This is a genomic window from Streptomyces sp. NBC_00122, assembly GCF_045160845.1.
Lineage (GTDB): Bacteria > Actinomycetota > Actinomycetes > Streptomycetales > Streptomycetaceae > Streptomyces.
In genome coordinates, this window is the sequence record NZ_CP108191.1 from 1,526,351 (window position 1) to 1,639,886 (window position 113,536).

Sequence of the window (113,536 nt, forward strand, 5' to 3'; positions counted from 1 at the left end):
GACGCCCTCGATGTCCGAGAGGACGGGGACGACGGAGCGCTCCAGCTGGTCGGCGAGGGCCTGCTGGTCCTTGCCGGAGGTGACGGCGAGGATGACGGTCGGGATGTCGTCGGTGGAACCGGCCACCACCTGCGGGTCCACCTCGGCGGGCAGCCGGACGCGGGCCCGGTTGACGGCCTGCTGGACGTCGGCGACGAGCTGCTTGGTGCCGCTGTCGCCGTAGTCGAAGGTGGCCATGATGAGAGCGTTGCCCTCGCTGGCGGTGGAGGTGATGCCGGTGATGCCGTCGACGCCCTTGAGCATGGCCTCGATCGGTTCGACGACCTGCTTCTCCACCACGTCGGGCGAGGCGCCCTGGTACGGCGCGAGCACGGAGACCATCGGGAGTTCGATGGAGGGCAGCAGCTGCTGCTTGAGCTGCGGGATGGCTATGGCGCCGAAGAGGAGCGCGACGATCGACACGAGGCCGATCAACGCCCTTTGGGCAAGGCTGAAGCGGGACAGCCAGGACATGGGTATGAGATCTCTCTGCAGTGGCGAACGCGAGGGCAGTTTCAGCCTTTCGTACGCCGCGGCGCGATTGCGTCGCTCGCAGGTCCTGTCCTTATCTGCGGCATACCGCGTCCGCAGTACGCCGCACTACTCCGTACAGATCCGTACTGCCCCGCACTGCCCCGTACCGCCGCCCGCTATTCGGCGCGCGGCCGGACCAGTCCCGATTCGTAGGCAATGACCACCAATTGGGCACGGTCGCGGGCGCCGAGCTTGGCCATGGCCCGGTTCACGTGGGTCTTGACGGTGAGGGGGCTGACTTCCAGCCGTCCGGCGATCCCGTCGTTGGACAGCCCCGCGGCGACGTGTACGAGGACCTCGCGCTCCCGGACGGTCAGCGCGGCGAGCCGCTGCGCGTGCGATCCGGCGGCGGCCGCGGCGGCGGCCGGGTCCGCGCCGCCGCCCTGGGCGAGGAAGGTGGCGATGAGCCCCTTGGTGGCGGCCGGGGAGAGCAGGGCCTCGCCGGCGTGCGCGACCCGGATGGCGCTCAGGAGGTCCTCGGGCTCGGCGCCCTTGCCGAGGAAGCCGGAGGCGCCGGCCCGCAGGGCGGCGGCGACGTACTCGTCGACCTCGAAGGTCGTCAGCATCACCACGCGCACGGCGGCGAGTTCCGGATCGCGGCTGATCATGCGGGTGGCGGCGAGCCCGTCGGTGCCGGGCATCCGGATGTCCATCAGCACGACGTCGGCGCGCGTCCGCCGGGCGAGCTCGTAGGCCTGCGCCCCGTCGGAGGCCTCCCCGACGACCTCCATGTCGGGCTCGGAGTCCACGAGCACCTTGAAGGCGCTGCGCAGCAGAGCCTGGTCGTCGGCGAGCAGGACCTTGATCGGTGCGCCGGGCGCGGGGGTCTGGTCCGTCGGAGTGTGGTCCACGGGGTGAGGGTACGCGGGCCCGCGCGGCCGGGCCGGGTCAGCCCAGGGCGAGGACGATCAGGGCGGTGGTCGCGGAGACCTCGGCCAGGGCTCCGAAGACGTCGCCGGTGACCCCGTCGAAGCGGCGGACGCAGCGGCGCAGCAGCAGTTCCGCGGCGAGCAGGGCGGCCAGGACCGCGGCCGCGTGCCGGCCGGCGGCCGGGAGGCCCAGCGGGAGGGCGGCCGTGGCGGCCAGCGCCACGGTCAGGGCGGCGATCACGGTGGCCGCGGCGTGCGGGACCACCCCGGCGACCGCCGCGCCGAGTCCCTCGGGGCGGGCGGGAGGGACTCCTTCGCGGGAGGCGAGGGTCATGGCGAGGCGGGCGGTCACGGCGGCGGTCACGGCGGCGAGGGCGCCGCGGATCCAGCTGTCGGCGTACACGTCGGACAGGGCGGCCACCTGCACCAGCATCGTGATCACCAGGGCCACGACGCCGAAGGGGCCGATGTCGGACTGCTTCATGATCCGCAGCGCGTCCTCTGCCGGTTTGGCGCTGCCCAGGCCGTCCGCCGTGTCGGCGAGTCCGTCCAGGTGCAGGCCCCGGGTCAGCGCGGCCGGTACGGCGACGGTGACGGCCGCGGCGAGCAGCGGGCCCCCGCCGAGTACGAGCAGGAGCACCCCGGGCACGGTGGCGAGCACGCCCACGACCAGCCCGGCGAGCGGTGCGCAGGCCATGCCGGTGCGTGCGGCGGGGCGGTCCCACCGGGTGATGCGGGCGGGCAGCACGGTCAGGGTGCCGAACGCGAAGCGGACGCCGTCGGGGAACGAGGCGCGTTCCGGGGGCGGCGTCAGGATCGGATCATCGAACGAATCTGTCATCGGCGCGAACGCTACCCGCTCACCACGGGCGGTAAATTACCCATTACGGTCCAAACAGGGAGTCAGTGGGATGGGTCACTGGTGGTATCGGAACATCGTCGAACCGGGGAAGCTGCCACTGCTGCTCGCCCTGCTGTCCTTCGTGACGTCGTTCCTGGTCACCCGCGTGATCACCCGCCTGATCCGGGCCGGACGGGGGCCGTTCAAGAACGTCACCCCCGGCGGCATGCACATCCACCACGTGGTGCCCGGGGTGATCCTGGTGATCATCGGCGGTTTCGGGGCGGTCGGCACCGGCGGGTACGGCTTCGGCGCGATGGTCTCCGCCGTGATCTTCGGGCTGGGGGCGGGCCTGGTGCTCGACGAGTTCGCGCTGATCCTGCACCTCGACGACGTCTACTGGAGCGAGCAGGGCCGCAAGAGCGTGGAGATCGTGGTCCTGACGACCGCGCTGGTGGCCCTGGTCCTGGGCGGCTTCCTGCCCTTCGGGGTGAACGAACTGACGCCCGACGAGCGGCAGAGCCGCGGGCTGGTCGTCATGAACACCGCCACCAACTTCTTCCTCGCCCTGATCGCCCTGTGGAAGGGCAAGGCGCGGACCGCGATCTTCGGCACGGTGGTCCCCCTGGTGGCGCTGGTCGGCGCGATCCGGCTGGCCCGGCCTGGGTCCCCGTACGCGAAGAGGTTCTACGCGAACCGCCCGCACGCCCGGGCCAAGGCCGGCCTGCGCGCCTTCCACCACGACCGGCGCTGGGCCGGGCCGCGCCGCAAGTTCGAGAACTTCATCGGCGGAACCCCCGACCCCGAGCGGGCGGCGGCCGTGGAGAAGCCGCCCGGGCAGTGAGGACGCGGTACGACGGCGGGCCCGCCCCCGGGAAGGGGGGCGGGCCCGCCGTCGTACCGCACTCGGCCGCTCACCGGGGGCGCCGGTCAGCCCGGGATCAGGCCGTCGTCGCTGAGCATCTCCCTGACCTCGTCGAGACTCGCGTCCGGGGCGGGCAGGATCAGCTCGGACGGCTCCAGCGCGTCGTCGGGCAGCGGCACGCCGAGCCGCCGTACGGCTTCGAGCAGCGCGCCCAGCGTGCGCCGGAAGGCCTCTTCGTCGCCGCTCTCCATCTCCGCGAGCAGGTCGTCGTCCAGCTTGTTGAGCTCGGCGAAGTGGCTGTCAGCCAGCTCCACCTGTCCTTCCCCCATGATGCGGACAATCATGACGGACCCCGTCCTACTGCTTGTCGAAGCGGTGCTGGGTCTGGGGCTGCTGGCCGGCGCCCTGGGCGCCGCCCTCGATGGCCTGCTGCTGCGCGGACGGGCCGCCCGCCAGCTCCGCCTTCATCCGCTGGAGCTCCAGCTCCACGTCCGTACCGCCCGACAGGCGGTCCAGCTCGGTCTGGATGTCGTCCCTCGCCAGACCGGACTGGTCGTCCAGGGCCCCGGAGGCCAGCAGCTCGTCGATCGCGCCGGCGCGGGCCTGGAGCTGGGCGGTCTTGTCCTCGGCCCGCTGGATGGCCAGGCCGACGTCGCTCATCTCCTCGGAGATGCCGGAGAAGGACTCCGCGATGCGGGTCTGCGCCTGCGCCGCGGTGTAGGTGGCCTTGATGGTCTCCTTCTTCGTCCGGAAAGCGTCCACCTTGGCCTGCAGGCGCTGCGCGGCGAGGGTGAGCTTCTCCTCCTCGCCCTGCAGGGTCTGGTGCTGCACCTCCAGGTCGCTGACCTGCTGCTGGAGCGAGGCGCGACGGGACAGGGCCTCGCGGGCCAGGTCCTCGCGGCCCAGGGCGAGGGCCTTGCGGCCCTGGTCCTCCAGCTTGGCGGACTGCCCCTGGAGCTGGTTCAGCTGCAGTTCCAGACGCTTGCGGGAGGTCGCCACGTCGGCGACTCCGCGGCGCACCTTCTGAAGCAGTTCGAGCTGCTTCTGGTACGAGTAGTCGAGGGTCTCGCGCGGGTCCTCGGCCCGGTCCAGGGCCTTGTTCGCCTTCGCGCGGAAGATCATCCCCATACGCTTCATGACACCGCTCATGGGCTTCGCGCGCCCCCTTCTAGACGGACTGTGCTCCAGGTCACCAACAGAACCCACAGTACGGGCCCTGTCTCCATTACCGCACTGTTCGAGTACGGATGCGCTCCTCCTCCAGGACGACTGCGTCCTCGCCGTATCAGGCGTGAGGAGTAGGTGAGCCCCCGACCGGTACCCCGGTACCGGGAGCGCGCCCGTGGCACGAACCTTGCAATGGGAAGACGCCCGCCGTTGCCGGATCGTTCCCCGCCGGGGTGGGGCCCATGCCCGCAACCACGTAGGCTTGGGTTTTGTGTTTGGTAGCCGCTCCTCCAAGGAAGAGAAGGCCGCCGCCACCGACAAGGTGAGCGCCGACCTCTCGCAGCCCCGTGACCCGCAGGCCCCGAAGGGCCGCCCTACGCCGAAGCGTGCTGTGGCCCAGTCGCAGCGCAAGGCCGTGGTGGCCTCGACCGGCAACCGCAAGGAGGATGCCAAGCGAGCCCGCGAGCGCCGTCGCGCAGAGATGACCAAGCAGCGCGAAGCGCTGGCCAACGGCGACGAGCGTTACCTGCCCGCGCGTGACAAGGGCCCCGTCCGCAGGTTCGTCCGCGACTACGTGGACTCCCGCTTCTCGGTCGCCGAGATGTTCCTGCCGCTGGCAGTGATCATCCTGGTGCTGAGCATGGTGCGGGTGTCGTCGATCCAGAACATCGCACTGATGCTGTGGCTCGGCGTGATCGCGCTGATCATCCTCGACTCCATCGGCCTCGTGTTCCGCCTTCGCAAGGCGCTGAACGAGCGCTTCCCGAACGAGCCCCGCCGCGGCGCGGTCGCGTACGGCCTCATGCGCACCCTCCAGATGCGCCGGCTGCGCCTGCCGAAGCCGCAGGTCAAGCGCGGGGAACGGCCCTGACCGGAGGGACGCCCGGAGCGTCGGGGGCGTCGCAGGCATCGGAGGGGTCGGGGGAAGGTTTCTCCTGGGGAGGCCCGGGGGGAGCCCGCCTGTGGCTGGAGGGCCTGGGCGGACTGCGCAACGCCGTCCGCCAGGAACTCGTGGGCCGGCAGGTCGACGAGCAGATCGCGCACCGCTTCCCCGTGGGGCAGCGGCTGCGCGTGCTCGACGTCGGCATGGGCCAGGGCACCCAGGCGCTGCGCCTCGCCCGCGCCGGGCACAAGGTGACCGGTTTGGAGAAGGACCCGGGGATGCTGGCCGTCGCCCGTGAGGCGCTGGACGCGGAACCCGCCGGGATCCGCGACCGGGTCCAGCTCATGGAGGGCGACGGCCGCGAGACCGGCGCCCACTTCCTGCCGGGCAGCTTCGACGTCGTGCTGTGCCACGGCGTGCTGATGTACGTGCCCGAGCCGGACGCCATGCTCGCCGGGCTCGCCCGGATGCTGGCGCCCGGCGGACTGCTGTCCCTGCTCGTGCGCAACGGCGACGCTCTCGCCATGCGGCCCGGGCTGGGCGGTGACTGGGACGGCACGCTGGCCGCCTTCGACAGCGTCGACTACAAGAACCGGCTGGGCCTGGACGTACGGGCCGACCGGCTGGCCGGGCTGACGGCCACGCTGAACGGCATCGGTGCTCCGCTGGGCGCCTGGTACGGCGTACGCGTCTTCACGGACGGCACCGAGGCCGGCGAGAGCCTCCCGCCCGAGGACGAGCTGGAGCGGCTGCTGGCCGCCGAGGAACGCGCCGGGCGCACCGACCCCTACCGCGGCGTGGCCGCGCTGCTCCACCTGTGCGGCGTACGGGGCTGACCCGCCACCGGCCGCCGGGTACGGACCCGGCGGCCCAGGCCGCGGCTCAGGCCTCCAGGGCCGCGCGCAGGCTCATCGTGTAGAGCTCGGTCCCGGCGTCGTCGGACAGCTTGACCTGCTCGACGCCACCTTCCAGCAGGTCCTTCCAGTACTCACCGATCCAGGACTCCGCGTCCCCCTGCGTGGTGAATTCCTCCGGTACCACCGACGGGCTCGTCTCGGTGCCTTCGGCCGTCTCGAACCGCCACGTCCACGCCATGTCCGCCTCCGTTGCTCGTCCGCTGCTCGCACGCTTCTCACCTGAGTCTGCCCGCAGAGTAACCGGGCGCGCAGCAGTCTCGGCGACGCGGGAGGATCATCCTGTGGAACTCACTCTGCTCGGCACCGGCACACCCGAAGGCCTGCCCCGCCCCGGCTGCCCCTGTGCGGCCTGCGCGGTCTCCGTCGGCACGCGGGCGCGCGCCGCCACGGCCGTCCTCGTCGACGGGGCCCTGCTGCTCGACCTGACCCCCGGGGCGGTGCTGGCCGGCGCCCGGGCCGGGCATTCGCTGGCCGGCGTACGGCAGGTCCTGCTGACCCACCCGCACAACGGGCCCGCCCTGGAGCTGCCGCCCGGGCTGCCGGCCGCGGGGCGGGTGCCGGACGGTCGGGAGCTGTCGGTGATCTCCGGGCACCGGGTGCGGGCCGTGCCCATGGACGCGCCGGGCACCGGGTACGAGGTGACCGGCCCGGACGGCGGCCGGCTGCTGTACCTGCCGCCGCGCGGGGCCCCTTCGGGAACCGACGGGACCACGGGGCTGCGTCCGTACGACGTGGTCCTCGCCGACGTGCTGGGACGGCCCGAGGCCCTCGCCCGGCTGCGGGCGACCGGCGCGGTGGGCCCGGCCACGGACGTGATCGCCGTCCACATCGACCATGACACCCCGCCGGGCCGGGAGCTGGAGCGCCGGTGCGCGTCCGCCGGGGCCCGGGCGGTGCCGGACGGGACCACCGTGATCGTCGGGGAGTACCACGCGGGGGCGGACCTGCCGCGCCGGACGCTGGTGCTGGGCGGGGCCCGCTCCGGCAAGTCCTTCGAGGCGGAGCGGCGGCTGGAGTCCTTCCCGGAGGTCGTCTACGTGGCCACCGGCGGCACCCGTGACGGTGACTCGGAGTGGGCCCAGCGGGTGGGCCTGCACCGGGAGCGCCGGCCGGCGCGCTGGCGGACGCTGGAGACCTGCGAACTGGTCCCGCTGCTCGCGGAGGAAGGACCGCCGCTGCTGGTCGACTGTCTCGCCCTGTGGCTGACGGACGCGATGGACCGGGCCGGAGCCTGGGACGACGCGGAGTGGGCGAGGCACGGGCAGCAGCAGCTGCGCGACCGGGCCGCCGAGCTGGTGGCGGCGCTGCGCGCGACCCGCCGCCGGGTGGTGCTCGTCAGCAACGAGGTGGGTGCGGGGATCGTCCCGGCGACGTCTTCGGGCCGTCGCTTCCGTGACGAGCTGGGCCGTCTCAACAACGCGGTGGCCCAGGAGTGCGAGCACGTGCTCCTCGTCGTCGCGGGGCAGCCGCTGGTCCTCAAGGAACTGCCGCGGTGATGCCGCGTCCCGGTGGTCACGATCGTGCTGTCGGCCTGGCACGACGAGGAACTGACGGTGGGTCCGCTGCCGGGCGCGCCCCTCGTCGTGCCGGCGTCCGCCTCGGTGCCCCGAGGCCCGGCCGGCACCGGGACACCCCCTGAGGGGAGGGCCTCACCGGCTGTACTCTCTGGCAGATGAGCACGCTGAATCTCGACGACTTCTCCGATCTGATCGAGCGCCCCGACGGGGGCGTCCGGCGTGACGCCGAGGAACGCCGTGAGCGGCTGGCCGTACCGCCCGGCGCGCTGGGCCGGCTCGACGACCTCGCCGAGTGGCTCGCCGCCGCGCAGGGGCAGGTGCCGGTCAAGCCGATCGAGCGCCCCCGCGTGGTGCTGTTCGCCGCCGATCACGGGATCGCCACCGAGGGCGTCTCCGCCCGGGCCGCCTCCACCGCCCACGAGCTGGTGCGGGCCGTGCTCGACGGGGCCAGCCCCGTCTCGATCCTGGCCGGGCGGCTCGGCGCCACCGTGAGGATCGTCGACGCCGGGCTCGACTGCGACCCCGGGCTGCTGCCCGAGGACGTGGTCAGGCACCGCGTCCGGCGCGGCAGCGGCCGGATCGACGTGGAGGACGCGCTCACCGTCGAGGAGACCCGGGCCGCCCTGGAGCTCGGGATCCGCATCGCCGACGAGGAGGCCGACTCCGGTACGGACCTGGTCGTGCTCGGCGATCTCAGCGTCGGCGGCACCACGGTGGCGGCCACCCTCGTCGCCGCCCTGTGCGGAACCGACGCCTCCGTGGTCACCGGCCGTGGCGGCCTGCCCATCGACGACCTGGCGTGGATGCGCAAGTGCGCGGCGATCCGCGACGCGCTCCGCCGGGCCCGGCCGGTCCTCGGCGACCAGGTCGCGCTGCTGGCCGCGGTCGGCGGCGCCGACCTGGCCGCCATCACAGGTTTCCTGCTCCAGTGCGCGGTGCGCCGTACGCCGGTCATCCTCGACGGCGTCGTCTCGGCGGCCTGCGGTCTGGTGGCCCAGCGCGCCGCGTTCCGCGCTCCCGACTGGTGGCTCGCCGGTCAGGCGAGCGGCGAGCCCGGCCAGGCGAAGGCCCTGGACCGGATGGCACTCAACCCTGTGCTCGACCACGGCGTCACAGTGGGCGAAGGTACCGGTGCGCTGCTGGCACTCCCCCTGGTCCAGGCGGCCGCCGCACTCGCGGCGGAACTCCCGGTGGGGGTACCCCCGGACGGAGTCTGGGGGATGGCGGCGCAGGAGCCGACGGAGTGAGCCACCGGGGCCCGCGGTCCTGACCAGTCCGCGAACCCCGACCGGCCCACTATGGACAGCGATGCCCCATATGATCGCTTTTTATGGGAGAGGTCCGTTTGACCAGCGCAGAGACCGACCGCGGCACCGTACCGGTACCCGGACCGGCATCCGGCAGGAAAGAGACCGGCGGCGACCCCGCCGGCAAGACGGCGGGGGGCGGCCGGGAGACCGGCCGGGAGACCGGCCGGGGGAGCACCCGATCACGGCGCGGGGCCGCGTTCGCGGTGTGGTATCTGCGCGCCGTCACCTTCGTCAACTTCCTGAGCGCGGTGTGGGTTTCGCTCGGGCAGGATCTGCGTCGGCACAACACCGAGAACTTCTACACCCCGTACCTGCTCACGGCCGGCTTCGCCTCCGGGCTGTTCTGCCTGCTGCTGGCGGTCACCATGGGCCGCCGCAAGCGGGCCGCCTGGATCCTGAACCTGGTCCTGGGCGGGATGATGCTGATCGACTTCGCCCGCGCGGCCTTCGTCCCGTGCGCCGACTGGTCCCCGGGCGACTGCTACCCCGAGTTCCGCGAGCACGCGCAGAACTGGGTCTCCCTGGGCCTGACCGCCGCCTTCGTCGCCGCACTGCTGCTGGGGCGCCGGGAGTTCTACGCCAAGGGCGACCGCTCCAACCCCGCGCTCGCCACCGTCGTCGCGGCCGTCGGCCTGCTGTTCACCTCGCTGGTCGCGGCCCTGCTCGTCGGCGCCACCAACACCTCCCCCGACGCCGCCGGGGCCACCTTCCTGACCCGCTGGCGGTACGGCGCGATGCGGCTCATCACCCTGGACCCGGACGCCAAGACCTACGGCAACATCACCACGCCCGGCTGGGTGGACGTGTTCATCAACGTGGTGTCGATGCTCCTGCTGCTCGCCGTGCTGTTCGCGGCCTTCCGTTCGCGCCGCGCCGTCGACCCCCTCTCCGAGGACGACGAGGAGCGGCTGCGGGCGCTGCTCGCCAGGCAGGGCGACCGCGACTCGCTCGGCTACTTCGCACTGCGCCGCGAGAAGTCCGTGATCTGGTCCCCCACGGGCAAGGCAGCCGTCACCTACCGCGTCGTCGGCGGGGTCTCGCTGGCCTCCGGCGACCCGATCGGCGACCCCGAGGCCTGGCCCGGCGCCATCGAGCCGTGGCTGGCCGAGGCGCGCGAACACGGCTGGGTGCCCGCCGTGATGGGCGCGAGCGAGGAGGCCGGGCAGATCTACGCCCGGCACGGCCTGGACGCGCTGGAGCTCGGTGACGAGGCGATCGTGGAGACCGCCGAGTTCACCCTGGAGGGCCGCGCCATGCGGACCGTCCGGCAGGCGTACAACCGCGTCAAGCGGGCCGGGTACACCGTCCGCATCCGCCGCCACGCCGACATCCCGGCCGAGGAGATGGACGTCCTCCTCACCCGCGCCGACGACTGGCGCGACGGCGCGACCGAGCGCGGCTTCTCGATGGCGCTGGGCCGGCTGGGCGACCCCGGCGACGGCCAGTGCGTGATGCTGGAGTGCACCGACGGCAACGGCGATCTGCGGGCCGTGCTGTCCTTCGTACCGTGGGGGCCCCAGGGCCTGTCGCTGGACCTGATGCGCCGTGACCGGGACTCCGAGAACGGCCTGATGGAGTTCATGGTCATCGAACTCCTGGAACGCTCCAAGGAGATCGGGGTCACCCAGGTCTCGCTGAACTTCGCGATGTTCCGGTCCGTCTTCGAGCGCGGGTCCCGGCTCGGCGCGGGACCGGTGCTGCGGATGTGGCGCTCGCTGCTGAGCTTCTTCTCCCGCTGGTGGCAGATCGAGTCCCTCTACCGGGCCAACGCCAAATACCGGCCGATCTGGGAACCGCGGTTCATGCTCTTCGAGAAGAGTTCGGACCTGCTGCGGATCGGAATCGCGGCGGGCCGGGCCGAGGGCTTCCTCGAAGCTCCCGGTCTGCCGAAGTGGCTGCACCGCAGACACCTGGAGACGCGCCGTTGACAGCGTGGAACACCTCCTCACTGCGGCGGTTCGCGCGCCGCGAGTGGGGGCCCCTGTTCTGGACCGTCCGGGACGCGCTCGTCCACGAGAAATGGCGCGCGATCCCGATGACCCTCGGCGCGGTCTGCCTGACCTCGGTCTTCCAGATCGTGCAGAACACCTCCTGGGGGTTCCAGCCGGTCCAGAACCTCGGGTCGGTCAAAGCCGTCGACCCGCTGTGGCTGGCCGTGCTGCGGACCCCCCTGTCGCTGTTCGTGCCCGCCCTGGACCTGCCGGTATGGGGCGCGCTCGCGCAGATCCTGCTCGTCTTCGGCATCTCGGAGATCTGCATCGGCTGGTGGCGCACGCTGGTGATCGGCTACGTCGCCACGCTCGCCGGGACCACCTACGCGCGGATCGGGCTCTCGCTGGGCCCCGACCACCCCTTCGGCCTGCCCGTGTCCGACCGGATCGTCAACGACACCGGGCCCTCGGCGGCGGTGGTCGGCCTCGCCATCTACGTCTGCTGGCGCTACCGGGCGTACGTGACCGGCGCCGCGGTGGTCCTGGTGATGATCGGCGAGGTGCTCGTCAAGGACAACCTGGCCGGCAAGGAGCACCTCGCGGCCATCGCCGCCGTGATGGCCGTCTGCGTGGTCCGCACGAAATGGGGGCCGGAGCGCTCCCGGCTGCCGCTGGGCAGCCGCCCGCCGCCGCTGGACACCCGGACGGGACGGCACGGCCGGGGCGAAGCGGCCTGAGCCGGGCGGCCTGAACGGTCCGGCCGGGGCAGGCCGTACGGTATCGGGGTGACGACAGACCTCGGGCCGTTCGCGCCCACCCGGCAGTGGATGCGGACCCACCCGCTCGCCACCGATGCCGTGCTCGCGTTCGGGGTGTTCGTCTCCATGGTCCTCGGGTCGTTCGCCGATCCGCACGGGCCGCACGGGCCCACCTTCGGGACGCGGACCCCCGAGCCGTTCTCGCTGCTGCTGATGCTGCTCGGCGCGGCCGCCCTGGTGTTCCGGCGCCGACGGCCGCGCACCGTACTCGCCGTGACCTGCGGGCTCTCGCTGCTGGAGCTGACCACCGGGGAGCCCCGGGCGCCCGTCGCCATGTGCACGGTGATCTCCCTGTACACGGTGGCCGCGCGCACCGACCGGCCCACGACCTGGCGGATCGGGCTGCTCACCATGGCCGGGCTGACGGGCGTGGCCATGCTCGCCGGGCCCCTGCCCTGGTACGCGCAGGAGAACATCGGGATCTTCGCCTGGACCGGGATGGCCGCGGCCGCCGGTGACGCCGTACGCAGCCGGCGGGCTTTCGTCGACGCCATCCGGGAGCGGGCCGAACGCGCCGAGCGGACCCGGGACGAGGAGGCGCGGCGCCGGGTCGCCGAGGAGCGGCTGCGGATCGCCCGGGACCTGCACGACGTGGTGGCCCACCACATAGCGCTGGTGAACGTGCAGGCGGGGGTCGCCGCGCACGTCATGGACAAGCGCCCGGACCAGGCCAAGGAGGCCCTGGCCCACGTACGGGACGCCAGCCGCTCGGCGTTGAACGAGCTGCGGGCGACGGTCGGGCTGCTGCGCCAGTCCGGCGACCCGGAGGCGCCGACCGAGCCCGCGCCCGGACTGTCCGTCCTGGACGAGCTGGTGGACACCTTCCGGCACGCCGGGCTGCCGGTGGAGGTCATCGTCCAGCTGGGGCGCGCGGACGGCCCGCTGCCCGCCGCGGTGGACCTCGCCGCGTACCGGGTGGTCCAGGAGGCGCTGACCAACGTACGCAAGCACGCCGGGCCGGGGGCGCGCGCCGAGGTGAGCGTGGTCCGGGTCGGAACCTCGGTGGAGGTGACCGTCCTGGACGACGGAGGCGCTCCGCCCGCCGACCCGGCGGACTCCGCGCCGGAGCCCGACGACAGCGGCGGCCACGGCCTGCTCGGCATGCGCGAGCGCACCGGCGCCCTGGGCGGCTCCTGCTTCGCGGGGCCCCGGTACGGGGGCGGCTACCGGGTGCACGCGATCCTTCCGGTGGGCTAGATCCTGTCCACAGGCCCAGGGGCTAGGGCTAGGGGCTAGGGGCAGGCCTTGCGCCAGGGGCCGAGGTCGGACTTCTTCTCCATCGAGCTGAACTTCAGCTTGCGCGTGGCGGCGCAGAAGCGGCTCGCCCTGAGCTCGTACTCGACGTGGAAGACCGCCTTCCCGGCCTGGATGAACGGGGTCACCCGCTCGCACTCCTCGTACTGGGCGCACTGCTCGTTGACCGCGAAGTCGAACTCCCCCACCAGCTGGGGGATCTGGTCGAGGTCGTTCTTCAGGCCGACCGCCATGCCCCGGTCGTGGGCGAGCTTCGCGATCAGCCGGTTGTAGCGCAGCTGGTCATCGGCGGTCAGCGGGAAGCCCGACTCGTTGGCGTAGCCGTCCATGTTGTCCGGCTCCACCGCGTCGAAGCCCTTGTCCCGGCACATGTCGAACCGCTTCGCCATCAGCCGCTCCAGCTCCGCGAGCCGCCGGATGTCCAGCCAGCGCTCGCCCTCCCAGCCGTTGCCCTCGCCGAGGATCGACTCGGGGAACGCGGCGGCGTCCGGGCGGAAGTCCTCCCAGGCCCCGGTGGAGAGGTAGCAGATGGTCCGGCGGCCGGCCCGCTTCAGGGTGGCTACCTGCTCCTTGGTCGTGTTGAACCCGTCGACGTCGTACACCGCCGCCCGCACCGAGGTGTCGAGCTTCCCGGTGAGCTGCCACTGCCAGCTGACGCCGGGCCCGGGCTGCCAGCGCTGCCCGGGCGCCGGGGCCGGCGACACGTCGTCGGGCCCCTCGTCGGACCCCTCGGTGGTGCAGGCGGCGAGGAGCAGGAGCGGTACGAGGAACAGCAGCCGCCATCGCGTCCCGGGCCTCATGCCGTGGCCTCCAGGGCGTACGGGAGGGTCCCCCACGGGTGGGCGCCCGTCCCGGGGACCGCGCAGTGCACCGCGGCCCGCCGCTGCTCGGCGAGTTCGGCGGCGGGCGCGCCCGGCGGGACGGCGTAGACGAGGTGGCAGAACCGCTGGGCGGGGTGGTCGGCGGTCCAGGGCGGTACGGGGGCCGCGTCCTCGTACGCGTCCCAGGGCCCCTCGAAGGTGACGAGGAGGTCGGCGAGGCCGGCGTAGCCGGGGTGCGGGTGGACGCCGTGGTTGAGGACGAGGGTACGGGCGCCCGCGGCCCGGGCGGCCACGGCGAGCCGCCCGTAGTGCGGCAGCAGTTCCGGGCCGGAGGCCGCCTGGTCGAGGAAGGCGCCGTCGGTGCCGTACCAGTCGCGGTGGCGCAGCAGGTCGCGCACCACGGCGGCGTGCGGGCGGCGCCCGTAGTCGGTGTCGGTGTAGCCGAGGACGGCCACCCCGGCCGCGCGCAGCCGTTCGGAGACGAGCGCGAACCGCTCGTCGGGGGCGTCGCCCGGCCCGCTGTCGGGGTTGAGCACCACCGAGTGGAGCCGGCCCGCGGAGCGGATGAGCCGCTCCCACTCCTCGGGCCGGTCGGCGGGGTGCTCGTAGAGGGGCACCAGCAGCATGGGGTCCTTCTTCGCGTTCACATCGTTCACCGGTGGGCCGTCGCACGGCCGAGGCGCAGGCAGACCAGGACGGCGAGGGTGGCCGCGGCGGCGGCCGCCACCACCAGCTGGACCGCCCGCGGCGCTCCCAGCCCGGTCAGCAGGGCCAGGCTCTGGGCCACGGCTGCCGAGGCGCAGACCACGGCCGCGGGCCGGACCGCCCCGAACGACTGGAGCAGCAGCCCGGTCCACATCACGGCGCCGAGGAGGAGCAGGGTCAGAGCGCGGACCCCGGTCAGGGCCGGGGCGCCGGGCCAGAGCAGGGTGCCGGCCAGTCCCAGGGCCAGCAGCACCGTCAGGTACGCGGCGAGGCACTGGGCCAGCGTGGAGAGCATCCGGCGCCGGAAGGCCTCGGGCGAGCGGGCCGCCCGGAGTCCGGCGAGGCTGCCGCTGCGGAACCGGTGCAGGAGCCATTCCGCGGGACCCATGCTGAGGGTGAGCGCCACCGCCGAGGGGGCGGCGACGGCCTCGGCGGGCCCCCCGGCGAGCACCTCCCCGAGGGCGGCGTACAGCACGAGCAGGCCGGTCCCGAGGCCGAAGACCCCGTACGGGACGGAGTCCCCCAGCCGCGGCCCGCGCGGGGCGTACTCCTCCTCGGGGCCGCGCAGCATCCGCCAGAGCACGGGACCCGTTCCCGGGCGGCGCGCCGCCCAGCCGCGTACGCGGGCGGCGGCGGCCCGCGCGCCCTCGGCCAGCGGGAGTTCCCGTACGGCCAGGGTGCAGGCCGCCAGCAGGGACACCACGAGCAGGGTCACGCGGACCGGCACGGGCAGGTCCACGAAGAGCGCGAGCAGGGCCCCGGCGGCCATCGGGCCGAGCGCGGCGAGCAGGACCCGCTCCCGGCCGAGGACGAGCAGGACGGTGGCGGCGCCGACGTAGAGGGCCTGTCCGGCCGCGAAGGCGTACGAGAAGGGCGGCCCGCCGGGCACGGCCAGTGCGGCGGCGGTGCCCAGCAGGGACCCGGCGGGAGCGCCGGCGAGCAGGGTCCGCCCGGCGGCGGCCCGGTCGCCGAGCCCGAGCCAGGAGTAGGCCCGGTGGGAGAGGGTCTGGTCCCACACCCAGCCGATGAGCGCCCCGGCGAGCAGGGTCAGGGTCCCGGCGGGCAGGCCGAGGCGGTCCTTCGGCCCTTCGAGCAGGGGGGCGCCCAGCACGTAGGCCAGGCCGGGCAGGGCGAAGATCACCCCGCGCAGCAGGCAGGCGGTGAGGGAGACCTTCCAGGGGTCGGGGACGCCGTCGGGTTCCGGGAAGGAGCGCGGCACCCGGGCGTAGAGCTCCTCGGCGAGCGCGAAGGAGTCGTGGCGGCCGTAGGTGAGCCGGATGTGCTCGTCGGTCATGCCGTCGGATTCGAGGACGGCGGCGATCTCGTCGGGGTGGACGGCGGAGGCGATGAACACGTCGAAGCGCTCGGCGAGTTCGTCCATGGGGTCGGCGGCCGGAGGAACGGTACGCCGGGGCCGCGGGATCGCGGGCAGCGTGTCGCCGCCCGGGACCTTGAGCCAGAGGGATCCGCTCACCACAGGCTCCCGTCTGCGGCGAGTTCGCGGTACCAGGGGTCGGCGAGCCGCTGGGTCCAGTCGTCGCCCTCGCGGACGGGCAGGACCGGCTGGCCGGCGAGTTCCCTGTAGATGTGCCGGAAGCCGTCCACGGACTGGTGGAGGGTGAACTTCTCCACCACCCGTTTGCGGGACATCCGGCCGAGCTCGGCGCGGCGTTCGTCGTCGCGGAGCAGGGCGAGGGTGGCGCGCGCCATGGTCTCGGGCTCGCGCGGCGGGACGACGAGGCCGGTGTCGCCGACGGCCTCGCGGACCCCGCCGACATCGGTGGAGACGGTGGTGCGGCCGCAGGACATGGCCTCGATGATGCTGAAGGGGAAGCCCTCGCTGATGGAGGAGAGCATCACGACGCTGCCGGCCGCGTACGCCTGCGCGACCTGCTCGATGCGGCCCTCGTACGAGACCCCGTCGGTCACCCCGAGCTCGGCGGCGAGCTTCTCCAGGCGGAGCTTGTACTCCTCGCAGCCGGCCGGCACCGGGCCGAAGAGGCGCAGCCGCAGGGCCGGCATCTCCACGCGCATGAAGGCGTAGGCCCGGATGAGGGTTTCGAGGTCCTTGATGGGGTCGATGCGGCCGCACCAGCTGAGGGTGGGCACCTCGGGTTCGGGGCCGGCCTCGGGGAAGGCGTACGGGTCCACGCCGTTGTACACGGTGCGGATCCGGTCGGCGGCGGCGCCTCCGCGCTCCTCCCAGCGGCGGTTGTACTGGTTGACGGGGGTGATCAGGTCGGCCTGCCGGTAGCCCTCGGTGTTGAGCTCGCGGTAGAAGCCGAGCATGAGCGCCTTGACGGGCCAGCGCTGTGCGGCGCTGCGGTAGCCGAGGTAGCGCTCGCGCAGGTAGATGCCGTGCTCGGTCAGGAGGAAGGGCACCTTGTCGAGGTAGGCGGCGGCGAGGGCCGGGAGGGTGGCGAGGCCGCTGCTGACGGCGTGCGCGACGCTGTCGGGCGGGATCCGCACGGAAAGCGGGCGCAGCGCGTGTTCCAGCAGGTCGGTGGCGGTGAGCGCGTCGTGGATGGTGGGCTCGGCGGCGGCGACGGCGAGGCCCGGGCGGGTCCATACGTCCATCAGCAGGCGCAGGACGGACTCGGAGCGCAGGGCCGGGGCGAGCTTCCCGGCCCGGGCGAGGACGGCCAGTTCGCGCAGGGCCCCGGAGAATCCCCCGTGGCCAGGGTCGAGCAGGGAGAGCAGGAAGGTTTCGTAGACCTCGGTGAAACGGCGGTGGGCCTTGCCGCGCAGGACGGACCGGCGGCCGCGCCGGGGAGTGGCCCCCCAGAGCGGTACGACGGTGTGCCGGTAGACGTTGCGCGGGAGTTCCCAGGTAACCGGCTCGCGTCCGGAGCCGGTCAGGGCTATGACGTTGAAGTCGACCTCCGGCATGCCTCGGACCAGTTGGTCGCACCAGGTGCTGACGCCCCCGTGGACGTGCGGATAGGTGCCTTCGGTGAGCATGGTGACATGACGCCCATGGCTCATGCGGTGTGTCCCCCCAGGACGGAAAAAGGGGCCGGCGCCCGTGGTGTCGCGGAGCGCCGGCGCTAGGTGGTTCTCGTAGCGGCTTGCTGCTGGTCGGCCCGGACGGTCAGGCGGGCAGCTTGAGCGTGACGGCGCTCTGGAGCAGCTCGGGCTGGGTCCAGCTGGAGCGGGTGCCCGCGTAGGCGGTGCCGAAGTCGGCGGTGCCGAGCACGAGCTGCTTCTTGGTCCCGTTGGGGGCGGTCACCGGGGCGACGACCCCGGAGGGCGCCTTGACGGTGACGGCGGTGCCGATGCGGTAGGCGGTGACCTTGCCGTCGGCGAGCGCCTTGTCCCAGGCGGTGCGGCGGCCGAGCTCGACGCCGGCTTCCTTCATCGTCTGGTTGACGATCGGCGCGCTGGGCGCGTAGAGGGCGCGGTAGGTGTCGAGGACCTGGTTGAGCACCGGGTAGAGGGTGCGGTCCTCGGCGAGGTTGGACTGGTGGACGTAGTGCGGGCGGGGGTCGTTGGCCAGCACGTGGCGCAGGGCGGTCCGGGCCTCCTGCGGGACGATGTAGTTCAGGTAGCCGGTGTTGACGTCGAGCGCGGCCGGCAGGCAGGTGGAAGTCGCCGGGTTGTCCTCGCAGATGCCGCTGCCGCCGTCCGCGCGGCTGGCGTAGATCCAGTTGTACTCGTCGGCCATCTCCGCGTTGGTGCCCGTGTTGTAGTACACGTTCATCGGGTGGCGGGGCACGGTGAGGGCGGCGCCGACGGCCCGCTGCGCGGGTTCGCGGGAGTTGTCGCTGCCCGCCCACTTGACGCCGTTGTCGGCGAGCGCGCCGGCCAGGTTGGGGTTGTCCTGGGCCTGCTGCGGGAGGGTCTTGAGGCCCGAGTGCTCGCCGGTGACGAGCTCGGTCCGGTCGGTGGTGATGCCCTTGGCCGCGGCCCAGTTGTTGTTGTCGCGGATCTGCGCGGAGATCTCCGCACGGCTCATCCAGTTGATGGCGCCCGCGGCGTTCTTCGTGCACGTCCAGGGCGTGGTGGTGGTGTCCTGGACGCAGCCGACGAAGGGGTGCGTGTAGGTGTGGTTCATCCAGCGGTACTTGGCCCGGTCGGCGACGAGCTGGGCGGTGAGGGCGTCGGTGCCGCCGTTCGAAGCCTTCCACTCCTCTCCGGCGCCCGCGTTGAAGAGCATGTCGAGCTTGAAGCCCTTGGACTGCTGCCACTGCGCCGCGTAGACGGCGTCGGCGGCGGTCATCCGGATGGTGCTCTCCTTGCCCTCGCCGCCGGCGCAGGCGTAGTCGCCGGGCGTGCAGTTGAGCTCCTTGCTCCACCGGGCGTCGGGGGCGAAGACGTCGTCGACGTGGACCGCGAAGTAGCTGCGGCTCTGGCCGAGGTGGACCCCCTGGGTGAGCCAGTCGACGATGCCCCGGGCCAGCAGCCGGAACTGCTGCTGGTACTGGTTGTAGCCGAAGGTGACGACCAGCTCGCTGCGCCCGTCGTGGGTGTACTCGCCGACGAGCGAGGCCCGGCCGGAACCGACGGGGGCGTCGAGGTAGCTGGTGTAGCCGGTGCGCGGCTTGCCCATGAAGCCGTAGCTCTCGGGCACGAGCGCCGAGTTGTCCTCGAAGGTGACCTGGCCCCCCAGGTAGGCGAAGGGGCCCGCCTTGCCGGCCGCGGTGACCGCGGCCTGGGTGCCGTCGAGCTGGCCGCTGTACCCGCCGTTGTCGGTGTACTCCAGCCCGACGCCCGGGTGGGCCCAGGTGTAGGCGTCCACCTGGCGGATCCCGTACGTCGTCTCGTACGCGGTGAGCGCGGCCATCTCGGCCGAGCCCTCGCCGAAGGGGTTCTCGTTCGGCAGGACGACGCCCTGGTACTTGGCGCGCGGACGGCCGTCGACCGTGTCGCTGAGGAAGCCCGCGTTGATGACCGGGCGGCCGCTGCTGCCCAGCTGCACACGGGTGTACGGGACTCCGGTGTCCCGGAGTTCCGCGGTGATCGCCTCGACCGAGCTGCCGCCGTCGTCGACGACCAGCACCTTCAGGTCGATGCGCGCGGCCGTGGCCGCCTGGGCGGTCGCGGCAGGTACTGCCACGGACACCAGGGCTGCCGCGGCCATGGCGGCGGCGATCCTGTTCATCCGGTTCTTATTGACCATTTCGGCCTTTCCCCCCGCAGGCATCCCTCGACACGGCCCTATGGCGGTCGGCCGGGCCGGGGAGGCTCTGTGGAAATCATGCAAAGGAACCCCGCGTCCCCTTGCGAGAGTGGACCGAGTCTTTCGGACCTCGTCAGGTCTACGGGGCAAACCTGGAGCAGAGTCCACAGATGGGTGAATCTGCAGGCGTCCTGATCGAACAACTTGCCAAACCTTCGAGTGACGTACGGAAGAGCCCGTGCGCGTAGGCTCATTTCTGGCGGCCGTCGGGCCCGAATACGATCGCTACGGATGGCCGTCCACCCACTCGGCCCACACATACAAACGGAAGCGAGACTTCACCACCGTGACTGCTCTGACTCTCAGCACCTCCGGCGCGGCTACGCTGCGCGCCGACGCCCTCGTCGTCGGTGTCGCGAAGGGCCCCAAGGGCCCGGTCGTGGCCGCGGGCGCCGAGGCCGTGGACAAGGCGTACGACGGTAAGCTCGCCGCCGTGCTCGACGCGGTCGGCGCCTCGGGCGCCGAAGGCGAGATCACCAAGCTGCCGGCCCCGGCGGGCCTGAAGGTCCCGATGGTGCTCGCGGTCGGACTCGGCGCCGTTCCGGACAAGGACGAGTCGTTCGACGAGGAGGCGCTGCGCCGCGCCGCCGGCGCCGCCGCCCGCGCCCTGCACGGCTCCAAGAAGGCCGCCTTCGCCCTTCCCCTGGACGACGCCTCCGCCGTCACCGCCGTCGCCGAGGGCGCGCTGCTGGGCGCGTACGCCTTCACCGCCTACCAGGGCGGCGAGAAGAAGGCCGCCGGCGACAAGAACAGCGGCCCCAAGCAGCCGCTCGCCGAGATCGCCCTGCTGGGCGCCAAGCCGCGCGACAAGGAGCACAAGGCCGCGGCCGAGCGCGCCACCGTCGTCGCGACCGAGGTCAACATCGCGCGCGACCTCGTCAACACCCCGCCGAACGACCTGACCCCCGAGGCCTTCGCCGCGGTCGCCTCCGCGACCGCGAAGGAGCACGGCGTCAAGGTCCAGGTCCTGGACGAGAAGGCACTGGTCAAGGGCGGCTTCGGCGGCATCATGGGCGTCGGCAAGGGGTCCGAGAACCTGCCGCGCCTGGTGAAGCTCACCTACACCCACCCCAAGGCGGAGAAGACCCTGGCCTTCGTCGGCAAGGGCATCACCTACGACTCGGGCGGCATCTCCCTGAAGCCGGCCGGCCACAACGAGACGATGAAGTGCGACATGGCCGGCGCCGCCGCCGTCTTCGCCTCCGTCGTCGCGGTCGCGAAGCTGGGCCTCCAGGTGAACGTCACCGGCTGGCTGGCGCTCGCCGAGAACATGCCGTCCGGCTCCGCCACCAAGCCCGGTGACGTGCTGCGCATGTACAGCGGCAAGACCGTCGAGGTGCTCAACACGGACGCCGAGGGCCGCCTGGTCCTGGGCGACGCGCTGACCAAGGCCTCGGAGGACAACCCGGACGCCATCGTCGACGTGGCCACCCTGACCGGCGCCATGGTGCTGGCCCTGGGCAACCGCACCTTCGGCATCATGGCCAACGACGACGCTTTCCGTACGTCGATCCACGAGATCGCCGAGGAGGTCGGCGAGTCCTCGTGGCCGATGCCGCTCCCCGCGGACCTGCGCAAGTCCATGGACTCCCCCACCGCCGACATCGCCAACATGGGTGAGCGCATGGGCAGCGGCCTGCTGGCCGGCCTCTTCCTGAAGGAGTTCGTCGGCGAGGGCATCACCTGGGCCCACCTCGACATCGCGGGCCCGGCCTTCCACGAGGGCGCGCCGTACGGCTACACGCCCAAGGGCGGCACCGGCTCGGCCGTGCGCACCCTGGTGCGGCTGGCCGAGCGTACGGCCACGGGCGACCTGGGCTGACGCACCACATGTGAGACGTGACTCGCCCCGGGACCATGATCAGGTCCCGGGGCGCGTTCAGCTCTCAACGAAATCCGTAGGTTTCTACGCTTCGGTAACCCCTGCTTCGGACAGAAGCACCTGCCACAGACCGGGCCCGCCGTCCCGCGTTCCCCCGACAAATGCGAAGATGGGTTCTCGGCAGGACAGGGCCCCCACCACAGGGCCGAAGAAACAAGCGGCCGATTACCAGCCGCCGCCCGGTCACAGAGGACCGGTGCCCGGCGCACATGCATGGAGGACGTGACGTGGCGAACGACGCCAGCACCGTTTTCGACCTAGTGATCCTCGGCGGTGGCAGTGGCGGTTACGCCGCGGCGCTGCGCGCATCCCAGCTGGGTCTGGACGTTGCCCTGATCGAGAAGAACAAGCTCGGTGGCACCTGCCTGCACAACGGCTGCATCCCCACGAAGGCTCTGCTGCACGCGGGTGAGATCGCGGACCAGGCTCGCGAGGCCGCCCAGTTCGGTGTGAAGACCACCTTCGAGGGCATCGACATCGCGGGTGTCCACAAGTACAAGGACGAGATCATCTCGGGCCTGTACAAGGGTCTGCAGGGCCTGGTCGCCTCCCGCAAGGTGACCTACATCGAGGGTGAGGGCCGCCTCTCCTCCCCGACTTCCGTCGACGTGAACGGCCAGCGCATCCAGGGCCGCCACGTCCTGCTGGCGACCGGCTCCGTGCCGAAGTCGCTGCCGGGCCTGAACATCGACGGCAACCGCATCATCTCCTCGGACCACGCGCTGGTCCTGGACCGCGTGCCCGAGTCCGCGATCGTCCTCGGCGGTGGCGTCATCGGCGTCGAGTTCGCCTCGGCGTGGAAGTCCTTCGGCTCCGACATCACCGTCATCGAGGGCCTCAAGCACCTCGTTCCGGTCGAGGACGAGAACAGCTCCAAGCTGCTGGAGCGGGCCTTCCGCAAGCGCGGCATCAAGTTCAACCTCGGCACCTTCTTCGACAAGGCCGAGTACACCGAGAACGGCGTGCGCGTCACGCTGGCCGACGGCAAGACCTTCGAGGCCGAGGTGCTGCTGGTCGCCGTCGGCCGCGGCCCGGTCTCGCAGGGCCTGGGCTACGAGGAGCAGGGCGTCGCGATGGACCGCGGCTACGTCCTGGTCGACGAGTACATGCAGACCAACGTGCCGACCATCTCGGCCGTCGGTGACCTCGTCCCGACCCTCCAGCTCGCGCACGTCGGCTTCGCCGAGGGCATCCTGGTCGCGGAGCGTCTGGCCGGCCTCAAGGCCGTCCCGATCGACTACGACGGTGTCCCGCGCGTCACCTACTGCCACCCCGAGGTCGCTTCCGTCGGCATCACCGAGGCCAAGGCCAAGGAGATCTACGGTGCGGACAAGGTCGTGGCCCTGAAGTACAACCTTGCGGGCAACGGCAAGAGCAAGATCCTGAAGACCGCGGGCGAGATCAAGCTCGTCCAGGTCAAGGACGGTGCCGTGGTCGGCGTCCACATGGTCGGTGACCGGATGGGCGAGCAGGTCGGCGAGGCCCAGCTGATCTACAACTGGGAAGCCCTGCCGGCCGAGGTCGCGCAGCTCATCCACGCGCACCCGACGCAGAACGAGGCGATGGGCGAGGCCCACCTGGCCCTCGCCGGCAAGCCGCTGCACGCACACGACTAATCGTCACTGGGCGCGACGACCACTTCCGCACTTTCGTTAGGAGCAACAGAAACCATGTCGGTTTCCGTAACCCTTCCGGCGCTCGGTGAGAGCGTCACTGAGGGCACTGTCACCCGCTGGCTGAAGGCCGAGGGCGAGCGCGTCGAGGCCGACGAGCCGCTGCTCGAGGTCTCGACCGACAAGGTCGACACCGAGATCCCCTCCCCCGTGGCGGGCATCCTGGCCTCCATCAAGGTCGCCGAGGACGAGACCGTCGAGGTCGGGGCCGAGCTGGCCGTCATCGACGACGGCTCCGGCGCGCCGGCCGCGGCTGCCGCTCCGGCCGCCGAGGCCCCCGCCGCTCCGGCTCCGGTCGCCGAGGCCCCCGCGGCCCCGGCTCCCGCGCCGGTCGCCGAGGCCCCCGCCCCCGCCGCCGCCGCTCCGGCCGCGTCCGGCACCGATGTCGTGCTCCCCGCCCTGGGCGAGTCCGTCACCGAGGGCACCGTCACCCGCTGGCTGAAGCAGGTCGGCGAGTCCGTCGAGGCCGACGAGCCGCTGCTCGAGGTCTCCACGGACAAGGTCGACACCGAGATCCCGGCGCCGGTCTCCGGCACGCTGCTGGAGATCCTGGTCGGCGAGGACGAGACCGCCGAGGTCGGCGCCCGCCTGGCCGTCATCGGTGTCGCGGGCGCGGCTCCCGCCGCCGCCCCGGCCGCCGCCGCCCCGGCTCCGGTCCAGGCTGCCGCTCCGGTCGCCGCCCCGGCTCCGGTCGTGGCCGCCCCGGCCGCTGCCGCTCCGGCTCCCGTGGCTGCCCCGGCTCCCGTGGCCGCTCCGGCTCCCGTGGCTGCCCCGGCTCCCGTGGCCGCTCCGGCCCCGGTCGCCGCTCCGGCTCCGGTCGCCCCGGCCGCTCCCGTCACCCCGGTCCAGGCCGGCGACGAGGGCGCCTACGTGACCCCGCTGGTGCGCAAGCTCGCCTCTGAGTCCGGCGTCAACCTGTCCACGGTCTCGGGCACCGGTGTCGGTGGCCGCATCCGCAAGCAGGACGTCCTCGCCGCCGCCGAGGCCGCCAAGGCCGCCGCCGCCGCGCCGGCTCCGGCCGCCGCCGCCCCGGCCGCCAAGGCTCCGGCCGCCGCGGTCTCCGAGCTGCGTGGCCAGACCGTCAAGATGACCCGCATGCGCAAGGTCATCGGCGACAACATGATGAAGGCGCTGCACTCGCAGGCTCAGCTCAGCTCCGTGGTCGAGGTGGACATCACCAAGATCATGAAGCTGCGCGAGCAGGCGAAGGCGTCCTTCCTGGCCCGTGAGGGCGTCAAGCTCTCGCCGATGCCGTTCTTCGTCAAGGCCGCCGCCCAGGCGCTGAAGGCCCACGCGGTCGTCAACGCCCGGATCAACGACGACGAGGGCACCATCACCTACTTCGACTCGGAGAACATCGGCATCGCCGTGGACTCCGAGAAGGGCCTGATGACCCCGGTCATCAAGGGTGCCGGTGACCTCAACCTGGCGGGCATCTCCAAGGCGACCGCCGACCTGGCCGGCAAGGTCCGCGGCAATAAGATCACGCCGGACGAGCTGTCGGGCGCGACCTTCACCATCAGCAACACCGGCTCGCGCGGTGCGCTGTTCGACACCGTCATCGTGCCGCCGAACCAGGTCGCCATCCTGGGCATCGGTGCCACGGTCAAGCGCCCGATGGTCATCGAGACCCCCGAGGGCACCGTCATCGGCGTCCGCGACATGACGTACCTGACCCTGTCCTACGACCACCGCCTGGTGGACGGCGCGGACGCGGCCCGGTACCTCTCGGCCGTCAAGGCGATCCTCGAGGCCGGCGAGTTCGAGGTCGAGCTCGGTCTCTGAGCCGAACGGCTTGTAACCAGCCTCACTGTCGGCGCCCCCGTCCGGGATACTCCCGGGCGGGGGCGCCGCCGTATTGTCTACGCATCAGGCCCCGTATCGACCCTGCACACACACCAGGAGATGAACCGCCGATGATCACCCCACCCGTCGTGCACTCGCTGCGCGAGCAGATCCGCGAGCACATCGTGGAGGGGATCGTCAGCGGGCGCTGGAAGCCCGGCGAGCGGATCGTCGAGCGCCGGATCGCCGTGGAGCTGGAGGTCAGCCAGACGCCCGTACGCGAGGCCCTGCGCGAGCTGGAGACGCTGCGGCTGATCGAGTCGGCGCCCAACAAGGGTGTGCGCGTACGGAATCTGTCGGCGGCGGACCTGGAGGAGATCTACCCGGTCCGGGCCGGCCTGGAGCAGATCGCGGCCGAGCTGGCCGCGCCCCGGCTGGCGACGGACTGCACGGCCCTGGAGCCGCACGTCGCCGCACTGTGGGAGGCCGACCGCATCAAGGACGGCACGGCGCAGGTGCGGCACACGGTGGGCTTCCACCGCGAGATGGTGCGGGCGGCCGGGAACAGCGTGCTGCTGCACACCTGGGAAAGCCTGGGCATCGAGGTGTTCACGGCCCTGTCCATCCGGTGGCTGGGTACGGTCCAGAAGTCCTACGCGGAGGAGCACGAAGCCCTCGTCGAGGCGTTCCGCAGCCAGGACCCGGACATCGGCCTGTTGGTGAAGCGGCACGTCCTGGGGTGCGCTCCGCGCGCCTGACCACGCCCGACCCCGCCTGACCGCGTCGTATCGTCCCGATTTGACCGGCACTGCGTGCCTTGGTTCCTGGCACGCGGTGCCGACTTTTGTCATATGGACGTTTCTTCGTCACTTTTATTTGATCGATCATCGATCAGCGATTTACAGTCGTCGCGGACCTCAACCAGGTCCGACGACCCTGTCCTGCCCGTCAGGGATTTTTTCACCACCTCTCCTTTGTCCGGAAGGCGGCGCACACCGATGTCCGACCCCGTAGGAAAGCTTCCGAGCGAGCTCGACCAGCTCCCGGACCGCGACACCGAGGAGACCGCCGAATGGGCGGCCTCCCTCGACGCCGTCGCACAGGCCGCCGGTACGCGCCGCGCCGAATACCTGCTCCGCCGCACGCTCCAGCACGCCGAGGCCGCCGGCCTCGCCCTGCCGAAGCTGCTGGAGACGGACTACGTCAACACCATCCCCACCGCCGCCGAGCCGGAGTTCCCCGGTGACGAGGCGATGGAAGCCAAGATCACCGCCTGGAACCGCTGGAACGCGGCCGCCATGGTGACCCGCGGCTCCAAGTACGGCGTCGGCGGCCACATCGCCACCTTCGCCTCCGCCGCGTGGCTGTACGAGACCGGCTTCCAGCACTTCTTCCGCGGGAAGGAGGCCGACGGATCGGGCGACCAGCTCTACATCCAGGGCCACGCCTCCCCCGGCATCTACGCCCGCGCCTTCCTCGACGGGCGCATCTCCGAGCAGCAGCTCGACAACTTCCGCCAGGAGTCCGGCGGCAACGGCCTGCCGTCCTACCCGCACCCGCGGCGCCTGCCGTGGCTGTGGGAGTTCCCGACGGTGTCCATGGGCCTCGGCCCGCTCTCCGCGATCTACCAGGCGCGCTTCAACCGCTACCTGCAGAACCGGAGCATCAAGGACACCGCCAACTCGCACGTCTGGGCCTTCCTGGGCGACGGCGAGATGGACGAGCCCGAGTCGACCGCCGCCCTGGCCCTCGCCTCCCGCGAGCAGCTCGACAACCTGACCTTCGTCATCAACTGCAACCTGCAGCGCCTCGACGGTCCGGTCCGCGCCAACTTCCGCGTGGTCCAGGAGCTGGAGGCCCAGTTCCGCGGCGCCGGCTGGAACGTCATCAAGTCGCTGTGGGGCTCCGCCTGGGACGAGCTGTTCCAGCTCGACACCACGGGCGCCCTCGTACGCCGCCTGCGCGAGGTACCGGACGCGCAGTTCCAGACGTACGCGACCCGCGACGTGGCCTACATCCGCCAGCACTTCTTCGGCGCCAACGCCGAGCTCGTGCAGCTGGCGGGCGTCCTGTCCGACGCGAAGATCGCCGAGTGCTTCCACTCCTCCCGCGGCGGCCACGAGCCCCGCAAGGTGTACGCCGCGTACAAGGCCGCCCTGGAGCACAAGGGCGCGCCGACGGTCATCCTGGCGCAGACCGTCAAGGGCTACACGCTGGGTGCCGGGTTCGAGTCGAAGAACGCGAACCACCAGATGAAGAAGCTGACGATCGACGAGTTCAAGGACATGCGTGACCTCCTTGGCCTCCCGATCCCGGACAGCGCCTTCGCCGACGGCGTCGTCCCGTACGGCCACCCGGGCGCGAACAGCCCCGAGGTCCAGTACCTGAACGAGCGCCGCGCGGCCCTCGGCGGCCCGGCCCCGGCCCGCAAGGTCAAGCACGTGGCCCTGCCGGCTCCGGCCGAGCGCTCCTTCGCCCCGCTGCTCAAGGGCTCCGGCAAGCAGGAGATGGCCACCACCATGGCCTTCGTCCGGCTCGTCAAGGACCTGATGCGGGACAAGGAGACCGGCAAGCGCTGGGTGCCGATCGTCCCCGACGAGGCCCGTACCTTCGGTATGGAGTCGCTCTTCCCGTCGGCCGGCATCTACTCGCCGCTGGGTCAGACGTACGAGCCTGTCGACCGCGACCAGCTCATGTACTACAAGGAAGCCAAGGACGGCCAGATCCTCAACGAGGGGATCACCGAGGCCGGCGCCATGGCCGACTTCATCGCCGCCTGCACGTCGTACGCGACGCACGGCGAGCCGATGATCCCCTTCTACATCTTCTACTCGATGTTCGGCTGGCAGCGCACCGCCGACCAGATGTGGCAGCTCGCCGACCAGCTCGGCAAGGGCTTCATCGTGGGCGCCACCGCCGGCCGCACCACGCTGACCGGTGAGGGCCTGCAGCACGCGGACGGCCACTCGCACCTGATCGCGTCCACGAACCCGGCGTCGCTCAACTACGACCCGGCCTTCGCGTACGAGATCGCGGTGATCGTCAAGGACGGTCTGCGCCGGATGTACGGCGAGAAGCCGGAAGACGTCTTCTACTACCTGACGGTCTACAACGAGCCGAAGCCGCAGCCCGCGATGCCCGAGGGCGTCGAGGAAGGCATCCTCAAGGGCCTGTACCGCTTCAACACGGCGGCGGACCTGGCGGAGGCGGCCCCGGCCGCCGACGCGCCGAAGATCCAGCTCATGGCCTCGGGTACGGCCATCCACTGGGTGCTGGAGGCGCAGCAGCTGCTCGCCGCCGACTGGAACGTGGCCGCCGACGTATGGTCCGCCACCTCCTGGGGCGAGCTGCGGCGCGACGCGCTGGAGTGCGACGAGGCGCTGCTGCGCGGCGAGCTCCGCACCCCGTACGTGACCCGCGCGCTGGAGGGCGTCACCAGCCCGGTGCTCGCCGTCTCCGACTGGATGCGCCAGGTCCCGGACCAGATCAGCCAGTGGGTGGAGCAGGACTGGACCTCGCTGGGTACGGACGGCTTCGGCCTGTCGGACACCCGTGAGGGCGCCCGCCGCCACTTCGGTGTCGACGCCCAGTCGATCGTGGTGGCCGCGCTGGCCCAGCTCGCCCGCCGCGGCGAGGTTCCGGCGTCCGCCGTCAAGGAGGCCCGGGAGCGCTACGGCCTCTGAGCCGTGCACGACCGATCGTGAAGGCCGGTGTTCGCCCCTTGGGGGGTGGACACCGGCCTTTCGCCGTGTACGAGGTGGCGGCGGCGGGTCGGACCCGTGATGCTGGAGCGGTGATGGACGAGACGGAGTTCTGGGAGATCGTCGACCGTACCCGCGAGGCCGCCGAAGGCGACCCCGAGGAGCACGCCGAGCTGCTCGTGGAGCGGCTGGCGCAGCTCGACCCCGACTCCGTCCTGGACTTCGCCCGGCACTTCGAGTCCCGGTACAACCGGGCGTACACCTGGGACCTGTGGGGCGCGGCCTGGGTGCTGCTCGACGGCGCGAGCGACGACGCGTTCGACTACTTCCGCTGCTGGCTGATCGGCCAGGGGCGGGAGGTGTTCGAGGGCGGGGTGCACGACCCGGACCATCTGGCGGAGCTGCTGGGCGACTTCGACGAGGAGATCGACGGGGACGGCGAGGAGCTGGGGTACGCGGCCGACGAGGCGTACGAGCAGCTGACCGGGGTGGTGGCGCCGGATCTGGGCGTGCCGCTGCAACCGGCAGAGCCGGAGGGCACCCCGCTGGACTTCGAGAACGAAGCCGTGCTCGCGGAGCGCTTCCCCCGGCTCTGGGACCGCTTCAGAAGCTGACGGCGCTGCTCAGTAGTGCGTGCCGCCGTCGATGCGGATCTCCGTACCGGTGATGAAGGCGCCGTCCTCGGACGCCAGCATGGCGACGACGCCGGCCACGGTCTGCGGGCCGGCGAAGCCCTGGCCGATGGCCGGGGCGAGCTTGGCGAAGAGGGACCAGTCGGTGTCCTCGGGCAGGCCGGGGCCGGTCCCGGTGGTCATGCCGCTCTCGATGGAGCCGGGCGCGACGGAGACGAAGCGCAGGCCCTGCTTGCTGTACTCGGCGGCCAGCGCGTGGGTCATGGACTGGATGCCGCCCTTGCTGGCCGCGTAGGCGGACATGTAGGGGTGCGCGAAGGACGCCGAGGTGGAGCTGAAGTTCACGACGACCGGCCGGTCGCCCGCCAGCAGCGCCGGGAGCGACTCCCGGATCATCAGGAAGGTGCCGGTCAGGTTGACCGCGATGATCTTGTTCCAGAAGTCGAGCGTGGTCTGGTGGGTGTGGGCGGAGCGCAGGATGCCGGCCGCGTTGACCAGTACGTCGATCCCGCCGAGCGTGCCGACGGCGGCGGCCACGCCCTCCTTGACGGCGCTCTCGTCGGATATGTCCAGGACGCCGGTGGTGAGGCGGTCCGCGACTCCGGCAGCGGCGGCCTGGCCGGCGGTCTCACCCAGGCCGGTTTCACTGACGTCCACCGTGTGGACGCGGCCGCCCTCGGCGAGGATGCGGTGGACGGTGGCGCGGCCGATGCCGGAGCCGCCGCCGGTGATGAGGACGCGACGTCCTTCGAAACGGTTCATGGGGGTGAGCGTACCGAAGCGATGACACGCTTTGCCAGAGTGGCAATCACTGCAATATGTCGTGGTACCGGGAGGTAGGCTTCACCCCGTGAGATCCCCTCGCCCGTACTCCCCCCAGGCCGACCCCGGAGCCCAGTCGCTGACCGAGCGCCGCAAGGCCGCCACCCAGCTCGACATCGCCCGCGCGGCCTGCGAACTGTTCGCCGCGCACGGCCCCGACGGCACGACCGCCGAGGACATCGCCCACCGGGCGGGGGTGGCGCTGCGCACGTTCTACCGCTACTTCCGCAACAAGCAGGAGGCGGTGGCCCCGCTGCTGGCGGGCGGCGGCGACGCCTGGCGCGCGCTGCTCGCCGAGGAGGATCCCGGCACCCCCCTCGCCGAGGCCCTGGAGCGCGCCGTCAGGCGGTCACTGAGCGACTCCCAGACGGTCGAGGAGGGCCTGGAGGTAACCCGCGGCCTGCTGCGCGCGGCGGCGACCGACGAGGCCCTGCGGGCGGTCTGGTACCGGGTGAACCAGGACTCCGAGGAGCGCCTGGTCCCGGTGGTCGCCCGGCTGGCCGGCGCCGAGGCGGACCCTCTGGGCGTCCGCCTGCTCGCCGCGGCGGCGACGGACGCGATCCGGATCTCGCTGGAGCTGTGGTCGACGACGGACGACCCGGTGTCGGGCCCCGGCTCCCCGGCCCAACTCGCGGTCCGCTGCCTGCACGACCTCACCGGCGCGATGCCCCTGCTGCGCTGATCGTCAGCGCGGCAGGGGCATCTGGTCCGCCCGGTGGCCCTCTGTGTCCTCACAGGCGTCAGCGGCCGCCGCCCCAGCCTCCGCCACCGTCGCCGCCACCGCCATTGCCCCAGTCACCGCTGCCGCCACCGCCGTTGCCCCAGTCACCGTTGCCGCCGCCGTCACCGCCACGGCCGTTGCCCCAGTCACCGTTGCCGCCGGAGTCGTTCCAGTTCCAGTTGCCGCCGTCACCGCCGCTGCCGGAATCGTTCCAGTTCCAGTTGCCGCCGTCACCGCCACGGCCCGAGTCGTTCCAGTTCCAGTTGCCGCCGTCACCGCCACGGCCCGAGTCGTTCCAGTTCGAGTCGTTCCAGTAGCCCCAGTCGTAGCGGTTGTTACGGCCGTCGCCGCCGACTCCGCCGTCGTCCCAGCACCAGCTGGGGCGGTCGCGCCAGTCGCGGTTGCAGCACTCGTCCCAGCGCCAGTCGCTCCAGCGCCCGTCCGAGCACCTCCACGTACCGCCACCGGTGGAAGTGGCCGAGGCGGTGCCGACCGGCATCAGACCGATGGCGACTCCTGCGGCGCCCGCCATGGCAGCCGCGATGATCCTACGGCGCATGTTCACGCACCTCCGAACACGTTTCGCTTATTCGGCCTTTAGGACATTTCAACCCTCACTCGGGCTCGTCGCGCTGTCAAAGCAGAAAGGCCCCCCGCCGCGCTCCGAGGAGTGCGGTGGGGGGCCTTTCACCAGGCATTTTTACAGCGTTTTTACAGGTCGAAGTAGAGCTCGAACTCGTGCGGGTGCGGACGCTGCGCGATCGGGGCGATCTCGTGCGTGCGCTTGTAGTCGATCCAGGTCTCGATCAGGTCGGGGGTGAAGACACCGCCGGCCAGGAGGTACTCGTGGTCCGCCTCCAGCGCCTTGAGGACGTCCTCGAGGCTGGTCGGGACCTGCGGGACGCTCGCGTGCTCGTCGGGCGAGAGCTCGTAGAGGTCCTTGTCGATCGGCTCCATCGGCTCGATCTTGTTCTTGATGCCGTCGAGGCCCGCGAGCAGCAGCGCCGAGAAGGCGAGGTACGGGTTGGACGACGGGTCCGGGGCGCGGAACTCGACGCGCTTGGCCTTCGGGTTCGAGCCCGTGATCGGGATGCGCATGGCGGCGGAGCGGTTGCGCTGCGAGTACACCATGTTGACCGGCGCCTCGAAGCCCGGCACCAGGCGGTGGTACGAGTTCACCGTCGGGTTGGTGAACGCCAGCAGCGACGGGGCGTGCTTGAGGATGCCGCCGATGTAGTAGCGGGCGGTGTCCGACAGGCCCGCGTAGCCGGCCTCGTCGTAGAACAGCGGGTCGCCGTTGGCCCACAGCGACTGGTGCACGTGCATGCCCGAGCCGTTGTCACCGAAGATCGGCTTCGGCATGAAGGTCGCGGTCTTGCCGTTGCGCCAGGCGACGTTCTTCACGACGTACTTGAAGAGCATCAGGTCGTCGGCCGCGGCGAGCAGCGTGTTGAACTTGTAGTTGATCTCGGCCTGGCCACCGGTGCCGACCTCGTGGTGCTGGCGCTCGACCTGGAGGCCCTGGGCGTCCAGTTCGAGGGAGATCTCGGCGCGCAGGTCGGCGAAGTGGTCGACCGGGGCTACGGGGAAGTAACCACCCTTGTAGCGGACCTTGTAGCCGCGGTTGTTCTCCTCGGAACCGGTGTTCCAGGCGCCGGCCTCGGAGTCGATGTGGTAGAAGCCCTCGTTCGCGGAGGTCGCGAAGCGCACGCTGTCGAACACGTAGAACTCGGCCTCGGGGCCGAAGAACGCGGTGTCGGCGATGCCGGTGGAGGCGAGGTACGCCTCGGCCTTCTTCGCGATGTTGCGCGGGTCGCGGCTGTAGGCCTCACCCGTGATCGGGTCGTGGATGAAGAAGTTGATGTTCAGCGTCTTGTCACGGCGGAACGGGTCCAGGCGGGCCGTGGTGATGTCGGCACGCAGAGCCATGTCGGACTCGTGGATGGCCTGGAAGCCGCGGATCGAGGAGCCGTCGAAGGCGAGCTCCTCCGCCGGGTCGAACGCCCGCGCCGGGATGGTGAAGTGCTGCATCACACCAGGCAGGTCGCAGAAGCGGACGTCGACGAACTTGACGTCGTTCTCCTCGATGTACTGCTTCACTTCGTCGGCGTTCTGGAACATCCAACTCCTCCTACTCCCGGCCCCGGGGGAGGGACGGGTTGCATAGCTCGTGGTGCGTCAGTGCGGTGCCGCACGCTGACCCGACCATAAGCAGACGGGATTTCTCAAGCATGACCCATTTGTTTCGCACACGTTAACCAGGGTCCCGTCCGAAGGCCGTGAGGCAGCACCGGTACCGTGGTCGGGTGGACAACAGGCAAGCATTCGGATCCTGGCTCTCCGGCCCCCGCGCGGCCGCGGAGGAGATGGGCGTCGACTTCGGCCATCCGGGCCAACGGCTCGGCCTGCCTCAGCAGGGGCCCGGGTCCGTGGCCCGGTTCGGCCGCCGGCTCGCGGGTGTCGCCCTCGACTGGACCGGCTGCCTGCTGATCGCCTACGGGCTGGTCACGGGCGGCGACATGGCCGCCGCGCGCAGCTGGACGCTGTGGCTCTTCCTGGCTCTGAGCATCCTCACGGTCGGCACCGTGGGCTTCACCCCCGGCAAGCGGATCGTGGGGATCCGAGTGATCTCGGAGGACGGCGGCCGCCTCGGCGCCGTCCGGGTGATCGTGCGCACGCTGCTGCTGGCCCTGGTCATCCCCGCGCTGATCTGGGACCGTGACGGCCGCGGCCTGCACGACCGGCTCGCGCGCGCCGTCCAGGTGCGCATCTGAGGCCTGCGGCAGGCAGGCAGGACGGGCAGGACGGCACACACGACGACACGGACACAGGGGCGCCCCCCGAGCCGCGCGGCTCGGGGGGCGCCCCTGTGTCGTATACGAAAATCAGGTCAGCGGGTCAGCGCATCTTCCCGCCGCGCGGCATCTTCATGCCCTTCGGCATCGGGCCCTTCGGCAGCGGCATGTTGCTCATGAGGTCACCCATGGCCCGCAGCTTGTCGTTGACCTGGGTGATCTGCGGTCCGGCCAGCACGCGCGGCAGCTTGAGCAGGGTGGTGCGCACCTTCTTGAGCGGCACCTCGCCCTCGCCCGTACCCACGATGAAGGTGTGCACCGGCACGTCCGGCATGATCCGGGCCAGCTTCTTCTTCTCGTTCGCGAGCAGCGGCTTCACGCGGTTCGGGTTGCCCTCGGCGATCAGCACGACGCCGGCCTTGCCGACGGCCCGGTGGACGATGTCCTGCTGCCGGGTCATCGCGACCGCCGGGGTGGTCGTCCAGCCCCGGCCCACGTTGTCCAGTACGGCCGCGGCCGCGCCCGGCTGTCCCTCCATCTGCCCGAAGGCAGCCCGCTCGGCTCGTCGCCCGAAGACGATCGCCATCGCGAGGAACGCCACCAGGAAGCCCAGAATGCCCAGGTAGACCGGGTGGTCGATCAGGAAGCCGATCGCAAGAAAGACACCGAAGGTGACGATTCCCACGCCCGCGACGATCAGACCGACCTTCGGGTCGGCCTTGCGCGTCATCTTGTACGTCAGGGCGATCTGCTTCAGTCGCCCGGGGTTCGCAGCAGTCTCTGCGTTTGACTTCCTCGCCATACAGCGAAGTTTACGTGGCCTGCGGGGTCCGGGTCGCCGCGGCCTCAAGTACGTGTTCGGTTTCGACCCGGTCCTTGGCCCGGCGGCGGTCCTCCAGCACCGCCGTCCAGGCGTTGCGCCGGGCGCCGCTCATGAGCAGCGACTCGATGCCCCGGAAGGCGTCGGAGAGCGTCGGGATGGCGATGGCGCGTACGGGCGCGGCCTGCATGATGTCGATCCCTTTCACGGAACTCACGTCGGCAGTGCGATTGCGGTGCGTGGATTCAGCGTCACTGTTCGGTGTTACCAGGGCGTGACCGGTCGGTCAAATGTGATTGACACGTTGCAAAGACTGACGCGGCCCGCCGGGCTCTTCCTCGAAAGAGCCTAGGGGCCGCGCCTGTGCGGTATTACTGCCTAGTAATGTTTTGTGTGCGAGTTCACACGCTTGCCACGCGGGTTCACGCTCCGGCGTGGCTGCGCTCCTCGGTTCCCGGTCGAGCTCCACCTCGCCACCGCTCCGGCCGCGTGCCCGCCCTCGTGCCTCGGGCAGACCCGCAACCTACGCTCCGGCTCGGCTGCGCTTCTCCATCGCCTGCGCGTAAAGACGACCCGCCCGGTACGACGACCGGACCAGCGGACCGGACATGACGCCGGAGTAGCCGATCTCCTCGGCCTCCTTCGCCAGCTCGACGAACTCGGCCGGCTTCACCCAGCGCTCGACGGGGTGGTGCCGCGGCGAGGGCCGCAGGTACTGGGTAATGGTGATGAGCTCGCAGCCGGCCTCGTGCAGGTCCTTCAGGGCCTGCGAGACCTCCTCGCGCTCCTCGCCCATGCCGAGGATCAGGTTCGACTTGGTGACCAGGCCGTAGGCGCGCGCCTTGGTGATCACTTCGAGGGAGCGCTCGTAGCGGAAGCCGGGGCGGATCCGCTTGAAGATCCGCGGCACCGTCTCGACGTTGTGCGCGAAGACCTCGGGGCGGGAGGCGAAGACCTCCTCCAGCAGCTCCGGGACCGCGTTGAAATCGGGGGCCAGCAGCTCGACCTTGGTGTGGCCGGCCTCGCGGCCCGCCGTCTGCTGGTGGATCTGGCGCACGGTCTCCGCGTACAGCCAGGCGCCGCCGTCGGCCAGGTCGTCGCGCGCGACGCCCGTGATGGTGGCGTAGTTCAGGTCCATCGTGACCACGGACTCGCCGACGCGCCGCGGCTCGTCGCGGTCCAGCGCCTCGGGCTTGCCCGTGTCGATCTGGCAGAAGTCACAGCGCCGGGTGCACTGGTCACCACCGATGAGGAAGGTGGCCTCGCGGTCCTCCCAGCATTCGTAGATGTTCGGACAGCCGGCTTCCTGGCACACCGTGTGCAGTCCTTCGCCCTTCACCAGGGCCTGCATCTTGGTGTACTCGGGACCCATCTTCGCCCGGGTCTTGATCCACTCGGGCTTGCGCTCGATGGGGGTCTGGCTGTTACGGACCTCCAGGCGCAGCATCTTGCGTCCGTCGGGTGCGACTGCGGACACGACCGGCTCCCTGTGACTTCGATTCTTCGGCGCCCACCAGGGTACGCCCGTAAATTCGTACGCTCTTACGTCCGCCAACCTGGGGGGCGCCGGACCCATTCCCCGGCCGTCAGCCGGCGGCCGTCTCGATCTCCCGGGGCCGCAGCTCCGCGTGCTCCAGTACGTCCTTCAGGTGGCGCTCGATGACCGGAACCACCTCGGCGATGGTGATCTCCCGGCCCAGTTCGTACGAGAGCGAGGTCACACCGGCGTCCCGGATGCCGCAGGGGACGATCCGGTCGAACCAGGTGTTGTCAGGGTTCACGTTGATCGCGAAGCCGTGCATCGTGACGCCCTTGGCGACCCGGATGCCGATGGCGGCGAGCTTGCGGTCCTCGCGGCGCTGGCCGGCGTTGGACGGGGCGTACTCGGGGCCGTTGAGCCGCGCGTCGAACTCCTCGTCGTGCAGCCGGGGGTCGAATTCGAGCGAGAGGCCGCCGAGCTTGGGGCGCTCCTCGACGGGGTCGCCCAGGACCCAGACGCCGGAACGGCCCTCGACGCGGGTGGTCTCCAGGCCGAACTCGGCGGCGGTGCGGATCAGCGCGTCCTCCAAGCGGCGGACGTGGGCGACCACGTCCACCGGGCGGGGCAGCTTCATGATCGGGTAGCCGACCAGCTGGCCGGGGCCGTGCCAGGTGATCTTGCCGCCGCGGTCCACGTCGACGACGGGCGTGCCGTCGAGCGGGCGCTCGCTGGGGGCGGTGCGCCGGCCGGCGGTGTAGACCGGCAGGTGCTCCACCAGCAGGCAGGTGTCCTCGATCTCGTCCGCGAAGCGGGCGGCGTGCACCCGGCGCTGCTCTTCCCAGGCCTGGGTGTACTCGACGGATTCCGGCCCGAAGCCCAGATGGACAAACCCAAGCTCAGCCACCGCAGCGCCTCCTCGTTGAACCTGCTGTGTGCACGTATCGCACTCAGCAAGAGTACGGCGGCCCCTCCGGAGGCCCGGGCGCGGGCTCGTGCGGGGGTTCGGGCGCGGGCTGCGGGACGGGCTCCGGTGCGGGTTCCTGCAGGGGCCACGGCAGCTGCTTCGGACGGCGCCTGCCCTTCGGCCGGTCCGGATCCTCATCGGCCCGCGGCAGCCGCCGGTGCCCCTCGGAGTGGTCGTTGACCCAGCCGCACACCCCGCAGGCGTACCGGCCGTCGAGACCCGCGATGTACGTGCCGCAACGCCTGCACTCCGCCTCCGTCAACTCGGGCGGGGGAAGCGGAGCGGTGGATTCGGGACGCTCGTCGGGAAGGCGCGCCCGGTGGGTCCGGCGGGTCATGGGCCGCAGCCTATGCGGGCGGAGGGGTTCGGTCCGTAAAGGGCCCCATCCATTCTGCACACGATCGGATGAATGTAGGGCAGAGAGGGCGGCCCGGGCGGAGTTCGCCGCTACATTCACGCCGTTCACAGGGCCGGGACTCCGGTCCGTCACGTCAGGAGACCGTGGAGCCGATGACGGAACGACCTGCCCAGCGCGTCCCCAACAGGCAGCTCGCGACACTGATCGCGGAAGCCGGGTTCTCCAACGCCGGGCTCGCCCGCCGCGTCGACCAGCTAGGCCTGGAGCACGGTCTCGATCTGCGCTACGACAAGACCTCCGTGACCCGGTGGCTGCGCGGCCAGCAGCCGCGCGGAACCACCCCCGCGCTCATCGCCGAGGTCTTCACCAGACGCCTCGGCCGACGGCTCTCCGCGCAGGACCTGGGCCTGGACGCGTGCGCTCCCGTGTACGCGGGACTGGAGTTCGCGGCCACCCCGGAGGAGGCCGTCGACATCGCGAGCGGGCTGTGGCGCAAGGACTCGGGCTCCCACGCCGAGCTCCGGAAGATCGCCTTCACCCCGGCCGGGCTCGTCGTGCCCAGCCGGGACTGGCTGATCGGGCGGGCCGACGAACGGGTGGGGCGGGGCGCGGAGCCGTCCGTGGTCCGGGTCCCCGTGCAGGGTCGGGCCGCGGTGCCCCGGCAGCGGCAGATCGACCGCGCGCCCGGGCAGCGGGTGACGGGCGGGGACATCGCGGCACTGCGCTCGGTGAGCGAGCTGTTCCGCACCCTGGACCACGCCTACGGCGGCGGGCACGCCCGGCAGGCGCTCGTGCGCTACCTGGAGCACGAGGCCGAGCCGATGCTCCGCGGGACCTACGGGGAGACCACCGGGCGGCGGCTGTTCTCGGCCGCCGCCGATCTGACCCGGCTCGCGGGCTGGACCTCGTACGACATCGCCGCGCACGGGCTCGCCCAGCGGTACTTCGTGCAGGCACTGCGCCTGGCGCAGGCGGCCGGGGACCGCCCGTACGGCTCGTACGTGCTGGTCACCATGAGCCGGCAGGCGGTCTACCTGGGCCACGGCCGGGAGGCGGTGCAGCTGGCCCGCGTCGCCCAGCAGGGCGTCGGCTCCGGCCCGCCGCCGGTGGTGCAGGCGCTGCTGCACTCGGCGGAGGCGCGCGGGCACGCGGTGCTCGGCGAGGTACGGGCGGCGACGGCCTCGCTGGTGCGCGCCGAGCGGGCGATCGGCGCGGCCCGGCCCGGGGACGACGTGCCGCACTGGGCGCGGTACTTCGACGAGGCGCAGCTGGCCGACGAGTTCGGGCACTGCCACCGGGACCTGCAGCAGTACCGGGCTTCGGCGCAGCACGCGGAGCGCTCGCTGCAGTTGCGGGCGCCGGGGTTCGCGCGGTCCCGGCTGTTCTGCCGGGTGGTGCTGGCCACGGCGCGGCTGGGGCTGGGTGAGCTGGACCAGGCGTGCGCACTGGGCGCCGAGGCGGCGCAGCAGGCGATGGAGATGCGGTCGGTGCGCGCGGTGGAGTACGTACGGGACTTCGAGCGCCGGCTGGAGCCGTACCGCGACGCCTCGGCCGTGCGGAGCTACCGCGACCGGGTCGCGGCCTTGTCGTGAACCCGGGGCCCGGCTCCCCCGTGCGATGCCGGGCCCCTCATCGCGCCAGGAGGGGTGTGGCTGCCTCAGGCCGCCACCGGGAGTACGGGCTCCGGCGCCGCCGGGAGCGGGATGCCGAAGTCGCGCAGGACGGCGGTGGTGGCGCGGCGGGCCGAGTGGAGGGCGCCCTGGACGGTGTTCGTGTCGCGGTGGTCCCCGCACACGTACAGCCCGGCCAGGACGCGCACCGGGCGGCGCACGTCGTACGGCGGGGGCATGGCGGGGACGGCCTCCGGGGTGTGGTGGACGGCCAGCAGCTCCCAGTCCCGGGTGCTGGTGTCGTAGAGCCGGGCGAGGCGCGAGGCGACCGTACGCGTGGGCGGCGGCGGGCCGAGCACGGTGGTGGTGACCAGGCTCCGGCCGGCCGGGGCCCGCGTCGGGTCGACCGCGCTCATCACGGTGGTGTGCGAGACGGGCCACTTGGGGTCGCCGTCCAGCAGCAGCGACCCGTCCCAGGGCAGGGGCGCGGCGGTGGCGTGGTGCAGGACGGTGACCTCGTGGAAGCCGGGCACCCGCAGGCCGGGCAGGAGTTCGGCGGCGGCCCGGGCCCCGGTGGCCAGAAGCACGGAGCGGCAGCCGAAGTCGCCGTGCTCCTCGGTGGTGACGAGGTTGGTCGCCACCGACCGGACCCGGACCCCGGTGCGGACGGTGCCGGGCGGCAGGGCGCCGGCGAGCAGGTCGGGCAGGGCCGCCGCCCCTCCCTCGGGCACGGCGAGGCGGCCGCGGGCGAAGCCGCGCAGGGCGAGGTCGGCGACGCGGCTGGAGGTGGTGAGTTCCGGGTCGCGGAGCAGGGTGGAGAGCAGCGGCCGGAGCACGCCGGTCACGGTGCGCGGCGGCAGGCCGCGGGTGCGCAATGCTGCGAGCGCGGTGCGTTCGGGCCGGGCGAGCAGGCGTTCCTCGGGCAGGGCGGCCAGCCGCCCGAGGGCGGCGCTGAGGCGCGCCTGGTCGAGGGAGCCGCTGGCGAGGGCGCGGGCGGGGGTGAGGGCTCCGGCCCGGAGCTGTTTGCCGTCGGTGTGGACCAGGACCCCGGGCGCGAAGGACCTCAGCGTGAGGTCCTGGAGGCCGGGGGTGCGTTCGAGCTCCGTGTACGAGGTGTTGAGCAACTGGCCGATCCGGTCCAGCCGGAACCCGTCGGCCGAAACGGTGGCCATCCGGCCGCCGGGGTCGCCCGCGGCCTCCAGGACGGTGACCGTGACCCCCGCTGCGATCAGGTGGTGCGCGGCCGCGAGTCCTGAGACTCCGGCTCCTACGATGACGACGTCCGCATTGAGCACGTGCCCCTCCCCGAGGTCGGCGCGGCTGTGTGGGAGTCCTTCTTCCCCCAACGGGCACCAGGGGAACCCGAGTTCGACCGGGTATTACGGTCGGATCCGGTCGCACGGCGGTCGCATCCGGGTCACGAACGGTCGCACGGCGGTCGTACGGCGGTCGCACGCCCCTACATGGCGGCGCGGATGGCCTGCTCGATGCCGGGGTCGCGGAAGACGAAGCCGGACTCCAGCAGCCGGGCGGGCACGGCCCGCTGACTGCCGGTCACGTCCTCGGCGAACTCCCCGAGCACGACGCGCAGGGCCACCGCCGGTACGGGCAGCAGCGCGGGCCGGTGCAGCACCCGGGCCATGGCGGCCGTGACCTGGCGGTTGGTCAGCGGCTCGGGGGCCGTGAGGTTGACGGGGCCTTCGAGGGAGGGGGTGTCGATGATGTGGCGCAGGGCCGCGATCTCGTCCCGGAGGGAGATGTACGACCAGTACTGGCGGCCGTTGCCGAGCCGGCCGCCGATGCCGGCGCGGAACACCGGGAACAGCCGGCCCCAGGCTCCGCCCTCGCGGGCGACGACGAGGCCGGTACGGGCGAAGGCGGTCCGGATCCCGGCGGCCCGGGCGGGCTGCGCGGCCGCCTCCCACTCCACGCAGACCGAGGGCAGGAAGCCGTGCCCGGCGGGGGCGTCCTCGTCGACGGTGCGGTCGCCGGTGTCCCCGTAATAGCCGACGGCCGAACCGCTGACGAACACGGCGGGCGGCTCCTCGAGGGCGGCGAGGGCGTTCGCGATCGTGGCGGTGCCCAGTACCCGGCTGTCGCGGATCTCCCTCTTGTACGCGGAGGTCCACCGGTGCTCCCCGACCCCGGCCCCGGCCAGATGCACGACGGCCCCGCAGCCGGCCAGCCCGCCGGGGTCGACGTGGCCGCGGGCGGGATCCCACCGCGCCTCGTCCGCGGACGTGGGCTCCCGTCGCACGAACCGGACCACCTCGTGCCCGTCTTCCCGGAGGGACCGCACGAGGGCGCTACCGATGAGCCCGGTCGAACCGGTGACTGCGATGCGCATGCCCCCATCCTGGCGGATCCGCCCCCGCCCCGGCACGGAGCCCGGGCGCGGGCGGGGTCAGGTCGCCGTGCCGAGCCAGGTGCCCACCGCGTAGGTGACGGACATGGCCAGGGCGCCCCCGGCGACGTTGCGCAGGACCGCGCGGAGCGTGGGGGCGCCGCCCAGGCGGGCACTGATCACACCGCACAGGGTGAGCGCGGCGAGGACGGCCGCCACCGTGACCGGAACCCGGGCCGACGGCCCGGGAAGCAGGATCGCCAGCAGCGGCAGCAGCGCGCCCACCGTGAACGCGACGAGACTGGCGAAGGCCGCGTGCCACGGGTTGGCCAGCTCGTCGGGGTTGATGCCGAGCTCCACCCGGGCATGGGCCCGCAGCGCGTCCCGTTCCGTCAGCTGCTCGGCGGCCTCCCGGGCCAGCTGCCGGCTGAGCCCGCGGGCGACCAGCAGGTCGGTGAGTTCGTCGAGCTCCGCCTCCGGTTCCTCGGCCAGCTCCCGCCGTTCCAAGTCCAGCGCGGCCCGTTCGGAGTCCCGCTGCGAGCTGACGGAGACGTACTCCCCCGCCGCCATGGACAGCGATCCCGACAGCAGTCCGGCGACGCCCGCCGCCAGGATCGCCGCGCGTGAGGTGGTGGCCCCGGCCATGCCGACCACCAGGCCGGCGGTGGAGATGATCCCGTCGTTGGCGCCGAGCACCCCCGCCCGCAGCCAGTTCAGCCGTGTGCTGATCTCCGCGCTCTGCGAGCCGCCGCCACCGCTGCCGTGGGCCTCGATGTGCGCCCGTGTCGGGGAATCGTCTTCCGTCACGCCACCACTGTCGCGGCAGGGGACCGGCAGGGCCACCCGGCCACCGGTCCGGGTGCGCGGGCCCGCCCCCCGTACCAGGGTGGAGGTGTGAGAGGCGGACGCGAGGAACCGGGCAGGCTGCACGGGGAGCCGCCGCCGCGCTGGGCCCGGATCGCGCCCGCGGCGGCCCTGGTGGGGCTGGTCCTCGCGCAGATGCTCACCCCGGGCGACGTCGAGCTCGGGTTCTTCCTGGCCGGTCTGCCACCGGTGGCCGCCTTCGCGTACGGGCCGGGCGGGACCGCGTTCTTCGCCGCGCTCGTCCTCGTACTGCTGGGATCGCCCTCCCTCGGTGTCGGCCACGCGCGGGGGACGGACCTGGCCACGGTGGCCGTCATCGGGCTGCTGAGCGTGGTGATCGCCTGGGTCCGGCAGCGCCGGGACACGCAGCTGGTCAGCGTGCGGACGGTGGCGGAGGCGGCTCAGCTGGCGGTCCTCCCGCCGCTGCCGGAACAGGTGGGTCCGGTGCGCTGCTCCGGCCTCTACCGGGCGGCGCAGCACGGCACCCTGGTCGGCGGCGACCTGTACGACGTACGGGCGGGACCGCACGGGGTGCGGGCGCTGGTCGCCGACGTGCAGGGGCACGGCCTGGCGGCGGTCGCCACGGTGGCGGCGCTGCTCGGGGCCTTCCGCGAGGGGGTGCTCGACGACGCCGGGCTGGCGGCGGTCGCGGCCCGGCTGGACCGGCGGTTGGTCGCGGACTCGGCGGCCGCCTCCGACGAGCACCCCGAGCTGTTCGCGACGGCGCTGCTGCTGGAGTTCCCGCCCGGGCTGGACTTCGTACGGCTCGTCTCGTGCGGGCATCCGCCCGCGCTGCGGCTGCGCGGGCCGGCGGTCGACGAGGTGGCCGTGGAGCCGGGGCCGCCGCTGGGCCTGGGGCTCGCGGGTCTGACCCTGCCGCCGGTTGCCGAGCTGGCGGTGCGGCCAGGGGACCGGTTCCTGCTGCACACCGACGGGGTGACGGAGGCCCGGGACGTGTCGGGGCAGTTCTATCCGCTGTCCGCGCGGCTGCCCGTGATGGCGAGGGAGCCGGCGGGCCTGGTGGGGGCGGTGTGGCGGGACCTCGCGGCCTTCACGGACGGCGGCCCGCGTGACGACGTGGCCCTGCTGCTGCTGACACTTCCCGGCCCGGCGGGCGCGGAATGACCTCGACGGGCGCCGAGATGTGTACTGTGCGTAACCAGTGAACACCCACAGTGACGCCAGGATGGGAGCCGCCATGGCCATGCTGCTGATCAGAGGAAAGTTCAAGGTGGAGGGGGGCGCCAAGCCGGACGGCGACACCCTCCCGTTCATCCCGGACAACGTGGCCGACTGGAAGCTCGTGCCCGGGAGCGAGAAGATCGTGCCCAAGGCCGACGGCCGCGTGAGCATCCGGCTCGAAGGAATCGACGCGCTGGAGACCCACTACGGCGAGAAGAAGCCGCACATCGAGCACCAGCCGCGGGGCCTCGCCCACGAGGCCGCGGACCAGCTGCTGAAGTTCCTCGGGTTCGAGACCGTCCTGCGCGACGAGGACGAGACCGTCGCCACCACGCCGGACACCGTGAACGGCTGGATCCTCACCCGAGGGGCCGACGACTACGGCCGCTGCGTGGCCTTCGTCGGCAAGGGCACCCCGCCCGTGTACAGCGGCTACTGGACCGGGGTCGACGACGACCTGCTGGAGAGGACCGCCAACCACCGCCTGCTCCTGCTCGGCCTGGCCTACCCGACCTTCTACTCGGGCCTGCCCGATTACCTGCGCGAACTCCTCACCGACGCCTCGGAGAAGGCGAGGGCGTCGTCGAAGGGCGTGTGGAAGGCCGACAAGACCCTCACCGGGGTGACGGTCCACGGAATGGCCTCGCTCACGGACGACGACACCGGCGCGGTGATCCTGCCGAAGCTGTTCCGCCGCCTGAAGGACTACCTGGACTTCAAGGCTCCCGACGCGTCACTGGACTGCTTCCGCGCCTATCTGGCAGGGGCCGCGGACGACGAGTACCGCCTCCTGCCCGACTCCGGGAAGCTCCTGCGCGGTATGCACCACATCGTCGAGGTCACCGACGACAACACCGTGAGGATGACCCACCCTTCCCGGGACATCGTCTTCAAGGAGAAGTGAGCGGGAGCCCGCCGGGACCGTGGCCCCGGCGGGTCGACGCCCGCCCCGCTCGGCGGGGTCAGCCGGCGCTGACGATGAACGCGCGCACCATCTTGCAGGTGACATTGGACGGCCGGTGGATCCCCGTCCGGACGGCCATCGTCCGGATCTTCCGGTTGGTGGCGCGCCGGGCGTCATAAGTCCCCGAGTCGAGCAGGGATATCGCCAGCCGCATCGCCTTCAGCCGACGGTTGTGGCTCTCGTACCACTCGCGGGGCAGCCCCGCCGGCAGCGGCTTCTTCTTGACGTGCGCAATGGTGGTGGCAGTGGCCATCTACAGCCTCCCAAACGGTAGTTGGCTTCCTGTCGTTCTCCCTCGATTTTACCGGCGACCACTGACAAAAGCCCTGGCCGGGCAGGCTCTGGATAGGCTGGGCACCATGGAGATCTGGATCAACCCCGCCTGTTCCAAGTGCCGCAGCGCGCTGACCCTGCTGGACGCGGAGGGCGCCGACTACACGGTGCGCCGCTACCTGGAGGACGTGCCCTCCGAGGACGAGATCCGCGAGGTGCTCGGCCGCCTCGGGCTGGAGCCGTGGGACATCACGCGCACCTCGGACCCGCTGGCCAAGGAGACGGGGGTACCGGACCTGCCGCGCGAGGAGACCGACGCCGCCCGGGGCCGCTGGATCGCGCACCTGGCCGCGCACCCGAAGCTGATCCAGCGCCCGATCATCACCGCCGAGGACGGCACGGCCGTGGTCGCCCGCTCCGAGGAGGCCGTCCGCGAGGCGATGTCCCGCACCGCCTAGACGCGGCGGGCGATGACCTCCATGCACGCGCGGTAGCGCTCGCTGACCGCGTAGTGCAGGGGCTCGAAACCGTGCTCGGCCAACAGCTCGTAGAGGCGCGGGCGGCTGAAGTTGTGGAAGTGCTCCAGCTCCCCCCAGTAGGGGTTGGCGTCGGCCGCGTCCAGCAGCCGCCACACCGCGCAGTCGTAGTTGGGCATCGACGCGAAGATCACGCCGTCCTCCCGCAGCAAGCGGTGCGCGGCGACCAGGCCCTCGCCGGGGTACGGCATGTGCTCCAGCACGTCGGCCAGGCTGATCACGGAGTACCGGCCGGGCGCGTCGAGCGACGTGAGGTCGGCGCAGTGCGCCTCGATGCCGAGCCGGCGCAGCCCCTCGGCGGTCGAGGGCCGCAGATCGAGGCCTTGGGGCTCGAAGCCCCACTCCTGCGCCGTGAACAGCAGCGATCCGTTGCCGAAACCGACGTCGAGCCAGCAGCCGTCCGCGACGTAGCGCGCGACGCGCTCCACGATGCGGGCCGAGATGTAGCGGTTCTGCTCGAACCCCGCGCCCGGCTGCTGGTTCGGGTTGGTCGAGGAGAAGATCTCCGCCGAGACCTCGTCCGTGAAGTAGCCGTCGGTGAAGACGTGTCCGCAGGGGGCGCAGCGCATCCAGACGATGGCCGGCCCGACCACCGGCTTGTAGAGCGGATGGCCCGAGCAGTCGCCGGTCCTGAGCGCGGAGATCTCGGCGGCGGAGCAGAGCGGACAGGCGTCGTACAGCAGACGCGGCTGGCTCGTGACGGGTGGGGCAGCGATGGCTGGACTGGAGGACATGTCAGGAAAATAAGGGCCGTTTCGGTCGTCACGGTGGCGGCGCGCTGGGCACACCTAGGCGTCGAACAGGCGGGCGATCTCCGGGGCCGCGGTCAGCGGCAGAGCGTGGTGCGAGATCCCCGGCAGTACCTCGACACGCGCGCCCGGCAGCGCGTCGCGCGCGGCCCGGGCCGCGCGGGCGGCATCGTGGCAGCGGGTGCGGCCCGCGAACAGGATGCGGACCGGCAGCTCCCGAAGCCCGGTCAGGTCCGGGCGCGGCCCGGTCACCGGCCGGACGGCGGGAAAGGCGGCCGTCTCGTCCTGGAGCCGGAGCCAGGCCGGGTCGAGCGGGGCCCCGCCGGTCTCCCAGGCGAGGAAGGAGCGGATCCGCTCCGGGGTGGGCCGGACCAGCACGGGGAGCGCGCGCAGCACGTAGCCGGGGCGGAGCCCGGCGAAGACCTGGGTCGGGTCGAGCAGGACGAGGCGGTCGAGCCGGGCGGAGGTCCGCCCGGCGTCGGCGACCGCGTAATGGGCGGCGATCCAGGCCCCGTACGAGTGCCCGCCGAGGGTGACGGGACCCCGGCCGCCCCGGTCGCCGAGCCCGTCGAGGACCGCGTCGAGCCAGCCGACGAGGTCCCCGGTGGCCCGCAGCGCCCGCTCGGGCGCCGGGACACTGAGCCCCGGGTCCCCGACCAGGTCCACGGCGTGCACCCGGTGGGTACGCGCGAGCCCGGCCGCCGCGCAGGCTCCCCACACCGTGGAAGTGGCCCCGCCGCCCGGCAGCAGGACCAGCGGCGGGGCTCCGGCCGGACCGCAGCTGTTGACGCGGGTGGCCCCGTACGGGGTGGGCAGCACGGCGGCCTCGACCGGTTCGGGCCACAGGCCGAGCACCTCGTCGTAGGCGGTGCGGAAGGAAGCGGTGGGGACGGAAGCGGTGCGGGAGGAAGACGTCCGGAACATGGCTGGCTCCAATGCCTCGCTGGGCGATAATCTCGCTCAGCGAGAGACTCTAGGCCGGAGGCGCCGTGGACGACAACCGGGAACCCGACGATCTGCACCTGGTGCACCTGCTGCGGGCGGTGACCGTCGAATTCGGCCTGCGCCAGACGGAGTTCGCCGCCCGCAACGGCATGCACCCCACCGACGTACGGGCCCTGATCTGCCTGCTGGACGCGGCCCGCGCGGACGAGCCGGCCACGGCGGGCCTCCTCGGCGGCCGGCTCGGCCTCAACTCGGCAGGCACCACCGCCGTGATCGACCGGCTGGAACGGCTGGGCCACGTGGCCCGGGTCCGCGACGACCGCGACCGCCGCCGGATCCTGCTGCGCGTGGAGCCGGAGGCGATCCGCCTGGGCCGGGAGTTCTTCGGCCCGTTCATCGACGGGCTGCTCCAGGTCCTGGACTCCTTCGGCCCCGGCGAACGGGACACCGTCCACCGCTTCCTGACCGCCGCCCACACCGTCTTCGCGCCGGAGCCGCCCGCGTGACTCCCCGGCCACTCACCCCGCCCTCACCCGTGACCTCGTAGGGTGACCAGAGCAAATAGGTACGTACCGCACCAAAGGACCCCGGCGTGAACGAGCAGCAGCAGCCGCAGGCAAGCCCCGGCGGGCAGCCGTTCCCTCCGCCACGACGGGGTGCCGACTGGATGTTCGGCGGGGTGTACGGGACGGTGCTGGCCAGCGGACTGCTGGCCGCACTCGACCAGAAGGGCGGGGACTTCAGCCCGTACTACGACGCCAGCTGGGTGCTGGTCACGGCGGCCACGGCCGGGCTCGCGCACGGCTACTCGCACCACATGACCACGCACCAGCGGGGCTCCGTCGGCCACCGGTGGCGGGTGCTGGCCCGCGCGCTGTGGCACGAGTGGCCGATCGTCGCGGCCACTCTCCCCACCGTGCTGCTGCTGGTCCTCGCGGGGCTCACGAAATGGGACTCCTACGGCGTGACCGCCGTGGGCCTCGGCCTGAACACCGCCCTGCTGTTCGGCTGGGGCGTGTTCGTGGCGAGCCGGGTCGGCTACCGGATGTCCTCCGCGCTGCTCATCGGCGTGGCCGACGCCACCATCGGCCTGGCCATCATCGTCGCCAACGCCGTGATCAAGTAGGGAGCTGCGCCTCCGCCTCCACCAGGATCTCCGTGAGCCGGGCCCCGAACTCCGCTCCGCACGGATCCGGCGTGCCCGTCCGGGCCGCGGTGAGCAGGGCGTCGAGGGCGCGCCCGTAGGCGCCGGGGACGTCGCTCCAGCCGGGCAGCGTGTGTACGCCCTCGGTTCCGCGCAGCTCCAGCCCCACCCCGGCGGCCGCGCGCGGCGCGCCCAGGCTGAGCACGGCGGAGCTGGCCGCGCCGGAGGCGTGGCGCAGGGCCAGCTGGACCACGTCGGAGGGGCCGCGGGTGGCACTGACGGCGGTGACCTCGCCGAGGATCGGGATCAGTACGGACAGCGCGTGCGGGCCGACGTCCCACAGCCCGCCCTTGGCCTTGCGCCAGGGCGAGGCGGCGTACGCGCTGGGCGTGCCGTCGGGCGGGAAGACGGCGCCGAGCCAGTGGGCGGCCGCGGTGAACCAGCCCGGACGGGCGGCCTGTTCCGCGACCCAGCCCGCGGTGGGCTCGGCGAAGCGGAGGGTGAGGAAGACGACGGAGGCGACCCCGTGCCGCGCGGCGGCGTCGGCGACGGCCCGGGCCTCCCGGGCCGTCGTCGCGACGGGCTTGTCGAGCAGCAGGTGGCAGCCGGCGGCGGCCGCGCGCACGGCGAGCGGGGCCTGGACGTCCGGCGGCAGGGCGAAGGCCACGGCGTCACAGTCGGCGAACAGCGCGTCGGGGTCTTCGTACACCTTCACGCCGTACGTGTCGGCCAGTTCGGCCGCGGCTTCGGGCCGGCGGCCCCACACTCCGGCGAACTCCGAGCCGGTGTGCGCGGCGAGCGCGGGGGCATGGGTGCGGTGGGCCCATGGACCGGTGCCCAGCAGCCCGATCCGGGGCGGCGGGCCTGCGGGGGAAGGGGTCACATCAGACAAAATGCTCACCCGACCAGTCTGCCCCACTCGGACGGGTGTTCCGTCGCCGACCCGCGCCCCGCCCGCACAACCCACCCGACCTGCGGTGCAAACGTCGGTAACACGGGGTTCACACACGGGCAACGGAAGGGAAATCGCGGGCGGGCACGCTGCGGTCATCACCGCAGCGATGAAGCAGCGACCAGCAGCACCCGCAGAGTCTGAGGATGGGGCCCGTGAGCTACAAGGCTGAGTACATCTGGATCGACGGCACCGAGCCGACGGCGAAGCTTCGCTCCAAGACGAAGGTCCTGGCCGACGGCGACGCGCTGCCGATCTGGGGCTTCGACGGATCGAGCACGAACCAGGCCGAGGGCCACGCCTCCGACCGCGTCCTGCAGCCGGTCTTCTCCTGCCCGGACCCGATCCGCGGCGGGGACAACCTCCTCGTCCTGTGCGAGGTCCTGAACATCGACATGACCCCGCACGAGTCGAACACCCGCGCCCTGCTGCGCCCGGTCGCCGAGAAGTTCGCGGGCCAGGAGCCGATCTTCGGCATCGAGCAGGAGTACACCTTCTTCGACGGCATCCGCCCGCTCGGCTTCCCGGTGGGCGGCTTCCCGGCCGCGCAGGGCGGCTACTACTGCGGCGTCGGCTCGGACGAGATCTTCGGCCGTGACATCGTCGAGAAGCACCTGGACCACTGCCTCGCGGCGGGCCTGAGCATCTCCGGCATCAACGCCGAGGTCATGCCCGGCCAGTGGGAGTTCCAGGTCGGCCCCGTCGGCCCGCTGGAGGTCTCCGACCAGCTGTGGATCGCGCGCTGGCTGCTCTACCGCACCGCCGAGGACTTCAACGTCTCCGCGACGCTGAACCCGAAGCCGGTGAAGGGCGACTGGAACGGCGCGGGCGCGCACACCAACTTCTCCACGAAGGCGATGCGCGAGGACTACCGCGCGATCATCTCCGCGTGCGAGGCGCTGGGCGAGGGCAGCAAGCCGCTGGACCACGTGAAGAACTACGGCGCCGGCATCGACGAGCGTCTGACGGGCCTGCACGAGACCGCCCCGTGGAACGAGTTCAGCTACGGCGTCTCGGACCGCGGCGCCTCGGTGCGCATCCCGTGGCAGGTGGAGAAGGACGGCAAGGGCTACATCGAGGACCGCCGCCCGAACGCGAACGTGGACCCGTACGTGGTGACCCGCCTCATCACGGACACCTGCTGCGCCGGCCTGGAGAAGGACGGCCTGGTCTGAGGACCGGCAGCGCCCCGCTCGCTCCACCCGAACAGCCCGACAACGCCCGCCGCGCCGCCCAGGCCCGGCGGGCGTTGCCCGTTGGCGCGCGCCACGGCGGGCAGTTGCCGTTTTGTCCTGGCTTGCCAGGGGTGCCGTGCCGGAATATGAGATGTGGATCCACAACCTGAGACAGAGCCTGCCCCGGGACGCGTCCGTCTGCTTGAATGGGCCCATGGCCAGCCATTCGCACACCTCGTCAGGTCGCAGCGACCTCGAGCCGTTCTGGCCGTCCCGTCAGGACCATGATTTCGACCGGGTGTGTTGCCGCGCGAAGAACGCGCCGGCCCTCTAAAGCCTCCGGGATCTCCCATCTGACCTTCCCCAGGCCTTCGGTCTGCGCGGTGCGACATCGATGACGTAGGTACGTCTCCCTGCCGACCACTCCGCGTGAAAGAGCTGACCACTCATGGCGAACACCCGATCCATCACTTCCGCCGCCTCCGCCGCGACCGCTTCCCTGACCTATCCGCCCAGTCCACGCCACCGCCTGCGCTCCGTGGACCGGGACGAGGTGTCCCGAGTGGTGGACCTGCTCCCGCCCGGCGCCACCTGGCTGCCCGCCCCCCAGCACACGCTCCCGACGGTGCCCGGACAGCCGCCGATGGTCGGCTACCTGCTCCTGGTGCCGGCCGACCAGCAGTCGCCCGTCGCCTTCGCCCCCCATGCCGTCGCCGCCCCGGCGGCGGCGTACGCCCCCGAGCCCGCGGCCGCCACGGGCGACGCCCTGGTCCGCATCGACGCGGCGCAGCGCACCGCCGAGGTCGACGGACACGTACTCGATCTGACCTACCTGGAGTTCGAGCTGCTGGCCCACCTGGTGAAGCACCCGCACCGGGTGCACAGCCGGGACCAGCTGGTCACCACGGTCTGGGGCTACGGCCACGTCGGCGACGGCCGGACCGTGGACGTCCACATCGCCCGTCTGCGCCGCAAGCTGGGCGCGGCCCACCGCGGCGCGATCCAGACGGTGCGCCGGGTGGGCTACAAGTACGCGCCCTGACGGGCCGCCGACCGTACACGACGGGCCCGCACTCCCGAGGGAGTGCGGGCCCGTCGGCTTGATGGGTCTTCCTAGGCCGGGGTCGCGGCCTTCACACGGCGCCGGGCCACCAAGCCCAGCAGCACGTCGACCGCGAGGAACGCCACGAGGCTGATCCCGAGCATCGGGACGAACCAGCCGACCACCGCCGTCACCGCGGCCAGCGGCAGCAGCACCGACACGGGCAGCTTGCGCCAGGCGCCGCGCGGCTGGGCACGGCCCACGGAGAGCTTGCGGTCCTTCGTCGGCCGCCGCAGCCACCACATCCGGTAGCCCCAGAAGACGAGGAGCATCAGCGCGACGGCGAGCGCGGCCAGGGCCAGCTGGTTGACGAGCCCGAAGGTCAGGCCCATGTGCAGGTCGATGCCGAAGCGGGTCATCTTGGCGAGCAGCGGGTAGTCGGCGAAGGGCAGTTCGTCCATGACCCGGCCGTCGGCGGGGTCGATCGCGACGCTGTCCAGGTGCACCGGCACCTGCTTGTCCTTCTCCTTGACCACGTAACCCTTGCCCTTGGCCGGGAGCGTCACCTGGAGGTACTCGGTGACGCCGGCGGCCCGGGCGGCCTCGACGGCGCGGTCGATGCCGATGTCGGCGGTCGGGGCGGGCGGCGGCATCTCCTCGCCGGGGCCCATGGTGTGCCCCGCGTGCTCGTCGCCCCCGGCGGACTCCGGGCCCGGCTTCAGCTTCGCGGAGACGGTGGGGGTGGCCCCGCCGAGGCTGTCCTGGAGCTGCCCGATGTTCTCACCGGCGTACTTCGACCAGGTCAGGCCGGTGGCGGAGAGCACGACGAGCCCGGCGACGGACCAGAGGCCGACCACGCCGTGCCAGGACAGGGTCCGGCGGCGGCCTTCGGCCCCGCGGGCGGGGAGGACGAGCTCCGCCGTGCGCTTGCGGCGGCGGCCGATCCACAGGGCGAGGCCGCCGAGGGCGACCACCCACAGCCAGCTCGCGGCGAGTTCGCTGTAGTTCCGGCCGAAGTCGCCGAGCTGGAGGCTGGAGTGGAACTCGCTCAGCCAGGCCCGCAGCGGCAGCGCGTCGCCGGAGGTGGTGAGCTGCCCGCGCACCTCGGCCGTATACGGGTCGACGAACACGGTGAGGGTCTCGCCCTCCGCGAGCCCCTTGCTCTCCATGATCACGCGGGTGGTGGCGTCGGCCTCGGGCGCGGGCCACACGGAGACGATGTCGCCCTGGGGCGCGGCACCCTTGGCCGCCGCCACCTGGGCGCTGAGCGGCAGCGGGCTCTCGCCGACCTGGGCGACCGTCAGCTCGTCGGAGTAGATGATCTTCTCGGCCTGCCAGGAGCCGGCGTACAGCAGCCCGGTGGCGGCGGCGAGGAACAGCAGGGGGGCGATGAGCAGGCCCGCGTAGAAGTGCATGCGCAGGAGCAGCGGCCGCAGGGCGGCCCAGCCACCGCCGCGGCGCTTGGCTATGCCGGCGGGTTCGGTGGGTCCGGTGGTGTCGGCGTCCGGGGTCCGGACGTCCTTGACCTCGTCAAGGGGCATGAGGGTCCTAAGTGTCGGCGAGACAGGGGAAGCGGCCCCAGGTCTCGCCGTGCGCCACTCAGGCGCAGGCAGGACGGCCGGGGGCCGTGGTGCGGGCGGTCCGGCCCGCGGGCGGCCCGCGGCGCACCACGGCGTGGGCGTGCACGGCCCCGCGCAGGCGGCGGGGGCGTTCGTACGGACGGCGAGGGCGGAAGGCGGGCGGATCGGCCGGGGCCGTCACCCGCGCCCGGAGCAGGGCGAGCGCGCGGGAGAGCGGCCGGGCCGCGTGCAGCGCGGCGGCTCCCAGGATCCGGGCAAGCCGGAAGACGGCGGCCTCGCCCCGGGCCAGCCAGGCGGCGCAGAACAGTCCGGCGAGCGCGTGCGCGGCGATCATCCCTGCCCCGCCGTGCACGGCCATGTCCGCCATGCCGCCCGATGTCCCGGCGGCCATCGCGCCCATGTCCATCGTGCTCATGTCCATCGAGCCCATGTCCGTCGCGCCCATGTCCATGCCGTGCACCGGGCCGTCGCCGGTCATCGCCCCGGACGCGGGCGCCGCCTGGCTCCCGGAGAAGACGAGGTGCAGCGCCGCCTGCACGGTGAGCACCGCCGCGGCGATCCCCACCGGCCCCCGGCGCCGGCCGGCGGCGAGCCAGGCCAGTCCGCCCGTCACCCCGAACGCACCCAGAAGGCCCGTAAGGGGAATTCCACTGCTGGACATGGACGAATGCCCCACCGCACCCAATGCGGTGCACACCGCCGCGAACATCGCGGCCCGCGCGGCGCGCACCGGCGCAGGGTTTCGGGACATGGCCGGATCATGATCCCACGGAGCCCGGTGGTCCGCGTCGGAGGGCCGTATCCGATCATGGACGGGTGAATGCGATTCCACTCGGAGCGGTGTACGCCGGCGGGGTCCAGCTCGGGGCGTACGCCCTGGAGCGGATGGGGCCCACCGAGCGGGAGCGGCTGCTCCTGGACTGCTCGACGAACGTCGACAATCTCGCCGCCGGGCGCTGGGAGACCCTGCTGACCAGCGCGCTGGTCGTCGAGGAGCCCATGCCGCTGCCGTACGCGCTGCTGCTGGTCGCGGTCCTCGGATACGCCGAGTACGCGTACGGCGCCTGGTGGACGGCCGCGGTGTTCCTGTTCGGGCACGCCGCCGCGACCCTCCTCGTGTACGGCGCCCTGCGCGGGACGACCGACCGGCCGACCCGGCGCGCCGTGGACGTGGGGACCAGCTACGGGTTCAACGCGGTACTCGGCGCGCTGACCTCGGCCCTGCCGCGCGGGGCGGTCCGCACGGCCGCGCGGGCGGGGCTGCTGGCGCTCGCCGCCGTGCCCGTGCTCAAACGCGGCCGGACCTTCACGGACGCCGGACACCTGGCGGCGCTCGGAATCGGGATCGGGGTCTCACTGGCCGTCGATTGTCTTTCCAGCCCGAAACATCACAAAATTATATGAATCACCGCACCGTACGAGTCGCTGGAGCATCCACGATGACCGCCACCCCCGCCACCACCGTCGCCAATCTCCGCGACCTCGGCGGCACCCCGCTCTCCGGCGGCCGCACCGTCCGCACCGGCCTGGCCCTGCGCTCCGGCCAGCTCGACCGGCTCGACCTCGACGCCGACCCGGTGGTGGCCGCGCTGGGCCTGCGTACCGTCATCGACTTCCGCACCGATGCCGAGCGCGCCGCCCACCCCGACCGGGTGCCGGCCGGCGCCCGGCTCCTGATCGGCGACGTCCTGGCGGACAAGATGCACTCGGGCCGGGTGCCCGCCGCGGCCCAGCTCAAGGACCTGCTGTCCGACCCCGCCGTCGCCGAGGAGCACTTGGGCGACGGCAAGGCGCAGGCCCTGTTCGGCGACGTCTACCGGTCCTTCGTGCGCTCCGCCTCCGCGCACGCCGCGTACCGGATGCTGCTCACCGAGGCCGCCGACCCCGAGGCGGGCCCGCTGCTCTTCCACTGCACGGCCGGCAAGGACCGCACCGGCTGGGGCGCGACGGTCATCCTGTCGCTGCTCGGCGCCGACGACGAGACCCTGATGGCCGAATACCTGTCGGTGAACCCGGCGGTCAAGCAGGCCTTCGCACCGATGATCGAGGGCTTCACGGCCGCCGGCGGCGACCCGGACATCGCACTCGCGCTGATCGGCGTCTTCCCCGCCTACCTGCGGGCGGCTCTGGACGAGGTCGAGACGCGCTACGGCTCCATGGAGAAGTACGTGCGCGAAGGACTCGGCGTCTCCGACGAGACGGTCGAATCGCTGCGCGCCCGGCTGGTGGTCTGAGCCGCAGCTCTCGCCTCCGGCCCCGGGCGGCTCCCCGCGGTGGCCGGGTGCGAGTGTGCCGCAGACGGGTGACCATCCGACGATTCCCTCGTTCTGCTGAATGTGACTGCGCCGGATACCGCCACCCGCCCCCTGTCTCCCGATGTCGAGCAGGCCGAGGCCGCCATCGTCGAGCACTACCCGCGGCTCGTGCGGCTCGCCTATCTGGTGCTGCCGCCCGCCCTCGGCCGCAACCGGCGGGTGCTCACCGCCCATTCGCTGGTCCAGCGGGCGCTGCCGCGCGGGCGGCGGGACGCGGCCACGGGCGTACGGGGCGGGGTGCCGGGCCAGCGCGGCGGCGAGGGTGACGCCGGGTACGCGTACGTCAGGCTGCGCGTGCTGCGGGCCGCCCTGGAAGCCGGGGTTCCGCTGACGTTCCGCGCCCTGCCCCGGCGCACGCAGCTCCCGCCCGCGCTGCCGCAGGTGTGGGGGCTGCGGCTGTTCCCCCGGTCCGGCGGGGCCGAGGAGCTCGCGCTCGACCAGTGGCTGGCCACCCTCGGCGGGCCCGGCCGCGCCGCCTGCGTGCTGCGGGCCCTGGAGCGGCTGTCCGAGCCGGAAGTGCTCCGGGTGCTCGACGAGGCCGGGGTCGCCGACCCGGCCGCCGCGGTTCTGGAATCGGGGGATCCGGCGAACGACTCCCTGTTCGCCTCCCCCGAGTTCGACCCGTGCGTGCTCCAGGCCCGGCCCACCGACCTGCTGCGCCGGCGCCGGCTCGCGCGGGCCGCCCTCGCCGCCGGGGCCGCCCTCGCCGTGTGCGGGGCGCTGCTCGCGCTGCCCGGCGGGGGCTGGGGCTCGGACGGGGCCGCCGCCCCGCTGTACGCCCGTAACGCCGTGGCCGAACAGGCCCTGGATCCGGGGAAGCTGGTCCGGGCCGCGCCCACGCTCTGGCGTACCTCCTCCCGTACGGACTTCTCCGCCTGGCCCGCCCGCGGCGACCGCGCCGACGACACCGAACTGCTGCGGCGGGCCCTGACCGTCTGGTCCCGGCCCGGCTCCTCCGTGGTCGTCTCGGCCACCCCGGGCACCCCCGCCGGGCCGCCCATGGGACCGGCGCAACTGCTGTTCGCGGGCGCCGTCGACCAGGCGGTCGTGGTGCTGCTCTACGACGGTCTGCGCGTGGTCCGGTACGCCGAACCGCGCGCCGGAACCACCGGCGCGGCCCTCGACTTCGCCCGGACCGACGGGGCCTCGGCGGACACCGCGACCGCCCTCGTGCTCAGCCGGGTCGACGGCAACGTCCGCTATCTGACGGCGCCCTGGGTCACCGGCGCCGCCCTGCGGGACCTGCTCAAGCCGGGCGAGGCCCCCGCGCCGCTGAAGCCGGCCCCGGACGGGGTCACTCCGCCGGTGCCGGGCCCGGCCCCGGCGGGTAGCTGCACCAGCTGGAACGCCCTCGCCCTGACGGGGGACGGCGCCACCCGGCTGATCACCGACCTCGGCGAGCTGACCCCGGCCCGGCTCACCTCGGGCGCGCCGGGTGCCGAGCGCGACGTGACGGAGGCCGCGGAGCTCGGGGACTGGTCCAGGATCGCCTGCCTGCTGCCCTCGGTGCGCTCGCACGGGGTCCGTACGGTCAACGCCTGGACGTACGCCAAGCAGCCGCTGCCCGAGGGCGACGGGACGGCGGCCTGGCTGTGCACACGGGCCGAGACCTGGCAGGGCGCCGAGGACCGGGTGCAGGCGCAGTTCCTGGCGCCGGGCGCCCCGCTCGCCGCGCAGGCGGCCAGGTCGGAGGGGTCGCCGGCCTGCGGTCCGCGGGAGCCGCGGGTGCTGGCGGGCGTGCTGTGGAAGTCCCGCGCGGGCCAGTGGTACGTACTCGCGGCGGGCAGCGCGCAGTTCGCCTCGCTGTCGGTGTCGGGCGGCGGGGTGAGCGGGGCCGCGAACGGGAACCGGCTCGCGGTCAAGGCGCCGGCGGGGGCACAGGTCGACCTGACGGGCAAGCTGACGGACGGGACGAAGGCGGGGGTCCTGCGTTAGGAAGTGGCGGCAGAGGGGTTTTCCTCGCCTGTACCCATCAGTACATTGACGCCATGTCTAATAGGCCGCTCGCGCCCGCCCCCGTGGCGTCGGAACACATGGACCTGAGCCCCCGGAACGTGTCCTTCGGCTGGGAGGACACCCCGCTCCACTGGCTGCCCCACGACCCGTTCGCCGGGCACATGATCAATGTGCTGCACCTGCTGCTCCCCGCGGGTGAGCGGTGGTTCGTGCACGTCTACAAGCAGGTGCTCCCGTACATCGAGGACGAGCGGCTGCGCGCGGACGTCGTCGGCTTCATCGGCCAGGAGGCCATGCACGCCGCCGCGCACGACGACGTACTCCCCCACCTGAAGCGGCTCGGGCTCGACCCGACCCCGTACACGGCGCAGGTGGACTGGCTCTTCGAGAAGCTGCTGGGCGACCGGACCCTGCCGCCGGGCCGGGCCCGGCACTGGTGGCTGATGGAGCGCGTCGCGATGATCGCGGCGATAGAGCACTACACGGCGTTCCTGGGCGACTGGGTGCTGAACGCCGACGAGCTGGACCGGCGGGGCGCCGACCCCACCATGCTGGACCTGCTGCGCTGGCACGGCGCGGAGGAGGTCGAGCACCGCTCGGTGGCCTTCGACCTCTTCATGCACGTGGACGGCAACTACCGGCGCCGCGCCCGGACCTGGGCGACGGGCTTCTCGGCACTGGTCTTCCTCTGGCAGCGCGGTGTCCGCTTCTTCATGGAGAACGACCCGCACCTGGTGGACGGCAAGGCCTCCTTCGGGCAGTTCTTCCGGGCCGGACGGCAGGGCGTGCTCCCGTCCACGGGCGCGATGCTGAAGTCCATACCGAAGTACCTGTCCCGGACGTACCACCCCTCGCAGGAAGGCTGCACGGCCCAGGCGGTGGCCTACCTCGCCTCGTCCCCCGGCGCGAACGGCGGGGTGAAGGCATGAGGCGCGCCCTGACGGTCGCGGCGGTCGCGGGAGCGGCCTGGGCGGCGAAGCGGGCCCTGCACGGCCGCATCGCGAAGTCCCCGCTCTGGCCGCTGCCCGCCCTGGAGACCCCGGTCTCGGGCTACTCGCCGCGCCGCCCGCTGCGCGCTCTGATCGTCTCCCGTACGGAGCCGGCGGAGGGCGTACTGGAGCTGACCCTCCAGTCGTCCGAGCTCCCGGCGTGGACCCCGGGCGCGCACGTGGACGTCACCCTGCCCTCCGGTCTGGTCCGCCAGTACTCCCTGTGCGGCGACCCGGCGGACAGCGGTACGTACAGGATCGCGATCCGGCTGGTCGAGGACGGCCGGGGCGGCTCCCGCGAGGCGCACGCGCAGCTGGTCGAGGGCGCCGAGCTGGAACTGCGGCCGCCGCGCAACCGCTTCGAGCTGGTCCCGGCGGCCTCGTACGTGTTCGTCGCGGGCGGCATCGGCATCACGCCGATCCTGCCGATGCTCCGGGCGGCCACGGCGGCGGGCGCCGACTGGACCCTGCTGTACGGGGGCTGCTCGCGCGCGTCGATGCCCTTCCTGCCCGAACTCGCCCTCCACGGCGACCGGGTCACGGTCCTCCCGCAGGACGAGGCGGGCCTGCCCGACCTCGCCCCGCTCTCGGCGGCCCGGCCGGGCACGCTCGTCTACTGCTGCGGCCCGGAACCCCTGATGCGTGCCGTCACGGCCGCGGTCCCGTCCGGTGTCCCGGTCCACCTGGAACGCTTCACTCCGGCGGCCCCCGGCCCGGCCGAGGCCTTCACGGTCGAACTCCACCGCTCGGGCCGCGCCCTGGAGGTCGGCGCGGCGGAAACCACCCTGGCGGCGGTCCGCCGCGCCCTCCCCAACACCCCGTACTCGTGCGAACAGGGCTTCTGCGGCACCTGCCAGCACCGCGTCCTGTCGGGCGAGGTGGACCACCGCGACGAGCTCCTCACGGACCGGGAACGCGAGGACTCGATGCTCCTGTGCGTCTCCCGCGCGAAGGGCGCCCACCTCACCCTGGACCTCTGACCAGTCCGAGTAGGGTGTCCGCATGACAACCGGGGTGCGGCGCAGGATGGGTGTCGAGGAGCGGCGGCAGCAGCTGATCGGGGTTGCCCTGGAGCTGTTCAGCAACCGGTCCCCCGACGATGTGTCGATCGACGAGATCGCGGCGGCCGCGGGGATATCGCGGCCGCTCGTCTACCACTACTTCCCGGGCAAGCTCAGCCTGTACGAGGCCGCGCTGCGGCGGGCCGCCGACGAGCTGGCGCAGCGGTTCGTGGAGCCCCGGGAGGGGCCGCTCGGGGCCCGGCTGCTGCGGGTGATGGGGCGGTTCTTCTCCTTCGTCGACGAACACGGCCCGGGCTTCTCCGCGTTGATGCGCGGCGGTCCCGCAGTGGGGAGCAGCCAGACCAACGCCATGATCGACGAGGTGCGGCAGGCGGCGTACGAGCAGATCCTCGCGCACCTGGGCATCGGCGTCGACGACCCGCCGGCCCGGCTGGAACTCGTCGTGCGGTCCTGGGTGTCGCTCGCCGAGTCCACCGCGCTGATCTGGCTGGACGGGCGGAAGATCCCGCGGTCCGAGCTGGAGTTGCAGCTGGTGCACGACTTCGCCGCGCTGGCCGCCGTGAGCGCCGCGTACGACCAGGAGATGGCGGGAATCCTCGTGAAGATCCTGGCCCACGAGCCCGCCGACGGGCCCTTCGGGGAGCTGGTCGGGCGGCTCGGTGCGCTCGTTCCGAGCGGGGTGCCCGGCCCGCGGTGAACCCGCCTCCGGGGGCCGGTCATGATCATCGATAATGCTCGCGTGATCATTGACGACGGGATCTTGTTCCGGCCGGCCGTGGAGAAGGACGCCGGCACCCTGGTGACGATGTACGACCAGGCCGCCCGGTGGATGCGGGCCAACGGGATAGACCAGTGGAAGCCCGGCGACAAGGACGCCGCCCACTTCCGTGCGCGGATGGGCGACGGCGAAGTGTGGCTCGGCGGGGACTGCGACGGGCGGGTGGTCGGGGCGTACGAGCTGTGGTGGTCCGACGAGGATGCCTGGGGCGTCCAGCCGCCGGTCGCCGGGTACGTGCACCGGCTGATGGTGGAGCGCCAGACCGCGCCCGCCGGGGCCGGGCGGCGCCTGCTCGAACACGCCGAGCGGCGGATCGCCAGGACCGGCCGGGAGCGGGCGCGGCTGGACTGCGTCTCCACCAACCCCCGGCTGCTCGCGTACTACCAGGGTGCGGGATACCGGGTGGTCGGGGAGCTCCCCAACAAGGTGGGGAAGGACGGCAGGGTCTACGGGGTGATCCTGCTGGAGAAGCGGCTCGACCGGCTCAGCGTCGTGTGAAGACCGAGACGGTGCGGGCGGGGACGGTGAACTCTCCTGTCGTCTTGTCGTACGTGGACCGCTTGACCGTGGCGTCGGAGCCCGCCGCCTGGACCTGGTGCAGGGTGTAGGCGGTGCCCGCGAGGACGGGAACGCGCTGGGGCTGGGCGGTCGGGGTGGCGTTGAAGACCACCACCAGGTCGCCCAGGGTCATGGTGATCACGCCCGGGGTCTCGTCCTTGCCCGAGAGGGGGAAGGCCAGCCGCGACTGGACCGCCTGCGCCGTGGTGAGGGCGAACTCCGGCTCGGTGGTGCGGATCTTCAGCAGATCGCGGTAGGCCGCCGAGGTGCCGTCGATGTCCGCGCAGGTGGGGGCCGGGCCGGTCAGCAGGGGCTTCGCGTACAGCCACTTCGAGGCGTTGTCGGCGGCCGGGGGCAGGCCGCGGCCGAAGCCGTTGCCGCCGCGGCAGTCCCACTGGATGGCGTTGAACCAGTCCCCGCTGTCGTAGGAGTTGCGGTCCAGGGACTTGGAGCGGAGCAGGTCCGTACCCGCCTGGGAGAGCGCCGGTCCCTGGGAGAGCGTGGCCGTCGCCAGGGCCAGGACCTGCATCCGGGCCTTGTCCTGCGAGGAGGTGGCCGGCGGCAGTTTGTAGGTCAGGGCGTCGGCGAGGGTCTCGTTGTCATGGGCGTCCGCGTAGGCCAGGGCGTCGCCGGGGGCGGCCGCGTAGCCGGCCGGGGCGCCGTTGTAGTCGAGCTCGGAGCCCTTGATCCGGCGGCCGGCGGTGTCGGTGAAGGAGTACGAGGCGAGGTTGCCGGACAGGCCGACCTTGATCAGGTCCTGGTCGTGCAGGAGGCGGGCCTTCTGCTCGGCCGGGGTGCCGTTGGCCGGGGATCCGTTCGGCGCCGTGAACAGGCCGGAGGCGAAGCCCTGGACGCGCGGGTCCTCGTCGAAGGGGCCGCCGCCGCGGACCGCGTCGCGCGCCCGGTCGGAGAAGGTGGCGATGCCGGTGCCGGCCATGTTCTTCTGCGTGGCCTGGACGAAGCGGGCGTCGTCGGCGACCTCGCCGAAGTTCCAGCCCTCCCCGTAGAGGACGATCTTCTTGCCGTCGACCCCGTCCTTGGCGACGGTCAGCTCGTCGAGGGCCTTGCGGACGGCCAGGATGTTGGCCTTCGGGTGGTGGCCCATCAGGTCGAAGCGGAAGCCGTCGACCTTGTACTCCTTCGCCCAGGTGACGACTGAGTCCACGACGAGGCGGCCCATCATCGCGTTCTCGGGGGCGGTGTTGGAGCAGCAGGTGGAGGTGGCGACGCTGCCGTCGGCCAGCAGGCGCTGGTAGTAGCCGGGCACGATGCGGTCCAGCACGGACTTGTCCGACTGCCCGGACGCCACCGTGTGGTTGTAGACGACGTCCATCACCGTGCGCAGCCCGGCCCCGTTCAGCGACTGGACCATCCTGCGGAACTCGACCGTACGGGCCGTGCCGTTCGGGTCGCTCGCGTAGCTGCCCTCGGGGACGGTGTAGTGCAGCGGGTCGTAGCCCCAGTTGTACGCGTCCTTCGCGGCCGCGGCGGCCACGCAGGCCTGCTGCTCCTGCGAGTCCGGCGCGTATACCTTCAGGTCGCAGGCGGGCTCGGTGCGGTCCCCGGGCTTCTCCGGGATCGTGCCGATGTCGAAGGCGGGCAGCAGGTGGACGTACGAGGTTCCGGCGGCGGCGAGGTCACGCAGGTGCCGCATGCCCGCCGAGCCGGTGTCCGTGAAGGCCAGGTACTGGCCGGGGTGCGTGCTGGTGCGGTCGGCGACGGAGAAGTCGCGGATGTGCAGCTCCTGGATCTGCGCGGAGGTGAAGGGCACCGGCGCGGGCTTGCGCAGCTGCCGCCAGCCGGGCGGGGCGAGCTTCGGGTCGGCCAGGTCGACGGCCAGGCTGTGGGTGGAATCGGTGGTCAGGGCGGTGGAGTACGGGTCGGTGACGAGGTTGCGGACCACCTGCCCGGTGCTCGGCGCCCAGACGGTGACGGCGAAGCGGTAGGGCTTCCCGGTCCAGGAGCGTTCGCCGCGCACCGACCAGACGCCGGTCGCGTCGTCGCGGCGCATGGCGACGGTGCGGCCGTCGAGTTCGAGGGCGACCTGCTGGGCGGTCGGGGCCCACACCGAGAGGGTGGGGCGGCCGTCCTTGAAGACGGGGCCGAGCGGGGTGTTCGTCGCGTACAGGTCGTCCAGGACTCCGGCGAGCTGTACGCCGGTGGCGGCGAGGACGGCGCCGTTGGCGGCGCGGGCGCTCGCGACGAGCTGGCCGCGCAGGGCTTCGCGGACGCGGTCCCGGTCGCGGGGATCGACGGTGAAGGCGGTGTACGCGGCCAGGTGCGGGAACTTCTGCTTCTGCGCGGCGGTGAGCTCGGACCGGGTCAGCCGCAGCCACTCGGCCCGGCCCGTCAGGGTGCCGTTCTCGGCCTTGACCGCGCCTTCGCGGGAGGCGAGGAGCTGCGCGGAGGCGGCGGCCGCGGGGGCGTTCCAGGCCAGGGTGTCGCGGTCGATCCAGACGGCCTGGGCCTTGGTGAGGTCGAGGGCGGCGCCGGCACCCGCGGGCTGCGGCAGGAGGTACTTCTCCTTGCCGCCCAGCATCCACACCTCGTGGCCGGTGGCCTTCAGGTCCAGGGACTGGTCGGTGGGGAGGTCCTTCTCGTCGCCCTTGTGGAGGATGTAGCTCAGGGAGGTGGAACCGGCGGCGAGCGGAACCTCGTACACCGCGCCGTAGGAGTCGGTACGGGTGGGCAGCAGCGGCTTGGACCAGTCAGTGGGGCTCGCGGCGCCGGTCCAGACGTGCAGGCCCCAGCCGTCGTAGGCGCCGTCGGGGCGCTGGTAGTGCAGGACGGCCTTCGCCGTGTCCTGCGGCGGGTAGGCGGGACGGTCGGTGCGGGCGGGCTCCTTGCCCTGCTCCAGCCAGATCTCGCCGTTCTTCGTCACGTCGATGGTGCGGTCGGCGGCGACGTCCTTGGTGCCGTCCTTGTCGATGACGAGGTAGCCGACGGAGGAGGCGCCGGGCTTCAGCCTGACGTGGGCGAAGGCACCGTAGGCGTCGCGGCCGGTGAAGTCGTGTCCGGCGGGCCAGGGAGTGGCCTCGCCCTCGGCGAGGTCGCCCCAGGCGTAGAGGCGCCAGTTCGTGTAGTCGCCGTCGGGGCGGTTGTAGTGGACGACCGCGTAGTCGCGCTGGGTGGCGGTGGGGACCTCGGTGGGCGGGACCTGCCCGGCGGTGGACCCGGCGAGGGAGCTCGCGGTCCGGCCCGCGGAGTCGACGACGACGGCCTTGTAGCGCAGGGCGGTGCCGGCCGGGGCGGTGACGTGCTGGGTGACCCTGTACGGGGCGTGGTCGGCGGAGCCGAGGACCTGCCACCTGTCGGTGCCGGTCTGCGCGGCGAAGACGACCCGGTTCAGGCCGCCGCCGGAGACGTCCGCGGTGAGCTCGACGGTGCCGGTGGCGCCCGGGGCCGGGGCCTTGAGGGTCAGGGCGGGCTTGGCGGCGGGGACCGCGAGCGGTGCGGTGCCCTGGAGCACTACCGAGCCGAAGGCCGGGACGACGACGTTGAGTTTGCCGGCCGCGGAGGCCCGGATCAGCGCGGTGCCGCCGTACAGGGTGCGGTACTGGGCGCCCGCCGGGGCGTCGATCTCGACGGTCCGGGACTCGGCCGCGTTGTTGGCGGCGACCAGGTACTCGGTGCGGCTGCGCGTGTCCGTGCGGGCGAAGGCGTAGACGGAGCCGTCGGCGAGGCGCTCGCTCTGGACGCCGTCACGCAGGGCCGGGTGGGCCTTGGTCAGCTTCGAGAGAGCACTGATCTGCTGGTAGAGCGGGTGACCCGGATCGTAGGCGTCGCTCGCGTGGGTGCGCGCCGTTCCGAGCTGGTCGTCGTCCAGGTAGTCGGCGACCTGGGAGGCAAAGAGGGGCTGGCGGGCGTCCTTGTCGCCGCCCGCGCCGGTGAAGCCCTGCTCGTCGCCGGAGTAGATCACCGGATTGCCCCGGGAGAAGAACATCAGCTCGTTCGCGAGCCGGTAGCGGTCCAGCAGCTCCTGCTCCTGCGCGCCGGGCCGGTCCTGCTTCAGGAAGCCGGCGAAGCGGCCCATGTCGTGGTTGCCGAGGAAGGTCACCTGCTCGTAGGCGTTGGCCTTGCCGGAGGTGTACCGGTAGTCGTCGCCCAGGACGGAGGCCAGCCGGCCGGCTCCCGCGCCCTGTGAGGCGTACGCGCGGATCGCGTCCTGGAGCGGGAAGTCGAGGGTGGCGTCGAGGCGCCCGCGCGTCACGTACGGGGAGGTGACCGCGGTGTCGGCGGAGTAGACCTCGCCGAACATGAAGAAGTCGTCGCGGCCGCGCTTGGCGGCGTACGTGTCGAGGGCGGTCGCCCACTGGGTCCAGAACTCGGTGTTGACGTGCTTGACCGTGTCGATGCGGAAGCCGTCGATACGGAAGTCCTCGACCCACTTCTCGTAGATCTTCTCCATCCCGCTGACGACCTCGGGGCGCTCGGTCCACAGGTCGTCGAGGCCGAAGAAGTCGCCCTGGTCGGAGGATTCGCCGGCGAAGGTGGAGTCGCCCCGGTTGTGGTACATCGTCGGGTCGTTGAGCCAGGCGGGGACCTTGGCGTTCTTCTTCGCGTCCGGCACGAAGGGGGTCCTCGGGAAGGACTTGGCGTCCACCTTCGGGAACTTCCCCTTTCCTCCGGCGTAGTCCTTGTCGTCGAAGGGCACGCCGTCCTTCGTCAGGTACGGGAACGCCCCCTTCGACAGGTACGAGTAGGACGCCTCCCGGTAGTCCACGACGTCGGCGGTGTGGTTGGTGATGACGTCGAAGAAGACCTTCATCCCCTTCCCGTGCGCCTTGTCGATCAGCCGCTCCAGGTCCGCGTTGGTACCGAAGTGCGGGTCGACCTGGGTGAAGTCGGTGATCCAGTAGCCGTGGTAGCCGGCGGAGACGTCGTTCCCCTTGCCCTGCACCGGCTGGTTCTTGAAGATCGGCGCCATCCAGATGGCCGTGGTGCCGAGCCCCTTGATGTAGTCGAGCCGGTCGGTCAGCCCCTTGAGGTCACCGCCCTGGTAGAAGCCCTTGTCCGTCGGGTCCAGGCCGGTCTGCAGGCGGGAGCCGGTCAGGCCGCCCCGGTCGTTGCCCGGGTCGCCGTTCGCGAACCGGTCCGGGAGCACGAAGTAGAACTGTTCCCGGGTCAGGTCGTGCCGGGCCGGTTCGGCGGCCAGTTTCGCGTCCGAGGGCGGCGCGGGCGCCTGAGCGGCGGCCGAGGCCGCGGCGGGGAGGGCGGGCAGGAGCGTCACGGCCAGGGCGGCGGCGAGCACTCCTGCGGCAGGGCGTATCAAGGCGGTTCTCCTTGTGTACGTGTCGCATGGATGAGGGCCGCCCGACGTGGCAGGGGATGGTGGTGCCGGGCGGCCCTGGTCTGTGGAGCGGCGGCTCAGTTGCGCCAGGTGTCGGTCAGCGTGACCTTGCCGCTCGCGGGGACGGTGGCGGTGCGGTTGGCTCCGCTCTCCCAGGTGACGTTGCCCGCGGCGTCCTTGCGGACGTACTTGTACGCGAAGGCGGTGCCGGCCGGGAGGGTGACGTCGAGCTTCCAGACGGGGTAGGCCGCCGGGTCGAGCTTGAGGGCGGCCGCGGTGTTCCAGGAGCCGAGCTCGGCGCGGTCGCCGGTGACGTAGATGTTCTGGCCGGGGACGGTGGTCGCGTTGACGGCGAAGGAGGCACCGCTGGTAGCCGTCGGCGGCGGGGTCGTGCCGCCGGAGCAGGTACGGGCACCCGTGTGCAGGGCGACGGCCGTCCCGGCGGGGAGGGTGGCGGTGAACTGGCCGCCGGAGTTCACGGTGACCGTGCGGTTGTTCTGCACGTCGCAGTAGTCGCCCGCCGCGAGGGAGGTCTGGAAGGTGCGGGTCAGGGCCGAGACCTCGTGGTTGATCGCCACGTACGCCTTGGAACCGCGCCCGAAGGCGATCTGGTCGCCGCCGTTGTCCCACCAGTCGGTGACGGACTGCCCGCGGGCCGCGTTGCGCAAGCCGACCATGGAGGAGATCTCCCGCCAGGCGTGCTGGCACTTCCAGCCGTCCGCGTAACAGGCGTTCACCGTGCCGCCGTTCGGCGGACCGGCGTCCTTGTCGGTCCACTCGTAGCCGGAGTGGACGTCCGGGGAGCCGTAGGGCCAGGCCAGCATGAACACGCTGGCGAGGGTGTAGTCCGAGCCGTTCTTGTAGTTGAGGGTGTCCCCGCCGCGCTCGGTGTCGTGGTTGTCGACGAAGACGGCCGACTGGGCGGAGGGCATGTGGCCCCAGGCCTCGCCGAAGTTCTTCAGGTAGGCGAGGTTCTCGTTCTGGAAGACCCGCTTGAGGTCGCGGGCGTAACGGAACTCCTGGACGTCCCCGTTGCCGAGGTACTCGCTCGGCGAGACGGCCTCGCCCGCGCCGTAGATCGCCTCCTGCTTCCAGTAGACGCCGGGGTTCGTCAGCCGGGACTTGATGTTGGCGAGGTCGGCGGCGGGCATGTGCTTGGCGGCGTCGATCCGGAACCCGTCGACGCCGAGGGAGGCCAGGTCGTTGAGGTAGCCGGCGATCTTTCCGCGTACGTGGTCCTCGCCGGTGTCGAGGTCCGCGAGCTGGACGAGCTCGCAGTTCTGGACGTTGGCACGGTCCTGGTAGTTCGAGATCGTCGCCCGGCAGTCGTCCATGTCGGAACCGGAGTAGATCCCCGGGTAGTTGTACTTCGTGTACGAACTCCCGCCGGTGCCGGTGCCGTCGGCGGCGGCCATGTGGTTGATCACCGAGTCCGCGACGACCTTCACGCCGGCGGCGTGGCAGGTGTCGACCATGCTCTTGAAGGCGGTCCGGTCGCCGAGCCTGCCGGCGATCTTGTAGCTGACGGGCTGGTACGAGGTCCACCACTGGGGGCCCTGGATGTGCTCCTGGGGAGGCGAGACCTGGACGTAGCCGTATCCGGCGGGGCCGAGGGTGTCGGTGCAGGCCCGGGCGACGGAGTCGAACTTCCACTCGAAGAGGACGGCGGTGACGTCCTTGTCGCCGGGAGGCGCGGCGGCGGCCTGCGGCGCTTGCGCGGTGAGGGTGGCCGCTGCGACGGCCAGGGCCGCGAGGGCGGCGGCTCTGCGGGGGCGGGGCATGTGGGGCCTCCTGGCGGAGAGGGGGGATTGTGGCGACCGTAGGGGCCGCGCCCCAGCCCTGCAAGACCTTGCGCAAGAGATTGCAGAATTGTTTCGTGAAGGTGGCCCCCGGGTGTTGTCGGTGGTGGCTGCGACCCTTGGGCCCATGGAGATGCAGCTGACGATCGACTGCGCGGACCCCCGGCGCATGGTGGCCTTCTGGACCGGAGCGCTCGGGTACGTACCGGAGCCCCCGCCCGCCGGGCACGCGACCTGGCGGGCCTACTGGCAGGACATGGGCGTGCCCCCGGAGGAGCTGGGCGAGGACGCCGGGGAGACCCCGGAGTCGATCGTCGACCCGGAGGGCCGCGGCCCGCGCATCTGGTTCCAGCTCGTCCCCGAGCCGAAGACCGTCAAGAACCGCCTCCACCTCGACCTGAAGGTCGGCGGCGGGCGGGACGTGGACATCGCCCTGCGCAAGGAGCGGGTCACGGCCACGGTGGAGCGGGTCACCGCGGCCGGTGCCACCATCCTGCGGATCATGGACGAGCCGGACATGCCGTACTACGCGGTCGTGCTCCAGGACCCCGAGGGCAACGAGTTCTGCGTGGTCTGACGCGGGGCGCCTGGCCGCCCCCGGCGGCTCAACCTGACGGGCCCGCCGGGGGCGGGGACGGGGCGGGGTGTCGGCCGGGACGTAAAACGTGATTTGTGGCGCCTGCCAGGCCCGTAAGGGCCGAAGCCTGGCCCAGGGCGCCATAAATCATGCAGTCCCGGCCGACACCCCGCCCCGGCACCGACCCCGGCCCCGCCCGAGCAAGGGCAAGGGCAAGGGCAAGGGCAAGGGCTATGCCGGGGCCTGGGCCGTCGAGCCCCTGACCACCAGTTCCGGCTGGAAGATGTACTCCGTGCGCTGGACGGGGGTGCCGCCCACCGCCTCCAGCAGCGCGCCCACCGCCGCCGTCGCCATCGCCCGTACGGGCTGGCGCACCGTCGTCAGCGGCGGGTCCGTGAACGGGATCAGCGGCGAGTCGTCGAAGCCGACCACCGAGACGTCCTCCGGCACCCGCAGCCCCCGCTCGCGCGCCGCGCGGATGACGCCCAGCGCCATCGGGTCGCTGCCGCACACGATGCCCGTGCAGCCCCGGTCCAGCAGGGCGATCCCCGCCGCGTGGCCGCCCTCCACCGTGAACAGCGTCCGCTGGATCAGCCCCTCCGCATCCGCCGAAGGACGGGCCGCGACGAAGCCCTGCTCCTTGCGGGCCGACGGCACGTACCGCGTCGGCCCGATCGCCAGGCCGATCCGCCGGTGCCCCAGGTCCTCCAGGTGCCGTACCGCCATGTCCGCCGCCGCCCGGTCGTCCGGGGAGACGAACGGCGCGCTGATCTGCTCGTTGAAGCCGTTGATCAGCACGAAGGGCGTACCCCGGGCGGCCAGTCGCTGGTAGCGCGCCGGATCCGCCATCGAGTCAGCGTGCAGCCCCGACAGGAACACGATCCCCGTGACCCCGCGCTCCTCCAGCTGCTCCACCAGCTCGTCCTCGGTGGCACCGCCCGGAGTCTGCGTGCACAGCACGGGCGTGTACCCGTGCCCGGCCAGCGCCTGCTCTATGACCTGCGCGAACGCCGGAAAGATCGGGTTGGTGAGCTCCGGGATCAGCAGCCCCACCAGGCCGTTGCTGCGCCGCCGCAGCCGTACGGGCCGCTCGTAACCGAGCAGGTCGAGCGCGGCCAGCACCTTGTGCCGGGTGCCGGCTGCCACGCCCGACTTGCCGTTGAGCACGCGGCTGACGGTCGCCTCGCTGACCTGGGCCTGCGCGGCGATGTCCGTCAGCCGGAGGGGGGAGGTCACCCCGACGTCACCTGCCACCACACCGTGGTGTCGGCCGGCAGCACGCCGTCCTCGACCGCCTCGCCGCTGGACAGCAGGGCCTCGCCCTCGACGGGGAACCGTACCGCCGTGCCGGTGGTGTTGGCGGTGCAGAGGAAGTCCCCGCGGCGGAAGACCAGGACGCCGGCGGGAGCGTCCTGCCAGTCCACCGACTCGCCCGCGCCCAGGTCCGGGCGCTCGCGGCGCAGCCGCAGGGCGGTCCGGTACAGCTCCAGGGTGGAGGACGGGTCGCCGGTCTGCGCCTCCACGCTCAGCGCCGCCCAGGAGTCCGGCTGCGGGAGCCAGCTTCCGCCGGTGCCGAAGCCGTACGGGGCCTGCGTACCCGACCACGGGATGGGGACCCGGCAGCCGTCGCGGAAGCCGTCCTGTCCCGCCGCGCGGAAGAACGACGGGTCCTGGCGGACCTCGTCCGGCAGGTCGGTGACGTCGGGCAGGCCGAGTTCCTCGCCCTGGTAGACGTACGCCGAACCGGGCAGCGCCAGCATCAGCAGGGTCGCCGCGCGGGCCCGCCGCAGACCGAGCTCACGGTCGCCGGCCTCGCGCAGCTGCGTGCCGAGGCCGGCGGGGTTGGCGAAGCGGGTGGCGTGCCGGGTGACGTCGTGGTTGGACAGCACCCAGGTGGTGGGGGCGCCGACGGGGCGCATCGCGGCCAGGGAGCCGTCGATGACCTCGCGCAGTGCGTCCGCGTCCCAGTCGGCCGTCAGGTACTGGAAGTTGAACGCCTGGTGCATCTCGTCGGGGCGGACGTAGCGGGCCGTGCGCTCGACGGTCGGGGTCCATGCCTCGGCGACCAGGACGCGGTCGCCCTCGTACTCGTCGAGGATCCGGCGCCAGGAGCGGTATATCTCGTGGACGCCGTCCTGGTCGAAGAAGGGCATGACGTCGTTGCCGAGCAGCTTGAGCTGGTCCTTGGCGCCGAGGTCGGGCAGACCGGGCGCCTTGACCAGGCCGTGGGCCACGTCGACGCGGAACCCGTCGGCGCCGAGGTCGAGCCAGAACCGCAGGATGGAGCGGAACTCGTCCTGGACGGCCGGGTGCTCCCAGTTGAAGTCGGGCTGCTCGGGTGCGAAGAGGTGCAGGTACCACTCTCCCCCAGCCTCCGGCTGGGAGGTGCCCCCATCGCCTGCCGGCGCCGCGACCCGGGTCCAGGCGGGCCCGCCGAAGATCGACTCCCAGTCGTTGGGCGGCAGTTCGCCGTTCTCACCCTTGCCGGAACGGAAGTGGAAGCGCTCCCGCAGCCGGGAACCGGAGCCTTCGCGCAGCGCCTGCTTGAACCATTCGTGCTGGTCGGAGCAGTGGTTCGGGACGAGGTCGACGATGATGCGCAGGCCCAGTCCGTGGGCCTCGCGGATCACGGCGTCGGCGTCGTGCAGGGTGCCGAACATCGGGTCGATGGCCCGGTAGTCGGCGACGTCGTAGCCCGCGTCGGCCTGCGGGGAGGCGTAGAACGGGCTCAGCCAGACGGCGTCGACACCCAGTTCCTTGAGGTAGGGCAGGCGGCTGCGGATGCCTTCGAGGTCCCCCATGCCGTCCCCGTTGGAGTCGGCGAAGCTGCGCGGATAGACCTGGTAGATCACCGCTTCTCTCCACCAGCCGGGCAGGGTGCCGCTGGAGGTGGGAAGTGCGTCGGCGAGGTGCTGGGTCATGTCGTCCTTGAAGAGATCGGGCCGGAAAGGTGAGCAGGCAGGGAGGTCAGCCCTTGGTGGCGCCTGCGGTCATTCCGGCGACGAGGTGACGCTGGGCGAAAACGAAGAAGATCGCCGCGGGGATGGCGATGAGGACCGAGGCGGCGCTCATCGCACCCCAGTTGGAGGTGTACTGCGTGACGAAGGTCTGCAGTCCGCCTGCCAGGGTGAGGTTCTCCTCGCCGACCATGAAGGCGGAGGCGTACGCCACTTCGCCCCAGGCGGTGATGAAGGCGTAGAAGCCGGTGACGGCGAGGCCGGGCTTGGCGAGCGGCAGGATGAGCCGCCAGAACGTGCCGAAGGGGTTGAGCCCGTCGACGCGGCCGGATTCGTCGATCTCCACCGGGATGGTGTCGAAGAAGCCCTTCATCATCCAGGCGCAGAACGGCACGGCGATGGTGAGGTAGGTGATGATCAGACCGATCGGCTGGTTGAGCAGGCCGAGGTCGCCCATCAGGTTGTAGAGCGGCACGATGAGGATCGCCATCGGGAACATCTGCGTGATGAGCAGGGTCCACATCAGCGGCTTCATGCCGGGGAACTTGAACCGGCTGACCGCGTATCCGGTGGTGGCGGCGATGAACACACCGAGGACGGTGGTGACGCCGGCGACCAGGACAGAGTTGGCGAACCAGCTGAGGAAGTGGCTCGACTCCAGCAGGTACGTGTAGTTGCCGAGGCTCGGTTCCTTGACGAAGTCCGTGGTGACCGCGTACTCGGCGGGCTTGAGCGAGGTCAGCAGGATCCACAGCACCGGGAAGACGGCGATGACGGACGCGACGAGCAGCGTGAGGTGCAGGCCGACGGAGGCGAGCGGGGCGCGGGCGCCCCGAGTGCGGGTGGTCATGGTCACCACACCTCTCCCTGCTTGCGCAGCGAGCGCCGGTAGACCAGCGCGAAGATCATGAGCAGGGCGAGGATCAGCACGCCCCAGGTCGCGGAGCCGGCGAAGTCGCGCGGGCTCGCGATGAACGCCTCGCGGAAGGCCTGCGTCACCAGGATCTCGGTGGAGTCACCGGGTCCGCCGCGGGTGAGCAGGAAGATCACCGGGAACATGTTGAAGGTCCAGATGGTGGAGAGCAGGATCACCGTCATGCTCACCGCGCGCAGCCCGGGCAGCGTGATGTGCCGGAACCGCTGCCAGGCGCTCGCGCCGTCCATCTCGGCGGCTTCGTAGAGCTCACCGGGAATGGACTGCAGTCCGCCGAGGAGGGCGACCATCATGAAGGGGACGCCGAGCCAGACGTTGACGGCCACGACCGAGAACTTGGCCCAGGTCGGGTCGTCGAGCCACGGGATGGCGGCGATGCCGCCACCGTCGAGGATCTTGTTGAGGATGCCGTTGTCGCGGTTGAAGAGGAACCGCCAGGCGAAGACCGAGACGAAGCCGGGGACGGCCCAGGGCAGGATGAGCGCCATCCGGTAGGCGGCGCGGCCCCGGAAGTCCCGGTTGAGCATGTTGGCGAGGACCAGGCCGAGGGTGAAGGTGATCGACACGCACGCGACGGTCCACATCACCGTCCACACCAGCCGCTGCAGGAACACCGGGTCGCCGAGCACGGCCGTGTAGTTGTCGAGTCCGACGAACTCGTACGAGGCCTCGATGTGGCGCGCGCCGATGGTGCGGGCCACGTTGCGCTCGTTGGCATCGGTCAGCGACAGGTAGACGCCGCGGACGAGCGGCCAGCCGATGATCACGCCGAGGACGAGCACCACCGGGGCGACCATGGCCCAGGCGTACCAGTGGGTGGCGAGGGCACGCCTCAGTCCGCCGCGCCTGACGTTGCCGACGCTGTCGCTGTCAGTCCTGCGGCTCGGGCCGCGGGCGGCGACGTCGTTCTCGACGTCGTCGCCCGCGGCCTTCGCCACCGACTGGCTGGTGTGAGCAGCCATGGTTTCGTTACTTCCAGCCCTTGAGGATCTTGCGGAACTCGACACCGGCCGCCTTGGCCGCATCCTCGGGGCTCGACGCCCCGGTGATCGCCTTGGTGTATTCGACCTTCAGCGGCTCGAAGAGGGAGCCGTTCTCCGGGATCCAGGCGCGCTCGACGGCCTTGTCCACGGCCGGCTTGAAGAACTGCACCATCTCGCTGCCCTTGACGTCCGGCTGCTCGTAGGCGGCGGTACGGGTCGGGAGCAGGCTCAGCTCCTTGGCGGACTGGACCTGGACCTCCTGCGAGGTCATGTAGTCGACGAAGGCGTGCGCGGCGGCGCGGTTCTTGGAACCGGCGTAGACGCCGAGGTCGTGGCCGCCCTGCGGGGCGCCGGCCTTGACCGAGCCGGCCGGGACGGCGGCGACGCCGAGGTTGGCCTTGTCCTTGAACTGGTCGCCCGCGTAGGTGTCGGCGACCGCCCACGGACCGTTGATCATCATGGCGGCCTCGCCGGACTTGAAGGCCGTCTGCATGTTGGTGTAGCCGTCCGTGGCGTTGGTGACCGCCGCACCGGAGGTGACCAGGTCACGGGCCGTCTTGAAGGCCTTGACGCCCGCCGCGTTGTCGACGGTGACGGTCTTGCCCTTCGCGTCGACCAGGTCGCCGCCCTCGCCGTAGATCAGCGGGAGGAACCAGTAGGAGTCGTCGCCGCGCAGGTAGAGACCGGCCTTGCCGGACTTCGCCTTGATGGCCGCGGCGGCGGTCTTCAGCTCCTCCAGCGTCTTGGGGGGCTGGACGCCGGCGTCGGCGAGCATCTTCTTGTTGTAGAAGAGGCCGAGGGTGTCGATGACCTGCGGCACGGCGTAGGTCTTGCCCTCGAACTTGGCGCTGGCCGCGGCCTGCGGCAGGAAGTCGGTGTCGACCTTCTTCGCGCTCTCCGCCGGTACCTCGTCGAGGTAGCCCAGCGAGGCGAAGTCGGCGACCCAGCCGACGTCGGCGCGGATGACGTCGGGGGCGTCGGAGCCGCTGCTGAAGGCGTTCTTGACCTTGTTCTGTGCGTCGCCGTACGGGACGTTGACGTACTTGACGGTCACCTTCGGGTGCTTCGCGGTGAACGCCTCGGCGATCTTCTGGAAGCTCGCCTTCTCGGCGTCGTTCGAGGTGTCCCACCAGGTGACCGTGCCGGAAAGCTCGCCGCCGGCCTTGGTCTCAGCACCGTCGTCCTTGGTGTCACCACCGCAAGCCGTCGCCGCGAGCGCCAGGGTCGCGACCAGCGCGGTGGCCGCTATGCCACGCCGCATATGAACTCCTTCGATGATCCCGGCCGCGCCCTCGCGGTCCTGAGTTGCCAGGAACGTAACAAGACTGAAAGCCGTCCGAAAGAGCTTGCGGCAATTTTCTGCAAGAGGCCCTGATCGTTACATCCGTGTGTCCGGACGGTTGCCGCAGCTTGCTGTTAGTTCGAGTCACCTTCGACTGTCCGGGCCCGCAACCAGGGGGTGTCTGCTCGCGTTGACCCCTATATGACCCATGAGCTGACCGCATCCCGGCTTGCAAGCGCTTCCAGCAACGCCACCGCAAGCGGCGGCTGGTGGCGCGATGCCGTCATCTATCAGGTGTACGTACGGTCCTTCGCGGACAGTGACGGGGACGGCGTCGGGGACCTGCGCGGGGTGCGCGAGCGGCTCCCGCACCTGGCCCGGCTCGGGGTCGACGCCGTATGGCTCACCCCCTTCTACGTGTCCCCCCAGGCGGACGGCGGCTACGACGTCGCCGACTACCGGGCCGTCGACCCGCTCTTCGGCGACCTCTCCGACGCCGACGAGCTCGTCAGCGCCGCCCACGCGCTGGGACTGCGGGTCATCGTCGACGTGGTCCCGAACCACACCTCCGAGGAGCACCCCTGGTTCCGGGCCGCCCTCGCCGGGGATCCGGGGATGCGGGAGCGCTACCACTTCCGCCCCGGCCGCGGACCCGGCGGCGCCGCGCCCCCGAACGACTGGGAGTCCGTCTTCGGCGGCCCCGCCTGGACCCGCGTCGCGGCGCCGGCAGGCGATGGGGGCACCTCCCAGCCGGAGGCTGGGGGAGCGTGGTACCTGCACCTCTTCGCCCCCCAGCAGCCCGACCTGGACTGGGACCACCCCGAGGTCGCCGCCGAGTTCGCCTCCGTCCTGCGCTTCTGGCTCGACCTCGGCGTCGACGGCTTCCGCGTCGACGTCGCCCACGGCATGGTCAAGGCCCCGGGCCTGCCCGACATCGGCCACGGCGCGCAGGCCACGCTCATCGGCACCGAGCCGCTCCCCTTCTTCGACCAGGACGGGGTCCACGAGATCCTCCGCTCCTGGCGCCGGCTCCTCGACTCCTACGAGGGCCCGCGCATCGGTGTCGCCGAGGCCTGGGCCCCGTCCTCCGAGCGGCTCGCCCTCTACGTCCGCCCCGACGAACTGCACCAGGCCTTCAACTTCCGGTTCCTGAACTGCCGGTGGGACACCGCCGTGTTGCGGACCGTGATCGACGAGTCACTGGCCGCCACCGCCTCGGTGGGCGCCCCGACCACGTGGGTGCTGTCCAACCACGACGTCGTGCGGCACCGGACCCGGTTCGGCAGCCTGGACCGGGCGCGGGCGGCCGCGCTGCTGATGCTGGCGCTGCCCGGGTCGGCGTACGTCTACCAGGGCGAGGAGCTGGGCCTGCCGGAGGTGACCGACCTCCCCGACGCCGTCCGCCAGGACCCGGCGTTCCTGCGCACCGCCGGACAGGACGGGCTGCGCGACGGCTGCCGGGTGCCGCTCCCCTGGTCCGGCGCGGAGCCGCCGTACGGATTCGGGCCGGCCGGCACCTGGCTGCCGCAGCCCGCCGGCTGGGCCGGTCTGAGCGTCGCCGCCCAGACCGGCGACCCGCACTCCACCCTGGAGCTCTACCGGGCCGCCCTGGAGCTGCGCCGCGCGCTGCCGGGCCTCGGCTCTCCCGACGCGGGCCCGCTGACCTGGCTGCCCGCGCCCGAGGACGTACTCCTCTTCACCCGGCCCGGCTTCGCCTGCACCCTCAACACCCGGCCCGCCGCGGTCGAACTCCCCGCACCCGGGCGCCCCGTACTCTCCAGCGCGCCGGTGGAGACGGACGGGCGCACCGTCCGGCTTCCGGCGGATTCGTGCACCTGGTGGGCAATTTAAACGTGCGACCGGTACAGTCCAATCCCGTGACCGCACGGCTTGCCGACATCGCAGCCCAGGCGGGGGTCAGCGAAGCCACAGTCAGCCGCGTGCTCAACGGCAAGCCCGGTGTGGCCGCAGGCACCCGTGAATCCGTGCTGGCCGCGCTCGACGTGCTCGGCTACGAACGGCCCGTACGGCTGCGCCAGCGCAGCGCGGGACTCGTCGGCCTGATAACCCCTGAGCTGGACAATCCCATCTTCCCGGCGCTCGCCCAGGTCATCGGCCAGGCCCTGACCCGGCAGGGGTACACGCCCGTACTGGCCACGCAGACGCCCGGCGGGTCCACCGAGGACGAGCTGACCGAGATGCTGGTCGACCGCGGGGTCTCCGGCATCATCTTCGTCTCCGGTCTGCACGCCGACACGACGGCCGACATGGGCCGCTACGACCAACTCCGCGGCCAGGGCGTCCCGTACGTCCTCATCAACGGGTTCTCCGACAAGGTGCAGGCCCCCTTCGTCTCCCCTGACGACCGGGCCGCGATGCAGCTCGCCGTGACCCACCTTGCCGCGCTGGGGCACACCCGGATCGGCCTGGCGGTCGGGCCGAAGCGCTTCGTACCGGTGGTCCGCAAGATCGAGGGCTTCCGGCTCGGGATGAAGGAGCGGCTCGGGCTCGACGAGGCCGAGACCGAAGAGCTGATCCAGCACTCCCTCTACTCCCTGGAGGGCGGCCAGGCGGCCGCGACCGCGCTGATCTCGCGGGGCTGCACGGCGGTGGTGTGCGCGAGCGACATGATGGCGCTCGGCGCGATCCGGGCCGCCCGGCAGCAGGGACTGAGGGTTCCGCAGGACGTGTCGGTGGTCGGCTTCGACGACTCCCCTCTCATAGCGTTCACCGATCCGCCGCTCACCACCATCCGGCAGCCGGTCCAGGCCATGGGGCAGGCGGCGGTCCGGACCCTGCTGGAGGAGATCGGCGGTACGCCGGCCCCGCACAGCGAGTTCGTCTTCCTGCCCGAACTGGTGGTCCGCGGCTCGACGGCCTCCGGCCCCGGGCAAGCTCGGGGGCGTACTAGTCCGCAGGTCTGAGCGGAGGCGCCGAAGACCGTCCCGAGGGATGATCGAAGGCGAGATCGCATCTGGCAGACTCCTATCCCATGGGTGAAGCGAGCGTGAAGACACTGGAAACCCGGACGGATGTCTCGTCACCCCAGGTGACCGAGAGCGAGACCCGCCCGGGCTCCGAACGCACCCTGCTCACCCGGCTGCGGTCCCCGCGCCGGCCGCGGATCTGGTTCGAGATCGCGCTCATCGCGATCAGCTACTGGACCTACTCGCTGATCCGCAACGCGGTGCCCGAGCAGAAGGCGGCCGCCCTCGCGAACGCCGACTGGATCTGGTCCGTCGAGCGCACCCTCGGCATCGCCTGGGAGCAGTCCGTCAACCACGCCGTGAACTCGGTGACGTGGCTGATCGTGGGCATGAACTACTACTACGCGACGCTCCACTTCGCCGTGACCATCGGCGTGCTGGTGTGGATCTACCGCTTCCATCCGGGGCGGTACGCCGCCACGCGCCTCGTCCTCTTCGCCACCACGGGCGTGGCGCTGGTCGGCTACTACTGCTACCCGCTCGCGCCGCCCCGGCTGATGAACGGGCAGTCCTTCGTCGACACCGTGCTGGTCCACCACACGTGGGGCTCCATGGCGTCGGGGAACCTCAAGCAGATGTCGAACCAGTACGCCGCCATGCCGTCCATGCACATAGGGTGGTCGCTCTGGTGCGGGCTGACGATCTTCGCGGTCGCCTCCGCCCCCTGGGCCCGGATCCTGGGCCTGCTCTACCCGACGGCGACCCTCGTCGTCATCGTGGCCACCGCCAACCACTTCTGGCTCGACGCCGTGGGCGGCATGCTCTGCCTGACCTTCGGCTACACCGTCTCGCGCAGCTGGTACGGCTCGCTGCCGCACCGCCTGCCGCGCCACCCCGAGTACGCGGGTCCGCACCCGGCGGCGGCGCTGCTGAACCGCTTCCGTCGCTAGTGCCGTGTCCATGACGTGGCGGACCGCCGCGTCGCCGATGGCGTGGGTCGCGGTACGCACCCCGGCCGGCGGCCGGTCCATCCACCGATCGGACCCTCTCGTGTCGCTGCTGTTCCCCGGGCGCCCATAGCATCGGGCACAGCACACCGAGAGCACGTGGTGCCGCTCGCGCCACGGGACCGGCTCGTCCGCGAAAAGGGGTCCGTGGTGAGGCCTGAGGCACCCGACAGCGCCCTGCGCGTGGGTGGGCGGCAGTGCCGTTGGCGGGCGCTTCCCTCGGCTCTGGGCATCGTGCTGGCCGGGATCGCCTCGTTCCTCCAGGTCGACGTCGCGCATTCCCACGGTGGACAGCACCCCGGATTCCGTAGAGGTGTGGAGCCGGACCCGGAGGAGTGCCGCCCCACGCTGACAGGCGTGGCACACCAGGACGACGATCTGCTCTTCGTCAATCCCGAGGTCCAGCGGTTGATCCGCCACGGGTGCTCCGTCGGCACCGTGTATCTGACCGCCGGTGATGCCGGGCGCTCCTTCTTCCGGGACTCCTACGCGCGGCGCCGGGAAGAAGGCCTGCAGGCGTCCTACGCGAAGATGGCCGGTGTGCCGAACCGCTGGCACCGCAGCGATCTCACCGTGCGGGGCCGCCGGGTCGTGTCGTCCGTCCTGAGCGACCGCCCTGACGTTCGGCTCGTCTTCTTCCGCCTGCCCGACGGTTTCGCGACGGGCACCGGGAGCACGCGGTACTCCGGACAGAGCCTGCTGAAGCTGTTTCGCGGCCAGATCACCACCATCGCCCCAGTGGACGGAACGCGGTCCTACACCAAGGAAGAGCTGACCTCTGTGATCTCCGCGGTCGTTTCCTCGCGGAAGGCGGAACGCGTCCTGACGCTGGACTACGACAGTGCCACCTTCGGGGTCGGGCCGGCGCATCATGCCGATCACAGCGATCACGAGATGGCAGGACGGTTCTTCAGGAAGGCCGCCTTCCTTGCTCCGGCCCGCCCGGTCGTCGCGCCGTACGTCGGCTACGGCCTGCCGCTGCTACCGGCAGACCTGACTCCCGCACAGCGGCGCGACAAGAAGGCCGTCTACGACGCGTACCTCGCGCGCGCGGGATGCTTCACGTTGCCCTGCCCTGCCGGATCCACCCTCAGCCAGAGTTTTCGCCGCTGGATCGAGCGGGAACACCGCAGGACGCACCGGCGGCCCGGCCCCGGCGAGATCATGTCGGCGATAGGCCACGCCGACTCGACCGTCGCCGTCAAGCGCTGCCTTGAGCGGGACGTCCGCCGACCCGCAGGTGGGCCCGTCACGACGGCCGACTGCGACGGCGGGCCGGCCCAGCGGTGGACCTTCGCGTCCGGAACCATCAGGTCCGCCGCGTCCGGGGCCTGTCTCACCGCTTCCCCGAAGATCAGCGTGTCGCCGTGCGACGGGGCGCCCGCCCAGACGTGGTGGCGTGACGCCGACGGGAGGATCGGATCGGGCGGCCGCTGTCTCCACCAGGACGACCTGGCCCTGCTGAACCCCCGGCTGACTCTGGCACCTTGCAGCCCCTATCAGCCCGAATTGCGCTGGCAATGGTAGAGCCCGGGCGCTCCCCCCGACCCGGGGTCCGCCGCGCCGCAGGCGGGTGATCATCCGTCAAGCTCCGTTGTCAGTGCCTCCTCATAGTGTGGAGACATCACTCGGGGAGCTTCGGAGAAGGAGCAGAAACATGCCCGCCAACAAGATCCAGCACAAGGTGAATCACGTCGCGCTGGTCGTGGACTGTTCGGGTTCCATGCGTCAGCACCAGAACCAACTCATCCGCGTCGTGGACGAGTTCGTGGCGGGCTTGAAGGCCGAGTCGGACAGCCTCGGTCATGAGACCCGGATCAGCCTCTACTCCTTCGACCACAAGGTGGAGAACCTGGTCTGGGACATGGACGTGAAGCATCTGCCGTCCATGCGGGGTCTGTACAAGGTCAACAACGGCGCTACGGCCCTCATCGAAGCCTCTCTGAAGTCCCTGGACGACATGGGCCACATCTGGGAGGAGTACGGCGAGCACAGCTTCCTCCAGATCGTGGTGACGGACGGCGAGGAGAACGCCTCCGGCGGCGACCGACGGCACGACGGCGACATGGCCATCCTCGGCCCCTGGCTCGACAAGATCGCGGCGAAGATGGGTGCGCTTCCGGGCCACTGGACGTCCGCGATCCTCGTTCCGAACTCGCTGGCGAAGCGAACCGCCCAGAACTACGGTTTCCCGGCCGGAAACATCGCCATCTGGGACGCGGATTCCACGGAGGGTGTCGAGGAGGCGATCGGTACCGTGCGCGCTGCCGCCACCAGCTTCCTGCGTGGCCGCGAGCAGGGCGTGCGCGGCACGAAGAACCTTTTCGCGGTCGGCCAGGACATATCGGTCGACGACGTGCGGGCGAGTCTCGAACCGGTCCCGGCCGACAAGTACCGGCTCCTGAAGGTCGACACGGAGATCGAGATCCGGTCCTTCGTCGATTCGCATCCGGGCGTGACGTACGAACGCGGGTCGTGTTACTACCAGCTGGGCAGCCGGGTCCAGGTTCAGCCCGACAAGGAAGTCATCGTGGTCGAGAAGGACACCGACCGCGCGTACACGGGCGACGCGGCACGCAGCCTTCTGTTCGGCACGGGTATCCAGGGGACCGTCTCCGTGAAGGCGGGGCGCAATCCCAAGTTGGAGGTATACGTGCAGAGTCGTTCGGTGAACAGGAAGCTCAAGCCGAAGACGCGCCTGCTCATCATGCTCTGACATTCACGAGGAGGGCGGGCTTTAGGCTTCGTAGCGCTGCTCCCGACTCCTGGAGGCCCGTCCGCATGGCTGTCGTCCACCGCACCACCATGTCCCCCGGCAAGCTGGAACTCGTGGCGTCGTGGCTGTCGGCGCAGCCCTGGTACGAGGGGCGGCCCGGCCAGGCTCCGGAGCTGACCAAGGCGGGCGGTTTCCGGCTGGACGACCCCGAGGGCGAGGTCGGCATCGAGTTCATGGTGGTCACCGACGCCGGTGGTGACACCCCGGTCGCCTACCACCTGCCCCTGACCTACCGCGGGGCCCCGCTCCCCGGCGCCGACCAGGCTCTGGTCGGCACGTCGGAGCACGGCGTACTGGGCCGGCGATGGGTCTACGACGGCACCCAGGACCCGGTCCTGGTGGCACAGCTGCGCGCGCTGCTCCGGGGCGAGGCGGTCCCCCAGGACCAGAACGCGAGCGACGCCCCGGACCCCACGGTCACCGTGGTCCCCGGCCAGGACGGCACGACGCTGTCGGTGACCCGCGTCCTGCACGCGACAGCCCCGGCGGATCCGGACCCGGACCCGGCCACCCACGTCAGCGCCACGTGGCGCACACCGGACGGCGAACAGGTCCGCGCCGTCTTCGCGGCCCTGCGCATGTGAGAGGTACTCGACCCCCTCACCTGGCCGATAGGCGGGCACCTGCCAGGCTCGTCCCGGAGTTCAGGTAACACCCCGGCTCGCCTTCACCTTTGCGGCGCGATGAACTGGATCAAAGACCCCACCCGGACCGCCTCCTGATCACAACCAAATGCGCACCCCAGTTCGTCGACCCCCACCGCGCCGTGGTCGCCGTCCTTCCGGCCAGGGACCGACGAAATGATTTCCCGTGGGCGACCGCGCCTTCCGATACTCGCTTCGTCCCTCCGGCTGCGCCGTAGGCGCCGGGTGACAGCAGTCAGGTACTCGGAACGCTCTTCAGCCTCGGCGCGTTCCCGTGCGTACAGATGAACCAGCTTGTGAAACCGGTACCTGCCGGGGGCGGGTGAGCCGAGGAGATGGGAGTCCACCAGCAGGGCCAGGTGCATCTCAACCGCGCTCTCCTCGGTGAAGACCTGCATGATCTGCGACACTTCGAATTCCGAGGCGTCGCTGAGTCCGAGGAGCCGGAACAGCCGGGATGTCGATGCGGGCAGGGCCAGGTAGGACCAGGAGAACACCGATCGAAGTGACGTCGCCGGATCGCCTGGAATATCGAGAGTGTCGAGCCTATTGGGCTTCCAGGTCAGCTTGGTCACCCATTCACAGATGGGAGTGTTGGGATGACGCGCCAGGCGCTCTCCGGCTATGTGCAGTGCCAGCGGGAGATTGCCGCAGAGCGACACCAGTGCGGCTGCCGCTTCGGGCTCCGCGTTCACCCGGTCCGTGCCGATGATCTTGGCCAACAGGTGAACGGACGCGTGTTCCGACAGGCAGTCCAGATCGACCCTCGCGGCCCCGTGCCGTACGGTCAGGCCGGTGAGACGGTCGCGGCTGGTGACGATGGTGACGCTGCCAGGGCTGTTCGGCAGCAGGGGGCGTACCTGTTCTGCGGATTGCGCGTTGTCCAGCAGGATGAGCATCCGCCGCTCCGCGAGAACTGTTCGGTACATGGCAGACAGTTCGTGCGCTTCCTCCGGCAAGGAGTCTGCGGCGCACCCAAGGGCGGTGAGGAATCCACGCAGTGCGGCCGCCGGGGTCATGGGGGCGCTGTCTTGGAATCCCCGCAGGTCGACGTGGAGCTGTCCGTCGGGGAAGGCATGCGCCCGGTTCTTTGCCCAGTCCAGCGCGAGTGCGGTCTTCCCTACGCCGGGCATGCCGGTGATGGCCAGGAGGATCGGAGCGTTGCTGCTCGGCCAGCTGGCGAGTCGCCGGTCCAGGATCTCCCGGGCTTCTTCCCGGCCGAACAGCTCTGCTATCGCGAACGGGAGCTGGGCGGGAATTGCACGGTGCGTGGAAGCGCTAGGGCAATTGGCTGCCGGCGTCTGAGGGCGACCGGTGGATGTGGTGGTTTCCGTAGCCGCTGGATCGAACCGCCGAGCAGGTGAGGCCGTGCTGCCGGAGGCCGCCGCACTCCCTTCAGCTGAGCTGTGCGGAGGGGAAATCGAAGTGCTCTGTCGAGCTGCTGTCAGCAATTGTGCGGTCTGCGCATCGTCCAGTTCCAGCGCTGCTGCCAGCATTCCCACGGACTTGAGGCGGGGCCTGGCAGCACCGCGTCCGCGTTCGAAATATCGGATGGTGCGCACGCTGAGACCCGAGCGTTCTGCAAGCTCTTCCTGAGTGAGGCCGACGGACGCACGCCACCCCCTGACCAACTCCCCCCCTTCGCTGGACAACCTGCGCTCCTCCTGTGAGTTGGGAAACTGACAGCAGACGCTAAGGCATGAGCTCCGCGTAACGGCCGCTCCTGGCGACGAGTTCGTCATGTGTGCCATGTTCCACAACGACACCTTTTTCGAGGACCACGATCTGGTCGGCTTCCCTGACCGTGGACAGCCGGTGGGCGATCGTGATGGTCGTCCGGCCTGCGGACAACACGTCGAGGGCCCGCTGAACCGCGGACTCGGTATGTGTGTCCAGTGCGCTGGTGGCCTCGTCCAGGATGAGCACCCGGGGGTTGCGCAGCATGGTGCGGGCGATGGCGAGTCGCTGCTTTTCGCCACCGGAGAACCGGTGGCCCCGCTCACCCACGATTGTCTGGTAGCCCTCTGGGAGGCCCGAGATGAGGTCATGGATCTGAGCGGCTCTGGCGGCCGCGACCAGTTCGTCATCCGTTGCTTCGGGGTGGGCGAAGCGAAGGTTGTCGGCGATGGTCGTGTGGAACAAGTGGGTGTCCTGCGACACGACTCCAACAATATCCGCGAGAGTGGCGAAGCTCAGGTCACGTACGTCGACACCGTCGATCGTGATCCGGCCGTCTGTGACGTCGTACAGTCGCGGCACGAGGTAGCCGAGAGTGGTTTTGCCGGCGCCGCTGGATCCGACTATCGCCAGGTGTTCACCGGCCGGCAGATCTATGTCGACATCACGTAGGACGTGGTCGTCACCATGGGAGAACGACACCCCCTCGAAGCGGACGTGACCTCGCGGAGCGGGGATTGCCGTCGGTCGGGACGATTCGGCAACGCCCACCGGCATGTCCAGATACTCGAAGACCCGCTCGAACAGGGCAAGGGAGCCCTGGATCGTTATGCCGATCTGGAGAAGCTGCACCGATGGGGTGAACAGGGCTTGCTGGACGGTGGTGAAGGCCACCAACGTGCCCACGGACACCGACCAGCTGCCCCGATCGACCAGGCCCGCCGCCCAGTAGATCCCAATGGGCATGGCAGCCATGATGATCTGGAGGGTCGACTGGCGCCATCGCCCGGCCATCGACGCTTGGACGTTGAGGTCTGTGAGCGTCCCTGACTGACGGCCGAATTCCTGTATGAGCATGTTGGTGCGTCCTGAGACGCGCCCCAGGAGGAAGCCGTTGACCGACAGGGACTCCTCCACGAGGGTCGACATGACGGCGAGCTGCTGCTGCTTGCGGAACGTGAATTCCCGCCGCTCCTCCCCCACATTGCGCGTGATCCACATGAACAGCGGGAGCATCGGCAGCGAAATCAATGTCAGCCGCCAATCCAGCGTGACCATGGCCACCAGGCTGGCGATCAGGGTCGTGACACTGCTCACCACAGTGGTGCTCACGCTTGTGACGGTCGCCGTCATCCCGCCGATGTCGTTGGCGATCCGGGACTGGACCTCCCCGTTGCGGGTCCGGGTGAAGAACGCCAGGGACATCCGTTGCAGGTGCGCGTACACGGCGATCCGCAGGTCGTTCATCACGTGCTGGCCCACGGAGAGCGACAGATAGGACTGGAAGACGCCCAGGACCGTCACGGTGAGCACGATGGCCAGCATTCCGCCGGCCAGTACGGACAGCAGGCCGTTGCGGTGGTCTGGCAGCGCGATGTCCATGATGCCCCGGAGCAGGAACGGGGAGACCATTCCCAGCAGAGCCGAAGTGATGATCAGCGCGAAGACCGCCGCGAGTCTGCCGCGGTACGGAACGAAGAGCCGGATGATCCTGCGCAGCGGCACGTGCGCCGGCTGGTCGGCGGGGGGCATGAAATGTCGTCTCCTCGCAGGCCGAAGGGGCCCGATGGCGCAACCGGACCGGCCGCTGGAGAGCCCTTGGGAACCCACCAGCAGGCCGTTCGTCAGTAGGTGGTCCTACGCGAAGGTCAGGAAGCCCTCGCGCACGAGCGTCCTGATGAGAACCAGTCGTCCGGAATCGTCCAGTTGCCCCGGAAGGGTCCGCGCGGTGAAGGACGGCTCGGTCCCCTCGGCCGCGAACCGGACCTCGTCAGCCACGTGCACGGGCAGCTCGACGATCTTGTTGTGGAAGTGGAGCTGAACCGACTTGTCCGATTTCCGCATGTCCCATCGGATGTCGGAACGTCGGCTGACCCCGGTGTCCAGGTCCATGCTGTCGAGCCGTTCCAGGTCGGTCAGATGGTTCCGCAGCTCGGGAGCGTTGATCGATATCGCCTGCGTGATCGCGCTCTCCAGCATCCCCGCAGCGGACAGCCGCTCCGCCAGGGCGCCGATCAGCCCGGCCAGGTCCTCTTCCGCCTGGCGACTCAGCTCCTTGTCGGAGACGAACCCCAGCGGGAGACCCTGACGGAACCGCACGTCAGCAGTGATGACCTGTTCGATCGCCTCCATGAGGAGGGTCGAACGCAGGACCGGTCGTGCGCCGAACGTGAGGTGCAGCGAGGCGGTGTCGGTGGACCGCGCGGCGTGCACCGTGCCACGCGGCAGGTACAGCAGGTCGCCGGGACGCAGGTCGAACTCGTGCACGGGCTCGCCGTACTGCTCGACCGGGATCTGGTGGTTCATGTGCTTCAAGGGAAGCTCGAAGCGGGGTCCGTACAGCGCCCACCGCTTGACGCCATGCGCCTGGGCGACGAAAACGTCGTGGTTGTCCTGGTGCGGCTTGAACCCCTGGGCCCCGCCGCCGGGCGTGAGGTAGGTGTTGACCTGGAACTTGGCGTTGGTCTCGGCACCTATCGCCTGGACGAGACGCTGAAGGGGAGCCCAGCGGTGGTGCAACCCGTCCATGATGATCGTCGCGCCGTCGCGGTAACTCGCGTACACCGCTTCCTGGGCGTTGGTGGAGCCGTGCGCGCCGAATGCGAGCCGATCGTCCAGCGACACGATGCTGCCTTCGGCGGCTACCCGAACGTCCTCGTTCTGCAGGCTGGAGAGCGAGAGGATCTCGTCCACGTTGTCGAGCGTCAGCAGATCCGCATAGTATTCGCGGTTCTCTCGACGTATCAGCAGTGGCTTCTTCTCGAAGAATTCATTCTGAAAGGTAGCGATATCCAGCGGAGCGATAAGCCGCGCCAAGCCCGTGTGGGACTGGGCAATCGATTCGCCGTTTTCCTGATGCGTAATGGTTTCCACGTATACCCTCAATGATGAATCGGAGATTGAGGCCTGACGGCCGCCGATACGGCTGGCCCTGCGGTACCCGGGGCCGTGGCCCCGGGTACCGCAGGTACGACGGATCAGTCGTTGTCGTCGAGGCCGTGGTCCTTGCCCCAGGCGGCGAGTTCGAAGTCCGCGCTGCCCTTGTTCTTGTCACCCCAGGGCCAGGCCTGCATGGCGTTGGCTTCAGGCCTTACGACCTGGATATCGGCAGCGTTCAGAGTGTTTGACACTTCTGAATCTCCTCTCGATTGTGAAATATTGAACGTGATCGAAAGTTCGATCGAGCTCATGCTCTCCAGGGTTTCGCTGGATGCCCAGGCAGATTCGGCAGCAAATTAACCGGCAAAACGGACCGGCAAAATACCGCCCACCGGCAATCCAGGTGGGCGGCATTCTGCCGGTCGGTTGCCGGTGAGGGGTTCGGAAGTTGGCCGACACTCGCTCGTCGCCGGTCGGGTGTGCATCGGTGTGCGTACGTCAAAAAAAGGCAGGCCCAGATCCTGAGGATCTGGGCCTGCCCTGAAGTATCAAGCGCCTAGGGGCGACCTTGAGCTCACGCCGTGGTGGCGGTCTCCGCGTCAACCTCGGCGAAGAAATCGTCGGCAATGGCGCGGGCACGGTCAACGTCGGTGAGCGGTTCCCCGACGATACGTCCGGCAAGCTCGGTGGCCAGCCCGAGGACGTCCTCGCGCAGCTCGGCCTCGGCGACGACCCGATCCGCCGCGAGCTGCACGGTGGCTGCGGCGACGAGCTCCTCACGCACCCGATGCCCCTCCGCGCGAATATCAGCGAGGAGCACCACGCCTTCCTCGTGCGCAGCCTGACGGATCTGCGCGGCTTCGTGCCGGGCGGCACTCAACTCAGCCTGGTACTCGGCATGAATGCGCTGCGCCTCCCGCTCGGCTTCCGCGGCCCGCTCCAGCGTGCCCTCGGTGGCACTCTCACGCTCGGCGAGGGTCCTCTCGATCCTGGGCAGCAGCACCTTGGCTATGAGGGCGAAGACGGCAGCGAAGCAAATCGCGGCGACTATGAGATCAGAGAGATGCGGTTTCAGGGGTCCCATGGTCTGACCGTAGTGGCGCCTACTCGTGAGTATCGGCGGCTCGATGGCTTGAAATGCACTATGCGACCGGCAGATTGAGCTGGGTGCGGGGGAACGCCCGTAGCGGTGACGGTGCGGGTGCCGGGAGGTGTCGTCACGGGCGATACCGAAGTCCATTCGCCGGCGCGTGCTCCAAACCTTCCCGGCCAGGGCCCGGACGGCCACTCGGTTCGAAGGTCCAATTCCCAGCCATCCGCCACGACGTGGTGGGCCCGCCGCACCGGGTGAAACAAACTGGCCCAGGGAGTCCCGGCGGTGCGGTCTATGACGTGTCGGGATCACCGGAGCGGGGCACAGTGCTGGGTACTTCCGAACCGCCCTGGAGGACGTCATGGCCCTACAGAAGGCAGTCGCGTTGACCGTCGTCGGCGTCGCGGCAGGTGTCGCGGGATTCCTCGCCGCATCCGGCAGGAGCCGCGCCAAGTACGGCGGTCACCTCAGCTGGCGTGACGCCGAGGACCTGTTGTCCCATCGCTCAGGCGACGGCGCGGTTCGAACGGTGTTCCCGGTCGGCTGATCTTCCGGTGGTCCGGTAATGGGGCGGCTGTCCGGCGGGAAGACCGACACGCCACGTTCGGTGGAACGTCCCAGGTTGCTCCAGTTGGCGGCGTCAGGCTGTCCCGGCAGCGCCTTCCCGGCCGACCGGCCGGCCGGCTCGCCTGACAAGGAAGAACGCCATGCCCACTGTGACGACGCGCGACGGTGTCGAGATCTACTACAAGGACTGGGGCAGTGGACACCCGGTCGTCTTCATCCACGGCTGGCCGCTGAACGCGGACGCCTGGGAGGACCAGATGAAGCTGGTCGCCGACAACGGCTTCCGGGGCATCGCCCACGACCGCAGGGGCCACGGGCGGTCCGGCCAGCCCTGGGCCGGCTACGACTTCGACACCTTCGCCGACGACCTGAACGACCTGATCAACGCCCTCGATCTGCGCGACGTCACCTTGGTGGGCCACTCCATGGGCGGCGGTGAACTCGCCCGTTACATCGGACGCCACGGCACCGACCGGATCAGCAAAGCGCTCCTGCTGTCGGCGATCCCTCCGCTGATGCTCAAGACCGACAGCAACCCCGAGGGCGTGCCGGCCGATGTGTTCGAGGGCATCCGCGACGGCATCCTCAAGGAACGCTCGCAGTTCTGGAAGGACTTCGCTCCGGCGTTCTTCGGTGCCAACCGCCCGGGAAACAGCGTCACGCAGGGCAATCTGGACGCCTACTGGCTCCTGGCCATGCAGCAGAGCATCAAGGCGGGTGTGGACTGCGTGACGGCGTTCGCGGAGACGGACTTCACCGAGGACCTCAAGAAGTTCGACGTCCCCACCCTCGTCGTGCACGGCGACGACGACCAGATCGTGCCGATCGACGCCACCGGTCGCAAGACCGCGCAGATCATCCCCGATGCGGTCCTCAAGGTCTATGAAGGCGCCGGCCACGGGATCGCCGTCGTCCCCGGGGAGAAGGAGCGGTTCAACCGGGATCTCCTGGACTTCCTCCAGAGCTGACCGCGGCCGGACGGCCATGCCGAGAGGCCGCCCGGCCGGGATCAGCCCGCGGCGTACCGGACGAAGCCGGTCCAGGTGGCGGGGGCCACGGCCAGGTGGCCGCCGTCCACGTCCTTGGAGTCCCGGATGAGGATCGCTTCGGGCATCACCGCGACCTCGACGCAATCATTGCTGTTGCTGGCGCTGTAGCTGCTCTTCACCCAGGCGACCTCGACGCAGTCGTTGCTGCTACTGGCGCTGTAACTGCTCTTGACCCAGCTCAGTGCGGAAAGGTCGCCGACCGAGGGCTTGATGCTCATGTCTCTCCCAGCGCTTTCTCGATGAAGGCTCTCGACTCCCGAGGGCTGAGGGCCTGTGATCGGATGATCCCATACCGGAGTTCGAGGATCTGGATGTCCTTGGCGCCGGTGACCAGGCGGCTCATCAGCTGCGCCTCGACGTACCCGATCGTTGAACCGTCCCGGAGCTTCAGAACCTGGATATCACCGCCCATTCCGGCGTGATCCTCGCAGTCCGTCGGCATCACCTGGATCTCGACGTTGCGCAGTCGACCGAGATCGAGCAGGTGCTCCAACTGCCTGCGCAGTACGTCCCGCCCACCGATCGGCCGCTCCAGCGTGGCCTGCTCCAGTACGAAGGTCAGGGCGGGTGACGGCTGCCGGTGGAACATCTCCTGCCGCGCCATGCGGGCGGCGACGTACCGCTCCACCACATCCGGCGAGAAGGCCGGCCGTCGGATGTCGTACAGCGCCCGCGCGTACTCCTCCGTCTGGAGCAGCCCGTGCAGGTTGTGGTTCCCGTACGCGCCCAGCTCAACCGCCCCGGACTCCAGCTTGGCCAGATCCCGGACCTTCTTGGGATAGCGGGCCCTTTCCACGTCGGCCTTCATCGCGGCGAGTTTTCCGCCCGCGCTCAGGATCTCGTCCGCCTTGTCCAGGTACTCCGGGCGAGGAATTCTGGCGCCGCGCTCGATCTTGTAGATCAGGTTCGGCCCGTATCCCATGCGCATACCGAACTGCGCGCGGTCAAGCCCGGCCGCCTCCCGCCACATTTTCAACTGGCGGCCGACGGTCGCGATAACCGCTCCCGATTCATCCTCCGGATCGAGTTCCCAACTCGACTCACTCGACTCATCGGCGCTGTCTGCGTTCACTTCCACCCCCGAGGGACAGGCTGGACAGGGTTGGACACCCTGGGACAGCCGCCGTACACAGCGGCCTCTCTCCTGTTCAGGTTACGCACGCCTCGCCACGCTGAGTCACGTGAATCAGGAAATCGCCTTCGACGCCCTCTTCCCCGCCACCCCACGCGGCGCCCGCGCCGCACGCGCGCTCGCCGCTCACCAACTGGCGCACTGGGGAGTTCCGTTCAGGGACGCGGTCCAAGTCGTCGCCGAGCTCGCCAACAACGCCGTCACCCACGGTCGCGTACCCGGGCGGAGGTTCCGGCTCCAGATGGCCGCCACGGACACCACGCTCCGTATCGAGGTGACCGACACCCGCGGCGCGTGCGCACCCGCATCCGCCGCCGAACTACCGTCTCCCGACGCCGAATCGGGCCGAGGTCTGGTCCTCGTCGCGGCGCTCGCGGACAAGTGGGGAACGACCCTCGGCCCCGTACCCCTGAAAACGGTCTGGGCGGAAATCGCTCTACCGGCGCCCGAATCACCGGATCCGGGTTTCCACGTTCCGGTTGCCCGCCGGGCGGTTCCGCACGACGTAAACCGCTTTAAGAACCCAGGGAAATGACCTCACCAAACCAAACCAGGACCGCTCACTCGGTCGGGTGAATGCGGCCAACCTGGCTGGCGGATAGGCCAATTCAAGGTGCAGGCTCAGCCTCGACAACCCCAAACATGCGAACGGCCCCCGACGGGACTGGCATCCCGGCCGAGGGCCTCACCGCTCAGGAAGAATCGAGCTTCCAGTGGCTGAGCAGCACCTTAGCGCGCCTCCGCGCACTCCGTACCGCATTCTGAGGCCTGGTGTCATGCACGAGAAAGACTCCCAGGCCGAGCGCTACGTCAAGATCGACAACAACCTCGCCCAGCACGGCGAGTTGAGCTTGACGGCGATCGGCCTGTCCACGCACATCCAGTCACTGCCCACCGGCGCCGATGTGTCGATCAAGGCCCTGGCGCAGCGGTTCACCGAGGGCGAGGCCCGCATCGCCTCGGCCCTGCGCGAACTGGAAGCCCACGGCTACCTGTCCCGGACCCGGGAGCGACTTCCGTCGGGGCAGATCTTCACCCGTACGGTGTCGTACAACATCCCGCTCTCCAAGCGCCTGAAGGCGGCGGAACCCGTCGGCCGAGCCCCCGCGCCGGCCCCCGCACCACGCCAGGTCCAGGCTCCGGACCCCGACCCGGACCCCGAACCGGCACCGGCACCGGCACCGGCACCGGCACCGATCCCCCGGGCCAAGGCAACTCCACCCCTCCCCGCCCCCGCCGTCCCCGGGGCACACCGGGAGGCCGCCGAGCTCCTCGCCCGCCTGCGGCTGCGCGACCCCCGGCTGCTGCTCTCGGAGCGCGACGTGGCGCGCCTGGCTCCCGGCGTCACCACCTGGCTGGAGCGCGGCCTGAGCCCGGCCGCCGTCAGCGGCACCCTGGCGGGGTGCCTCCCGACGGAGCCGATCCGGTCTCCCGCCGCCCTTCTGGCCCACCGCCTGAGGGAGTACCGCCCGCCCCTCCTCCCGGATCGGCCGTCCTTCGCCCTGCCCGCAGAGCGGCAGATCCAGCCCTTCCAGACCTGCGACGGCTGCGACCGCGCCTTCCGCTCCGCCACCCCGGGTCAGTGCGGCACCTGCGCCGCGGCCGAGGCCGCGTGACCTCACAGGGCTGTCTGCCCGCCGCCGAACACCTCCTTGAGGAGCCTCTGCGTCGCCTTCTGGAAGGCCCCTGCCAGGGACAGTGCGGCGTCGTCGACATAGTTCAGCGCGGCGGTCAGGGTCTTGCTGCCGTCGGGCGTGCTGTACATCAGCGCCGCATGACCCGCCATGCCGCCGTTGTGGGTGATGACGGTGCCGCCGTTTTCACCCGCGTCCTGCACGAACACCCCGAGGCCGTAGCCGGCCTTGGGATGCGGCTTGCACATCTCGGCCAGCAGCGGGGCCGGCAGGAGCTTGCCGCCCAGCAGTGCGGAGATGAACGTGTGGAGGTCCTGGGTGGTCGAGATCATGTCGCCGCCGCTGGAGATCCAGGAGGGGTTCTGGCGGGTGACGTCGACGGTCTTCACCTCGCCGGCCTCCTCGTACCGGTAGTAGGCGTGGGCGTGCGGCTCGGGGATGTCCGACTCGGTGGTCGGCACCACGGTGTCCGACAGCCCGAGCGGCCCCAGGATCAGCCGCTGGGTCTCCTCGGCGACCGAACGGCCGGTGATCTTCTCGATCAGCAGCCTGGCCAGCACGTAGTTGGTGTTCGAGTAGCTCCAGTCCGTCCCCGGCGCGAACCGCGCCGGCTTGGACAACGCCAGCTCCACCAGCTCCTGCGGCCGGTAGGTCTTGAACCGGTTGTCCACCCACTCCTGGCCTGCGGTCGTGGCGGGGATCCCCGGAGCGAAAGTCCCGTCTTCGTAGTACTCGCCGGTGAAGTTGAACACCCCGCTGGTGTGCTGCAACAGCATCCGCACCGTGATCTGCCGGTCCAGCCCGAACTCGGGCAGGTGGTCGGCCACCGGGTCGTCCAGCCCGATCCTGCCCTCGGCCACCAGTTGCAGCACCACGGTCGCGGTGAAGGTCTTGGTGTTGCTGCCTATCCGGACATGCCCGTTCGTCGGGGGCGTGGCGGTCGCGCCCAGCTCGCGCACCCCGGCGCTACCGACCCACTCGCCCCGCTCATCGTGCACACGCATCGTCACGCCGGTGAAGCCGGACGCGGCCATCTCCTCGATGACCTCCTGCAGCTCCGGGCGATCCTGGTCGGTAAGGGTGATGGACATGGTGATGTGCTCCTTGAGAACTGTTGTGAAATCCGATGGAAGGCACGAGCTCGCCGCGCCTGAGGGGTGCCCCTCTTACCGGCTGCGGGCGGTGATGTCGCCGTAGGCGGTGGTCGCGTGGATGTTCAGGCCGGCGGCGGCGCCGTCGGTGTTGTTCAGTGCGTTGTGGATGCGGCCGTAGGAGGTGCCGGCGTCCAGGGACGCGGAGACTCCGCGGGCGGCGCCGACCGAGATCTCGCCTGCCTCGGTGCGCAGTTCGACCGTGCCGCGCACGGCCTCGGTGATGCGCAGGTCGCCCTTCTGGGTGCTGATCTGCGCGGGGCCGCCCAGGCGGCCGACCGTGATGTCACCGGCCTGGAGGGTGAGGCGGGCGCTGTCGGTCTCGTCGAGCTTGACGGTGGCCTGCGCGGCCTCGAAGGTGACGTCGCCGAGCCGGCCGACGCCCCGCAGTTCCGCGCTGGCCGCCTTCGCCTCGACGCGGGAGCCGGCCGGCAGCTGGACCGTCACCTCGACGGAACCGGAGTTGCCCAGGATCCGGTTCTTCGCCGCCGGGGCCGCGATCCGCAGGACGCCGTCGGCGTATCCGACCTCGATCTGCTCCGCCGCCTTCACGTCACGGCCCTTGGAGACGTCCGCGGGCAGGACCTCGACCGTGGTGTCGGCCCGGTCCGCGGCGATGAACCGGATGCGCCCCGCGGGAATGTCCAGGACGGCGGCGACCGGGACGGCGGTGTCGAACTTCAGCATGGCGTTTTCCTTTGACTCGCTGTTTCCGATGAGGGAAAAGCTACGTTGCGTTCAAAGACTGAGCAACATATTCGTTGCGCTGAAATGCCATTATCGCAGGCGAAGGCCAGGAAATCGTTGCAACGGTCTAACGCCTAACGCAACAACCCTCACCCCACTCGTTGCAATGAATTGAGAGTGAACGCTATGTCGGAGGCGCCCGGGAGCCACGGACCCGCCTGAAATTTGTTTTCGTCGCCGGGCAACCGAATCCGAGCGGGAGGTGGTCAAGAGGGCGAAGGGGGTGGCGATGCACGCCGAGCAAGAAGCTCAGTTCCAGTCGTTCGTGGCCGCGCGCTGGTCTCATCTGGTGCGGACCGCGTACCTGTTGACCGGCGATCCGCATGACGCGGAGGACGTGACCCAGACGGCGCTCGCGAAGGCGTACCGCTCGTGGCGGCGCGTCTCGCGCAGCGACAGTCCGGAGGCGTACGTGCGCCGGATGCTGGTCAGTTGCAATAACGACCGGTTCCGCAAGCGCCGGGTACGGGAGCGGCTGACGGACGCCGTGCCGGACACGTCGGTGCGCGACAACGCCGTCGCGTGGGCCGATGAGCGCAACGTACTGATGGCCGCGTTGGCCGAACTGCCCGCCCGGCAGCGGGCGGTCGTGGTCATGCGGTACTGGGAGGACCTCTCCGAAGCCGAGACCGCCGACGTCCTGGGCTGTTCCCAGGGCACGGTCAAGAGCCAGGCGTCCAAGGCGCTGGCCAAGCTGCGCGCATGGCCCGGGCTGGGCCGGATCACGACGACGACGAACGAGATGAGTGAAAGGGCGGTCCTGTGAGCGGGCGAGGCGACGGCGGACCGGACGGATTCGAGCTGGACCTGCGGGAGTGGATGGCCCAGGACGCGGAGGCCGTACGCCCCGCCGCAGTTCCGTATCAGGCGATCGTGCGGCAGGGCCGCGTGGAGCGGCGGCGCAGGCTGGCGGTGGCGGGGGCGGCCCTGGTCGCACTGGCCGTCGTACCGGCCACGGCGATCGCCGTCACCGGCGACGGCGATGGCGGCGGGCCGTCCGACCGGGTGTCCGCGGCGGGCGGCGGCCCGACGCCGAGCGGGGTGGTCCAGCCGCCCCAGCGGACTCGCCTGCCGCAGTTTCCCGCGACTCCCGGGCAGCTCACCGACGACATCAGCTTCGAGCAGGCCGGCATCAAGCTGGTCGAGTGCCTCGACTTCAACCGCCAGCACTCCGGCGGGGCGGGGGCCAAGCCGCAGGACCTGGGCGAGGCCTCCGACTACCGGATCCTGCTCGCACTGCGCAGTACCGGCAACGACAACAGCCCGGGCGACGGCCAGTTCATCGTCGCCGTCAAGGACGCCCCGACGCAGATCCGGCTCATCTGCAACGTCAAGAACGGCCGGACGAGTGGCGTCAACATCTCGGCCGGCGGCGACGCGAACCCCGAGAGCGGGGCCGTCGTCCCCGACATGAACGCGGGCAAGCTCCACCTCCAGCGGCTGAGCGGCGAAGGCCCGTGGAAGCTGCCCTACCGCTGGGGCAGCATCGGCACCGTCGTCGACCCTCGCGTCGCCCGGGTCACCGTCACCTACGGCGGAGCCACCGCCGAGGCCGTGATCGACCACGGATGGTTCGCCGCCACCGGCGTGCTGGACCGGCCCGTCACCAGGACTCCCCGGATCCAGGGCTACGACGCCCAGGGCACGCAGGTCTACGACTCCGACCAGGACAGGTCCTACAACAAGACCATCCCGTAACGGGACGGAGAGCAAGGCCTCGCCGCCGTACGGGGGTCGGCGTCGAGGTCCTGTGCCGCTATGCCCCTACGCCCCGTAGAACAGTTCGTCCACCACGGCCCGGGCCCGGCGGGTGATGCGCCGGTAGTCGTCCAGCATCTCGCCGACCGTGCCCTCGGCGTAGCCGAGGTAGCGGCCCACCGCCGCCAGCTCGCGGGCCTCGGACGGGAACGTGTCCCCGGCCCGGCCGCGGACCAGCATCACGGCGTTGCGGACCCGGGTGGCCAGTACCCAGGCCTCGTCCAGGATCTGCGCCTCCTCCGTCGGGATCAGCCCGGCCGCGTGGGCGGCGGCCAGGGCCTCGCGGGTACGGGTGGTGCGCAGGCCCGGTTCGGCCCAGGCGTGCCGCATCTGCATCAGCTGGACGGTCCACTCGACGTCGCTGAGGCCGCCGCGGCCGAGCTTGGTGTGCAGGGTCGGGTCGGCGCCGCGCGGCAGCCGCTCGGACTCCATGCGGGCCTTGAGCCTGCGGATCTCCCGTACGGCGTCCTCGCCGAGCCCCTCCATCGGGTAGCGCAGCGGGTCGATCAGGTCGATGAAGCGGCGGCCGAGGTCCTCGTCGCCCGCGACGGGTTCGGCGCGCAGCAGGGCCTGGCTCTCCCAGGTCAGGGACCAGCGCCGGTAGTACGCGGCGTAGGAGGCCAGTGTGCGCACCAGGGGGCCGGAGCGTCCTTCGGGGCGCAGGTCGGCGTCGATGAGCAGCGGCGGGTCCGCGGTGGGCAGCTGGAGCAGCCTGCGCATCTCGGCGACGACCGCCTGGGCGGCCTTCGCGGACTCCTGTTCGTCGACGCCTTCGCGGGGTTCGTGGACGAACAGGACGTCGGCGTCGGAGCCGTAGCCCAGTTCGTGGCCGCCGAAGCGGCCGACGCCGATGACGGCGAAACGGGTGGGCAGGGTGTCGCCCCAGTGGGACTGGACGGCGGCGCGCAGGGCGCCGGCGACGGTGGCGGCGGTGAGGTCGGAGACGGCTCCGCCGACCCGGTCGACGAGGGCTCCGTGGTCCTCCTCGGCGGGGCTGTCCTCCGTACCGTACGAGCGGATGATGTCGGCGGCGGTGGTGCGGAAGAGCTCGCGGCGGCGCACCCCGCGGACGGCGGCGACGCCGGCTTCGGCGCTGTCGGCGCGGCCGACTGCGGCGAGGACCTCCTGCTCCAGGGCCTCGTGGGTACGGGGCTGGAGGCCTTCGGGGTCGCCGAGCAGGGCGACGGCCTCGGGGGCGCGCATGAGGAGGTCGGGGGCGAGGCGGCCGGCGGACAGGACGCGGGCGAGGTTCTCGGCGGCGGCGCCCTCGTCGCGCAGCAGCCGCAGGTACCAGGGCGTCTTGCCGAGGGCGTCGGAGACCTTGCGGAAGTTCAGCAGGCCGGCGTCCGGGTCGGCGGAGTCGGCGAACCAGCCGAGGAGGACCGGCAGCAGGGTGCGCTGGATGGCGGCCTTGCGGGTGACGCCGGAGGCGAGGGCTTCGAGGTGGCGCAGGGCCGACGACGGGTCGGCGTACCCGAGGGCTTCGAGGCGCTGGCCGGCGGCGCGCGGGGAGAGCCGGGTCTCGCCGGGGGTGAGCTGGGCGACGGCGTCCAGGAGCGGCCGGTAGAAGAGTTTCTCGTGCAGGCGCCGGACCACGGAGGCGTGCCTGCGCCAGGCCTTGTTGAGCTCGGCGACGGGTTCGGTGCGCAGGCCGAGCGAGCGGCCCAGGCGCCGCAGGTCGCCCTCGTCCTCGGGTACGAGGTGGGTGCGGCGCAGCCGGTAGAGCTGGATGCGGTGCTCCATGGCGCGCAGGAAGCGGTACGCGTCGTGCAGTTGGGCGGCGTCGGCGCGGCCGACGTAGCCTCCGGCGGCCAGGGCGTGGAGGGCGTCGAGGGTGGTGCCGGAGTGCAGGGTGGCGTCGTGGCGACCGTGCACGAGCTGGAGCAGCTGGACGGCGAACTCGACGTCGCGCAGGCCGCCGGGGCCGAGTTTGAGTTCGCGGTCGACCTGGGCGGCGGGGATGTTGTCGACGACGCGGCGGCGCATCTTCTGGACGTCGGCGACGAAGTTCTCGCGCTCGGCGGCCTGCCAGACCAGGGGGCTTATGGCGTCGACGTACCCGGCGCCGAGGGCTTCGTCCCCGGCGACGGCGCGGGCCTTGAGGAGGGCCTGGAACTCCCAGGTCTTGGCCCAGCGTTGGTAGTAGGCGAGGTGGGAGGCGAGGGTCCGGACGAGGGGGCCGTTGCGGCCCTCGGGGCGGAGGTTGGCGTCGACGGGCCAGATGGTGCCCTCGACGGTGGTCTCGGAACAGATCCGCATGAGGTGGGAGGCGAGGCGGGTGGCGGCCTGGATGCCCTTGCCCTCGTCGATTCCGTTCACGGCCTCCCCGACGAAGATGACGTCGACGTCGGAGACGTAGTTCAGCTCGTTGCCGCCGCACTTGCCCATCGCGATGACGGCGAGGCGGCACTGGGCGGCGTCCTCGGGTGCGGCGGCGGAGGCGATGCGCAGGGCCGCGCGGAGGGTGGCGGTGGCGAGGTCCGCGAGCTCGGCGGCGGTCTGGGAGACGTCTATGGTCCCGCAGACGTCTCGGGCGGCGATGGAGAGCAGGCAGCGGCGGTAGGCGACGCGGAGCGCGACGGGGTCGTGGGCGTCGGCGAGGCCCTGCTCGAACTCGGGGAGCCCGGGGTGCAGGTCGGCAGCCTCGTAGGTGACGAGGGCCTGCCAGTCGCGGGGGTGGCGGGCGAGGTGGTCGCCGAGTGCCTCGGAGGCGCCGAGCACACCGAGGAGGCGGTCGCGCAGCGGCTTGGCGCTGACGAGGGTGTCGAGGAGCCCGGGCAGTTCGTCGGCGGGCTGCGCCTCGGCGAGCCGTACGAGTCCGAGGAGGGCGAGGTCGGGGTCGGCCGTCGCCCCGAGGGCGTCGAGGAGCACCGGATCGGTGCGTACGGCGGCCAGCACGTCGGCGTCGAGCAGCCGGCCCGCGGCGGAGGGGTCGGTGAAGCCGCTGCGCAGCAGCCGGATGAAGGTGCTGCTCCTGCGTCCCGGGACTGTCATCCCGCCGCCTCCCGCGGTTGTCGCTGCCACTGCCCTGGCGTGCCTGGAGTGAGCCTATCCGGCGCAGGCGTTCGACTCACCGCGACGTATCATGATCACGGTTATCCGATTATCCGAAGATTTATGACGTGATGGGGACCGCTCCCCGCAGACCGGTGACGAGGAGCCCCATGTCCGACGCACGCCCCGGCCCTGGCCCTGGTCCCGGTCCCGGTGCGGCTCGGCAGGACCCCGGAGCCTGGGACCCGCAGGGTCCGTCGGGCCACCCCGGCTGGGAACAGGCGCCGCCGCCCGGTCCCGCGTGGCAGCACCACGGGGCCGGAGCCTGGGACCCGCAGGACCCGTCGGGCCACCCCGGCTGGGAACAGGCGCCGCCCCCCGGTCCCGCGTGGCAGCACCACGGGGCCGGAACCTGGGACCCGCAGGACCCGTCGGCCGACACCGCCTGGGAACGGGCGACCCCGCCGACGGCTGACGGGCGGGCCGGCACGGGCGAAGCCCCGGAGCCGCACGTCCCCGCCGGGCGCAGGGCCGCGCGGCGGGCCCGCGCGGCCGAGGGCACCGGCGGCCGGCGCGGCAGGGCGAAGACCCCCGCCGCGCCGGAGCCGAAGCGCGGGCGCCGGGCCAAGGCTCCCGCCACCGCCGACTCGCCCACCGCGCCGGAGGCGAAGCGCGGGCGCCGTCGCGCAGCGGGCTCGGCCCCGGCCGCCACCGGATCACGCACCACGCCGCAGGCGAAAGGGCGCCACCGGGCCGGGCTCGTCAAGGTCGTCGCCTTCTGTGCGGCCACCGCCGCCGGCAGCATGCTCCTGCTTCGGGGCAACGACGCCCTCGCCCGCCTGGAGTCCCCCGCCGCTCCCGAGAGCAGGGCCGCGGCCCCGGCGGCCGCCGCCGACGCGCCCGACCCCGGCCGGGTGCTCCAGATCGTCGCGCACCCGGACGACGACCTGTATTTCATGAATCCGGACCTGCGCTATTCCATATCCGCCGGCCACCCCGTGACCTCGGTCTACCTGACCTCCGGCGAGGCCGACGGCATCAACGCCGTCGCCGCCAAGGAGGCCGGCACCCCGGCCAACAAGCCCAGGTACGCCGAGGCCCGACAGAACGGCATCCGCGCCGCCTACGCCAAGATGGCCACCGGCGACCGCAGCAGCGCCTGGAAGCGCACCGTCGTCCCGACCAAGGGCGGCGGCCAGGCCGAGGTCGACGTCCTCGTCGCCAAGCCCGAGGTGAACCTCGTCTGGCTGCAGCTGCGCGAGGCCGGCAACGTGTACGACGACGTCCCGGACAGCCTGCACGGCCTGTGGGACGGCAAGGTCCCCCGCCTGGAGTCGATGCTCACCTCCGGCACCCCGGTCAAGCAGCGGTTCGCGTACACGAAGGACCAGGTCGTCCAGACCCTCGTCGGCGTCCTGGAGCAGTACCGGCCGACCACCGTCCGCTCCCAGGACCCGACCCCCGGCCGGCACCCCGACACCAAGCACTACACCGACCACCAGGACCACTTCTACGGCGCCCGCTTCGCGCAGCTGGCGACCGCGGCGTACGCGAAGGACGTCAAGGACCGGCCGCACTTCGCGGTGCAGAACTACCTCGGCTACTTCAACGGCTCCCTGCCCAGCGCCCTGGACCCGGACGAGGCCAAGGAGAAGCTGGACATCCTGGGTACGTACGCCTGGCTCGACAGGCAGAACCACTGCGGCAGCGACGCCGGCTGCGGCGACCTCAAGATCTCCGACCACCCGGCGGGCAACCGCTGGTCCGACTCCATCAACTACGCGCGCGGCACCAGCACCTCCTGGCTGACCTCCGACAAGGAGTACGGGCTGTGGGCCTTCAAGGTGCTCGACGGCCGGGTCGCCGTCTGGCACCGGACGGGCCTGATCGGCCGCTGGAGCGGGCCGGTCCTGCTTCCCGGCACCGGCATGGACCCGGGCATGTCCACCGTCACCCTGAAGGACGGCCGGATAGCCGCCTTCGGCACCCGTACCTCCTTCGGCGCGAAGCCCGCCGACTACAGGCGCGAGGTCGTCTACGCGGTCCAGCAGCGCCCGGGCTCCGAGGAGTTCGGGGAATGGCAGTCGCTGGGCACCCCGGAGACCGCGGACGAGAACTGGACCTCCGACATCAGCGCGCCCGCCGTCTCGGTCGACGGCACCGGCCAGCTGGCGGCGTACGTCCGCGACGGCGCGTCCACCCTGCGCGGGCGGGTGCAGCAGGCGGGCGGCGGCTGGGGCCCGTGGGAGAAGTACGGCGGCGCCGATCTGCACGGCACCCCGGCCACCGCGACCGACGGCGCCGGGCGGCGGATGGTGTTCTCCTCGACGTCCAAGACGGTGGTGGGCTGGGTGCAGCCGAAGCCGGGCGCCGCGCTGGGGCCGGCCACCGCCACCGGGCTGCCCGACACCACGCTCCCGCTCACCGCGGAGGGCCGCGAGGGCGGGGTACGGCTGTGGTTCCGCAAGCCGGGATCCGGCAACGTCCGTACCGCCCTGCTGACGGGTGACGGCGGGCTGAAGGTGAACCACCTCACCGACCTCGGCGGCCTCCAGGGCTTCGGCGCGGTGACGGCGAGCGGGCACGTGCTGGCGGGCCGCACGGCGGGCGGGCAGCTGGGCTCGGGCCTCGGGGAGGGGCGGCCGTGGGAGCGGTCGCCGCTGATGTTCGTCGGTGCGCCTTCCTCGACGATGACCGGGAAGAACCTGGTCAGCCTGGCGGTGCTGGGGATGGACGCGCGGCTGTACGTGACCTCGTCGGCGGACGCGCCGGACGCGCACCTGGCGCCCTGGCAGCCGGTGGGCCCGCCCAACACGGCTCCGTAGCGGAAGCCCGGCGCCCGGGAGCCCCAGCACGTGGGAGCCCAGCGCCGGGGGTCCGACGCCCGGGCGCCCAACACCCCCTATCCGCACGCCGGTTGGGACCGCGGTGCGGACGGATATCCTCCACTTTCCTGTCACATATCAGGACCAAAAGCTCCACAACGCACCGGCGCAGCCGGCCGTCTTCGGAAAGCAGGAGCAATCGGCGAAATCGGCGAACCAAGTTCCCTGATTTCGCCTCTCTCTGACTGCTCAGCGGTTTTTCCCGCCCGGAACGAACCCAAGGCGTGACCGATGCCCTTGACCCGTCGCCGCTTCGCGGCTCTGCTCACCGCGCTGACGGCCGGTGCCACCGGCGTGTTCGCCGTGGCCTCCGGCCAGCAGACGCCGGCCGAGGCCACGGCGGAGACGGGCCCGGTCGCGGCCCTGCCCGCGAGCGTCACCGCCGGGTCGGTCGTCCAGATCGTCGCCCACCCCGACGACGACCTGTTCTTCATGAACCCCGACCTCAGCCGGTCGCTGCTGTCCGGCATACCGGTGACCACCGCCTACCTCACCTCCGGCGAGGCCGACGGCCGCAACGAGGCGCACGGCGCGAGCGTCAAGGACCCGGAGCAGCCTGCCGACCGCACCCACTACGCGGAGGCGCGGCAGAACGGCATCCGCTCCGCCTACGCCCAGATGGCGACCGGCGACCGGACCAGCGCCTGGAAGCGCACCGTCATACCCACCGCGGGCGGGGGCCAGGCCGAGCTCGACGTCCTCATCGCGAAGCCGCAGGTCAACCTGGTCTGGCTGCAGCTGCGCGAGGCCCGCAGCACCGGCGAGGACACCCCCGACAGCCTGCGCGGCCTGTGGAACGGCAAGATAGCCGCGCTGGGTGCCCAGCTGACCTCCGGCACCCCGGTCAAGCAGCAGTTCACGTACACGAAGGACCAGCTGATACAGGCGATAGCCGGGGTCCTGGCACGCTACCGGCCGACGACGATACGCATGCAGGACCCGACGCCGGGCCGGTACGGGGACCCCGGCACCGGCAAGTACACCGACCACCAGGACCACATGTACGGGGCGCGGTTCGTGCAGGCCGCCACCACCGCGTACGCCGCCCAGGTCACGGACCGCCCGCACTTCTCGGTCCAGAACTACCTCGGCTACCACAACAGCACCCTCCCGCACGCGCTGGACCCGCAGACGGCCGAGACGAAGACCGGCTACCTGAAGACGTACGCCTGGCACGACCACCAGGACTACTGCGGCTCCCCCTCGGGCTGCGGCGACCGGAAGGTCGCGGGCAACCCGACCGGGCGCAACTGGGCCCAGTCGCTGCGCTACAGCCGCGCCGACCACAGCTCCTGGCTGGCCGAGGGCACGCCCGGCCGGCTCTGGGCCTTCGCCACGCTGGACGGGCAGACCGCCTACTGGACCCGGGCACCCGGCGGCGACTGGGCGGGACCGGCCCTCCTCCCGGGTACGGGCATCGACCCCGGGGCGAGCACCGCACGCTTCCCGGACGGGCGGATCGCGGTCGTCGCCACCCGCACGGCTTTCGGCCCGGTACCGACGGGCTACCTGCGCGAGGTCGTGTACGCCGTCCAGTCCGCGCCCGACGGCCCGTTCGGCCCGTGGCAGTCGCTCGGCAGCCCCGAAGTGGCCGACGAGGACGGCACGTCGGCGATCAGCGCTCCCTCGGCGGGCGTGGACGCGGACGGCCGGCTCACCGTGTACCTCCGCGACGCCCGGCGCACGCTGCGCGCCACCGCCCAGCTGCCGGGCGGCGGCTTCTCCGCCTGGCGGCGCCTGGGTGGCGAGGACCTGCAGGGCGACCCGGTGACGGCGGTCGACTCGGCCGGACGCCGCCACGTGTACGCCACCACCACGAAGTCGGTCCTGGCCTGGACCCAGGCCGGCCCGGGCTCCCCGCTGTCCGGGCCGTCGGAGACGGGCCTGCCCGCCACGACGGTCCCCCTCTCGGCGGCCCCGGACGGCGCGGGCGTCCGCCTGTACTTCCGCCGCCCCGACTCGGGGGTCGTCCGCACCGCCCTGGTCACGGCCGGCCCGGGCAAGCCCCAGGTCTCCAGCGTCGCGGAGGCGGGCGGCCGGGCGGGCTACGGCGCGGTCGCCGGCGCGGGCCGCCTCATCTCGGGCCGCGCGGACAGCGGCACCATCGGCACGACGGGCCTGGGCGGCCCGCCCGCGTGGACGGAGTCCGCGATGCTCTACGCGGGCGCCCCGGCGGCCGTCCTCGAACTCTCGGGCGCCACCACGGCGGTCCTCGGGCTGGACGCGCAACTCCACATCACATCGACCCCGCGCGCCTCGACCACCCCGGCCTGGCACCGCGCGGTCCGCTGAAGGGCGTGACGCAATCCCCGAAATTTGAAGATCTTTCTAGAAACATATTCCATAACTGCCTTCCGTGGGGCGACACTTGTCGTGCGTCATCCCCAGGCCGACGAGGAGCGTCGGAACCCTGTGCGAGGAGGCTTCTGGTGAAGATCAAGGGCTTCAAGTTCTTCTGCGGGGAGTGCCGGTACCGCACTTCCCTGACGAAGCAGTCCAAGGCCCTGGAGGACATCCAGGACCACTACGACCGCAAGCACTCGGGGAACTACCCACCCGAATTCCTCTACGCGGCCAAGGTCAAGCGCGGCCTTTTCGGCTAGTCCCAGCAGGGCGCGGGCGAGCCGTCGATCTCTGCGCCGACCAGTACTTCGACTCCGGTTCCGGCCCCGAAGTCGGGTGCGGTCTCCACCTCGGTGTGGCCCGCCGGGGGTGAGGCCCGGGGCGGCTTCGCGTCGAGGATCGCGAGGGACGACATGTCCTTCAACCGCTGCTCCGAGTCCTCGCACGACACGGACGGGCCGATCAGGGAGCAGCCGGCCAGACCGTCGGCGAGCACGGTGACGAGGGAGGCCGACAGCAGGAGGGCGGTCGGACGGCCGGTCCGGGCAGGCAGGTACACGATGCTCCAGCGGTGTCGCTCTGGGCGGGGGGCGAAGGGGGCAGCGGGACGGGTCATAGCCCCGGTCCCGCAGACCGTAACGCTCCGGCGCGTCGACACCTGCGGCCGGCCCGGCTTGATGCCCGGCGGCATCAGCGGCTCAAGCCGGGCCCACTGGCCATTCGCCGGATCCCCACGTACCACAGCGCGCCGGGCCGCACCCGCTGCTCGCGGGTACGGCCCGGCGACGGTGCGGACTCAGCCGCGGCCGACGGCCCGACGGCGCAGCAGCGCGAACCCGGCGGCGCCGACACCCGCGGCAGCGATCACGCCTCCGCCGATGAGGTTGTTCCGCTCGCCGCCCCCGTCCCCGTCTCCGAACTCGGCGCCGGCGGCGACGGGACCCTTGGGCACCACGCTGGTCTGGCCCGTGCCGGTACCACTGCTCTTACCGGCGCCTTCGAGGGTGCAGCCCTTGGGCAGCGCGGGGAAGTCCTGGGTGCCGTATCCGGTGCTTCCGCCCTGGGTCTTGGTCTTGAGCTTGGGCGTAGCGCTGTAGGGGTTGAGGATCTCGGCGTAAATGCCCGCCGACGCCGGGAGCTTGGGGTGTGCGCGGTCGAGAGTGCCCAGCCTCTTGATCGGGTCACCGGGTCCGTCTTCGAAGGTCACCGAAGGGCCCTTCGGGCTCATGGTCATCCGCGCGCTGGTGCCGGCACCGATGTCGTTCACCGCGGTCACGGTGCAGTGGTCGGCAGTGGTGGACGCCGCGGAAGCGACGGCCGGAGTGAGGGCCGCACCCGTCAGCGCGGCCGTGACGACGGCGGCGCACAACATGGTGCGGCGGATGGCGGTGGCGTAGGTCGACATGAACGACTCCAGGCAGAGGAATGGGCGGGAAGAGTCGCAATGCCGCCCCCTCTGTCGTGTGGGGCCGCTGAGGCGTGGCGGTTCTGCTGATATGAACCTATCGATCACCTTCGCCGGAACTATCCGTTCCCTGTCACAGGCTCGTGACATGCAGACCTGCACGGAAGTTCCGGGCGCCCCGGGCGTCCAGGGCCAAGACGGCCGGCCTGGTCGAACTTCGCGTAACGCACGCGGATATGAGCAGATTTCTACCCGTTCAACCCTATGGTGGCGTGGTGAACGGTCACCAGCGGGTGCGGGACGACGAGGGGAGCTCGGCCCGGATCCTCGCGCTGTCGGACGGCGTCTTCGCCATCGCGATGACGCTGCTGGCGCTGGACATCGCGCTGCCCGCCGGACTGGACCCGGCCGGTTTCGAAGAGTCGCTGGCGGACGTGGTGCCCAACCTGTGGGCGTACGCCCTCAGCTTCGCGGTCATCGCAGCGTTCTGGCGGGGCCACCATCAGGTCTTTCGGTACGTGCGGGACGTGGACGGCACCGTCGTCAAGCTCGGTTTGCTGAACCTCGGGCTGATCGCCCTGATGCCCTTCCCCACCACCCTGCTGGCCGAGTACGGGGGCCAGCCGCAGTCGGTGGCCGTCTACTCCGGCGCCGTCGCGGCCATCGGGGCCGCACAGCTCGCGCTGACGGTCGTGCTGTGGAAGCGCCCGTGGCTGAGCAGCACGGCGATGCCCGATCCCGTGGCGCACAACGACGTGCTCGACATGGCGTCGACGGTGCTGGTCTTCGCCGTCGCCGTGCCGCTCGCCTTCGTCTCCCCGGTGGCCGCGGAGCTGTGGTGGGCGGTGCTGGTCCCGGTCAAGGTGGTGCTGGGCCGGCAGGGCAAACGCCTGCGCGCGGCCCCGTAGCGGTGTCGCGCATCCAGGCACTGTGTGAGGCGCCATTCGGGGGAACAACGGGTGTCGCGCACAGAAGGGCCGCAGGTGCGGCTCCTACGTTCGGCTGCCATGACGTACGCACCGAGTGACCGCACCTCCGGCCCCACCCGTCGCACCGCGCTTGCCGGGCTCGTCGGCGGGACCGGGGCCGTGCTGGCCGCCGGGTGCACACAGTCGGGCGCCACGCCCGCGAACGCGCCCGCACCCGCCCCCTCGGAGTCGGCCTCCGCTCCCGCGGGCGGACCCACGCCCGGCGTGATGACCCTCTTCAAGGACCCCGCCTTCAACTTCAGCGGGCTCCTGGCGCTCGGCGGGTCCGGTTTCGGCGGCGCCGAGGTGGGCGAGGTACTCACCGCCGTGAACGCGATCAACAAGGCCGGCCTCTCGGCCCAGACGTACACCGAGACCTTCAGGAAACTCGGCGATCAGCTCATGGGGCAGCCCCAGGGCAGCAAGCCCGACCAGCAGACCACGCGCTTCCGCGCCCTGCGGGCCGCGCAGTACTACGCCCAGGCCCTGTTCTTCGTCCTCGGCTCCGACGACCCGGGCAGCGAGGAGCAGCTGTACAAGGCGGGGCGCGGCGCCTGGGACACGTTCTGCAGACTGTGCGACCCGGCGCCGGTGACGGCGAAGGTCCCGTACCAGAAGACGCCGCTGCCGGTGTGGTTCTTCCGGCCGGACACCTCGGGTGAGCGGCGCCCCACCGTGATCCTCACGAACGGCAGCGACGGGCAGGACGTCGACATGTGGACCTACGGCGTCTCGGCCGCCCTGGCACGCGGCTGGAACGCCCTGGTGTACGACGGGCCGGGCCAAGGGCAGCTGCTCTTCGTCGACCAGGTGGTCTTCACGCCGCGCTGGGAGACCGTCGTGACGCCGCTCGTCGACTGGCTGGTCGCCCGCCCGGACGTGGACACGGACAGGATCGCCCTGACCGGGCTGAGCATGGGCGGGAACCTGGCACCCCGGGCCGCGGCCTTCGAGAGCAGGATCGCCGCTGTGGTGGCGATGCCCGGCTGCTTGTCGCCGTGGCTCGGCTTCCCTCCGGAGCTCCGGAAGATCGTCACCCCGGACAAGGAGGAGACGAACGCCATCTGGAACAAGGAGGTCGTCCCCCAACTGCCCCCGGAGACGGCCGCGACGATGAAGAAGCGCATCGAGCCCTTCTCCGTGCCGGCGATGCTGGACGCCCGCAAGGGGAAGATGTTCACCGACTTCTGGACCCCCGCCAAACTCATCGAGTCGCTGGACATCACGAACGTCATCGGCCGCATCAAGATCCCCACGCTGGTCCTCGACTACGACTACGAGCAGTTCTATCCCGGCCAGCCGCGCCTGATGTTCGACAAACTGACGACTCCCAACAAGGACTACCTGAAGCTCACCGCGGCCACCGGCGCCCAGCTGCACTGCTCCCCGATGGCCCCGCAGCAACACTGCGACGTCGTCTTCGACTGGCTGCAGGAGCAACTCCCGGCCACCTGACGCACAACGACTCCGGGCCGGTGGTCAGTGACCACCGGCCCGGAGTGTCGTGCATGCCCCGATGGGGCTCTGACCTGCGGTTACAGGACCGGGAGGTTCTTGCGGAGTTCGAAGGCCGTGACCTCCGAGCGGTACTCCTCCCACTCCTGCTTCTTGTTGCGCAGGAAGAAATCGAAGACGTGCTCGCCGAGGGTTTCGGCGACCAGTTCGCTGCGCTCCATCAGGGCGATGGCCTCGCCGAGGTTCTGCGGGAGGGGTTCGATGCCCATCGCGCGGCGTTCGGCGTCGGAGAGGGCCCAGACGTCGTCGTCGGCGCCCGCCGGGAGTTCGTAGCCCTCCTCGATGCCCTTCAGGCCGGCGGCCAGCAGGACGGCGTACGTGAGGTACGGGTTGGCACCCGAGTCGATCGAGCGGACCTCGACGCGCGCGGAGCCGGTCTTGCCCGGCTTGTACATCGGGACGCGGATCAGGGCCGAGCGGTTGTTGTGGCCCCAGCAGATGTACGAGGGGGCCTCGCCGCCCGAGCCGGCGGTGCGGGAGGAGCCGCCCCAGATGCGCTTGTAGGAGTTGACCCACTGGTTGGTGACGGCCGCGGTCTCCGCCGCGTGCTTCAGCAGGCCCGCGATGAACGAGCGGCCGACCTTGGAGAGCTGGTACTCGGCGCCCGACTCGTAGAAGGCGTTGCGGTCGCCCTCGAAGAGGGAGAGGTGGGTGTGCATGCCCGAGCCGGGGAACTCCGAGAAGGGCTTCGGCATGAAGGTGGCCTGCACGCCCTGCTCCAGGGCAACCTGCTTCATCACCAGGCGGAAGGTCATGATGTTGTCGGCCGTGGAGAGCGCGTCGGCGTAGCGCAGGTCGATCTCCTGCTGGCCCGGGGCGCCCTCGTGGTGGCTGAACTCGACCGAGATGCCCATCGATTCGAGCATGGTGATCGCCTGGCGGCGGAAATCCATGCCCACGTTCTGCGGAGTGTGGTCGAAGTAGCCGGAGTTGTCCGCGGGAGTGGGCCTGGTGCCGTCGAGCGGCTTGTCCTTCAGCAGGAAGAACTCGATCTCCGGGTGGGTGTAGAAGGTGAAGCCCAGGTCGGAGGTCTTGGCCAGGATGCGCTTGAGGACGTAGCGCGGGTCCGCGAAGGACGGGGAGCCGTCCGGCATCAGGATGTCGCAGAACATCCGGGCGGTGCCGGGGGCCTCTGCGCGCCACGGCAGTATCTGGAAGGTGCTCGGGTCCGGCCTGGCGATCATGTCGGACTCGTAGACCCGCGCGAAGCCCTCGATCGCGGAGCCGTCGAAGCCGATGCCCTCGTCGAAGGCCTGCTCCAGCTCCGCGGGGGCGACCGCGACGGACTTGAGGAAGCCCAGTACGTCGGTGAACCACAGGCGCACGAAGCGGATGTCGCGCTCCTCAAGCGTCCGGAGGACGAATTCCTGCTGCTTGTCCATGCCTTCATCCTCGCAGTTCAGACGGCCTGTGCACCACCACCGCGAGGGCCTGGACACAGTCGGGCCGGCCCAGTATCGCCAGCTGTGGTTTCCGCCAGATTACGCACCCCGCAAAGCTCGCGGCACCCCCGCACTGACCTTGGACCGGTCATGAGCATTACCATCTGCGCCCATGGGGGGCCGGCAGTACACGCGACGGGGGCGTCACACACGTCCCGCGCTGCTGCGCGCCGTCCTCCTGACGGCCTTCGGGGTGCTGACCGGAGTACTCCTCCTGTGCGCCCGGCCCGGTGAACACCATGCCCCGACGGAGTACACGGCGGCTCGCGGCGCGGCGCACGCCGTCTGCGTGTCCCCGGACGATCTGCCCGGCTGTTCTCCGCTCGAGCACGTGATCCCGGGTGTGCTGCCCGTCCCGCCGCCCGCCGTGACCGTGGCCGGCGGGGATCCGCCGCCGGCCGTCGCGACCGGCGGGGCGGCGCGGATCCGGCCTCCCGCGCCACTCTCGCGCGCCCCCGACCTGCATGCCCTCCAGGTGCTGCGGACCTGACGGGTCCGGCTTCCGCGTCCATCCACCCCCCTCAGCAGAAGGAACCAGGGCACCATGGCCAGCAAGTCCGGAAACACCACAGACCAGCACTCCCGCCAGGCGCGCATAGCCCAGATGCGCCGGGCCGACAAGGCCCGCGAGCGGCGCAACAAGGCCATCGCGATCACGACCTCGGCGGTCGTCGTCGTCGGCCTGGTCGGTTTCGGCGCGTGGGTGATGATCGACCAGAAGCAGACCGAGCAGCGCAAGAAGGACGCCGTGGAACTGGCGCGCAAGACGCCGGTCGAAGGCGAGCAGACCTGGGACGCGGCGAAGTTCGGCCGCAACCACGTCGAGACCCCGGTGAAGTACGAGATGAACCCGCCCGTCGGCGGTGACCACCACCCCCGCTGGATGAACTGCAACGGCGACGTCTACAAGAGCCCGGTGCCCGAGGTGAACGCCGTGCACTCGCTGGAGCACGGCGCGGTCTGGGTGACGTACAACGAGAAGGCCGGCCAGGCCGACCTGGACAAGCTCGCCGAGACGGTCGGCAAGACCCCGTACACGCTGATGAGCCCGGTCAAGGAGCAGGCCGGCTCGATCATGCTCAGCGCGTGGGGCAAGCAGGTGACGGTGGAGAAGGCGGACGACCCGCGCGTGACGCAGTTCTTCACCAAGTACGTGCAGGGCCCGCAGACCCCCGAGCCGGGCGCGGCCTGCACGAACGGGGTGACCGGCAAGTGAGCCGCACCCCTCGTACGTACTGGGCCGCGGGCTCGGCCGTGCTGCTGGCGCTGCTGTTCGCGGCGGCCGCCACGGTCGCAGCGACCGGCGACTCCGGTACGCAGGCCGGCACGTCGGCCGGGCCTCCGGGCCTGCACTCGCCGGACGCGGGCTTCGCGCGCGACATGGCGGTGCACCACCAGCAGGCGGTGGAGATGTCGTTCATCGTGCGGGACCGCACCCAGGACGAGGCGGTACGCAGCCTCGCCTACGACATCGCCAACACCCAGGCCAACCAGCGGGGCATGATGCTCGGCTGGCTGGACCTGTGGGGGCTGCCGAAGGTGGTGGCCGGCGAGCCGCCCATGTCCTGGATGGGCACCTCCGAGGAGGACGGCAAGCAAGGCGAGCACAGTGGCCACGGCGGGCACGGCGGCCACGGCACGGACGGCGAGCACGGCACGGACGGCACGCACGGCACGCACGGCACCGACGGCGGCCACAGCGAGAACAGCAGCCCCTCCGGTCACTCCGGCCACGGCACGGCGGCCAAGCCGGGCGCGCTGATGCCCGGCATGGCCACCAAGGAGGAGCTCGCGCAGCTTGCCGCCGCGAGCGGCCGGGACGCGGAGGTGCTCTACCTCCAGCTGATGACCGACCACCACAAGGGCGGCGTGGAGATGGCCGAGGCCTGCGCGCGCCAGTGCCGGACCCCGGTCGAGCGGGATCTGGCGCAGGGCATGGTCGACGCGCAGCGCTCCGAGCTCACCCTGATGGCGGACATGCTGGGCAAGCGCGGAGCCGCACCGCGCGGGTGACGCGACACGCTCGTACGGTGGTGGGAGGACGCCCTCTCACCCGTACGGGCGTGTACGCCCCGCGTGCAGTCGCGCCGGGCCGAACGGCCGAATGAGGGCGAGGACGCCGAGACGGGCGCATCCGCTCCCGCCGAGGACGGCACTCAGGAGGTTTACGCGATGACCACCGCCGGAGAGATCATGCACGCCGGGGCCCAGTGGATCCCCGCCACCGAGACCCTCGACCGGGCGGCCCAGCTGATGGCCCGGCTCAATGTGGGCGCGCTCCCCATCAGCGACAAGACGGAACGCCTCTGCGGCATCCTCACCGACCGCGACATCGTGGTGGGCTGTGTGGCCAAGGGGCACAACCCGTCGAAGGTGACGGCCGGCGACATGGCCAAGGGCACGCCGCGCTGGATCGAGGCGAGCGCGGACGTCTCCGAGGTGCTGGAGGAGATGCAGAGCCACCAGATCCGCCGGCTTCCGGTGATCAGGAACAAGAGGCTCGTCGGCATGATCAGCGAGGCCGACCTCGCGAAGCACCTCTCGGAGGAGCAGATCGCCGGCTGGGCGGAGATGGTCTACGCACGCAGCTGACCGGCCGCCGTGCGGACCGCCCGGGCCACCTGGTCCGGGCGGTCCAGCATGACCAGGTGCCCGGCGGGCTCGGCGACCTCGAAGCGGGCGCCGATCCGGTCCGCGAGGTCCGCCTGGCGGGCGAGCCAGCGCAGGGCGCCACGGCCGGACGAGCCGTCGTGGCCCGCGAGGACGACGGCGGGCGCGGTCAGCGGGTGCGTCCGGCGCAGGGCCACGAGCTCGGCGGCCATGTCCGGATAGCGGGAGTTCTCCAGCAGGACGCCGCACCAGACGCGGCCGGTGCGGTAGCAGCGCCGTACGAGGTCCCGCGCGGCCGGGTCGCCGCCGCCGGTGCGTGAGGCCCGTACGGTCGCCCGCCGGGCGAGCGGCCCCAGCGCGGCGGGCAGTCCGGCGGCGGTCAGCGCCCCGCCCAGCGCGCGGGCGGCGCCGGTGCGCAGCGCGGCCGGCAGCACCGTACGGGGTGCCTCCTCCACGCTGGAGTCGAGGAGGACCAGGGCTGCGGTGCGCCCAGGGTGGAGCCGGGCGAAGGCCTCGGCGTAGAACCCGGCGATCGAGTGCCCGACGACGGTGACGGGGCCGGCGACCGGGCCGGTGAGGCCGAGGGCGTCCAGCAGCGCGGCGAGCCGGTGGGCCTCCCCGACGGTGGTCGGCGGCGCGGCGGCCGGGCCGCTGAGGCCGTGTCCGGGCCGGTCGAAGCGGACGACGGTACGGCCCTGTGCCACCAGCAGGGCGGCGACCGCATCCCAGTCGAACCAGGCCATGGCGAGTCCGGCGTCGAGCACGGCCACGGGGCCGCGGCCCTCGACGACCACGTGCAGCGGGACCCCGTCCACCCGGACGAACGAGGCGGTGTCCTTCGTGCGGCGCGCGCTCACGTACGGCCCTCCTTGTGGACGGAGTACGCGAGCAGGCCCAGCCACAGCGCGACGAGGAGGACCTGCAGCCGCTGCCCGGCGCCCAGGGCCCAGGTCCCGTGGCCGGCGGTGAACAGCGCGATGGCCGACAGGGTCCAGGCCGTGGCGAGCAGTTCGAGGACGACGAGCGCGGGGCCGTAGCGGGCGAGCGGGGCGAACCAGCCGTAGCGGCGGGCGGCGACGGTGAGGGCCACCAGACCGACGAGGGCGCCCGTCATGGCGAGGCTGCTGCTGACGGCATGGGCCTGATGGGTGGCGGGAACCAGCCCGGCGGTCTCCCGGGCGGCGCAGACGGGGTCCACGGTGGGCGCGCAGCTCAGCGGCAGCCAGGCGTCGGCGGCGGTGGCCGCGCCGAACAGGGTGACCCCGGCCCAGCCGGTGACCGCCCAGGGGCGGCGGGACTCCGCGTGCCGCACCAGCCGGAGCAGTGCGAGCAGGCCGCCGGTGAAGGCGAGCAGCCCGGCGGTGAAGTCGGTGGCCCGGAACAGGCCGCCGAGCGGCTGGTTCTGGGCGGCGAGCTCGCTGACGTACGTCTCGATGGGGTTGAGGCCGGTGGAGAGGACGACTTCGAGCACCCACGCGGTGTAGGCGGCGGCGCCCAGGCCGATGAGCACGGCGACCGGCCAGGCGGTCCGCGGAGAACGCAGAGAGAGGCCATTGGTGGACATGGTGTGACTAATCCTAGACAGACCCGGAGTCGTTCCTTCGATCGGATACCCGCCCCGGGTAGCGTCCGGGCCATGACGGGCAGTGACCGTTGAGCCGCGCCGCTCGGGGGCGCGGCCCGTGTTCCGGCCGGGATCGGCGCGGGCGGCGGACCGGCCTCGCCCTCGCCGAGCCCCGAGCCCGGCCCCGGCCCTGACCTTCGCGTGTCCTCCCCCACTCGTTAGGTGCTCCCATGTGTCCTCATCCCACCCGTCGAGCCGTGCTCGGCGCGTCCGCCGCCGCTGTCGCCGCCGCCGGTTCGGGGCTGCTCGCCGGCTGTGCGGGCTCCTCCGGACGGGGCCCGCGCCCCGGCACCGGTGTCGGCACCGGCCATGCGGCCGCGCACCACGGCGGCTCCGCCGCCGACGGGCCGACGGGGTACGTGGATCCGGCCGGGCCCGAGGTCAAGGCCGCCGAGGCCGCCCGCAA

General features: G+C 71.4%; 104 protein-coding genes (2 of these 104 cut by a window edge). 54 read left to right on the plus strand and 50 right to left on the minus strand.

Going from position 1 to position 113,536, the window contains the following annotated elements; all coding sequences use genetic code 11:
- The 3 genes from OG737_RS07215 to cobS form a co-directional block, all read right to left on the minus strand.
- Positions 1-513 carry the start of an efflux RND transporter permease subunit gene (locus tag OG737_RS07215; RefSeq protein WP_405921310.1) on the minus strand. Its footprint begins 2,631 nt before the window's first position, so only the first 513 of its 3,144 coding nucleotides appear in the window; it begins with the start codon at positions 511-513; the stop codon falls past the left edge of the window.
- 176 nt (positions 514-689) lie between these two features.
- Positions 690-1,424: a response regulator transcription factor gene (locus tag OG737_RS07220; protein ID WP_328925301.1), complete on the minus strand. Its 735-nt coding sequence runs from the start codon at positions 1,422-1,424 to the stop codon at positions 690-692.
- 37 nt (positions 1,425-1,461) lie between these two features.
- On the minus strand, positions 1,462-2,283 hold the full coding sequence (gene cobS / locus OG737_RS07225; protein ID WP_328925302.1) for an adenosylcobinamide-GDP ribazoletransferase: 822 nt from the start codon (positions 2,281-2,283) through the stop codon (positions 1,462-1,464).
- Positions 2,284-2,353: 70 nt separating this feature from the next.
- Here cobS and OG737_RS07230 point away from each other — a divergent pair, with 70 nt between their 5' ends.
- Positions 2,354-3,127: a hypothetical protein gene (locus tag OG737_RS07230; RefSeq protein ID WP_328925303.1), complete on the plus strand. Its 774-nt coding sequence runs from the start codon at positions 2,354-2,356 to the stop codon at positions 3,125-3,127.
- An 86-nt stretch (positions 3,128-3,213) separates the two neighbouring features.
- On the opposite strand, the gene OG737_RS07235 is transcribed toward OG737_RS07230, so the two are convergent.
- Positions 3,214-3,492 (minus strand): PspA-associated protein PspAA, encoded by a 279-nt coding sequence (locus OG737_RS07235; protein ID WP_328925304.1) that lies wholly within the window; start codon positions 3,490-3,492, stop codon positions 3,214-3,216.
- A 13-nt stretch (positions 3,493-3,505) separates the two neighbouring features.
- Positions 3,506-4,297 carry a PspA/IM30 family protein gene (locus OG737_RS07240; RefSeq protein ID WP_328925305.1) on the minus strand — a complete coding sequence of 264 codons (792 nt, stop codon included), beginning with the start codon at positions 4,295-4,297 and terminating at the stop codon, positions 3,506-3,508.
- A 280-nt stretch (positions 4,298-4,577) separates the two neighbouring features.
- Here OG737_RS07240 and OG737_RS07245 point away from each other — a divergent pair, with 280 nt between their 5' ends.
- Together OG737_RS07245 and OG737_RS07250 are read left to right on the plus strand one after the other, a co-directional pair.
- The gene (locus OG737_RS07245) at positions 4,578-5,186 is read left to right on the plus strand and encodes a DUF3043 domain-containing protein (RefSeq protein WP_328930244.1); all 609 of its coding nucleotides are present in this window, start codon (positions 4,578-4,580) and stop codon (positions 5,184-5,186) included.
- A 140-nt stretch (positions 5,187-5,326) separates the two neighbouring features.
- Positions 5,327-6,034, plus strand: coding sequence for a methyltransferase domain-containing protein (locus OG737_RS07250; RefSeq protein ID WP_328925306.1), 708 nt, complete (start codon positions 5,327-5,329; stop codon positions 6,032-6,034).
- A 46-nt stretch (positions 6,035-6,080) separates the two neighbouring features.
- Here the strand turns inward: OG737_RS07250 and OG737_RS07255 are convergent, their stop codons facing one another.
- Positions 6,081-6,293, minus strand: a complete 213-nt coding sequence (locus tag OG737_RS07255; RefSeq protein ID WP_328925307.1) for a hypothetical protein — start codon at positions 6,291-6,293, stop codon at positions 6,081-6,083.
- A 103-nt stretch (positions 6,294-6,396) separates the two neighbouring features.
- On the opposite strand from OG737_RS07255, the gene OG737_RS07260 reads away from it, so the two are divergent.
- The 5 genes from OG737_RS07260 to OG737_RS07280 all read left to right on the plus strand — a co-directional run bounded on the left by OG737_RS07260 (position 6,397) and on the right by OG737_RS07280 (position 12,888).
- Positions 6,397-7,611 carry a bifunctional adenosylcobinamide kinase/adenosylcobinamide-phosphate guanylyltransferase gene (locus OG737_RS07260; RefSeq protein ID WP_405680038.1) on the plus strand — a complete coding sequence of 405 codons (1,215 nt, stop codon included), beginning with the start codon at positions 6,397-6,399 and terminating at the stop codon, positions 7,609-7,611.
- Between the two features lie 185 nt (positions 7,612-7,796).
- Positions 7,797-8,879: a nicotinate-nucleotide--dimethylbenzimidazole phosphoribosyltransferase gene (gene cobT / locus OG737_RS07265; RefSeq protein WP_405681430.1), complete on the plus strand. Its 1,083-nt coding sequence runs from the start codon at positions 7,797-7,799 to the stop codon at positions 8,877-8,879.
- 83 nt (positions 8,880-8,962) lie between these two features.
- On the plus strand, positions 8,963-10,870 hold the full coding sequence (locus tag OG737_RS07270; RefSeq protein ID WP_405921311.1) for a phosphatidylglycerol lysyltransferase domain-containing protein: 1,908 nt from the start codon (positions 8,963-8,965) through the stop codon (positions 10,868-10,870).
- Positions 10,867-11,610 (plus strand): hypothetical protein, encoded by a 744-nt coding sequence (locus tag OG737_RS07275; RefSeq protein WP_328925311.1) that lies wholly within the window; start codon positions 10,867-10,869, stop codon positions 11,608-11,610. The genes OG737_RS07270 and OG737_RS07275 overlap by 4 nt, the downstream gene beginning before the upstream one ends.
- A 90-nt stretch (positions 11,611-11,700) precedes the next feature.
- The gene (locus tag OG737_RS07280; protein ID WP_328930245.1) at positions 11,701-12,888 is read left to right on the plus strand and encodes a sensor histidine kinase; all 1,188 of its coding nucleotides are present in this window, start codon (positions 11,701-11,703) and stop codon (positions 12,886-12,888) included.
- Between the two features lie 35 nt (positions 12,889-12,923).
- Here OG737_RS07280 and OG737_RS07285 read toward each other — a convergent pair whose 3' ends face one another.
- From OG737_RS07285 to OG737_RS07305, 5 genes are all read right to left on the minus strand, one after another.
- The gene (locus OG737_RS07285) at positions 12,924-13,745 is read right to left on the minus strand and encodes an endo alpha-1,4 polygalactosaminidase (RefSeq protein WP_328925312.1); all 822 of its coding nucleotides are present in this window, start codon (positions 13,743-13,745) and stop codon (positions 12,924-12,926) included.
- Positions 13,742-14,392, minus strand: a complete 651-nt coding sequence (locus OG737_RS07290; RefSeq protein ID WP_328930246.1) for a spherulation-specific family 4 protein — start codon at positions 14,390-14,392, stop codon at positions 13,742-13,744. Before OG737_RS07290 ends, OG737_RS07285 begins: the two co-directional genes overlap by 4 nt.
- 26 nt (positions 14,393-14,418) lie before the next feature.
- A complete protein-coding gene (locus OG737_RS07295) occupies positions 14,419-15,945 on the minus strand; it encodes a hypothetical protein (protein WP_328925313.1) in 1,527 nt (508 codons plus the stop codon).
- Positions 15,942-17,456, minus strand: a complete 1,515-nt coding sequence (gene pelF, locus OG737_RS07300) for a GT4 family glycosyltransferase PelF (protein ID WP_405921312.1) — start codon at positions 17,454-17,456, stop codon at positions 15,942-15,944. Before pelF ends, OG737_RS07295 begins: the two co-directional genes overlap by 4 nt.
- Positions 17,457-17,562: 106 nt before the next feature.
- A complete protein-coding gene (locus tag OG737_RS07305) occupies positions 17,563-19,572 on the minus strand; it encodes a hypothetical protein (RefSeq protein WP_405921313.1) in 2,010 nt (669 codons plus the stop codon).
- A gap of 364 nt (positions 19,573-19,936) precedes the next feature.
- Between OG737_RS07305 and OG737_RS07310 the strand changes: the two genes are divergently transcribed.
- The 6 genes from OG737_RS07310 (at position 19,937) to OG737_RS07335 (ending at position 29,305) form a co-directional block, all read left to right on the plus strand.
- Complete coding sequence (locus OG737_RS07310) at positions 19,937-21,472, plus strand: leucyl aminopeptidase (protein WP_405921314.1); 1,536 nt, start codon at positions 19,937-19,939, stop codon at positions 21,470-21,472.
- A 287-nt stretch (positions 21,473-21,759) separates the two neighbouring features.
- Positions 21,760-23,148, plus strand: coding sequence for a dihydrolipoyl dehydrogenase (gene lpdA, locus OG737_RS07315; protein WP_328925317.1), 1,389 nt, complete (start codon positions 21,760-21,762; stop codon positions 23,146-23,148).
- 54 nt (positions 23,149-23,202) lie between these two features.
- Positions 23,203-24,990, plus strand: a complete 1,788-nt coding sequence (sucB, locus tag OG737_RS07320; RefSeq protein WP_328925318.1) for a 2-oxoglutarate dehydrogenase, E2 component, dihydrolipoamide succinyltransferase — start codon at positions 23,203-23,205, stop codon at positions 24,988-24,990.
- Positions 24,991-25,124: 134 nt separating this feature from the next.
- Positions 25,125-25,748, plus strand: a complete 624-nt coding sequence (locus OG737_RS07325) for a GntR family transcriptional regulator (RefSeq protein WP_328930247.1) — start codon at positions 25,125-25,127, stop codon at positions 25,746-25,748.
- 240 nt (positions 25,749-25,988) lie between these two features.
- Entirely contained in the window at positions 25,989-28,673 is a 2,685-nt protein-coding gene (gene aceE, locus OG737_RS07330) for a pyruvate dehydrogenase (acetyl-transferring), homodimeric type (RefSeq protein WP_328925319.1), read from the plus strand.
- Positions 28,674-28,783: 110 nt separating this feature from the next.
- The gene (locus tag OG737_RS07335) at positions 28,784-29,305 is read left to right on the plus strand and encodes a DUF4240 domain-containing protein (RefSeq protein ID WP_328925320.1); all 522 of its coding nucleotides are present in this window, start codon (positions 28,784-28,786) and stop codon (positions 29,303-29,305) included.
- Positions 29,306-29,314: 9 nt separating this feature from the next.
- Here the strand turns inward: OG737_RS07335 and OG737_RS07340 are convergent, their stop codons facing one another.
- On the minus strand, positions 29,315-30,085 hold the full coding sequence (locus tag OG737_RS07340; RefSeq protein WP_328925321.1) for an SDR family oxidoreductase: 771 nt from the start codon (positions 30,083-30,085) through the stop codon (positions 29,315-29,317).
- Between the two features lie 88 nt (positions 30,086-30,173).
- Between OG737_RS07340 and OG737_RS07345 the strand changes: the two genes are divergently transcribed.
- Positions 30,174-30,827, plus strand: coding sequence for a TetR family transcriptional regulator (locus OG737_RS07345; RefSeq protein ID WP_405921315.1), 654 nt, complete (start codon positions 30,174-30,176; stop codon positions 30,825-30,827).
- A gap of 58 nt (positions 30,828-30,885) precedes the next feature.
- On the opposite strand, the gene OG737_RS07350 is transcribed toward OG737_RS07345, so the two are convergent.
- Both OG737_RS07350 and glnA read right to left on the minus strand, forming a co-directional pair.
- Positions 30,886-31,425: a hypothetical protein gene (locus OG737_RS07350; RefSeq protein ID WP_405921316.1), complete on the minus strand. Its 540-nt coding sequence runs from the start codon at positions 31,423-31,425 to the stop codon at positions 30,886-30,888.
- Between the two features lie 152 nt (positions 31,426-31,577).
- Entirely contained in the window at positions 31,578-32,987 is a 1,410-nt protein-coding gene (glnA, locus tag OG737_RS07355) for a type I glutamate--ammonia ligase (protein ID WP_328925324.1), read from the minus strand.
- Positions 32,988-33,172: 185 nt separating this feature from the next.
- On the opposite strand from glnA, the gene OG737_RS07360 reads away from it, so the two are divergent.
- The gene (locus tag OG737_RS07360; RefSeq protein ID WP_328925325.1) at positions 33,173-33,640 is read left to right on the plus strand and encodes an RDD family protein; all 468 of its coding nucleotides are present in this window, start codon (positions 33,173-33,175) and stop codon (positions 33,638-33,640) included.
- 124 nt (positions 33,641-33,764) lie between these two features.
- Here the strand turns inward: OG737_RS07360 and OG737_RS07365 are convergent, their stop codons facing one another.
- From OG737_RS07365 to OG737_RS07385, 5 genes are all read right to left on the minus strand, one after another.
- Entirely contained in the window at positions 33,765-34,463 is a 699-nt protein-coding gene (locus OG737_RS07365) for a DUF4191 domain-containing protein (RefSeq protein ID WP_328925326.1), read from the minus strand.
- A 10-nt stretch (positions 34,464-34,473) separates the two neighbouring features.
- A complete protein-coding gene (locus OG737_RS07370) occupies positions 34,474-34,671 on the minus strand; it encodes a hypothetical protein (protein WP_069923792.1) in 198 nt (65 codons plus the stop codon).
- A 333-nt stretch (positions 34,672-35,004) separates the two neighbouring features.
- On the minus strand, positions 35,005-35,958 hold the full coding sequence (lipA, locus tag OG737_RS07375; protein WP_328925327.1) for a lipoyl synthase: 954 nt from the start codon (positions 35,956-35,958) through the stop codon (positions 35,005-35,007).
- Between the two features lie 109 nt (positions 35,959-36,067).
- Positions 36,068-36,865 (minus strand): lipoyl(octanoyl) transferase LipB, encoded by a 798-nt coding sequence (gene lipB / locus OG737_RS07380; RefSeq protein ID WP_328925328.1) that lies wholly within the window; start codon positions 36,863-36,865, stop codon positions 36,068-36,070.
- Positions 36,866-36,908: 43 nt separating this feature from the next.
- The gene (locus OG737_RS07385) at positions 36,909-37,262 is read right to left on the minus strand and encodes a hypothetical protein (protein WP_328925329.1); all 354 of its coding nucleotides are present in this window, start codon (positions 37,260-37,262) and stop codon (positions 36,909-36,911) included.
- Positions 37,263-37,435: 173 nt separating this feature from the next.
- On the opposite strand from OG737_RS07385, the gene OG737_RS07390 reads away from it, so the two are divergent.
- The gene (locus OG737_RS07390) at positions 37,436-38,875 is read left to right on the plus strand and encodes a regulator (protein ID WP_328925330.1); all 1,440 of its coding nucleotides are present in this window, start codon (positions 37,436-37,438) and stop codon (positions 38,873-38,875) included.
- Positions 38,876-38,940: 65 nt separating this feature from the next.
- Here the strand turns inward: OG737_RS07390 and OG737_RS07395 are convergent, their stop codons facing one another.
- The 3 genes from OG737_RS07395 to OG737_RS07405 all read right to left on the minus strand — a co-directional run bounded on the left by OG737_RS07395 (position 38,941) and on the right by OG737_RS07405 (position 42,044).
- Positions 38,941-40,188, minus strand: a complete 1,248-nt coding sequence (locus OG737_RS07395) for an NAD(P)/FAD-dependent oxidoreductase (protein ID WP_328925331.1) — start codon at positions 40,186-40,188, stop codon at positions 38,941-38,943.
- A 164-nt stretch (positions 40,189-40,352) separates the two neighbouring features.
- Complete coding sequence (locus OG737_RS07400; RefSeq protein WP_405680031.1) at positions 40,353-41,240, minus strand: TIGR01777 family oxidoreductase; 888 nt, start codon at positions 41,238-41,240, stop codon at positions 40,353-40,355.
- A 57-nt stretch (positions 41,241-41,297) separates the two neighbouring features.
- Complete coding sequence (locus OG737_RS07405; protein WP_405921317.1) at positions 41,298-42,044, minus strand: VIT family protein; 747 nt, start codon at positions 42,042-42,044, stop codon at positions 41,298-41,300.
- Between the two features lie 87 nt (positions 42,045-42,131).
- Here OG737_RS07405 and OG737_RS07410 point away from each other — a divergent pair, with 87 nt between their 5' ends.
- Positions 42,132-43,226 (plus strand): PP2C family protein-serine/threonine phosphatase, encoded by a 1,095-nt coding sequence (locus tag OG737_RS07410; RefSeq protein ID WP_328925333.1) that lies wholly within the window; start codon positions 42,132-42,134, stop codon positions 43,224-43,226.
- Between the two features lie 37 nt (positions 43,227-43,263).
- Positions 43,264-44,187: a thermonuclease family protein gene (locus OG737_RS07415; protein ID WP_405680029.1), complete on the plus strand. Its 924-nt coding sequence runs from the start codon at positions 43,264-43,266 to the stop codon at positions 44,185-44,187.
- 58 nt (positions 44,188-44,245) lie between these two features.
- On the opposite strand, the gene OG737_RS07420 is transcribed toward OG737_RS07415, so the two are convergent.
- Positions 44,246-44,500: a hypothetical protein gene (locus OG737_RS07420; protein WP_328925335.1), complete on the minus strand. Its 255-nt coding sequence runs from the start codon at positions 44,498-44,500 to the stop codon at positions 44,246-44,248.
- Positions 44,501-44,606: 106 nt separating this feature from the next.
- Between OG737_RS07420 and OG737_RS07425 the strand changes: the two genes are divergently transcribed.
- Positions 44,607-44,978, plus strand: a complete 372-nt coding sequence (locus tag OG737_RS07425; protein WP_328925336.1) for an ArsC/Spx/MgsR family protein — start codon at positions 44,607-44,609, stop codon at positions 44,976-44,978.
- On the opposite strand, the gene OG737_RS07430 is transcribed toward OG737_RS07425, so the two are convergent.
- Both OG737_RS07430 and OG737_RS07435 read right to left on the minus strand, forming a co-directional pair.
- Positions 44,975-45,790: a class I SAM-dependent methyltransferase gene (locus OG737_RS07430; protein ID WP_328925337.1), complete on the minus strand. Its 816-nt coding sequence runs from the start codon at positions 45,788-45,790 to the stop codon at positions 44,975-44,977. The genes OG737_RS07425 and OG737_RS07430 overlap by 4 nt on opposite strands.
- 54 nt (positions 45,791-45,844) lie before the next feature.
- The gene (locus OG737_RS07435; protein ID WP_328925338.1) at positions 45,845-46,729 is read right to left on the minus strand and encodes an alpha/beta hydrolase; all 885 of its coding nucleotides are present in this window, start codon (positions 46,727-46,729) and stop codon (positions 45,845-45,847) included.
- Between the two features lie 65 nt (positions 46,730-46,794).
- Here OG737_RS07435 and OG737_RS07440 point away from each other — a divergent pair, with 65 nt between their 5' ends.
- Positions 46,795-47,256, plus strand: a complete 462-nt coding sequence (locus OG737_RS07440) for a MarR family transcriptional regulator (RefSeq protein WP_328925339.1) — start codon at positions 46,795-46,797, stop codon at positions 47,254-47,256.
- A gap of 86 nt (positions 47,257-47,342) precedes the next feature.
- On the plus strand, positions 47,343-47,876 hold the full coding sequence (locus OG737_RS07445; protein ID WP_328925340.1) for a hypothetical protein: 534 nt from the start codon (positions 47,343-47,345) through the stop codon (positions 47,874-47,876).
- Here OG737_RS07445 and OG737_RS07450 read toward each other — a convergent pair.
- Positions 47,869-48,789 carry a Gfo/Idh/MocA family protein gene (locus OG737_RS07450; protein ID WP_405681429.1) on the minus strand — a complete coding sequence of 307 codons (921 nt, stop codon included), beginning with the start codon at positions 48,787-48,789 and terminating at the stop codon, positions 47,869-47,871. The genes OG737_RS07445 and OG737_RS07450 overlap by 8 nt on opposite strands.
- A 212-nt stretch (positions 48,790-49,001) precedes the next feature.
- Between OG737_RS07450 and glnII the strand changes: the two genes are divergently transcribed.
- Together glnII and OG737_RS07460 are read left to right on the plus strand one after the other, a co-directional pair.
- Entirely contained in the window at positions 49,002-50,021 is a 1,020-nt protein-coding gene (glnII, locus tag OG737_RS07455; RefSeq protein ID WP_328925341.1) for a glutamine synthetase, read from the plus strand.
- A 448-nt stretch (positions 50,022-50,469) separates the two neighbouring features.
- Positions 50,470-51,063, plus strand: a complete 594-nt coding sequence (locus OG737_RS07460) for a winged helix-turn-helix domain-containing protein (RefSeq protein WP_405680027.1) — start codon at positions 50,470-50,472, stop codon at positions 51,061-51,063.
- Positions 51,064-51,134: 71 nt separating this feature from the next.
- Here the strand turns inward: OG737_RS07460 and OG737_RS07465 are convergent, their stop codons facing one another.
- Together OG737_RS07465 and OG737_RS07470 are read right to left on the minus strand one after the other, a co-directional pair.
- The gene (locus tag OG737_RS07465; RefSeq protein WP_405680026.1) at positions 51,135-52,604 is read right to left on the minus strand and encodes a PepSY-associated TM helix domain-containing protein; all 1,470 of its coding nucleotides are present in this window, start codon (positions 52,602-52,604) and stop codon (positions 51,135-51,137) included.
- A gap of 58 nt (positions 52,605-52,662) precedes the next feature.
- Positions 52,663-53,394: a hypothetical protein gene (locus tag OG737_RS07470; protein ID WP_405680025.1), complete on the minus strand. Its 732-nt coding sequence runs from the start codon at positions 53,392-53,394 to the stop codon at positions 52,663-52,665.
- Between the two features lie 65 nt (positions 53,395-53,459).
- Between OG737_RS07470 and OG737_RS07475 the strand changes: the two genes are divergently transcribed.
- From OG737_RS07475 to OG737_RS07505, 7 genes are all read left to right on the plus strand, one after another.
- Positions 53,460-54,047 carry a rhomboid-like protein gene (locus OG737_RS07475; RefSeq protein ID WP_328925344.1) on the plus strand — a complete coding sequence of 196 codons (588 nt, stop codon included), beginning with the start codon at positions 53,460-53,462 and terminating at the stop codon, positions 54,045-54,047.
- A 35-nt stretch (positions 54,048-54,082) separates the two neighbouring features.
- Positions 54,083-54,877, plus strand: a complete 795-nt coding sequence (locus tag OG737_RS07480; protein WP_328925345.1) for a tyrosine-protein phosphatase — start codon at positions 54,083-54,085, stop codon at positions 54,875-54,877.
- A 102-nt stretch (positions 54,878-54,979) separates the two neighbouring features.
- Positions 54,980-56,893 (plus strand): hypothetical protein, encoded by a 1,914-nt coding sequence (locus OG737_RS07485; RefSeq protein WP_405680024.1) that lies wholly within the window; start codon positions 54,980-54,982, stop codon positions 56,891-56,893.
- Between the two features lie 53 nt (positions 56,894-56,946).
- The gene (locus tag OG737_RS07490) at positions 56,947-57,843 is read left to right on the plus strand and encodes a metal-dependent hydrolase (RefSeq protein ID WP_405680023.1); all 897 of its coding nucleotides are present in this window, start codon (positions 56,947-56,949) and stop codon (positions 57,841-57,843) included.
- Entirely contained in the window at positions 57,840-58,883 is a 1,044-nt protein-coding gene (locus OG737_RS07495) for a PDR/VanB family oxidoreductase (protein WP_405921318.1), read from the plus strand. The genes OG737_RS07490 and OG737_RS07495 overlap by 4 nt, the downstream gene beginning before the upstream one ends.
- 22 nt (positions 58,884-58,905) lie before the next feature.
- Positions 58,906-59,622: a TetR/AcrR family transcriptional regulator gene (locus tag OG737_RS07500; protein ID WP_328925348.1), complete on the plus strand. Its 717-nt coding sequence runs from the start codon at positions 58,906-58,908 to the stop codon at positions 59,620-59,622.
- Between the two features lie 42 nt (positions 59,623-59,664).
- Positions 59,665-60,201 (plus strand): GNAT family N-acetyltransferase, encoded by a 537-nt coding sequence (locus OG737_RS07505; protein ID WP_328925349.1) that lies wholly within the window; start codon positions 59,665-59,667, stop codon positions 60,199-60,201.
- Here OG737_RS07505 and pulA read toward each other — a convergent pair.
- Both pulA and OG737_RS07515 read right to left on the minus strand, forming a co-directional pair.
- A complete protein-coding gene (gene pulA, locus OG737_RS07510; RefSeq protein WP_405921319.1) occupies positions 60,188-65,533 on the minus strand; it encodes a pullulanase-type alpha-1,6-glucosidase in 5,346 nt (1,781 codons plus the stop codon). The genes OG737_RS07505 and pulA overlap by 14 nt on opposite strands.
- A 95-nt stretch (positions 65,534-65,628) precedes the next feature.
- Positions 65,629-67,332 (minus strand): carbohydrate-binding module family 20 domain-containing protein, encoded by a 1,704-nt coding sequence (locus tag OG737_RS07515; RefSeq protein WP_405921320.1) that lies wholly within the window; start codon positions 67,330-67,332, stop codon positions 65,629-65,631.
- 151 nt (positions 67,333-67,483) lie between these two features.
- Between OG737_RS07515 and OG737_RS07520 the strand changes: the two genes are divergently transcribed.
- The gene (locus tag OG737_RS07520) at positions 67,484-67,927 is read left to right on the plus strand and encodes a VOC family protein (RefSeq protein ID WP_405681428.1); all 444 of its coding nucleotides are present in this window, start codon (positions 67,484-67,486) and stop codon (positions 67,925-67,927) included.
- 231 nt (positions 67,928-68,158) lie between these two features.
- On the opposite strand, the gene OG737_RS07525 is transcribed toward OG737_RS07520, so the two are convergent.
- The 5 genes from OG737_RS07525 to OG737_RS07545 are packed head-to-tail and all read right to left on the minus strand — an operon-like array spanning position 68,159 to position 74,062.
- Positions 68,159-69,163 carry a LacI family DNA-binding transcriptional regulator gene (locus OG737_RS07525; protein WP_328925353.1) on the minus strand — a complete coding sequence of 335 codons (1,005 nt, stop codon included), beginning with the start codon at positions 69,161-69,163 and terminating at the stop codon, positions 68,159-68,161.
- Positions 69,160-70,848, minus strand: a complete 1,689-nt coding sequence (locus tag OG737_RS07530) for a glycoside hydrolase family 13 protein (protein ID WP_328925354.1) — start codon at positions 70,846-70,848, stop codon at positions 69,160-69,162. The genes OG737_RS07525 and OG737_RS07530 overlap by 4 nt, the downstream gene beginning before the upstream one ends.
- Before the next feature lie 46 nt (positions 70,849-70,894).
- Positions 70,895-71,734 carry a carbohydrate ABC transporter permease gene (locus OG737_RS07535; protein WP_328925355.1) on the minus strand — a complete coding sequence of 280 codons (840 nt, stop codon included), beginning with the start codon at positions 71,732-71,734 and terminating at the stop codon, positions 70,895-70,897.
- A 2-nt stretch (positions 71,735-71,736) separates the two neighbouring features.
- A complete protein-coding gene (locus OG737_RS07540; RefSeq protein ID WP_405921321.1) occupies positions 71,737-72,780 on the minus strand; it encodes a carbohydrate ABC transporter permease in 1,044 nt (347 codons plus the stop codon).
- A 7-nt stretch (positions 72,781-72,787) separates the two neighbouring features.
- The gene (locus OG737_RS07545; RefSeq protein ID WP_328925357.1) at positions 72,788-74,062 is read right to left on the minus strand and encodes an extracellular solute-binding protein; all 1,275 of its coding nucleotides are present in this window, start codon (positions 74,060-74,062) and stop codon (positions 72,788-72,790) included.
- A 222-nt stretch (positions 74,063-74,284) separates the two neighbouring features.
- Between OG737_RS07545 and OG737_RS07550 the strand changes: the two genes are divergently transcribed.
- The 6 genes from OG737_RS07550 to OG737_RS07575 all read left to right on the plus strand — a co-directional run bounded on the left by OG737_RS07550 (position 74,285) and on the right by OG737_RS07575 (position 81,377).
- On the plus strand, positions 74,285-75,934 hold the full coding sequence (locus tag OG737_RS07550) for a glycoside hydrolase family 13 protein (RefSeq protein WP_405921322.1): 1,650 nt from the start codon (positions 74,285-74,287) through the stop codon (positions 75,932-75,934).
- Positions 75,935-75,960: 26 nt separating this feature from the next.
- Entirely contained in the window at positions 75,961-77,007 is a 1,047-nt protein-coding gene (locus OG737_RS07555; RefSeq protein ID WP_328925359.1) for a LacI family DNA-binding transcriptional regulator, read from the plus strand.
- Positions 77,008-77,075: 68 nt separating this feature from the next.
- Entirely contained in the window at positions 77,076-77,960 is an 885-nt protein-coding gene (locus tag OG737_RS07560) for a phosphatase PAP2 family protein (RefSeq protein WP_328925360.1), read from the plus strand.
- 414 nt (positions 77,961-78,374) lie between these two features.
- Positions 78,375-79,544: a ricin-type beta-trefoil lectin domain protein gene (locus OG737_RS07565; RefSeq protein WP_405922405.1), complete on the plus strand. Its 1,170-nt coding sequence runs from the start codon at positions 78,375-78,377 to the stop codon at positions 79,542-79,544.
- Between the two features lie 130 nt (positions 79,545-79,674).
- On the plus strand, positions 79,675-80,733 hold the full coding sequence (locus tag OG737_RS07570) for a vWA domain-containing protein (RefSeq protein ID WP_328925362.1): 1,059 nt from the start codon (positions 79,675-79,677) through the stop codon (positions 80,731-80,733).
- A gap of 65 nt (positions 80,734-80,798) precedes the next feature.
- Positions 80,799-81,377 (plus strand): maltokinase N-terminal cap-like domain-containing protein, encoded by a 579-nt coding sequence (locus tag OG737_RS07575; protein ID WP_405680020.1) that lies wholly within the window; start codon positions 80,799-80,801, stop codon positions 81,375-81,377.
- Between the two features lie 83 nt (positions 81,378-81,460).
- Here OG737_RS07575 and OG737_RS07580 read toward each other — a convergent pair whose 3' ends face one another.
- The 5 genes from OG737_RS07580 to OG737_RS07600 form a co-directional block, all read right to left on the minus strand.
- Positions 81,461-83,089, minus strand: a complete 1,629-nt coding sequence (locus OG737_RS07580) for an NB-ARC domain-containing protein (RefSeq protein WP_405921323.1) — start codon at positions 83,087-83,089, stop codon at positions 81,461-81,463.
- A 40-nt stretch (positions 83,090-83,129) separates the two neighbouring features.
- Positions 83,130-84,866, minus strand: coding sequence for an ABC transporter ATP-binding protein (locus OG737_RS07585; protein WP_405680018.1), 1,737 nt, complete (start codon positions 84,864-84,866; stop codon positions 83,130-83,132).
- A gap of 105 nt (positions 84,867-84,971) precedes the next feature.
- Positions 84,972-86,207: a cupin domain-containing protein gene (locus OG737_RS07590; RefSeq protein WP_405921324.1), complete on the minus strand. Its 1,236-nt coding sequence runs from the start codon at positions 86,205-86,207 to the stop codon at positions 84,972-84,974.
- 104 nt (positions 86,208-86,311) lie between these two features.
- Positions 86,312-86,464, minus strand: coding sequence for a hypothetical protein (locus tag OG737_RS07595; RefSeq protein ID WP_328925367.1), 153 nt, complete (start codon positions 86,462-86,464; stop codon positions 86,312-86,314).
- 323 nt (positions 86,465-86,787) lie between these two features.
- Entirely contained in the window at positions 86,788-87,297 is a 510-nt protein-coding gene (locus tag OG737_RS07600) for a hypothetical protein (RefSeq protein WP_405921325.1), read from the minus strand.
- 370 nt (positions 87,298-87,667) lie between these two features.
- On the opposite strand from OG737_RS07600, the gene OG737_RS07605 reads away from it, so the two are divergent.
- Together OG737_RS07605 and OG737_RS07610 are read left to right on the plus strand one after the other, a co-directional pair.
- A complete protein-coding gene (locus OG737_RS07605) occupies positions 87,668-87,853 on the plus strand; it encodes a hypothetical protein (protein WP_328925369.1) in 186 nt (61 codons plus the stop codon).
- Between the two features lie 160 nt (positions 87,854-88,013).
- Positions 88,014-88,841 carry an alpha/beta hydrolase gene (locus tag OG737_RS07610; RefSeq protein ID WP_328925370.1) on the plus strand — a complete coding sequence of 276 codons (828 nt, stop codon included), beginning with the start codon at positions 88,014-88,016 and terminating at the stop codon, positions 88,839-88,841.
- A 41-nt stretch (positions 88,842-88,882) separates the two neighbouring features.
- Here OG737_RS07610 and OG737_RS07615 read toward each other — a convergent pair whose 3' ends face one another.
- Both OG737_RS07615 and OG737_RS07620 read right to left on the minus strand, forming a co-directional pair.
- Entirely contained in the window at positions 88,883-89,140 is a 258-nt protein-coding gene (locus tag OG737_RS07615; protein ID WP_328925371.1) for a DUF397 domain-containing protein, read from the minus strand.
- The gene (locus OG737_RS07620; protein WP_328925372.1) at positions 89,137-89,994 is read right to left on the minus strand and encodes a helix-turn-helix transcriptional regulator; all 858 of its coding nucleotides are present in this window, start codon (positions 89,992-89,994) and stop codon (positions 89,137-89,139) included. The genes OG737_RS07615 and OG737_RS07620 overlap by 4 nt, the downstream gene beginning before the upstream one ends.
- Before the next feature lie 109 nt (positions 89,995-90,103).
- Here OG737_RS07620 and OG737_RS07625 point away from each other — a divergent pair, with 109 nt between their 5' ends.
- Together OG737_RS07625 and OG737_RS07630 are read left to right on the plus strand one after the other, a co-directional pair.
- A complete protein-coding gene (locus OG737_RS07625) occupies positions 90,104-90,589 on the plus strand; it encodes an ATP-binding protein (RefSeq protein ID WP_405921326.1) in 486 nt (161 codons plus the stop codon).
- 241 nt (positions 90,590-90,830) lie between these two features.
- A complete protein-coding gene (locus tag OG737_RS07630) occupies positions 90,831-91,670 on the plus strand; it encodes a helix-turn-helix domain-containing protein (RefSeq protein WP_405921327.1) in 840 nt (279 codons plus the stop codon).
- Positions 91,671-91,672: 2 nt separating this feature from the next.
- Here the strand turns inward: OG737_RS07630 and OG737_RS07635 are convergent, their stop codons facing one another.
- A complete protein-coding gene (locus tag OG737_RS07635; RefSeq protein WP_405921328.1) occupies positions 91,673-92,779 on the minus strand; it encodes a serine hydrolase domain-containing protein in 1,107 nt (368 codons plus the stop codon).
- A gap of 75 nt (positions 92,780-92,854) precedes the next feature.
- The gene (locus OG737_RS07640; RefSeq protein WP_405921329.1) at positions 92,855-93,526 is read right to left on the minus strand and encodes a DUF4097 family beta strand repeat-containing protein; all 672 of its coding nucleotides are present in this window, start codon (positions 93,524-93,526) and stop codon (positions 92,855-92,857) included.
- 289 nt (positions 93,527-93,815) lie between these two features.
- On the opposite strand from OG737_RS07640, the gene OG737_RS07645 reads away from it, so the two are divergent.
- On the plus strand, positions 93,816-94,352 hold the full coding sequence (locus OG737_RS07645; protein ID WP_405921330.1) for a SigE family RNA polymerase sigma factor: 537 nt from the start codon (positions 93,816-93,818) through the stop codon (positions 94,350-94,352).
- Positions 94,349-95,284, plus strand: a complete 936-nt coding sequence (locus tag OG737_RS07650) for a hypothetical protein (RefSeq protein WP_328925378.1) — start codon at positions 94,349-94,351, stop codon at positions 95,282-95,284. Before OG737_RS07645 ends, OG737_RS07650 begins: the two co-directional genes overlap by 4 nt.
- A 66-nt stretch (positions 95,285-95,350) precedes the next feature.
- Here OG737_RS07650 and OG737_RS07655 read toward each other — a convergent pair whose 3' ends face one another.
- Positions 95,351-98,338, minus strand: a complete 2,988-nt coding sequence (locus OG737_RS07655; RefSeq protein WP_405921331.1) for a bifunctional [glutamine synthetase] adenylyltransferase/[glutamine synthetase]-adenylyl-L-tyrosine phosphorylase — start codon at positions 98,336-98,338, stop codon at positions 95,351-95,353.
- A gap of 170 nt (positions 98,339-98,508) precedes the next feature.
- Between OG737_RS07655 and OG737_RS07660 the strand changes: the two genes are divergently transcribed.
- The 3 genes from OG737_RS07660 to OG737_RS07670 all read left to right on the plus strand — a co-directional run bounded on the left by OG737_RS07660 (position 98,509) and on the right by OG737_RS07670 (position 103,826).
- On the plus strand, positions 98,509-101,163 hold the full coding sequence (locus OG737_RS07660) for a PIG-L family deacetylase (RefSeq protein ID WP_328925380.1): 2,655 nt from the start codon (positions 98,509-98,511) through the stop codon (positions 101,161-101,163).
- 291 nt (positions 101,164-101,454) lie between these two features.
- Entirely contained in the window at positions 101,455-103,515 is a 2,061-nt protein-coding gene (locus OG737_RS07665; protein WP_328925381.1) for a PIG-L family deacetylase, read from the plus strand.
- A 137-nt stretch (positions 103,516-103,652) separates the two neighbouring features.
- Positions 103,653-103,826 carry a hypothetical protein gene (locus OG737_RS07670; RefSeq protein WP_328925382.1) on the plus strand — a complete coding sequence of 58 codons (174 nt, stop codon included), beginning with the start codon at positions 103,653-103,655 and terminating at the stop codon, positions 103,824-103,826.
- Here OG737_RS07670 and OG737_RS07675 read toward each other — a convergent pair.
- Entirely contained in the window at positions 103,823-104,125 is a 303-nt protein-coding gene (locus OG737_RS07675) for a hypothetical protein (RefSeq protein WP_405921332.1), read from the minus strand. The genes OG737_RS07670 and OG737_RS07675 overlap by 4 nt on opposite strands.
- A gap of 237 nt (positions 104,126-104,362) precedes the next feature.
- Positions 104,363-104,971, minus strand: a complete 609-nt coding sequence (locus tag OG737_RS07680; protein ID WP_328925384.1) for a hypothetical protein — start codon at positions 104,969-104,971, stop codon at positions 104,363-104,365.
- Positions 104,972-105,243: 272 nt separating this feature from the next.
- On the opposite strand from OG737_RS07680, the gene OG737_RS07685 reads away from it, so the two are divergent.
- Positions 105,244-105,879, plus strand: a complete 636-nt coding sequence (locus OG737_RS07685; protein WP_328925385.1) for a TMEM175 family protein — start codon at positions 105,244-105,246, stop codon at positions 105,877-105,879.
- Between the two features lie 99 nt (positions 105,880-105,978).
- Entirely contained in the window at positions 105,979-107,394 is a 1,416-nt protein-coding gene (locus OG737_RS07690) for an alpha/beta hydrolase family protein (protein WP_405921333.1), read from the plus strand.
- A gap of 80 nt (positions 107,395-107,474) precedes the next feature.
- Here OG737_RS07690 and OG737_RS07695 read toward each other — a convergent pair whose 3' ends face one another.
- On the minus strand, positions 107,475-108,836 hold the full coding sequence (locus tag OG737_RS07695; RefSeq protein WP_328925387.1) for a glutamine synthetase family protein: 1,362 nt from the start codon (positions 108,834-108,836) through the stop codon (positions 107,475-107,477).
- Between the two features lie 172 nt (positions 108,837-109,008).
- Between OG737_RS07695 and OG737_RS07700 the strand changes: the two genes are divergently transcribed.
- The 4 genes from OG737_RS07700 to OG737_RS07715 all read left to right on the plus strand — a co-directional run bounded on the left by OG737_RS07700 (position 109,009) and on the right by OG737_RS07715 (position 111,488).
- Entirely contained in the window at positions 109,009-109,386 is a 378-nt protein-coding gene (locus OG737_RS07700; protein ID WP_328925388.1) for a hypothetical protein, read from the plus strand.
- 54 nt (positions 109,387-109,440) lie between these two features.
- Entirely contained in the window at positions 109,441-110,112 is a 672-nt protein-coding gene (locus tag OG737_RS07705) for a DUF3105 domain-containing protein (protein WP_328925389.1), read from the plus strand.
- A complete protein-coding gene (locus OG737_RS07710; RefSeq protein ID WP_328925390.1) occupies positions 110,109-110,909 on the plus strand; it encodes a DUF305 domain-containing protein in 801 nt (266 codons plus the stop codon). The genes OG737_RS07705 and OG737_RS07710 overlap by 4 nt, the downstream gene beginning before the upstream one ends.
- 159 nt (positions 110,910-111,068) lie before the next feature.
- Positions 111,069-111,488: a CBS domain-containing protein gene (locus tag OG737_RS07715; RefSeq protein ID WP_328925391.1), complete on the plus strand. Its 420-nt coding sequence runs from the start codon at positions 111,069-111,071 to the stop codon at positions 111,486-111,488.
- On the opposite strand, the gene OG737_RS07720 is transcribed toward OG737_RS07715, so the two are convergent.
- Together OG737_RS07720 and OG737_RS07725 are read right to left on the minus strand one after the other, a co-directional pair.
- A complete protein-coding gene (locus OG737_RS07720; RefSeq protein WP_328925392.1) occupies positions 111,473-112,363 on the minus strand; it encodes an alpha/beta hydrolase in 891 nt (296 codons plus the stop codon). The two genes, OG737_RS07715 and OG737_RS07720, sit on opposite strands and share 16 nt — an antisense overlap.
- Positions 112,360-113,070, minus strand: a complete 711-nt coding sequence (locus OG737_RS07725) for a DUF998 domain-containing protein (RefSeq protein ID WP_328925393.1) — start codon at positions 113,068-113,070, stop codon at positions 112,360-112,362. Before OG737_RS07725 ends, OG737_RS07720 begins: the two co-directional genes overlap by 4 nt.
- A 230-nt stretch (positions 113,071-113,300) precedes the next feature.
- On the opposite strand from OG737_RS07725, the gene OG737_RS07730 reads away from it, so the two are divergent.
- Positions 113,301-113,536, plus strand: the beginning of a protein-coding gene (locus OG737_RS07730) for a multicopper oxidase family protein (protein WP_405921334.1). It continues 1,435 nt past the right edge of the window; only the first 236 of its 1,671 coding nucleotides appear in the window; the start codon lies at positions 113,301-113,303; the stop codon falls past the right edge of the window.

Excerpts from the sequence above, each read along its gene's own strand:
- OG737_RS07470 (WP_405680025.1), bottom strand. The coding sequence starts at position 53,394 with ATGTCCCGAAACCCTGCGCCGGTGCGCGCCGCGCGGGCCGCGATGTTC.
- OG737_RS07240 (WP_328925305.1), bottom strand. The coding sequence starts at position 4,297 with ATGAGCGGTGTCATGAAGCGTATGGGGATGATCTTCCGCGCGAAGGCG.
- OG737_RS07495 (WP_405921318.1), top strand. The coding sequence starts at position 57,840 with ATGAGGCGCGCCCTGACGGTCGCGGCGGTCGCGGGAGCGGCCTGGGCG.
- OG737_RS07560 (WP_328925360.1), top strand. The coding sequence starts at position 77,076 with ATGGGTGAAGCGAGCGTGAAGACACTGGAAACCCGGACGGATGTCTCG.
- OG737_RS07575 (WP_405680020.1), top strand. The coding sequence starts at position 80,799 with ATGGCTGTCGTCCACCGCACCACCATGTCCCCCGGCAAGCTGGAACTC.
- OG737_RS07585 (WP_405680018.1), bottom strand. The coding sequence starts at position 84,866 with ATGCCCCCCGCCGACCAGCCGGCGCACGTGCCGCTGCGCAGGATCATC.
- OG737_RS07500 (WP_328925348.1), top strand. The coding sequence starts at position 58,906 with ATGACAACCGGGGTGCGGCGCAGGATGGGTGTCGAGGAGCGGCGGCAG.
- OG737_RS07635 (WP_405921328.1), bottom strand. The coding sequence starts at position 92,779 with ATGTCCATCACCCTTACCGACCAGGATCGCCCGGAGCTGCAGGAGGTC.
- OG737_RS07430 (WP_328925337.1), bottom strand. The coding sequence starts at position 45,790 with ATGTCCTCCAGTCCAGCCATCGCTGCCCCACCCGTCACGAGCCAGCCG.
- OG737_RS07370 (WP_069923792.1), bottom strand. The coding sequence starts at position 34,671 with ATGCAGGCCGCGCCCGTACGCGCCATCGCCATCCCGACGCTCTCCGAC.
- OG737_RS07655 (WP_405921331.1), bottom strand. The coding sequence starts at position 98,338 with ATGACAGTCCCGGGACGCAGGAGCAGCACCTTCATCCGGCTGCTGCGC.
- OG737_RS07520 (WP_405681428.1), top strand. The coding sequence starts at position 67,484 with ATGCAGCTGACGATCGACTGCGCGGACCCCCGGCGCATGGTGGCCTTC.
- OG737_RS07550 (WP_405921322.1), top strand. The coding sequence starts at position 74,285 with ATGACCCATGAGCTGACCGCATCCCGGCTTGCAAGCGCTTCCAGCAAC.
- OG737_RS07280 (WP_328930245.1), top strand. The coding sequence starts at position 11,701 with ATGCGGACCCACCCGCTCGCCACCGATGCCGTGCTCGCGTTCGGGGTG.
- OG737_RS07645 (WP_405921330.1), top strand. The coding sequence starts at position 93,816 with ATGCACGCCGAGCAAGAAGCTCAGTTCCAGTCGTTCGTGGCCGCGCGC.
- OG737_RS07390 (WP_328925330.1), top strand. The coding sequence starts at position 37,436 with ATGACGGAACGACCTGCCCAGCGCGTCCCCAACAGGCAGCTCGCGACA.
- OG737_RS07285 (WP_328925312.1), bottom strand. The coding sequence starts at position 13,745 with ATGAGGCCCGGGACGCGATGGCGGCTGCTGTTCCTCGTACCGCTCCTG.
- OG737_RS07425 (WP_328925336.1), top strand. The coding sequence starts at position 44,607 with ATGGAGATCTGGATCAACCCCGCCTGTTCCAAGTGCCGCAGCGCGCTG.
- OG737_RS07270 (WP_405921311.1), top strand. The coding sequence starts at position 8,963 with ATGGGAGAGGTCCGTTTGACCAGCGCAGAGACCGACCGCGGCACCGTA.
- OG737_RS07615 (WP_328925371.1), bottom strand. The coding sequence starts at position 89,140 with ATGAGCATCAAGCCCTCGGTCGGCGACCTTTCCGCACTGAGCTGGGTC.
- OG737_RS07515 (WP_405921320.1), bottom strand. The coding sequence starts at position 67,332 with ATGCCCCGCCCCCGCAGAGCCGCCGCCCTCGCGGCCCTGGCCGTCGCA.
- aceE (WP_328925319.1), top strand. The coding sequence starts at position 25,989 with ATGTCCGACCCCGTAGGAAAGCTTCCGAGCGAGCTCGACCAGCTCCCG.
- OG737_RS07465 (WP_405680026.1), bottom strand. The coding sequence starts at position 52,604 with ATGCCCCTTGACGAGGTCAAGGACGTCCGGACCCCGGACGCCGACACC.
- OG737_RS07545 (WP_328925357.1), bottom strand. The coding sequence starts at position 74,062 with ATGCGGCGTGGCATAGCGGCCACCGCGCTGGTCGCGACCCTGGCGCTC.
- OG737_RS07255 (WP_328925307.1), bottom strand. The coding sequence starts at position 6,293 with ATGGCGTGGACGTGGCGGTTCGAGACGGCCGAAGGCACCGAGACGAGC.
- OG737_RS07535 (WP_328925355.1), bottom strand. The coding sequence starts at position 71,734 with ATGACCACCCGCACTCGGGGCGCCCGCGCCCCGCTCGCCTCCGTCGGC.
- OG737_RS07490 (WP_405680023.1), top strand. The coding sequence starts at position 56,947 with ATGTCTAATAGGCCGCTCGCGCCCGCCCCCGTGGCGTCGGAACACATG.
- OG737_RS07705 (WP_328925389.1), top strand. The coding sequence starts at position 109,441 with ATGGCCAGCAAGTCCGGAAACACCACAGACCAGCACTCCCGCCAGGCG.
- OG737_RS07660 (WP_328925380.1), top strand. The coding sequence starts at position 98,509 with ATGTCCGACGCACGCCCCGGCCCTGGCCCTGGTCCCGGTCCCGGTGCG.
- OG737_RS07610 (WP_328925370.1), top strand. The coding sequence starts at position 88,014 with ATGCCCACTGTGACGACGCGCGACGGTGTCGAGATCTACTACAAGGAC.
- OG737_RS07460 (WP_405680027.1), top strand. The coding sequence starts at position 50,470 with ATGGCGAACACCCGATCCATCACTTCCGCCGCCTCCGCCGCGACCGCT.
- OG737_RS07230 (WP_328925303.1), top strand. The coding sequence starts at position 2,354 with ATGGGTCACTGGTGGTATCGGAACATCGTCGAACCGGGGAAGCTGCCA.
- cobS (WP_328925302.1), bottom strand. The coding sequence starts at position 2,283 with ATGACAGATTCGTTCGATGATCCGATCCTGACGCCGCCCCCGGAACGC.
- OG737_RS07305 (WP_405921313.1), bottom strand. The coding sequence starts at position 19,572 with ATGAACAGGATCGCCGCCGCCATGGCCGCGGCAGCCCTGGTGTCCGTG.
- sucB (WP_328925318.1), top strand. The coding sequence starts at position 23,203 with ATGTCGGTTTCCGTAACCCTTCCGGCGCTCGGTGAGAGCGTCACTGAG.
- OG737_RS07630 (WP_405921327.1), top strand. The coding sequence starts at position 90,831 with ATGCACGAGAAAGACTCCCAGGCCGAGCGCTACGTCAAGATCGACAAC.
- OG737_RS07480 (WP_328925345.1), top strand. The coding sequence starts at position 54,083 with ATGACCGCCACCCCCGCCACCACCGTCGCCAATCTCCGCGACCTCGGC.
- OG737_RS07640 (WP_405921329.1), bottom strand. The coding sequence starts at position 93,526 with ATGCTGAAGTTCGACACCGCCGTCCCGGTCGCCGCCGTCCTGGACATT.
- OG737_RS07290 (WP_328930246.1), bottom strand. The coding sequence starts at position 14,392 with ATGCTGCTGGTGCCCCTCTACGAGCACCCCGCCGACCGGCCCGAGGAG.
- OG737_RS07680 (WP_328925384.1), bottom strand. The coding sequence starts at position 104,971 with ATGTCGACCTACGCCACCGCCATCCGCCGCACCATGTTGTGCGCCGCC.
- OG737_RS07340 (WP_328925321.1), bottom strand. The coding sequence starts at position 30,085 with ATGAACCGTTTCGAAGGACGTCGCGTCCTCATCACCGGCGGCGGCTCC.
- OG737_RS07530 (WP_328925354.1), bottom strand. The coding sequence starts at position 70,848 with ATGACCCAGCACCTCGCCGACGCACTTCCCACCTCCAGCGGCACCCTG.
- OG737_RS07695 (WP_328925387.1), bottom strand. The coding sequence starts at position 108,836 with ATGGACAAGCAGCAGGAATTCGTCCTCCGGACGCTTGAGGAGCGCGAC.
- OG737_RS07690 (WP_405921333.1), top strand. The coding sequence starts at position 105,979 with ATGACGTACGCACCGAGTGACCGCACCTCCGGCCCCACCCGTCGCACC.
- OG737_RS07420 (WP_328925335.1), bottom strand. The coding sequence starts at position 44,500 with ATGGCCACTGCCACCACCATTGCGCACGTCAAGAAGAAGCCGCTGCCG.
- OG737_RS07350 (WP_405921316.1), bottom strand. The coding sequence starts at position 31,425 with ATGCGCCGTAGGATCATCGCGGCTGCCATGGCGGGCGCCGCAGGAGTC.
- pelF (WP_405921312.1), bottom strand. The coding sequence starts at position 17,456 with ATGAGCCATGGGCGTCATGTCACCATGCTCACCGAAGGCACCTATCCG.
- OG737_RS07435 (WP_328925338.1), bottom strand. The coding sequence starts at position 46,729 with ATGTTCCGGACGTCTTCCTCCCGCACCGCTTCCGTCCCCACCGCTTCC.
- OG737_RS07725 (WP_328925393.1), bottom strand. The coding sequence starts at position 113,070 with ATGTCCACCAATGGCCTCTCTCTGCGTTCTCCGCGGACCGCCTGGCCG.
- OG737_RS07385 (WP_328925329.1), bottom strand. The coding sequence starts at position 37,262 with ATGACCCGCCGGACCCACCGGGCGCGCCTTCCCGACGAGCGTCCCGAA.
- OG737_RS07540 (WP_405921321.1), bottom strand. The coding sequence starts at position 72,780 with ATGGCTGCTCACACCAGCCAGTCGGTGGCGAAGGCCGCGGGCGACGAC.
- OG737_RS07365 (WP_328925326.1), bottom strand. The coding sequence starts at position 34,463 with ATGGCGAGGAAGTCAAACGCAGAGACTGCTGCGAACCCCGGGCGACTG.
- OG737_RS07700 (WP_328925388.1), top strand. The coding sequence starts at position 109,009 with ATGGGGGGCCGGCAGTACACGCGACGGGGGCGTCACACACGTCCCGCG.
- glnA (WP_328925324.1), bottom strand. The coding sequence starts at position 32,987 with ATGTTCCAGAACGCCGACGAAGTGAAGCAGTACATCGAGGAGAACGAC.
- OG737_RS07600 (WP_405921325.1), bottom strand. The coding sequence starts at position 87,297 with ATGGGACCCCTGAAACCGCATCTCTCTGATCTCATAGTCGCCGCGATT.
- OG737_RS07400 (WP_405680031.1), bottom strand. The coding sequence starts at position 41,240 with ATGCGCATCGCAGTCACCGGTTCGACCGGGCTCATCGGTAGCGCCCTC.
- OG737_RS07715 (WP_328925391.1), top strand. The coding sequence starts at position 111,069 with ATGACCACCGCCGGAGAGATCATGCACGCCGGGGCCCAGTGGATCCCC.
- OG737_RS07570 (WP_328925362.1), top strand. The coding sequence starts at position 79,675 with ATGCCCGCCAACAAGATCCAGCACAAGGTGAATCACGTCGCGCTGGTC.
- OG737_RS07605 (WP_328925369.1), top strand. The coding sequence starts at position 87,668 with ATGGCCCTACAGAAGGCAGTCGCGTTGACCGTCGTCGGCGTCGCGGCA.
- OG737_RS07665 (WP_328925381.1), top strand. The coding sequence starts at position 101,455 with ATGCCCTTGACCCGTCGCCGCTTCGCGGCTCTGCTCACCGCGCTGACG.
- OG737_RS07235 (WP_328925304.1), bottom strand. The coding sequence starts at position 3,492 with ATGATTGTCCGCATCATGGGGGAAGGACAGGTGGAGCTGGCTGACAGC.